This window comes from Streptomyces sp. NBC_01089 (assembly GCF_045162975.1).
Lineage (GTDB): Bacteria > Actinomycetota > Actinomycetes > Streptomycetales > Streptomycetaceae > Streptomyces.
The window spans coordinates 5,820,581-5,933,582 of sequence record NZ_CP108660.1 but is presented as its reverse complement, the minus strand read 5'-3'; the positions used below and the strand labels follow the sequence as shown (position 1 = coordinate 5,933,582).

Genomic DNA, 113,002 nt, shown 5'->3' with positions numbered 1-113,002 from the left:
CCGACGTCGACGGGGACGGCTTCGCCGATCTGGTGGACGAGATCTCCGACACGGAGAACTTCGACGTGACCGTCGTGCCGGGCTCCGAGCACGGTCCGGACCACGACCGCACGACCCTCCTCACCCGCGAGGACCTCGGTGTGCCGGACGACATCCAGACGGCGGACGACCCGTGGCGGCCCACGGTCGCCGACCTGGATGAGGACGGCCATGCCGATTTCGTCGTCAGCAGCGCAGCCAGTGTCCTGTGGGGAGGTGCCAAGGGCCCGCAGGCCGGCGGACCGCACGGGCGCATCCCACTGCCGGGCAGCGGGTACCACACCGCGCCGATCGCCGGCGACTTCGACGGGGACGGCCACACCGATCTCGCGGTCTTCAGGGACTCCAACGAGGACCAGGAACTCGTCGTCGTGAAGGGACCGTTCAAGCGGTCCGGCGCCCCGGCCCGGATCGCGGCGATTCCCAGCCCGGTCCACGAGGGCGCGTCACCCGTACTGGTCGCCGGGGACGCGAACGACGACCGAGCCACCGATCTCGCGCTCTACGACTCCCCGTGGGATCCGCCCCTGCTGTTCACCGGCGGAGCCCGTACCGCCGGCGGCCTGAGCAAGGAGCCCGAGCGGCTGCCGGCGGGCGAGAACGTCGTCTTCGGCGACTTCGACGGCGACGGACGGCAGGACGTCGCCACCGGCCGGAGCTTCGTCAACAGCTACGACGAGGACGCCACACCCCACCGGCGCGGCCAGGTCAGCGTCCGTTACGGGAAGGAGCCGGGGAAGTGGGTCACCATGGATGGCGGCGACTTCAAGGAGGGCTTCGGCACCAGGCTCGCCGCCGGAGACTTCAACGGCGACGGCTGTGACGACCTGGCCGTACAGCTCACCAGGAAGAAGGAAGCGGGGGACGCGCGGATCGAGGTACTGCGGGGCGGCTCCGAGCACGGACTCGGGTCGAAGCCCTGGCGTGCCACCAAGCGCTCCGTACGGGGTGACGACGGTCCGATCGACGGCACGCTCGCCGCTGTCGACGACTGGGACGGCGACGGCCGCGCGGAACTCGCCCTGACCGGCGGGGACCGGTGGTGGATCACCGACGGCACGGGCCGCGACGAGGCATCCTTCCGGGCCGACGAGGGTCCCCAGACTGATCACACATGACGGGGATTCTTCTCGAAGCCTGCCGTGCGCAGGCGCGGGCGCAGGCGCGGGCCAGAACGCTAAGGACTCCTGGCGCCGGCCGTCCACGCACTGCTGTGGGGCGCCGCCATCGCTGCCATCGCCACCGTCTTCATCCCGCTTGCCCCTGCGGGCCTCCAAGAAGCACGCCTGAGGCGGAGCGCGCACCCGCTACCTGGACGCGCGCTCGATGGTCGCCGCCCAGCCGGCCTCGATGAACCGGAACGTCACGTCGATGATCTCTTCGGCGTCGTCGAGTGAGCGGATGGAGGGAATGATCCCCAGGGCGGTGCGGGCGACGAGGCTGCAGGCGGCGTCCGGGGAGTGCAGGCCGATCTCGGCGGCGAGGGCCCCGGCGAGGGCCTGCTCGTGGCGCAGCCACATCTTGGCCGAGTAGTCCCGCAGGGCAGGGGCGCTCTCGATCAGCGCGTGGAACTGGACCAGGCCGGGCTCCGTCCGCGCCGTTTCGACCATCTGCAGGAACCAGCCGCGCAGCGCCTCGGGGATGGAGACACCGCTGGGGCGCTCGCGGACGGCGGCGAGGAGCATCTGTTCCTGCTCGTCGTCCTGGTCGAAGACGAGGGCTTCCTTGGACGGGAAATAGGCGAACAGGGTCGCGGTGGCGAGATCTGCCTCCTGGGCGACCTCACGTACGCCGACGTTGTCGTAGCCGCGCTCGAGGAACAGCCGCAGAGCCGTGTCCGCGAGCAGCTTGCGGGTCTGTGCCTTCTTGCGCTCACGGCGGCCGCCGGGCTGGTGGTTTGTCCCCATAGCAAGAACCATATCAGTTGCAAACTCAGAACTGTTCTGTTTACAGTCTCGTTCTGGAAATGCTTCTGGAGGTGACGCCCCCAGCCCATCGCCCCGCGGGAGGACGCCATGCAGGACACACCCGAACTCGCCCTCGCCCAGGGCTCTCGCACGTCTCCCCCGCGCCGGGCGTGGGCGGTGATCGTCTGTCTGACGCTGCTGAACTCGATCGGGATGACCGTGGTGTTTCCGGTCCTGCCGTTCGTCGCGCTCAAGTACGTCCACGAGGGCTCGCTGGCCTTGTGGGTCGGCGTACTGGAGTCGGTGAACGCGCTGTGCGCCTTCCTGGTGGCGCCGCTGCTCGGCGGTCTGTCCGACCGGATCGGGCGGCGCCCCGTGCTGATCATCAGCGCGTTCGGTGCCGCCGCCGGCTACGCGCTGTTCGGTGTCGGCGGCGCGCTGTGGGTCCTGCGTCACCGCGCGGGCGGTGCAGGGTCTCGCCTCGGGCGACACGCCGGCGGTCTTCGCCTACGTCGCCGACATCACCCCGGCCAAGGACCGCACCAAGCGCTACGGCCTGCTCGGCGCCCTGACCGGAGTCGGCATGATGATCGGCCCCGCGATCGGCGGCGTCCTGTCCAGGATCAGCCTGGACGCGCCGGTCTACGGCACTGCGCCGATCGCCGCACTGGTCGGACTGGTGGCCGTCTTCGCACTGCCGGAAAGCCTCGCCCCGCACAACCGGTCCAAGAGACTCGGCCTGGAAGAACTGCACCCGTTCAAGGTGCTCAAGGACGCCTTCGCCCGCAAGGAACTGCGCGTTCTGCTGACCGGATTCACGCTGATCAGCATCCCGTTCTACTTCTACGTCAACAACCTCCCCGTACTCGGCAAGGACAGCGTCGGCTGGGGCCCGGCCCAGGTCGGCCTCCTGATGTCGGCCGCCGGCATCCTCGACATCGTCATCCAGGGCGGACTGCTCGCCCTGCTGCTGCCCCGGATCGGCGAACGCGGCGTCATCCTGTCCGGCATCGCCGGCCAGGCGGTCGGCTGCGCCGGAATGGCCCTGGTCGCCTTCTGCCTCGGCGCACCCCAACTCCTGGCCGTGGCAGCCTTGTTGTTCGCCTCGGGGCAGGGCGCCATGACCGCCGCGCTGGACGGGCTGATGTCGAACGCCGTCGGCGCCGACGAACAGGGCCGGCCGGCCGGCGGGATCTCCTCGATCGGCTCCGCGATCCAGATGACCGCACCGCTGCTCGCCGGCTGGCTGTACGCGAGCACGGGCCACGCCACCCCGTACACCCTCGGCTTCCTCATGATCGTTGCCGCCGCCGTACTGCTGTCCCGCACCGGCGCCGGCGTTGCCCGCCGACCGGTCACCACCCCGTAAACCCCGGGTCGGCGCACTCCCCCCCTCCCCCACCGAAAGGGCTCTCTGCCATGTCGAACCCCACCCCCCGTATCGCGATCGTCGGCGCAGGTCCCGGCGGCCTGCTGTGTGCCGCAGTGCTGCGCCGCCACGGCATCCACGCCACCGTGCTCGAACGCGACGCCGACGCTCACCATCGCGGCCAGGGCGGCAGCCTCGACCTGCACGAGCACACCGGCCAGGCCGCCCTGACCACCGCGGGGCTGCGCGACGCCTTCCTGGAACTGTCCCGTCCCGAGGGGCAGGAAATGCGCGAGTACGACCACGCCGGCACCCTGGTCGCCCACGAAGACAACACAGGGGAGCCCGCACGTCCCGAGATCGACCGGACGGACCTGCGCAACCTGCTGCTCGACGACCTCGGGCCGGACAACGTGCGCTGGAACACCCCGGTCCGGCAGACGGTCCTCACCCCCGACGGGCAGGCGCGGCTCACACTCGGCGACGGGACCACGGAGGACTACGACCTCGTCGTCGGGGCCGACGGCGCCTGGTCGAAGGTACGCCCCGTCCTGTCCGACGCCACCCCGATCCACACGGGCAACACCCTGGTCGAGACCTGGTTCACCGACGCCGACAACCTGTACCCGGTGCTGGCCAGGATGGTCGGCAACGGCATGATGCTCGCCACCGACGCGAACGATCCCACCCACGTGCTCATCGGCCAGCGCAACAGCGACGGCAGCATCCGCGTCTACATCGGCCTCAAATGCCCGCACGACTGGGCCGAGCAGGCCGGCGTCGACCCGGCGGACACCGAAGCCGTCCGCGTCCACTTCCTGGCGATGTTCGCCGGCTGGCACGAGGACCTGCTCCGCGTACTGCGCGAGAACGAAGGACCCTTCATCAACCGGCCCGTCTACCGCCTGCCCTACCCCCACACCTGGCAGCACACCCCCGGCGCCACCCTGCTCGGCGACGCGGCCCACCTCATGCCCCCGGCCGGTCAGGGCGCGAACCTCGCCCTCATCGACGCGGCCGATCTCGCCACGGCCATCGCCGGGGCGGTGGCCGAAGGCTCCAGCCTCGACGCGGCAGTGCAGGGCTACGAGCAGATCATGCACCCGCGCGGAGCGACCGCTGCCGAGGAGTCCTTCCGCGCCCTGGAGCACTGAGTCGATGAACGCCCCTTCTCCGAAAGACCGTTGATCACGCGGGCCGCCCATGGTCTGGTCGACCCCATGGCCCATGAGGTATCCAGCTTCGCGCTCGTCGGTGGACAGGACGGCCGTGACAACGGCATCCCGGCGACATCCACGGGACTCCCCCGCACTCACTCAGGGGTGCGATGCGGGTCAGCAGGTGCTGGGCGCCGCCCGCCCCGCGAAGCGGTCCTTGAGCCAGGGAGCGCCTTCGGCTCGTGGCGGCGGAGGCGAGGATGTGGCCGAGTACACCGTTGGGGGGTGAACTTCACCGTGGCTCCCGACGCACACCACTCCGTGGCGAGTTGACGGCCGACGCGGAAGGGGATCACGTCGGCGGCCGTCGGTCGTGAGGAAGCGCGAGTTGAGGAAGGGGTACTTGGCTTCACCCCGAGAAGGCCAGCGACGTCCTCCGTCGGCTGTGCCGTGAGGCCGGCCTCCCGCCGATCGATCTGCGGGATCTGCGGCATGTGGCGGCGACGTTGATCCATGCGGGTGGTGGCGGCATCCACACGATCAAAGAGACGCTGCGTCACGGAACGATTCGGCTAGCCTCCGACACGTACACGAGCCTGCTGCCCCAGGTGGATCAGGAGGCCGCGAGGAATGCCGAGTCCGTCGTGCCATGTGCGCGCCGCCCAAGGCCCTCCGGCACAGCCGCTCACGCATCGCTCACGCAGGCGTCCTCCAACGCCTGAGCGCCCCACCCTGGCCTAAACCAGTCGAGGCGCTCGGATGCAGGTTGGAACGTTTCTGCGAACTCCTGCTCAGGTGGGGCGGGTGGGACTCGAACCCAAAAGCGTGACGCCTCTCACCTGCGACGATACCGAAACAACGGACATAGCCACCCGTTTCCATCCGGCTACATCCCCCTCGATCCGGCTCGGATGGGAGTCGGTTAGGCGTTCGCCACACCACCTTTTGCCGCGGTTCCGATCGACGTAGGACCGGATCAGACAACTCTTTCACCCACACCGCTGAGGCACCCGAGTCCCCCGAGAAGCCTCCAGTCCGTGCAGCCCAAGGCTGATTAGGCGGGCCGGGTCGCCCGAGGTGGGGGCCATCGCGCCGTCGCGCAGGTTCGCGTTCAGCGTGACCATGAAGGCGGCGGTGCCCTCGTCGAGGCCGAAGCCGATGAGCTGCTCGCGCTCCTCCTCGGAGGTGAAGGCCTGGTAGCGGACCGGAGTGCCGAGCACCTCGGCGGCGGTGGCGGCGAATCCCTCGAAGGACCACGCGGTGTCGCCGGACAGCTCGTACGCCTTGCCCTCGTGGCCGGGCGTGGCCAGGACGACGGCGGCGGCTTCGGCGAAGTCCTGCTGGTGGTTTTCCGTGTACCAGCCGTTGCGCAGGAAGGTGGCGGGGATGCCGGAGGCGGTGATCAGTTCCTCGGTGGCCTTGTGGTCGGCGGCGAGTTCGAGGATCGTCGTCGGCGCTTCCAGCCCAGAGGTGTAGACGAGGTACGGGCATACTCTCGCACCTCGCCGTCGTTCCTACGTACCCGTGCCACCCTCCGCGACCGCCTGAAGTGCGGGGCCGTAGTGACGGGCCACTGTCTCGGCGTCGACCGAGGCCAGGGGTTCGAGGGCGAGGACGTAGCGCATCAGGGCGAGACCGACGAGCTGGGTGGCGATGAGACTCGCGCGCAGGCCCACGTCCTCGCCTGTGATGACTTCGCTCAACGCATCCGCCAGGATCGCGGTCGCCGTGTCCCGCAGCTGCGCGGCGGCGGCCTGGTGGATGGCCGCCGAACGCACCATGGTCATCAGGGCCGGCCGCGCTGACACGTCGTCCCACACGGACATGTGAGCGCGGACCAGCCGCACCCCGACACCCTCGATGCCGCCGCGGGCCGCGGAGGCGATGGCTTCCCGCATCATCCCCGGAAGCTCCAACGCCTGGATGAACAGGTTCTCCTTCGTGCCGTAGAAGTGGTGCACGAGCGCCTGGTCCACCCCCGCCGTCTCCGCGATGCGCCGCAGGCTCGTGGCATCGAAGCCGCGATCGGCGAAACATGTGCGGGCGGCGGTCAGGATCGCTTCCCTCGTCCGGGTCTCACCGGGCCGACGCCCTCCCGCGTGCTTCTCCGCACCCGCCCCGCCGTCCGTCCCAGCACCCACGCCGCCTCGCTCTCGCACGTCACTCATGACTCCATCATGCCGCCCCCGAAACTCACTGCCTAATGAACTCATTGTTTGCTGAGTTGTATAGTGAAGGTACATGGGCGGACCGCACCCCGCGTCTCGATCGCGTTCGCGCCTGTCAAGAACGTGGGCTAGAGGGACACCCTTCCGTTCCAAGCTTCAGACCATCGCCGCCCTGCTCCTTCCCGGCACAGCACATACGACCAGAAACGATTGCCATGCCCTCAAATACCATTCAGTCCTCCGCGCCTCCCGAAACGGGTACGGCCATCCATGCCGCACCTGCCCCCAACGGCCGTAAGCGATACGTGCGGCTCACCGCCGTCGTCATCGGCTTGACCGCCGCGATCACGCTGATGCTCTGCGCCTTCGGGCTGCCCTCCGCCAACGGCGGCCCTCACCAGGTCCCCCTGGGTGTGACCGGGCCGCAGTCCGCCGTCGACTCGCTCAAGACCCAGCTGCCCGACGACCAGTGGGACGTCACCGCGTACCCCGACACCCAGGCCCTGACCCGCGCTGTCCAGGACCGGGACGCGCTCGGCGGCTTCTCCATGTCGACCGACGGGATCACCGTCTACACGGCGGCCGCCGGCGGCCAGCAGGCCACCGGCGCCCTCACTGCGCTGGGTGACTCCCTCGCGCAACGGCAGAGCGTTCCGGTCACCGTCCACGAGGTGGTCCCCTTCCCCGACGACGACCCCAAGGGGACGGGACTCGCCTCGGCGGCGCTACCGATGGTCTTCGGTGGCATCCTGCCCGCCGTCGTCCTGCTCCAGCTCTTCCCCGGCCACTCGGGGCTGCGTCTGAGGCTCGCCGGAGTGATCGCCTTTGCGCTGGCTGCCGGGGCGGCCGTGACCGCAGTGCTCCAGTTCGGCATCGGCACTCTGGACGGCAACTTCTGGCTCACGAGCCTCGGCATGAGCCTGGGCATGGCGGCACTCGCCATACCGTTCCTCGGCCTCGAGTCACTCTTCGGCTATGCCGGATTCGGCGCGGGCACCGTGGTGATGATGTTCCTGGGCAACCCGCTCTCCGGCCTGGGCACCGGCCCGTACTGGCTGCCCGACGGCTGGTCCACACTGGGCCAGCTCCTCCCCCCCGGCGCCTCGGGCAGCCTGCTGCGCGCCAACGCCTTCTTCGACGGCGCCGGCGCGGGCGGACCGCTTCTCGTCCTGGCCCTATGGGCGCTCGCCGGACTGGCACTCATGGGGTTCGCCGACCGGCGGCACGGGAGGCGGGCGACCGCATAGCCGGAGACCGACAACCGCTCGTGGGCGAGGCCGGAACCCAAACCACCGTTTTCCGCCCCGGCACGAGGGCGCCCCAGCGACCGCGAGAGAACCCTCCTGAGCGTGAAGTTCGGCGGGCTGCGCGGCGGCCCCGAAGGCAAATGGGTCGTCGGCGAAGCTCGCCCCGCCCGCGTGAAACGCGCCCTTGCCTACTCGTTGCAGCGCCTAGGCGGCAATCACATCGACATCTACTGGCCCGCCCGAATCGACCCGGACGTCCCGGTGGAAGAGACGATCGGGCGCGCCATCGCGGAGATGATGCAGGCCGGTCACGTACGCGCCATCGGCCTGTCCGAGGTCGGCGCCGACACCATCCGCCGGGCCCTCGCCATCCACCCGATCAGCGAACTGCAGACCGAGTACTCCCTCTTCAACCGCGGCATCGAGAACAGCACCCGCAGACCCGACCCTGAAATGGCTGCCGCACTACGCGCTGTGGGCCGCCGTCGAGAGCGTACGGCTCGATCCCGAGCAACCGCACTGCCGTGCGGTACGTACCGCACGGCTACGCGGCGGCCCTGCGCCAGCAGCGGGAGCAGATGTGCCCAGGCGCATCTGCCGTTCAGCAGCCCATCACGGCCCGCTCGCAGCGCATGCCGCCAGCCTGGTTACCGTTGAGCGAGACGAGCCGGTGTCGCAGGTCCGTTCTGATCTCAATCCCCTGATGTGCCGAGCACCACATATGCCGGGTCAGGCCGCCAACTAGGACTTCCGTGGCCCGGTCGGGGCGATGACGGCCGGCACGGCGGCGGTGGCGGCGGGACCCGCGGCGGGCGCCGACTCGTCGCAGGCAACGTCGTCGTCGAAGCCGGTGATCGCGGGGTATCGGTAGGGGCCGAGGCGCAGGACGAGCAGGGCGCACACGAGCAGGACCCCTGCGACGTAGTACATGAGGGTGTCGTAGCTGCCCAGTAGCTCGTAGCCGAGGCTGATGAGTGGCGGGCCGAAGGCCGACAGCAGCATGATGGCCGCCTGGAGGATGCCTAGAAGCGCACCGAAGCGGCGCATGCCCAGGTAGCGGCTGACCAGGAACGGCAGCAGGTCGATCTCCACGCCGAAGGCGATGCCGATGAGGGCCGTGCCGATGGCCGCGCTGGCGAACGGCGCCCGCAGGAAGAAGACGCCGATGATCGGGCAGGCCATCACGAGGGCGCAGGCCAGGGGTGCGTGGACGTGGTCGAGGAGGAGACCGCCGAAGGCCCGGCCGAGCAGCGACGTCACGCCGAACAGGGTGACCAGGGTGGCGGCCTGGCCGGAGGGGATGCCCTGGTCGCTCAGCATGGGCACCATGTTCACCTGGACGCCGACCACTGCCATGCCCGTCATGCAGAGGTTTATCGTGATCAGCCAGAACGACCGGGTGCGGACGGCCTCGCGGACGGTCAGTCCGGGCAGCTCGGGCGCGCCCGTGATGTCCTCGGCCGGGGCGTCCTCACGCGGTTTTTCCTCGATCAGCCGACCGCGCACGCCGTTCTCGGCTCTGACCCGGACCAGGCCAAGAATCATGGCCATGGAGACAACGAGTGCGATCAGGGCCATCCACTGGTACGTGGTCTGCCAGCCGTACCCGGGGAGCAGGAAGTTGACGAACAGCGGGGTGACGGTCGTACCGAGCGCCGACAGCGCGGCGGTGATACCCACCGCCGCGCCGCGTTTGTTGTCGAACCAGCTGACGACGGCCTTCATGAAGGGGATCAGCGTGCCGCCGGCGAAGAGTCCGGCGAGGAAGTACAGGCCGTAGAAGAGCGGCATGGAGCGGGGCACCGTGCCGATCAGCGCCAGACACACGGAGTACAGGGCCCAGGAGGGGACGGAGATGCGGCGGAAGGTGTACCGGTCCATGAGGTGGCCGACGATCGGTGTCCCGACCGCCTGTCCCACGCTCATGAAGGTGAACGCGGCGGTGACCGCGGAGCGACTCCACCCCGTGTCCTCGGTGATGGGGATGACGAACAGGCTCAGGGTGCTGACGACCATCGGGCCGGCGCTGAACGCCGTGGCGAGCCCGGAGCCGATCACCACCCACCAGGGGCTACGCGGACGTTGGCGGTGCTGTGCGAGAAATCCGTTCATGTGCGAAGCACTCCTCCGGGCGGGCCGGCCCGCCGTGGACAGGAGGTCCCGTGGTGACGGCCGTCGGACGTGGGCGGAAGGGATAGGTACGCGCGGGGAAGGCGGGGGTACCTGGATTGCCACTGAGTGGAACGGGCGAGAACGGGGATCACCCTGCTCGCTTGGAGACACGCCGAGAGCTGCGTTGAGGTGTCGTACGCGCGACGCGGTGGGGAGTGTGTGGTGTTGGGGCGATGGGTTCCGTGGGCCTCACCTGGGGCAAGGCTCACGACTCCGGGTCATCGCTCCGTTCGAGGACGGCCGCGAGTAGGGGGAGAGACGCTGGCCGGACCTGTGGCCCAGTTAGCCGGCTTCGACCATGCGGGAGAGCAGGGGCGGCGGAGCGTGCGGCTCCCCTGAACTGGATTCGGCGACGGCACGGGGGTGTCGAGGCCGATGTGGTCGGTCAGGGCGAGAGAGCCCATGGGGTGGGCGCAGCCGCGGGCGGGCACGCGGCGACAGCCGAGGCGGGCACTGTGCCGCGACGCCGCCGCCGACCTGCTCGGCCGGCACATGGAGCGCACCTCGCAGGCCCGGCGGACGGCCGTCGCGGAGGACTACGGCGTTTCGCCGCCTGAGCCCCGGGGCGGCCCGCACCGTATCGGCGCCGGCCGCCCTGCCCCCTCACACGCCGAGCCGGCTGAAGGCTCCCCGGTAGAACAGCAGTGGCTTGCCCGGTCGTGTGTCGATGTCCAGGACTCTGCCGATCACGAGCTCGTGGTCACCTGCGTCGTACGCGCCCGTCAGCTCGCACTCGATGTGGGCCAGCGACCCCGACAGCCGTGGCGCCCCGCAGGCGCCGGGGGCCCAGTCGACGCCCGCGAACTTGTCCGCCCCGCTGGTCGCGAAGGCGAGGCAGGTGTCCTCCTGCGCCTCGGCGAGCACGTTGACGCAGAAGTACCCGGCCTCTCGGATATGCGGCCAGCTCGTCGACGACTTGCCCGGCGCCAGAGCGACCAGGGGCGGCTCGAGCGAGAGCGAGGTGAACGACTGGCACGTGAAGCCGACCGCCCCCTCGGCGGTGGCTGCGGTCACGATCGTGACCCCGCTCGCGAAGTGCCCGAGGGCGCTCCGGAACTCTCGGCTGTCGAATGTCTGTGTTTGGTCCACCGGTCATTCCTCTTCCTGCTGGCCTTTCCTGCCGGCCTTTTCCTGCTGGTGTGCGATAGTTCGCCGTCCGAGCCTGGACGCGCGAGTCGGAAGGCTCAGGCACGGGTGATGAAAGGGCTGAGGTCACCCGTGCTCCGGCCCCTGCGGACCGGGACGCAGACCTCGGGCAGCTCGGTTGTGATCTCCACCTCGTCCTCGAGCACGCGGTCCAGGAAGGCCGGAAGGCGCTTCATGGCGTCCGGGACGATGTCGTGCAGGACCACGAGGGTCCACGGCAGCCGCCGGATGTCCGCCAGCGCCCGCTCGGCCCAGCCGTCCGGGTCCTCCCAGTCGCGGGGGACGCTGTTCCACAGCGCGACGGTGTACCGCTCGGCAGTCAGATGCTCGACAGCTTCCCCGCTGAAAAGGTGCGGTCCGAGGTGCCCGCCGCCCCCGAAGGGACGGAACAGCTTCTCCTCACCGGCCAGTTCACCGAGCATCTCCTGCATGTCGGCGATCTCCCGCTGTACCGTCTCCCACCCCGGACTCTGCCCGAGTGGGACGGTGTGCGTCATGGAATGGTTCCCGATCGTGTGCCCCGCCGCCGCGACCTCTTCCAGCAACTCACGGCCCTGGGGCAGGAAGAGCTGGTTACCGACGGGGAAGAACGTGGCGGTCAGGCCCCGCACCGCCAGCTCCTTCAGCACGAAGGGCGTTCCGGCCGGGTCCGGGCCGTTGTCGAAGGACAGGGTCAGCCGACGTCGCGCGGCCATGTCAGGCCTCGCGGAACGGATTGTTGCTGGTGTGGTCCCCGCCCAGCCACCGGTCCAGATCGGCGTGGGCCAAGGCGAGGCGCTCGGCGTTGATCCGCTCCATGTCCGGGTGGTCGCGGGTGAACTCCAGCTGGAGTCCGTCCGGGTCGGTCGCGTACAGCGAGACGCAGTACCCGTGGTCGATCACCAGGTGCTCCCAGTCGTGCTCCTTGAGAGCGGCGATCAGCTTGTCCTGCGTCGCGTCGTCCACCTTGAGGGCGATGTGCAGGAACGGCGAGGGACGGAACTGCGGCTCGAACAGCGCCTGGTCGGCGGGGTCGGCGAACTGGAAGAAGGCCAGCGCGCTGCCGTCGGCGAGGCCGTAGAAGGTGTGGCAGTAGGTGCGTTCGGCACCGGCCAGTTCGTCCACCTCGGTCCAGGTGGCGATGAGCGGCAGACCGATAACGCCCTCGTAGAACCGCTGGGTCGCCCGCTGGTCCTTGACGACGTAGGCGTTGTGATGCAGACGGGCCGGCAGGTGCGCTGGCTGCGCGGCGGCGGTGTGCCGCGCCGTGTCGGTGGGTGTGCTGGTCAAGGTGTCTCTCCTTCGATTCGCTTACGGGTATGGCGGGTGCGGGTGGGACGGTGAGGGGTGTTCAGGCACCGGTGTTGATCGGGAGGCCGGGGATGAGCGCAGGGGTCTCCACCCGGATGGCGAAGCGGCGCACGTTCGCGTCGGTGAAGCCGGCCTTGCCCAGCCGCTTCCGGAACTCCTTGACCCGGGGGTCGGCAACGTGGCGGCGCAGGTCGTTCTCGCTGCGCCAGCGGGTGAAGACGCGCACGACGCCGGGCGCCTCGTCGGCGGTGAACGAGAAGTCGAGGATGCCCGCCTCGTCCTTGAGCGCCTCGCGCAGCTCGCGGACCGCGGTGAGGACCTCGTCGCGGTGGGCGGTGTCCACTACGAAGCTGCCGGCCAGGACGAAGGACGCCGCGCTCTGGGCGGCGGAGGCCTCCGACGGGTCCGGCCCGCCGAGGCGCCAGTGGGTGCGCACCACGCGGTTGACGATGCGCCAACCGTCCTCGGTGCGGCGCAGGCTATCGATGTACATGCCGCCCACGTCCTCCACACCGGATCCGTGCGTCGTGAGCGTGGAGTAGTGGGACTGGTACTGGCAGCGGCTGACCGCGGTGTCGCCGTCGACCTCGACCTCGTGGTTGGCCACCAGGTGCTGGCTGCGGTCCACGCCACGCGTGTCGACGACCTTGCCGAAGAAGCCGCCGATCTCCTGCGGGCTCGTCATGATGTGGTCGGCGCCGTAGTCGGCGTGGCACGTCGGCGCGAAGACCTGCTCCAGGTCCTCGAAGCGCCGCTCATCCAGGGCCCAGCAGTAGCGGACGGTCACCGCGATGATGTCGGCGACATCCTGGGAATGGGAAGCCATTTTCGTTCCTGCCTGCTCTAAGGATGGAAACGGGGGTAGGGGACGGGTGCCTCGGTGCCCGGCTCACTGGCCGACGAGGCGGCCCGCGACCTCCGGGGTGCGGCCGAGCATCAGGGCGCCGACCTTGCTCAAGATGTGGTCGTCGTCGATCGTGGCGTGGCCGCGCAGGGTCTGGAGGTCGCGGACGTAGTGCTGAGTGATGTCGCTGCTGCGGTAGATGCTGGAGCCCGAACCCTGGAGGACGGTTTGGGTGGCCTCCCAGGTCAGCCGGGCGACCGTGTGGCAGTCCAGTTCGCACATGGCGCGCATCTCGGCGCTGATCTCGTCCGGGCCCGCCGCGTTCGTCTCGACGAGTCGCCGGACCATGTCGTCGAGTAGGGCGGACGCGGCGCGCAGAGTGGCGGTCGCCTGGGCATAGCGCATCTGTCCGGCGGTGGTGTCGCCCGTCAGGACGGGGCTGAACGCGGCGCGCCGCTTGTCGAGCCGCTCGCGGTAGCCGGCCAGGACGCCCTCCGCGCCGCCGAGCATCACGATGGGCACGATCAGCATGACCAGGTCGCGGGCGTCGTAGGAGTAGATCGTCTCCGGGTACAGGGCGGCACCGGGGCTGTTGCGGGAGAACTCCGCGGCGACGCTGTGCGTGAGGTGCGCCGCGACGAAGTGGTCCTCGACCTGGACGTCGTGGCTGCCCGAGCCCTTCATGCCCGAGACGTTCCAGGTATCCAGCACTTCGACCTCGGCCCGCGGGACCAGGAAGAATTGGGGGACCTGCTCGCCCTCGATCACCGCGATGAGGCTTACCCAGTCGGCGTGCATCACGCCCGAGCAGTAGCTCCACCGGCCGGTGACCCGGTAGCCGCCCTCGACCGGCACGGCCCGGCCAGGTGGGTTGGCGACACCGGCCATCTGCGCCGGCTCGCCGTCCTTGAAGTACTCGCGCTGGGCGGCCTCGGGCCAACGGGCGAGCAGGTAGTTGTGGCACATCAGAAAGCCGAGGGTCCAGGCGGCGGTGGGATCGCCCTGGGCGAGGTTGCGCATCACCTGCACCGCCTGGGGCAGGTCGCCGCCCGAGCCGCCCAGCGCCCGGGGCAGCAGCATGGTGAAGATGCCCGCCTCCTCCGCGTCCTTGATGGTGTCCTCGGGAAGTTTGCGCAGGTCCTCGGTAGTGAAGATCCGCTCTCGTAGCCGCGGGACGAGGCCGAGGCTGTTGGCGATGACCTCTTCCGGCGTGGCGGTGGAGGACGTGGTGGGGCTGACGGGAGTCATGCGGTTCTCCTTTCACCGACGGCAGTCCGGGACAGGTCCCCTGTCCTCTGCCGTGGCGGGCCGGGGGCCTCGCGTGAAAAGAAGGGCACGCGTGGCCGCCCCAGGCCTTTACGTACGGAACGGTTCCGTACCAACATAACCCCCGACTCCGGAAACGCAAGAGGTTGAACACGCGACTGGCCACCACCGAGGGGCGACGGACGAACCCTGACCTGCAGGCGATCGCCCGTTAACGCCAGCCAAAAAATATCGCTAATCTATTGCACTCACGACATTCACCGGCAACACTCCTGTCACCTGGCCATCCGACGGGCGGCCCGGTGACTGAGCGGCGGTGCACAGGAGGGCCTGCATGCGCGTAGGGAACCTCGACGGTCGGCCTTCTTCGGCCACCGCCGGTGACCGGCCGACGCGGCGGAGACGAGCGGGGACGTTTGCGCCCCGGCCGCGGTACCCGTCCCGCGGCAGCGGGGCCCGCGGCAGCGGGGCCCGCGGCAGCGGGGCCCGCGTCCGCGAGGCACGCACATCCCCGGGGCGTACGCGCCGCCCACACCCACGGACGGCATTCCCGCCGCCGCCCGGCGACCCTCATCTCACTGAAACCCGACTGAAACCGGCGGCGCGCCGGCTCGCCCCGCTTCTCCTCCCCCGACCCATGGAAGGACCCGAACCGTGTCCCTGCACCGTCTCACCCCTCTCCTCATGGGCGTGCCGCACGTCGAGCGGACGGCCGCCTACTGCACCGACTTCGGGCTCAGCCTCGTCACGGAGGAGAGCGCCCCGCCCGCCACGCCAGCCCTGTTCTCGACCGTCGACGGCGCTCCCGGCAGCGTGTGCGCCGTTGATCCCGGCACCGAGGTGCTGGTCCAGGTCAAGACCGCCGCGCGCGTCACCCGGAGCCCGGCCGAGGTCGACCCCTACGACGCTCCCGGCGTCACCGCCGGCCTCCACAAGCGGGCCCTCGGCATCCTGCGCGAGGGCAGGGTCCGGTCCGGCAAGCTCGAGCATGTCCACAGTCTTGAGCGGGCGCCGGCCGCTGGGAGGATCGCCGCATGACCACCCCGCCTGCCCCGAACGCGACCCCCGTGTGGCTCCCAGGCCCCGACGCCGAGGACACGCAACTCGCCCGCTTCGCCACGTACGCCGGCGAGCGCACCGGCCGCTCCTTCCCCGGGTACCGGGAGCTGTGGCAGTGGTCCGTGGAGGATCTGCCGGGCTTCTGGTCCGCTGTGTGGGACTGGTCGGGCATCATCTCCGACACCTCCTACGGGACCGTCCTCGATGACAGCGCCGGGATGCCCGGCGCCCGCTGGTTCACCCGGGCCCGCCTCAACTACGCCGAGCACGCCCTGCGCGCCGGACGGGACGAGGACGTCGCGCTGATCTCCGTGGCCGAGGACGGGGCCGTCACCGAGACGGACCGGGCCACGCTACGCCGCGACGTGTCCGCCCTCGCCGCTTGGCTGCGCATGGTCGGCGTAGGGCCGGGCGACCGGGTCGCCGGGTACCTCCCTCATACACAGCACGCGGTGATCGCCTTCCTCGCCGCGGCGAGCATCGGCGCCGTCTGGTCGGCCTGCGGCCAGGACTACGCGACGGCCGGCGCGGCGGGCCGGCTCAGCCAGCTCGAACCGATCGTGCTCTTCGCCGCCGACGGCTACCGGTGGAACGGCAAGGAGTACGATCGGCGTGCCGAGAGTGCCCGACTGCGGGCAGCGCTGCCCAGCGTCCGCCACCTGGTGCGGGTGCCGAACCTCGGCCTGCCGGTGACCGAGGGGGAGAGCGGCGGCCCGTCCGTCACCTGGGCTGAGGCGACCGCAGTAGACGCAGAGCCCGAGTTCGCCCGCCTCCCTTTCGACGCTCCCCTTTGGGTCCTGTACTCCTCCGGCACAACTGGTGTCCCGAAGGGCATCGTGCACGGCCACGGCGGCGTCCTCGTCGAGCACCACAAGGTCGTCGGCCTCCATCACGACGTACGTGCCGGGGACCGCTTCCTCTGGTACACGAACACCAACTGGATGATGTGGAACCTGCTGGTCTCCGGACTGCTGGTGGGTGCCGCGATCGTCTTGTACGACGGCAGCCCGACCTTCCCGGACACCGACCGGCTGTGGCAGCTCTCCGAAGATCACCGGGTCAGCGTCCTCGGCGTGAGCCCCGGTTATCTGCTCGCTTCGGAGAAGGCGGGACTGTCGCCCGGCCGGGACCACGGCCTCGGCGCACTGCGCTCCATCGGCTGCACCGGCGCCCCGCTGCCGGCTGCCTCATCCCTGTGGGCCCGCGACCACGTCGGGGAGCGCGTGCAGCTCACCTCCGTCAGCGGCGGCACCGACGTCGTCACCGGCTTCGCGGGCGGCGCGACGACCGTGCCGGTGTGGCCCGGCGAGCTGTCGGTACCCCTCCTCGGGGTCGCCCTCGACTCCTGGGACGAAGAGGGCCGGCCGGTCAGGGGCGATGTCGGCGAGCTGGTCGTCACGCGGCCGATGCCATCAATGCCGGTGTACTTCTGGAACGACGCCGACGGCAGCCGCTACCGCGAGGCCTACTTCGAGCGGTGGCCGGGTGTGTGGCGGCACGGCGACTGGCTGACCATCACGGACCACGGCGGCATGGTGCTCTCCGGCCGCTCCGACTCCACCCTCAACCGAGGCGGCGTACGGCTCGGCAGCGCCGACGTGCACGCCGTCGTCGAGGGCCTGCCGGCCGTCCACGAGAGCCTGGTGATCGGCGCGGAACTCCCCGACGGGGGCTACTGGATGCCCCTCTTTGTCGTCCTGGAACCGGGGCACGAGCTGGACGACGCGCTCCGTGAGGAGATCACCACCACTCTGCGCACCCAGGCCTCCCCGTGGCACGTCCCCGACACGGTGATCGCCGTTCCGGCCGTCCCGCACACCCGCACAGGCAAGAAGCTGGAGGTCCCGGTCAAGCGCGTCCTCCAGGGCGTGGCCCCGGAGCGGGTGGTGAACCCCGAGGCCGTGGACGACTACGCGGCCCTGCAGTACTTCGCCCGCTATGCGCCCGCAGACGTCAGGGCCGGTACCTGAGGACGGGCAGGATCACGGAATCGATGAACTCGACAATATAGTTGAGGTCCGCATAGGTGTTCTCGAACAGAGGCCGGGTAAAGCAGCCGGCGAAGAACAGCTGCGGCAAGAAGGTCGTAGCCGCCGGCGTCTCGGGCAGCTCCCCCCGCTCGACCGCCCGCGCGACGAAGACGCCGAGGTCCTCCTGCGCCAGCAGGGACTCGTGCAAGGCTCGGGCCAGCTCCTCGTCCTGGAGGGCGGCGTGCGCCAGGGCCGCGACGAGGGGGGTGTCCCGGGCCACCTGTGCGGCTGCCAGTCGGGCCAGGGACACCAGGTCGCCGCGCAGCGACCCGGTGTCCACGGTGGTGGCGTCGGCAGGCCGGCCGGCCCGCAGGGCCGCCCCGATCATCCGGGGCTTGCCGCCCCACAGGCGGTACAGGGTCGCCTTGCTGCACCGGCCCCGGGCCGCCACCGCGTCCATCGTCAACGCCTCGTAGCCCACCTCGCGCAGGACCTCCAAAGCAACGTTCAGCAGGTCGGAGGCACGGTCCTCGGTGACCCGTGGCCGGCGGACCGGCTCCGACGTCGGAACACTCATGCCACAACTCCAATAAGTACGGAACGGTACGGTACTCAGTGTAGCCGTCGGGAGTGGGCGCCCGCCCCCTCGCCGCCCTGCCGCGCGGCGGGCCGTGCACCAGCACAGAAGGAGATCCCCATGACCCACGACGGCGAACGAGTCGACGTGCACCGGCACCTCGCGCCCCCTTTCTGGAAGGAGGCGGCGGCTGCGATAGACCCCCATATAGCGAACATCGCGACCTGGTCGGAGACAGACGCCCTGCGGGCAATGGACACGACCGGTGTCCGCGTCTCCATGCTCTCGCTGACGAGCCCCGGCGCCCTGTTCGGGGACCCGCGGGCGGCGACAGCCCTGGCACGGGCGGTCAACGAGTACGGCGCCGAAGCGGTCACGCAACGCCCGGACCGCTTCGGACTGCTGGCGTGTCTGCCGCTGCTCGACCCGCAGGCCGCGGTGGCCGAGGCCGAGTACGCCCTGGACGAGCTGGGCGCGGACGGCGTCGCGGTCCTGAGCAACGCGGGCGGCAGATACCTCGGGGACACGGCCTTCCGGCCCCTGTGGGAGGCGCTCGACCGGCGCGGGGCGGTCGTCCACGTCCACCCCACCTCGCCGGTGGGTCTCACTGACCTCCCCGGTCTCCAGGGCTGGGCCGAGTGGCCCTTCGACACGACCAGGACCGCACTGCACATGGTCGTCAACGGAGTGCTACGGGACTTCCCGTCGGTCAAGGTGATCCTCTCCCACGCGGGCGGCTTCCTGCCGTACCAGGTCACCCGCTTCGAAGGATTGGCGGTGACCAACCCAGCCGTGACCCCGCAGTCCGTACTGGAGGACCTGCACAAGTTCTACTTCGACACGGCACTGTCGACCAACCCCGCGACCCTTCGGGGCCTGCTGACCTTCGCCGGTGCCGACCACGTGCTGTTCGGCACCGACATGCCGGCGGCTCCCCTCGTGATGGCCGCCGAGTACACGAACCGGCTCGACACAGAGCTGGAGAAGACACCGGACGACGCCTACGAGATCAACATAGGAACAGCGCAGCGCATCTTCGGAAGGAAGATCTGACCCATGACCGTGACCCGCATCGACGACATGACCGCCCTGGTGGTGGTTGACCTCCAGAACGCCGTCCGCGTATTCCCCTACACCGACCCGATCACCGAGGTCGTGGCCAACGCAGCCGCCCTGGCCCGGGAGTTCCGCGCCCGCGGGCTACCGGTGGTACTCACAGAGGTCGATCCCCGGGGCGGCAGCTACGGCCGGGCGGATGCCCCGGCGAGCTTGGCCCAGCTCAAGGACAAGCTGCCCGCGGACTGGAACGAACTGATGGCGGAACTGGAGCCGGCGGACGACGACCTGGTGGTCGTCAAACGGGCCTGGGGCGCGTTCACCGGCACCCCGCTGGCGGAGTTCCTGAACAAGCGCGGGGTCACCCAGGTCGTGGTGTGCGGGGTGGCGACCGCCTACGGCGTCGAGTCGACCGCCCGGCACGCGAGCGAACTCGGGTTCAACGTCACGCTGCCCACGGACGCCATGACCGACATGAGCGCCCCGGCCCAGGAGAACAGCATCGAGCGCGTCTTCCCCCGGCTCGGGGAGTGCGGCACCACGCGAGACGTCCTGGACCGGCTCGGCGACCGCTGAGGCAGGACCCTCACGCCTCTATAGTGCGACTGGCGAAACCTGGCATCCCGACGCGTACGAGCCGAAGGCGAAGCGGAAGCCGTCCGGGTACGCGTGGTCCCCGGGTAACCCGGCGGGGTACGGGGCTTGCAGGTCTCCCCATGCCCACAGGGTGGTTCGACCGGTGGGGAGGAGCAGCCGCGCAGGTGAAGCAGTCCGGCGGTGAGGCTCTACAGTTCACCTGTGGTGTCGGCGGCCGGGCTGTCGGACCAGGCGATGACGGCCAGATGGCGGCCCTCGAGCCGGTAGGCGAGGAGCTCGCGCGCTGTTTCCTCCCGGACCGGTCGGCCGTCGAGGATCGCTCGAACGGTCTCCTCGCGGGCGGCGGCTCCGCTGGTGAGCCACCGGTCGTGCTCGGCCAGGTATTCGGCTGTGATCCGGGAGAAGAACTGGCCCATGAAGCCGAAGAGAAGTTCGGAGATGCGGCGGAACTGCTGGGCTCGTTCGGACGGGGTGGTCCGTTCTTGGCAGGCGGTCATCAGGGGGTGCGTCAGCGCGGCGTGCGCGACTCGGATGCCTCACAGCACCTAGTCCAGGCCGATTCGTCGCCGGGCGAACTCGCGGTCTCCGAGCAGGGATTCCTCGGGGACCGCGTGGTCGGCCGCCTTGTCGGCCAGCAGGAGCTGTGCGCGCAGCGTCGCGGGTTCGGTGCCCATGCGGAGAGGGTTTCGAAGGGCCCCGGGCCGCCTCCCAGTTCGGGAACCTCGCGCGTGATGACGCGGGCCAGCTCCGCGGCGACGGCGACGGCGACAGGCTGAGGGCCGAGGCGGTCGGTCGCTTCGGCGATGGTGGCGCCGAACTGGTGGGCGTGTGAGACGCGTGCGCGAGGCCGGGGGTAGGCCGGCGGATCCAGCCGGAGGAGCCGGGATCGCGGTAAGCCGTCATAACGTCGTACTTGCCGTCATGAGAGCGGTGTGTGCCGCGTTGCCACGTCGGCCGTCTCCGGACTCCCGACGCTCGGGATGCCGCCGGGCGTCGCAGCTCTCATCCGAGCCGCACGGCCGCATTCAGCCAGGGCGTGGCCCGGTGGGGCTACGCCACCGTTGCAGGGTCGTTCTCGATCACCAGACGCAGAGCTTCGGAGGTCCGGTCGATGTGCCGGGCCAACAGTGCGGCCGCCGCGTCGGCATCCTTGGCCAGGACGGCATCGACGAGCGCCTGGTGCTCGCCTGCTACGTCGCGTTCGGTGTCATGGCCGACGGGCCACGACCAGCGCCGGTAGAGCGTGGCCGCGTCCCGCAGGCTGAGGGCGGCGGCCAGCAGCCGGGCGTTCCCGCACCCTTCCAGCAGGGTCTGGTGGAAGCGCTCGTGCACGGGGAACCAATCGCTGTTCAGGGTGCCCTCGGCCCGTATCCCGGGGGTCCCGGCCAGGTGGTGGTGGGCCGCGACCACCGACGACTCCCACCTGATGCCACCGCGCTCCATCGACCGGCGCAGAACCAGGGTCTCGATCTCGACCCTGGCTTCCGTCAGTTCGTTCAAATCCGCCAGCGACACCGTGACCACGCTGAAGCCCTGCTGCGGTGCGGCGTGGACGAGCCCCTGCTCGGACAGACGCGTGAGCGCTTCGCGCACGACCGACTGACTGACCGAGAAACGCTGGGACAGCTCCACCAGGCGCAGCCGCTGCCCCGGTTCGAACACCCCCTGGAAGATGTCCTCGCGGATCTGCGCGTAGACGACGCCGCCCCTTGTTGCCTTCTCACCAGCCATGACCACACACCGTAGCAGCTGAGCGACACTATAGATAATTATCGTTAATCTCTTGCATGCGTGAGATTGCGCAGCAAGACTTGCGCTGCAGACACCCGCACGACATCGCACGGTATGGAGAACCTCATGCGCCTGGCGCACCTCGACGGACGACTGGCCTTCAAGGGCCCGAACGGCTATCTCGACGCCGCAGAGGCAAGCGGGGGACGCTTCGGTCCCGACGCACAGGCCGCCTACGACGACTGGGAGGCGTTCTCCTCCTGGACCCAGGAGTTCCTGGCATCACCGGATGCGGCAGCAACGCCCTCGGTCGGCACGGACGCCGGAACGGTGTGGGGGCCGCCCGCTCCCCGGCCCGCCCAGATCTTCGCGGTCGGCCTGAACTACCTCGACCACATCGCGGAGTCGAAGCTGGATGTACCGTCGGAACCGGCCGTCTTCACCAAGTTCCGCACGTCCCTGACCGGCCACGAGACGGCCGTCACACTCCCTCAAGGACTCGTCGACTGGGAGGCCGAGCTCGTCGCCGTCATCGGCCGCCATTGCCACCACGCGACGCGGGAGACGGCCTGGTCCTACGTGGCCGGGCTGACCGTGGGCCAGGACCTCTCGGAACGTCGTCTCCAACTGACAGGCCCGGCGCCGCAGTTCTCCCTCGGCAAGTCCTACCCGGGCTTCGCCCCGCTCGGCCCGGAGCTCGTCAGTACCGACGAGTTCACGAACCCGGACGACCTGGAGCTGGGCTGCAGGCTCGAAGGCGGGGAAGTCCTGCAGAAGAGCCGAACCTCCGAGATGGTCTTCGACATCCCGGAACTCATCACCCGCCTGTCCGCCGTGTGTCCGCTGGAGCCCGGAGACCTGATCTTCACGGGCACCCCGGCCGGCGTCGGCGGCGCCCGCACCCCTCAGAAGTTCCTCGCCCCGGGAGACGTCCTGGTCACCTGGATCGAGGGCATCGGGACCCTGCGCAACCCGATGCTCGCCCCCTGACCAACCGCGAGGCAGTAGGACGACGGCCACACGAGGCCGTCACAGGCCCGTCTCGCCGATCCGAAAGAGCCGCACCATGTCACTGCACCGACTGACCCAGATCGTCATGGGCGTGCCGAACGTCGAGCAGACGGCCGCCTACTATGCCGACTTCGGCCTCACGCCCGCGGACAGCCCTACGGGCGACGCCACCGCACCGCAGCCCTCGCACACCCTGTCCACCGCCGACGGCGGCGAGCAGTTGCGCATCGTGCACTCCCCCAGGCGCCGCCTCGTCGAACTCGGCGTGGGTGCCGACAACCCCGACGACCTGGACCGGGTCTCCGCCTCGCTCACCGGGCTGGACATACCTGTCCACCGCACAGCCGACAGCGTGACCGCCGTGGATCCGGGCACCGAGGTCCTCGTACGCGTGGAACTCGCCCCGCGTCTTCGGCAGACGCCCGCGCCCGCACCCCTGCACAACGCCCCGGGCGCCGACGCCCGACTCGGGCACCGCGCTCCGGGCATCCTGCGCGAGGGACCGGTGCGACCGCGCAAGCTCGGGCACGTGGTCCTCGGCTCCACGGACCAGGAGGCCTCCCAGCGCTTCTTCCAAGAGGGGCTGGGGTTCAAGGTCAGTGACACCGTCAAGGGCCTGGCCGCGTTCATGCGCTGCTCCAGCGACCACCACAACGTTCTGGTGCAGCAGGCGCCGGTCGCCTTCCTGCACCACACCTCGTGGCAGGTCGACGATGTCGACGAGATCGGCCGCGGCGCCACCACCATGCTGGAGGCCGACCCCGACCGCCACACCTGGGGGCTCGGCCGCCACTACATAGGCTCGAACTTCTTCTGGTACCTGAAGGACCCGGCCGGGACCTTCTCCGAGTACTACTCCGACCTCGACTGCATCGTCGACGACGCCCTGTGGAAGCCCGGCGTCTTCGAGGGCATGAAGTCGCTGTACGCCTGGGGCCCGCCCCCTCCCCCGTCATTCCTCGCACCGGAGGACCTGGCAGCCCTGATGACCGGCGCTCACGCACCGACCGAGTGAGGACGACCACCATGCACCAGCCCACCGGCCGTTCCGGCCGCAGCGACGTCCTCATCGTCGGAGCCGGCCCGGTCGGCCTGACCACCGCCCTGTTCCTGGCCCGGGACGGTTGGCAGGTCACCCTCCTGGAACAGTGGCCCAGCCCCTATCCCCTGCCGCGCGCCGTGCACTTCGACGACGAGGTCGCCCGGCTGCTCGCCGACGCGGGAATCGGCGACCGGCTCGGAACCCTGTCGGAACCGGCCGACACCTACGAGTGGCGCAACGCGGACGGCACCCCTCTGCTGACGTTCGACTGGTCGGGCCCCGGACCGTCCGGCTGGCCGCGCGCCTCCATGACGTACCAGCCAGACCTGGAGACAGCGCTGGCCGAGGCCGCCGAGACGCATCCGAACGTGTCGGTCCTGCGCGGCCACGAGGCCATCGGCCTGGTCGAGACCGAACGGGACGTCACCGTGACCGCCCGGGACACCACCGGTCGACAGCACGAACTGAGCGCCGACTGGGTCGTGGGCGCAGACGGCGCCAACAGCTTCGTACGCGCCCACATGCCCACCCGTATGACGGACCTCGGCTTCTTCTACGACTGGCTCATCGTCGACGTCCGCCCCCGCATCCCGCGTACGTGGGACCCCGTGAACCTGCAGATCTGCGATCCGCAGCGGCCCACAACCGTAGTGTCGGGCGGGCCGGGCCGACGGCGCTGGGAGTTCATGCGCATGCCCGGGGAGTCGGTGGAGGAACTCGACACCGAATCCGCCGCCTGGCGGCTGCTCGCGCCCTTCGGAATGACCCCGGAGACGTGCGACCTGGAGCGGCACGCCGTCTACACCTTCCAGGCCCAGTGGGCCGACACCTGGTGTACCGGTCGCCTGCTGCTGGCCGGCGACTCGGCCCACCTGATGCCGCCGTTCGCAGGCCAGGGCATGTGCTCCGGCATCCGGGACGCCGCCAACCTCACCTTCAAACTGGACCTGGTCCTGCGCGGCGCCGCAGCCCCGGCCCTCCTTGACACCTATGGCACCGAGCGCAGCGCCCATGTTCAGCACGCCATCGGGATGTCCGTCGAGCTCGGCAAGGTCATCTGCGTCACGGACGCCCGCGAGGCAGCCGTGCGGGACGCTCACATGATCAGTCATGGAGCCGACCCGGAACGGGCCCTGCCGCGGCTGCCCCCGACCGTGCTGAGCAACGGGCTCGTCGCCCGCGGCGAAGCGGGAACCGCAGGGCTGCTGAGCCGGCAGGCACGTATCTCGTACCGCGGGCGCGCCGGCCTGCTCAACGAAGTGGTCGGCCGCGGTTTCGTCGTCGCCTCCGTCACCGACCCCCGCACGATGCTGTCCGCACGCCAACTGGCCTTCCTGAAAAGCATCGGGGCACGCCTTCTGCACCTGACACCGCCGGGGGCACACGCCGACGAGGAGGTGGCCGCCGTCGACCTGGACGGCTTCTACCTCCCCCATCTCGCCGGAATAAGGCAGACAGGCGTGGTGATCCGCCCCGATCACTACCTCTTCGGCACCGCCGCGACACCAGAGGGCCTCGCCAGGCTCGTCGACGACCTGGAAGAGCAACTGGTCTCGCCCCGCTCCTCCACCAGTGCCGTCCCGTCCCCCACGCCCGTCATCACCGCTGGAGGTGAGTCATGACCACGTCGCACACGGCCACGTCCGGCGAGCCGATCTGGGTGCCCGACACGTCGGTGACCACCGGCTCACGCATCGCTCGTTTCACCGACTTCGTCGCCCGGCGCACTGGCGTCGCCCACACCGACTACCAGTCCCTCTGGGCGTGGTCGATCGAGGATCTGCCCGGCTTCTGGGCGGCCGTCAGCGAGTTCTTCGACGTCCGGATGACCGGTACATGGGACCGGGTCCTCGACGACGCGCCGATGCCGGCCACCCGCTGGTTCCCCGGCGGCCGGCTGAACTACGCCGAGCACGCCCTGCGTACGGACGATCCCACCGGCACCGCGCTGATATCGGTCGACGAGAGCGGCACGACCCAGCACATCACCTGGGCCGAACTGCGCAGCCAGGTCGGCGCACTGGCAGCGTGGCTGCGCCGTCAGGGAGTCACCGCCGGGGACCGTGTGGTCGGCTACCTGCCCAACTCCCGGCATGCCGTCGTGGCGTTCCTGGCCTCTGCCGCCATCGGCGCGGTCTGGTCGGCCTGCGGCCAGGACTACGGTGCAGAGGGCGCAGCCACTCGTTTCGCGCAGCTCGAACCGGCCGTTCTCTTCGCTGCCGACGGATACCGATGGAACGGCCGCCGACACGACCGCCGCGCGGAATCCGCCGCGCTGCGTGCCGCGCTTCCGTCCGTCCGCGTCACCGTGCAGGTGCCGAACCTCGGCCTGCCCATCCTGCCCCACCCGTCTGCGGTGAGCTGGGACGACGCCCTCGCCGACCCCGCGGAGTGTGGCTTCGAGCAGGTCCCGTTCGACGCACCGCTGTGGGTTCTCTTCTCCTCCGGCACCACCGGGAACCCCAAGGGCATCGTCCACGGTCACGGCGGTGTTCTGCTCGACCACCACAAACTCCTCGGCCTGCACCTCGACCTCGGGCCCGGGGACCGCTTCCTCTGGTACACCACCACCAACTGGATGATGTGGAACCTGGTGGTCTCCGGCCTCCTGGTGGGCGCGACCATCGTGCTCTACGACGGAAGCCCGGCCCACCCCGGTCCTGAACGCCTGTGGGAACTGGCCGCCGAACATCGGACCACCGTCCTCGGCGTCAGCCCGGGCTACCTGCAGAGCTCCGCCAAGGCCGGCCTCGTGCCCGGACGCGACCTCGACCTGTCGGCCCTACGCGTGCTCGGCTCCACCGGCGCCCCCCTGCCCGCCCAGTCGTACCACTGGGTCCATGACCACGTGGGCCCCGATGTCCAGGTCGCCTCGACCAGCGGCGGCACCGACATCGTCAGCGGCTTCGCCGGCAGCGCCCCCAACACACCGGTGTGGCCAGGCGAGATCTCCGCCCCCATGCTCGGCGTCGCACTGAACGCCTTCGACAGCCATGGCCGCCCCGTCACCGGAGAAGTCGGTGAACTCGTCGTCACCCGACCCATGCCCTCCATGCCGATCCACTTCTGGAACGACCCCGACGGCACCCGTTACCACCAGGCGTACTTCGGCTCCTACCCCGGTGTCTGGCGGCACGGCGACTGGATGACCCGCACCCCACACGGCAGCGTCATCGTCTCCGGCCGCTCCGACTCCACCCTCAACCGGCACGGGGTACGACTCGGCAGCGCCGACATATACGCCGTCGTGGACGAGCTGCCCGGCATCCGCGAAAGCCTCGTCATCGGCGCCGAACTCCCGGACGGCGGCTACTGGATGCCCCTGTTCGTGGTCCTGGAGCCCGGCCACGTACTCGACGAGGACCTGCGCGACACCGTCAGGGCCGCCATTCGCACGCACGCCTCGCCCAGGCACGTCCCCGACACGATCATCGAGGTGCCGGCCGTGCCGCACACCCGGACCGGCAAGAAGCTCGAAGTCCCCGTCAAGCGCCTGCTGCAGGGCGCCGCCATCGGCCAGGTCGCCGGCCGCGAGGCCGTCGACGACATCTCTGCCCTGGAGTACTTCACCCGGTTCACGCGGCCCTCCGCGGACACCGACCGGACACCGCACACCACGCCGGCGGGCGTCCGCCCCTAGACACCGGGCCGGTGTGGCGCGCGAGGCGAGTCATGCGGAGCCGCACACTCCGCAGATCGGACACTCGAGGGTGTGCCCGACCCGATCGCCTCAACCGCCACACGGGCCCGGCCTGCGTGCGGCGCTGCATCCGGCGCCGCACGCCCCCACGCCCATGCCGGGGCAGCATCCTGCTTCCCGGTTCGCTTCCGCTCGATGAACGAACGAGGAAACATGCCTGACTTCGACCTGTACCGTCCGGCCGAGGAGCACGACATGCTCCGCGAGGCGATCCGTTCGCTCGCCGAGGCGAAGATCGCCCCGCACGCCGCCGTGGTGGACGAGGAGGCGCGCTTCCCGCAGGAGGCGCTGGACGCCCTGGTCGCCTCGGACCTGCACGCGGTGCATGTCCCGGAGGAGTACGGCGGCGCGGGCGCCGACGCGCTCGCCACGGTCATCGTGATCGAGGAGGTGGCCCGCGTCTGCGCGTCCTCCTCCCTGATCCCGGCCGTGAACAAGCTGGGCTCGCTCCCGGTGATCCTCTCCGGCTCCGAGGACCTGAAGAAGAAGTACCTGGGCCCGCTCGCCAAGGGCGACGCGATGTTCTCGTACGCCCTGTCCGAGCCGGACGCAGGCTCCGACGCGGCCGGCATGAAGACCAAGGCCGTCCGCGACGGCGACTTCTGGGTCCTCAACGGTGTGAAGCGCTGGATCACCAACGCGGGCGTCTCCGACTACTACACGGTCATGGCCGTCACCGACCCGACGAAGCGCTCCAAGGGCATCTCGGCGTTCGTCGTCGAGAAGGCCGACGAGGGTGTCTCCTTCGGCGCCCCGGAGAAGAAGCTCGGCATCAAGGGCTCCCCGACGCGCGAGGTCTACCTCGACAACGTCCGTATCCCCGCCGACCGCATGATCGGCGACGAGGGCACCGGCTTCGCCACCGCGATGAAGACCCTGGACCACACCCGCATCACGATCGCGGCCCAGGCCCTCGGCATCGCGCAGGGCGCCCTCGACTACGCCAAGGGCTACGTCCAGGAGCGCAAGCAGTTCGGGAAGCCGATCGGTGACTTCCAGGGCATCCAGTTCATGCTCGCCGACATGGCCATGAAGCTGGAGGCCGCCCGCCAGCTCACCTACTCGGCCGCCGCCAAGTCCGAGCGCCTCGACGGCGACCTCACCTTCTTCGGCGCCGCGGCCAAGTGCTTCGCCTCCGACGTCGCCATGGAGGTCACCACCGACGCCGTCCAGCTCCTCGGCGGCTACGGCTACACCCGTGACTACCCCGTCGAGCGCATGATGCGCGACGCCAAGATCACGCAGATCTACGAGGGCACCAACCAGGTCCAGCGCATCGTCATGGCCCGCAACCTGCCGTCCGACGGAGTCAAGCGATGAGCACCACTCCTCATGACATCAGCAAGGTCGGCGTGATCGGCTGCGGGCTCATGGGCTCCGGAATCGCCGAAGTATGCGCACGGGCAGGGCTCGACACACTGGTGTACGAGGTGAGCCCAGCCGCCCTGACAGCCGGCCGCAACCGGGTGGAACAGTCGCTGGGCAAAGCCACGGACCGCGGCAGACTCACCGCCCAAGAACGCGACCTCGCACGCGAAGCACTGCGCTTCACCACCGACCTCGACGCGTTCGCCGACCGGGACCTCGCCGTCGAGGCCGCGCCGGAGAACGCGGAGATGAAGCTCGGCATCTTCTCGGCCCTGGACAAGATCATGGTTCAGCCCGATGCGCTGATGACGTCCAACACCTCGTCGATCCCCATCATGAAACTCGCCTCCGCCACCACCCGGCCCGGTCAGGTCATGGGGCTGCACTTCTTCAATCCCGTACCGGTACTCGACCTGGTCGAACTCGTACCGACCCTGAAGACGGACGACACCGCGTGGCACCGCCTCCACCACTTCGCCGCTGACGTTCTGGGACGCCGCGTCATCGTCTCCCAAGACCGCGCCGGCTTCGTCGTCAACGCCCTGCTCATCCCCTACCTACTCTCCGCCATCCGGATGTTCGAGTCCGGATTCGCCGTGGCGCAGGACATCGACGACGGCATGGTCCGCGGCTGCGCCCACCCCATGGGGCCGCTCCGTCTGGCCGATCACGTCGGGCTGGACACCACGTTGGCCATCGCCGAGTCCCTGTACGCGGAGTTCAGGGAACCGCTGTACGCACCGCCGCCCCTGCTGTCACGCATGGTCGAAGCCGGCCACCTGGGACGCAAAGCCGGCCGAGGCTTCTACGACTATTCGTCGCGGTGAGGCTACGGCTCACCATGGGGTCGCACTCACATGAGGCCGTGTGGCGAACTGCAGGGGCGAGGAGAAGTCGGCGTGGACACGGGTGAAGGCTCGGGATGCATCTGAACGTTCTCGTATTCGGCGAGTGCCCAGCTGGCGGCCAGGCCGGGTTCTTCCTCTGACGCTTGCCGGTAAGAACCAGGTTTGAGCGCGTCTACTGCACCGTGCCTCGCCAGGGCGACGCCCGCAGCACCACGCGCATGGGTTCCGTCTCGCCGACGAAGCGGGTGAGTGCGGTCGCTGGGTGAGTACAGAACGTGTCGTCTGGGCGGCGAGGCCCACGGCGGCCCGCGGAGTCGGCTCGTCTTCGAGGGCGAAGCCAGCTTCTCCATGACGTGGCCGCATGCGAAGACATGGCCGCCGCGCGGCCGCACCCCCGGCGATCCGGGGCTGGCTCCATAGCCTGACTCAACTGCAAGGGGATTGACATGGTCCGACTCACCGGTACATCGACAGCACGTCCCTCCGGTCCGCAGGGGCAGGCAGAACGTACCCGTAAGGGCGTCCGGTCTCGTCCAGCAGGTTGCCGGCCCGATTCACGGTGCGCAGGACCACGGCCCTGTCCGTGACGCGGACATGGGGCATGCTCTCCTCAATCAGGGTTTCCAGCCGGGCGACGTCGTCGAGCGTGCGCGTCCAGACGGTCAGGGCAATGCCGAGCGGCCCCAGGACCGAGCAGACCGCACGTGCGTCGCTGAGCCGCCCGAGTTGCACCGCAGCCCGGCTGCGCTCTGCCGCCGGGACCTGCATGAACAGGTGAGCGGCCGCTGGCCACCCGGACGCGGCGCGGGCCATCTCGGTGCGCAGCGTGACGCGTCCGGTTCCCAGCAGGAAGCTGATGCTCTGGCGCGCCCTGCGTGGGTCGATGTCGAGCCGTTCGGCGATCTCCGCAGTGGTGGGGCGCGCCGCCGCCACCAGGACGTCGGTCTCGTTGACCTCCCGGGGCCGGGAGGACACGGGCCGCCGCCGCGCCGTCAGAGCCGTGACCGGCCCTGGATCGAGTGCGCAGCCGCCAGCGGCCGGCGTTCTTGCCCTCGAAGACCAGGTTGGTACGCAGCCGGGTGATGTTGGGGTGGGAAGCGGACCAGTACGTAGCTGTACAGGGCCTCGTAACTGCCCGCGCCCCAAGACGACCGCCCGAGCTGACGTCAATGATCGCAGTCCGCTTGCCGTACTCGGCCAGGGGCAGCCATGTGGCCCAGACGAGGCGCTCACCGCGCAGCCGGTCCCAACGCCGGGCGAGCGTCACCGGATCGGCCTCCAGAACCGTAGCCGGCCTCGCCCAGGAGACTCTGAGGTTCGATTTGCGACCCCTGGCGCGTGAAAGGCAATCACATTCCGCAGCGGCTCACTGCGCACTCGGCCCGCGGTGGCCACGCACCTTGCGCGCAGGGGGCGGCGCCGATGCGGTGAGCGGCCTCCCACATCGGCCGTGGGACCGTTCCACGACGCTCCCACGGAGGCGACGGCACAAAGCCTCAGGTCAAGGCCGTTTGAAGCTCGTTTCCGATGCGTGAGGAGCAGCGTTCGCCACACCCCTGTGAGGCGAACGCCACACGCAAAACGCCCCCGAAAAACGCGTTTCCCCAGGTCAGATCGATTCTGCCTGGGGACGCCCGGTGGGGCGGGTGGGACTCGAACCCACGGCCGACGGATTATGAGTCCGCTGCTCTAACCGGCTGAGCTACCGCCCCATTACGGCGTGGCGCGTACACGTGTACGCGCCGTCTGCCGCAGCATAGCCGCTCATACGATCTCCTGCCTCGGATGGTCGGCATCGCTCGACCATGAGGACTGCGCCAAGGTCAGGACGGTTCCACCCCAGCGGAAAACAGCACGAAAAAGGGCCCCTGAGGGCCCTCTTCCGTCATGTGCTCCCCCGACTGGACTCGAACCAGTAACCCTCCGGTTAACAGCCGAATGCTCTGCCAATTGAGCTACAGGGGACCGCGCTCCCCCGACTGGACTCGAACCAGTAACCTGCCGGTTAACAGCCGGCTGCTCTGCCAATTGAGCTACAGGGGATTGCTGCTGTGCACCGAACGTACCCACCGAACCGTTCCCGGGGGGCGTGTGCTCGCTGCGACACATACATTAGCGCAAGCAGGGGGGTGCTCCGCCAATCGGTTCCGCCCCGGGTGATCACGCGCCGGCCGGGTAGGCGGGAAGCACCGGCACAAGGGAAGGCAGCCATGCGGTACAAGCTGACGTTCGTCGTGGGACTCGCTCTCGGTTATGTGATCGGCACACGTGCCGGTCGGGAGCGTTACGAGCAGTTGAAGAAGTCCGCCCGTCAGGTCGCGGAGAATCCGGCCGTGCGCAACGCGGCCGAGGCCGCCGCGCAGAACGGGCGGGACGTCGCGGGCAAGGCGCTCCACACCGTGAGCGAGAAGATGGGCGACAGGATGCCCGACGCGATGGCCCACCGGGTCCGCTCGCTGCGGGACCGTAACGGTGCGGTCGAGGACGACTGGGGCACCACCAACACCTGACGTCACCACCGGCGGCACCCGTACGGCACAATCGGGCCGTATGGGGATAGTCGCCGGTCTTGACAGTTCAGCCGCCTTCACGCGCATCGTCGTGTGCGACACGGACACAGGTGCCGTGCTGCGCCAGGGGTATGCGCCCCACCCGCCGACGAGCGCGGCGGGTGAGCCGGGTGAGGACGCCCATCAGGCCGGTGAGGCCAACAAGTACGAAGTCGATCCGCAGAGCTGGCTGCTCTCACTCGGCGAGGCGGCGTCCGGCGGGCTGCTGGAAGGCGTGCAGGCCATTGGCGTGTCCGCACAGCAGCACGGCCTGGTGCCGCTGGACCGGCAGGGCAATCTCGTACGCCCCGCGCTGATCGGCAATGACAGGCGGGCGCAGGTCGCCGCGGCGGATCTGATCGATTCGCTCGGCGGCCGGTCCGCGTGGGCCGAGGCCGTCGGCTCCGTACCGCAGGCCGCGCAGCCGGTGTCGAAGCTGCGCTGGCTGGTACGGCAGGAGCCCGAGGCCGCCGCGAAGATCGCCGCGCTGCTCCAGCCGCACGACTGGCTCGTGTGGCAGCTGCTCGGGCGGCCCGCCCGGCGGATCACCGACCGGGGCGCCGCTTCCGGCACCGGCTACTGGTCGGCCGCGACCGGCGCCTACCGCCCCGACCTGGTCGAGCTGGCTCTCGGGCACGCGGCAGCGCTGCCCGAGGTGCTCGGCCCGTCCGACTCCGCGGGGACCACGCCCGAGGGGCTGCTGATCTCGGCCGGCACCGGCGAGACGATGGCCGCGGCGTTCGGGCTCGGGGTCTCCGTCGGCGACGTGGTCGTGTCGCTCGGCGCTTCGGGTTCGGTGATGGCCGTGCACCACGAGGCGCTGTCCGACCCGTCCGGGATGATCACCTCGTTCGCCGACGCCACCGGGATGCATCTGCCGGTGGTGCACACGCTCAATGCCGTACGGGCGCTGCGCGGCACCGCCGAACTGCTGGGCGCCGAGGATCTTGAGGCCCTGTCGGCGCTCGCGCTGACCTCCACTCCGGGCGCTTCCGGCGTTGTGCTCCTGCCGTATCTGGAGGGCGAGCGCACCCCGCAGCTGCCGCACACCGCGGGCTCGCTCTCCGGGCTGCGGCGCGAGTCGATGAAACGCGAGCATGTGGCGCGGGCGGCCTTCGAGGGCATGCTCTGCTCGCTGGCGGACGCGATGGACGTGCTGCGGGACCGCGGAGTGGAGGTGCGCCGGGTGTTCCTGCTGGGCGCCGCCGCCGAACTCCCCGCCGTCCAGGCGGCCGCCCCCGGCATCTTCGGGGCGCAGGTCGTCGTGCCGCAACCCGCCGACTACGCGGCGGTCGGTGCGGCCCGGCAGGCGGCCTGGGCGCTCGGGGTGTCCGAGGGCACGCTGGATCCGCAGACCCCGCCGGCCTGGCAGGGTGCGGCCGCGCGGGTACTCGAACCGGGCGACGACCTCGCGGTGGGGCAGGCCGTACGCCAGCAGTACGCGGCGACCCGTGACCAGATCCACCCGGGAGCCTTCGGCACGCCGCCGTCCTGAGCCATGGGGCGCCCGTCGTGTGTGGCGAGGGCAGAGGCAGGGGCGGGGTCGGGGCAGAGGCAGGGGGTCGTGGGGCTCCGAGTTCGGGGTGCGCTGTGCCGTGTGCCGTCCTGGGTGCCGCGTTCTTGACCTCGGCTTGAGGAAAACAGTTCGTATCAGGTTGCGCGGTACCGGAAACTGGGACGGCCGGACACCGTCCCCGCCTCGTCCTGCCCTGCCCTGCCGGAAGCCCCGCCGGACCGCCGAACCGAGAGACTGCACGTGCTCATATCACTCCTGCGGACCTATTTGCGCCCGTACAAGAAACCCATGGCTCTGCTGGCACTGCTTCAGCTGTTCCAGACCTGCGCCACCCTCTATCTGCCGACGCTCAACGCCGACATCATCGACAACGGTGTCGTGAAGGGCGACTCGGGTTACATCCTGAGCTTCGGCGGGCTCATGATCGCCATCAGCGTCGTGCAGGTGATCTGCAACATGGGCGCCGTCTACTTCGGCGCCAGGACCGCCTCCGCGCTCGGCCGGGACATCCGGGCCGGTGTGTTCGACCGGGTGCAGTCCTTCTCCGCCCGCGAGGTCGGGCACTTCGGCGCCCCCTCCCTCATCACCCGGACGACCAATGACGTCCAGCAGATCCAGATGCTGGTCCTGATGTCGTTCACCCTGATGGCCTCGGCGCCGATCATGTGCGTGGGCGCCATCGTGCTGGCGCTCGGCCAGGACGTACCGCTCTCGCTCGTACTGATCGCCGTCGTCCCGGTCATGCTCGTACTGGTCTCCCTGATCGTCCGGCGGATGCGGCCGCTCTTCCGGAAGATGCAGGTCAGGCTCGACACGGTGAACCGGGTGCTGCGCGAGCAGATCACCGGCAACCGCGTCATCCGCGCGTTCGTGAAGGACGCGTACGAGAAGGAGCGCTTCAAGGGCGCCAACACCGAGCTGACCGACGTGTCCCTGGGGACCGCGCGGCTGATGGCCCTGATGTTCCCGACGGTGATGACCGTGGTGAACGTGTCGTCGATCGCGGTGGTCTGGTTCGGTGCCCACCGGATCGACAGCGGCGCGATGCAGATCGGGGCGCTCACCGCGTTCCTCTCCTATCTGATGCAGATCGTGATGTCCGTGATGATGGCCACCTTCATGTTCATGATGGTGCCGCGCGCCGAGGTCTGTGCAGAGCGCATCCAGGAGGTACTGGGCACCGACTCCAGCGTGGTGCCGCCGCTGCAGCCCGTCACCGAACTGGCCAGGCACGGCCATCTGGAAATCCGCGGGGCCGGGTTCAGGTACCCGGGCGCCGAGGCGTCCGTACTGCGCGAGGTCGCCCTGGAGGCGCTGCCCGGTGAGACGACCGCGGTGATCGGGTCGACCGGCAGCGGGAAGTCGACGCTGCTCGGGCTCGTACCCCGGCTGTTCGACGCCACGGACGGCGAGGTGCTGGTGGACGGCAGCGATGTGCGGGACCTCGACCCCGTACTGCTGGCGAAGACCGTGTCCCTGGTGCCGCAGAAGCCGTATCTGTTCTCCGGGACCGTCGCGACGAATCTGCGGTACGGGAACCCGGACGCGACCGACGAGGAACTGTGGCACGCGCTGGAGGTGGCGCAGGCGAAGGGCTTCGTGGAGAAGCTCGAAGGCGGGCTCAACGCGCCGATCGCCCAGGGCGGCACCAATGTCTCCGGCGGGCAGCGGCAGCGGCTGGCGATCGCCAGGACGCTGGTGCAGCAGCCCGAGATCTATCTCTTCGACGACTCGTTCTCGGCGCTGGACTACGCCACCGACGCGGCGCTGCGGACCGCGCTGCGGCGCGAGACCTCCCGGGCGACCGTGGTGATCGTCGCGCAGCGCGTCTCGACCATCCGCGATGCCGACCGGATCGTCGTGATGGACGAGGGCCGGGTCGTCGGCACCGGCCGGCACCACGAGCTGATGGACGGAAATGAGACATACCGGGAGATCGTGCTCTCCCAGCTGACCGAGGCGGAGGCAGCCTGATGGCCGGTCCTGGTGGACGCATGATGGCAGGACCGACCCAGAAGTCGATGGACTTCAAGGGGTCGGGCAAACGGCTGCTGCGGCAGCTGGCGCAGGACCGTGCCGCGCTGTTCACGATGCTGGTGGCCGTCATCGGCAGCGTCGCGCTCTCGGTCGTCGGACCGAAGATCCTGGGCCGGGCGACCGACCTGATCTTCGCAGGGATCATCGGGAGACAGCTGCCCGCAGGCACGACCAAGGTGCAGGCCCTGAAGGGTCTGCACGCCAAGGGCCAGGGAGCGATGGCCGACATGCTCTCCGGTGTGGACTTCACCCCGGGCAAGGGCATCGACTTCTCGCAGGTCGGCGAGATCCTGCTGCTCGCGCTCGCGGCCTTCGCCTGCGCGGGGCTGCTGATGCTCGTCACCACCCGGCTCGCGGCCCGGATCATCAACCAGGCCATGTACCGGATGCGTGAGGAGATCCAGGCGAAGCTCTCGCGGCTGCCGCTGTCGTACTTCGACAAGGCGAAGCGCGGTGAGGTGCTCAGCCGGACGACCAACGACGTCGACAACATCGGCCAGACCATGCAGCAGACCATGGGTCAGCTGATGAACTCGCTGCTCACCATCATCGGTGTGCTGGCGATGATGTTCTGGATCTCCTGGATCCTGGCGCTGGTCGCGCTGGTGACCGTACCGCTCTCGGTGCTGGTGGCCACGCGCGTCGGCAAGCGGTCGCAGCCGCAGTTCGTGCAGCAGTGGAAGGTCACGGGCAAGCTCAACGCCCATATCGAGGAGATGTACACCGGGCACGCCCTGGTCAAGATCTTCGGGCGGCAGGAGGAGTCGGCCGAGGCGTTCCGCGAGCAGAACGACGCGCTGTACGAGGCCGGGTTCAAGGCCCAGTTCAACAGCGGCATCATGCAGCCGCTGATGATGTTCGTCTCCAACCTCAACTATGTGCTGGTGGCGGTCATCGGCGGGCTGCGGGTCGCTTCCGGGACGCTGTCGATCGGTGATGTGCAGGCGTTCATCCAGTACTCACGGCAGTTCTCGCAGCCGCTGACCCAGGTCGCCTCGATGGCGAACCTGGTGCAGTCGGGTGTGGCGTCCGCCGAGCGGATCTTCCAGCTGCTCGACGCGGAGGAGCAGACTCCGGACGGTGAGGTCGCCGGGGCGGGATCCGGTGCGGGTGTGGGATCCGGTGCGGGCTCCGAAGCCGTTGTCGCCGACCGGCCGGGGGCCGCTCGCGGCAGCATCTCGCTGGAGAAGGTGTCCTTCCGGTACGAGGCCGACAAGCCGCTCATCGACGATCTGTCGCTCGCGGTCGAACCCGGGCACACCGTCGCGATCGTCGGACCGACCGGCGCGGGCAAGACCACGCTGGTCAATCTGCTCATGCGGTTCTACGAGGTGACCGGCGGGCGTATCACGCTCGACGGGACCGACATCGCCAGGATGACGCGTGAGGAGCTGCGCTCCGGGATCGGCATGGTGCTCCAGGACACCTGGCTCTTCGGCGGCACGATCGCGGAGAACATCGCGTACGGCTCATCGCGCGCCGTCAGCCGCGAGGAGGTCGAGGAGGCGGCCCGGGCGGCCCACGCCGACCGGTTCATCCGCACGCTTCCCGACGGCTACGACACGGTCATCGACGACGAGGGTACGGGGGTGAGCGCGGGCGAGAAGCAGCTGATCACGATCGCGCGGGCCTTCCTCTCCGATCCGGTGATCCTGGTGCTCGACGAGGCGACCAGCTCCGTCGACACCCGTACCGAGGTGCTGATCCAGAAGGCGATGGCCCGGCTGGCGCACGGCCGCACCAGCTTCGTCATCGCGCACCGGCTCTCCACGATCCGGGACGCGGATGTGATTCTGGTGATGGAGAGCGGGGCGATCGTGGAGCAGGGGTCGCACGAGGAGTTGCTCGCTGCGGATGGGGCTTATGCGCGGCTCTATGCGGCGCAGTTCGCGCAGGCTGTGGTGGAGGTGGACTAGGCCGGGTCCGGTCCCGGGGGGGGGGCCGGTCCCCGGTGGGGGGCGGTGGCTTTGGGGTGTGGGGGCGGGTGCGGTGCGGGTGCGGGTGGGTGGCGCCTGCGGCGGGCCTGTTCCCCTCCCCTCCCCTCCCCTCCCCTCCCCTCCCCTCCCCTCCCCTCCCCTCCCCTCCCCTCCCCGTAACCGGGGCTCCGCCCCGGACCCCGCTCCTCAAACGCCGGAGGGGCTGAAATCCGCACTGGGGTTCCGCAGCCGTCTCAGTCCAAGTAGCCGCGCAGTTGGTCCGCGCAGGCGTGGTCGCGGAGTTTGTTCAGGGTTTTGGATTCGATCTGGCGGATCCGTTCCCGGGTCACCCCGAATATCCGTCCTATCTCCTCCAGCGTGCGGGGTCTGCCGTCCGCCAGGCCATAACGGAGCTGGACGACCTTGCGTTCGCGTTCGCCCAGTGTGGAGAGCACCGCCTCCAGGTGCTGCCGCAGCAGCAGGAACGCGGCCGACTCCACCGGGGACGCCGCGTCGCCGTCCTCGATCAGGTCGCCCAGCGCCACCTCGTCCTCCTCGCCCACCGGGGCGTGCAGGGACACCGGTTCCTGGGCCAGCCGCAGCACCTCCCCCACGCGTTCCGGGGTGAGTTCGAGCTGGGCGGCGACCTCCTCCGGGGTCGGTTCGCAGCCGCGTTCCTGGAGCATCCGGCGCTGGACCCGTACCACCCGGTTGATCAGCTCGACCACATGGACCGGCACCCGTATCGTCCGGGCCTGGTCGGCCAGGGCCCGGGACATCGCCTGGCGGATCCACCAGGTCGCGTACGTGGAGAACTTGTAGCCGCGCGTGTAGTCGAACTTCTCGACCGCCCGGATCAGGCCGAGGTTTCCCTCCTGGACCAGGTCGAGCATGGTCAGCCCGCGGCCCACGTACCGCTTGGCGACGGACACCACCAGACGCAGGTTGGACTCGATCAGCCGGCGCTTGGCCATCCGGCCGAGCACCACCAGGCGGTCCAGGTCCACGGCGAGGCCGGAGTCAGGGTCGGGCGAACTCCCCAGCCGTTCCTCGGCGAAGAGGCCGGCCTCGACGCGGCGGGCGAGCTCCACCTCGTCGGCCGCCGTGAGCAGCGGGATGCGGCCGATCTCCCGTAAGTACTGGCGGAAGAGGTCGGACGACGGTCCTGCGGTGTCCGCCCCCGCTCGGGTGCGCGCGGGTGGGGGCTCCTCGTCCGGGTACTCGACGACAGCCCTGGGTACGGCCGGTCCCTGGCCGGGGACGGTCTCGGGGTGGCCGGGGGGCAGGCCCTGCTGGGGGACGGCCGGGGCCACATCGGTTTCGGTCAGGGTCCGGGTCTGCACGGGACGGCCTCCAGGATGACTGCCGGATCGGGGGCCCACGGCCGGTCGGTGACGGCAACGCCGCAGCTGCGCGCACCGGACCCTCGACGCCGCCCCGCCCCGCCCCGGTGTTTGCCGCTCGGTCCGAGGCACCGCAGTTCCGAGGCACCGCAGCCCAGTGCACCGCAGTCCAGTGTGGGGCACGACACAGCCCGCCCACGAGGGGTGTGCGGTGACTTTCTGAGTCCGGTCCGTGACCCGGCGGTTACGGGAACGCCACCGGCGGGCGGCCGGGAGCACCGACACGCTCTGCTCTGCTCCGAGCCGTGGCGGCTGCCGGCTCAGCCCAAGCGCGGCACCCCTGCGCGGCTCAGAGCGCGGCCGCGCCGTGGTTGCGCAGGGACTGGCCGTACTGCTGGAGGGTCCACAACTCGCTCTGGACCGCCGCGTACTGCTCCGCGTCGCCCTGGGTGGAGGCCCGCGCCAGTGTGCCCTGGACGTCCGTGATCCGCCGGTCGACGGCGCGCAGCCTGACGTGGACCAGCTGCTCGCCCGCGTACAGCTCGTCGACCGTACGGCGCATGATCGGCTCCACGGCCAGCTCGGTGACCACGGCTCTGACCGTGTCGTTCGGCGCTGCGGCGCGGACCCGGGTGAGGTACTCGAAGGAGTCGGTGATGCCCTCGTCGGCGCCGCCCGCCTCCATGATCGCCTCGCGTACGGCGGCGTACGGCGGGGCGGTGAACTCGTCGGCCCCGTAGGCGTCGAAGGCCGGGGAGACCAGCTCGGGGCGCTGCAGCGCCAGCTTCAGCAGTTCGCGTTCGGTGCGGTGGGCGGGGCTGCGGAGGTGGAGCGCCGGGCCGCTCGACGGGGGGCGCGGGGCCTCGGGCTGCTGCTGCGGGGGGCGGCCGCCGCGCGACGGCCCCGGTGCGTTGCCCCGGCCGCGCGCCCACTGGGCGAGCTGGCTGATGCGCTTGACCACGAACTGGGTGTCGAGGATGCCGACCATGCCGGCCAGCTGTACGGCCACTTCGTGCTGCGAGGCGCTGTTCTTGATCCGGGCCACCACGGGCGCCGCTTCGTCGAGTGCCGTCGCCCGGCCCGCCGGGGTCTCCAGGTCGTAGCGCGAGATGATCTGGCGGAGTGCGAACTCGAAGAGCGGGGTGCGCGGTTCGACCAGGCCGCGCACCGATTCGTCGCCCTGGGCCAGCCGCAGGTCGCAGGGGTCCATCCCGTCGGGCGCGATGGCGATATAGGTCTCGGCCGCGAACTTCTGGTCGTCCTCGAAGGCCCGCAGCGCGGCCTTCTGCCCGGCCGCGTCACCGTCGAAGGTGAAGATCACGCGGGCGCTGCCGTTGTCCATCAGCAGCCGGCGGAGGATCTTGATGTGGTCGGTGCCGAAGGCCGTGCCGCAGGTGGCGACGGCGGTGGTCACCCCGGCCAGGTGGCAGGCCATGACGTCGGTGTACCCCTCGACGACGACGGCTCTGCTGGACTTGGCGATCTCCTTCTTGGCCAGGTCGATGCCGTAGAGCACCTGGGACTTCTTGTAGATCGACGTCTCGGGGGTGTTGAGGTACTTCGGCCCGTTGTCGTCGTCGCGGAGCTTGCGCGCGCCGAAGCCGACGACCTCGCCGCTGATGTCGCGGATCGGCCACATCAGCCGGCCGCGGAAGCGGTCGATGGGCTTGCCGCCGCGGGCCTCCTGGGAGAGGCCCGAGGTGATGAGTTCCTTGTCGGTGAAGCCCTTGCCGCGCAGGTAGCGGGTCAGATGGTCCCAGCCCGCCGGGCTGTAGCCGACGCTGAAGTGGGTGGCGGCGGCCTGGTCGAAACCGCGCTCGGCGAGGAACTTCCGGCCGATCTCGGCCTCGGCGCTGTCGAGCTGCTCGACGTAGAACTGGGCGGCCGCCTTGTGCGCCTCGACCAGCCGGATGCGCTCGCCGCGCTGGCTGTTCGGGGTGTACCCGCCCTCCTCGTACCGGAGGGTGATGCCTGCGGTGCCCGCGAGCCGCTCGACCGCCTCGGTGAAGGAGAGGTGGTCGATCTTCATGATGAAGGCGAGGGTGTCCCCGCCCTCCTGGCAGCCGAAGCAGTGGAAGAGGCCCTTGCCCGGGCTCACCTGGAAGGAGGGGGACTTCTCGTCGTGGAAGGGGCAGAGCCCCTTCAGATTCCCGCCGCCCGCGTTCCGCAGCTGGAGGTACTCGGACACGACGGCGTCGATCGGGACCGCGTCCCGGACCGCCTTCACGTCGTCATCGTTGATCCTGCCTGCCACGGGTGAAGTCTACGGTCCTGCTCGGACACTCCGTACGGGACGGCGGACGGGACGGCCGACCGGACAGCCGACGGGACAGTCATCGGGCAGGCCCCGGGCGGCCATCGGACAGCCACCGGGCAGGTCCCGGACAGCCATCGGCAGCCATCAGGCAGCCCCATCGGCCAGGCCCCCGGGCGGCCCCGCCCCGGGGTCGCCCGGGGGCCGCCCGCGCTGTCCCGCCCGGCCCGACCGCGACGGCGGGCCCTCAGGTGGCCAGCGTGGCCAGGTCCACCGACGGGTCCGAGAGCGCCTCGGGGTCCAGCGTCGCGCCGGAGCGGATCAGCCGCTGGAGCTGTTCGGTGACGTCCCACACATTGACGTTCATCCCGGCCAGCAGCCGGCCGTCCTTCATCCAGAAGGCGATGAACTGCCGCTTCCCCGCGTCGCCCCTGATGAGCACCTGGTCGTACGAGCCGGGCGGCGCCCAGCCCGAGTACTCCAGGCCCAGGTCGTACTGGTCGGAGAAGAAGTACGGGATCCGGTCGTACGCCACGCCCTGGCCGAGCATCGCGCGGGCCGCCGCCGGGCCGCCGTTGAGCGCGTTCGCCCAGTGCTCGACGCGCAGCCGGCTGCCCAGCAGCGGGTGCCGGGCGGCCGCGACGTCGCCCGCCGCGTAGATGTCGGGGTCGGATGTGCGCAGCGACGAGTCGACGGCGATACCGCCGCCTGCCGCCCGCTCGACCAGTTCGAGGCCCGCGGCCTCGGCGAGCGAGACGCGGGGCGCGGCGCCGATCGCGGCGAGGACGTCGTGCGCCGGGTGCTCCTCGCCGTCGTCGGTCTGGACGGCCAGGACCATGCCGTCCTGGCCGGTGATCTCGGTGAGGCGCGCGCCGAAGTGGAAGCGGACGCCGTGCTCGGCGTGCAGATCGGTGAAGATCTGGCCGAGTTCGGGACCGATGACCGAGTGCAGCGGGGTCTGCTGGGCTTCGACGACGGTGACCTCGGCCCCGTAACCGCGCGCCGCTGCGGCGACCTCAAGCCCGATCCAGCCGGCTCCGGCGATCACCAGATGGCCGTTGTCCCGGCCGAGTGAGGCCAGGACGTTCCGCAGCCGGTCCGCGTGGGCGAGACGGCGCAGATGGTGGACGCCCGCGAGGTCGGTGCCGGGGATGTCCAGGCGGTGCGGCTCGGCGCCGGTCGCGAGCAGCAGCTTGTCGTAGTGGATGGCGGTGTCGTCACCGAGGCGTACGACCTTGACCTCGCGGTCGATGGAGACGACGGTCTGGCCCAGATGGAGCTCGATGTCCGCCTGTGCGTACCAGGCCGTCTCGTGGACGTAGACGCTGTCGCGCTCTTCCTTGCCGGACAGGAAGCCCTTGGACAGGGGCGGGCGTTCGTAGGGGTGGTCGCGTTCGTCGCCGATGAGAATCACGCGGCCCGCGAACCCTTCGGTCCGCAGGGTTTCGGCGGCCTTCGCCCCCGCGAGCCCGCCGCCGATGATGACGAACGTCAGATGTGCGTCGACCACTTGATGCCTCCTTGTAGTGCTGGCGCCACTTGCGAGCGTCCCGCACGGAGTGTGATGGGGGAAGAGGTGTGAGGTGTTGAGGCTCACGCACGGTCAGGAATGGCCGGTCATGATGGCATGCCCCGCGGGATCGCTACCCGTACGGCGGGCGGCGGGGCGTACCGCTGGTGGCAGGGCGGGCGTGCCGCTGGTGGCAGGGCGGGCGTGCCGCGGGCGGTCATCCTCAGTGACGGGTGGTCAGCCGCGCGTGCAGCGAGCGCGCGGCGGTGTCCGTGAGTGAGGCGATCTGGTCGACGATCACACGTTTGCGTCCGCGTTCGCCGGATGCCGCTTCGAACAGGGCCCGGAACTGCGGGTCGAGCCCTTCGGGTGCGCGGGCCGTGAGCGCGTCGGCCAGTTCGGCGAGCACGACGCGCTGGTCGATGCGGAGCCGCTCCTGCTCCTCGCGCTGCATCACATAGCGGTCGGCGACGGCCTTGAGGACGGCGCACTCCAGCCGTGCCCGGCGTGGCACGACGAGTTCCGCCGCGTATCTGGTGAGCGGTCCCGTGCCGTACGAGGCGCGGGTGGCGCTCTCGGCCGCCAGACAGAACCGGCCGATGAGCTGGCTGGTGGCGTCCTTCAGCCGGGCCTGTGCGACGGCGCTCCCGTCGTAGCCGTGCGGCCACCACTCCTGGGCGAGGAGGCCGTCGAGTGCGTCGGTGAGCTCGGCGGGGTCGGTGTCGGCCGGTACGTAACGTCCGACGGCCACCGCCATGATGGCGTCCCGCTCGGGCCCGGAGGTCAGACAGCGGGGGTCGATGTGTCCGGCGTGCAGCCCGTCCTCGACGTCGTGCACGGAGTACGCGACGTCGTCGGACCAGTCCATGACCTGGGCCTCGAAACACTTGCGGTGGGCCGGGGCCCCGCTCCTGGCCCAGTCGAAGACGGGCAGGTCGTCCTCGTACACCCCGAATTTCACCGAGCCCGGCTCGGTGGGGTGGGCGCCGCGCGGCCACGGGTACTTGGTGGCCGCGTCGAGGGCGGCGCGGGTGAGGTTCAGTCCGACGCTGACCTGCTCCCCGGTCTCCGGCGAGCGGACGAACCGTTTGGGTTCGATACGGGTGAGCAGGCGCAGCGACTGGGCGTTGCCCTCGAAGCCGCCGCAGTCCGCGGCGAAGTCGTTGAGGGCCAGTTCGCCGTTGTGTCCGAACGGCGGGTGGCCCAGGTCGTGGGCGAGGCAGGCGGTCTCGACGAGATCGGGGTCGCAGCCGAGCGCGGCGCCGAGTTCCCGTCCGACCTGGGCGCATTCCAGGGAGTGTGTGAGCCGGGTGCGCGGGCTCGAGTCCCAGATCTGGAACGCGGTCTCGCCCGCCCGGACGGCGCCACCCCCTTGCGGGAACGAGCCGGGGGTGACCACCTGGGTCTTGCCCGCGAGCCGGCGCAGGGCACCGGAGTGCAGCACGCGTGCGCGATCGCGCTGGAAGGCGGTACGGCCCGGCCTCTTGTCCGGCTCGGTGTCCCAGCGCTCGCAGTCGGTCGGGGTGTACGTGGTGCCTTCCATGCTCCGACAGTACTGAGTCACGGGCCCCGGACGCGGCCGGGCCCGCCAGGCGGCGGTTCAGGAGACGGCCGGTCGGGAGGGTGGGGGCGCAGAGTACGTGCGGAGGCTCCGGGTCGCCGGACGGCCGGTATCGGAGGACCGTGGGACGAGGGACGGAAGACGCGGGACGAGGGGCGAGGGGCGAGAGGGACGACAGGCACGGGCCGCGGAACGCAGGAAGCGCGTGGGAACAACGACGTGGAGCCAGGACGGCCGAGCAGAGCGGAGAGAACCGATGGCCAAGGTGACAGCCAACATGTCCATGTCGCTGGACGGGTTCGTCTCCCATCCCTCCGACGGGATCGATCAGCTGTTCCGCTGGTACGGCGGCGGGGACGTCACGGTCAGGACCGCCGACCCGGACATGACCTTCCAGGTGTCGGAGGCCAGCGCGCAGCGGCTGAACCGCGCCATGGAGGAGATCGGGGTGCTGGTCTACGGGCGGCGTACGTTCGAGGACTCGGGTGGCTGGATCGGCGGACATCCCATGGGCAAGCCGGTGATCGTCGTCAGCCACAGCATCCCGGACGGCTGGCCCCGCGCGGACACCCCGCTGACCTTCGTCACCGACGGCCTGGAGAGCGCCATCGCGCAGGCCAGGGCGACGGCGGGCGGGAAGACGGTCACCATCGGCAGCGCGGAGCTGACCCAGCAGTGCATCAACGCCGGGCTGCTGGACGAGCTGCAGATCGACCTGGTGCCGCTGCTGCTCGGCGCGGGCGTGCGCTTCCTCGACAACCTGCAGAGCGTGCCGCGCGCGCTGGAGGGGCCCACGGTGACCGAGGGGGACGGCGTGACGCATCTGACGTACACGCTGCGGTGAGCGAACCGGACGTCTCCCTTTGTGCGTCCGACCTTCCGACAGACGGATTCGGCCGGACTCGGCCGCACTCGGCCACATTGGGCGTCGGGAGGCTCCCCCATGCACAGACCCGCGCTGCCCCGCGTACGACGGGTGCGGCTGCGGCTGCCCCGGGTGCGGCTGCCGAGGTGGCCGCTGTCGAGGTGGCCGCTGTCGAGGTGGCCGCTGTCGAGGTGGCCGCTGTCGAAGCTGCGGCTGCCCAGGACCCGGCGCGGCCGGCGCCTCGCCGTGCAGGCCGTCATGCTCGGCTGTGTGCTGGCGCTCGCCCCCGCGACCTGGATGTTCGCCGTCGCGGGTGACCGGATACGGACGACGGCCGATGTCCCGGCCGCCGATGTGGCCGTGGTCTTCGGCGCGGGGCTGTGGCAGGGCAAGCCGTCCCCGTACCTCGCGCACCGGCTCGACGCGGCCGCCGGTCTGTACCGGGCGGGCACGGTGAAGGTGGTGCTGGTCACCGGCGACAACAGCCGGACCGGTTACGACGAGCCGGACGCGATGCGGGCCTATCTCGTCCGGCACGGGGTGCCGGACGCCGGAGTGGTCAGCGACTTCGCCGGCTTCGACACCTGGGACTCGTGCGTGCGGGCCAGGAAGGTGTTCGGGGTGCGCCGGGCCGTCCTGGTCAGCCAGGGTTTCCACATCCGCAGGGCCATCGCGCTCTGCCGGTCGGCCGGCATCGATTCGTACGGCGTCGGCGCGACCGACACCCACGATGTGACCTGGTACTACGGGGGCGCCCGGGAAGTCCTGGCGGCCGGGAAGGCGGCCCTGGACGCCGTGTTCAAGCCGGACCCGCACTTCCTCGGCCCCCACGAGAACGGCGTGGCGCGGGCGCTGGGCGACCGCTGACGGGACCGGCCGCGCACGGCCCAACCACACCCGGCACCCCACACCCCACACTCCACACCCGCCCGCCGGAGCGGCCCCCATCGGCGAACCGGCCCGGTCAGCCGCCGTACGGGCGGACCGTCTTCGCCTCCCGCAGCGCCAGCCCCCACCAGACGAGCTGGTCGAGCATGACCTTGGCCGCCCCGTCGGGCGCTTCGGGGTCCTTGTGCGTACCGTCCTCGTCGAAGTGGCCGTGCGCGTTGTGGAAGCTCACCGTGTCGCGGACGGTGACCGCGTGCAGCTCGGCGAACACCTGCCGCAGCTGCTCGACCGCGCGCAGCCCGCCGGAGATCCCGCCGTACGAGACGAACGCGACCGGCTTGGCCTGCCACTGGCCGTAGTGCCAGTCGATGAGGTTCTTGAGCGACGCGGGGAAGGAGTGGTTGTACTCGGGGGTCAGGACGACGAAGGCGTCGGCCGAGTCCAGCCGCGGGGTGACCTCGCCGAGCACATCGCGCACCGCGGGCGGCGGATCGTAGGAGAGCGCGGTGGGGAGTTCGACTTCGGCGAGGTCGACCACATCGACGGCGAGGTCGGTACGGAGCCGGGCGCGGGAGAGGAACCAGTCGGCGATGGTGGGGCCGAAACGGCCGGTGCGGTTGCTGGCGATGACGACGGTCAGCTTCAAGGGGTGCGTGGTGATGTCCATGGCCAGAGCGTCATACATCAAGCGCGGTTGAGGTCAAGTGTGGGTCCCGGCGGACGTGCCCTACACTCCGCCGCATGACCATCGCCACCGCTGCCCTCACCCAGGATCTGGCGCCCGCAGGCACCCTGCGGGCCTCGATCAATCTGGGCAATCCGGTACTCGCCCAGGGTCTACCGGCCGCGCCGTCCGGGGTCACGGTGGACATCGCGCGGGAGATCGGCGCCCGGCTCGGCGTGCCGGTGGAGCTGCTCTGCTTCGACGCGGCGCGGAAGTCGTACGAGGCGATGGCGGCGGGCCACGCCGACATCTGCTTCCTGGCCGTCGAACCCGCCAGGGAGGCCGAAGTCGCCTTCACCGCCCCGTACGTCGTGATCGAGGGCGTCTTCGCCGTACCGCGCGAATCGCCCCTGGCCACGGCCGCCGACGTCGACCGGGCAGGCGTACGCATCGGCGTGAAGCGCGGCTCCGCCTACGACCTCTTCCTCACCAGGACCCTCCGGCACGCGAGCGTCGTACGGGGCGACGAAGGAGTCGACACCTTCCGCGCCCAGGACCTGGAAGCGGCGGCCGGCATCAGGCAGCCGCTGACCGAATACGTCGCGGGCCACCCCGAAGTCCGGCTGATCGAGGACCGGTTCATGGAGATCAGACAGGCGGTGGGCACGACCAGGACCCGCGGGCCGGAGACGGTCCGGTTCCTCCGCGACCTCGTCGAGGAACTGAAGGCCGCCGGATTCATCGCGGACGCACTACGGCGCGCACACCAGTCGGCCACGCTGGTGGCCCCGCCGGCATAGGCGCGGCCGCCTGACGCCGCTCCGGTCGTACGCTGGAACCATGACCAAGGTCTGGAACACGAGCGAGATTCCCGATCAGAGCGGGCGTACGGCAGTGGTCACCGGGGCCAACAGCGGCATCGGCCTCGTGACCGCCCGCGAGCTGGCCCGGCGCGGTGCACGGGTGATCCTCGCCTGCCGCAGTGAGACCCGGGGCAGAGAGGCGGAAGCCACGATCCGGGCCGACGTACCCGGCGCGGACGTCGCGTTCGTACGGCTGGATCTCGCGGACCTGTCGTCCGTGCGGGAGTTCGCGTCGGCCGTCCGGGCCGAGCGGCTCGATCTGCTCATCAACAACGCGGGCGTCATGGCCCTGCCGTACGGGACGACCGCCGACGGGTTCGAGACACAGTTCGGCGTGAACCACCTCGGGCACTTCGCCCTGACCGGGCTGCTCGTCCCGAAGCTGCTCGACACCCCGGACGCCCGGGTGGTGAGTGTGTCCAGTGGGCTCCACGCCCTCTCCAACATCGACATCAACGACCTCAACAGCGAGCGGAACTACCGCCGTTGGGTCGCCTACGGCCGCTCCAAGACCGCGAATCTGCTCTTCGTCCATGAGCTGACGCGGCGCCTCGTCACCGCGGGGTCCGGCCTGGTCGCGGCCGCTTCGCACCCTGGTTACGCGGCCACCAATCTCCAGACGGCGGGGGTGCGGATGGAGGGCCGCACGGGGGCGGAGCGGGCGGTGGAGCTGGGGAACCGCGTGTTCGCCCAGTCCGCCGAGACAGGCGCGCTGCCCACCCTCTACGCGGCCACCGCACCCTGCGTCCTGCCCGATTCCTTCACCGGCCCCAGGTTCCTCGGCTGGCGCGGGGGCCCGGGACCTTCCTGGCGGGCGAAGTGGACGACCAACGATGTGGCGGGCGAGCGGCTCTGGACGGCGTCCGAGCAGCTCACCGGCGTGACGTACGCGGGCCTCGACAGCCTGGGCACGGGCGGGACCAGGGGCGGCGGAGGCTGACCTCGGCCTCTTCCCGCGCCTCTCCCGTCTCCCGCGCCTCCCCCCGTATCCCGCGCCTTTCCCGCCCGTCGTCGCTCCCGGCCCCCCTTCCGTCAGTCGCCCCTCCCCCGTTCAGCTCCACCCGTCAGCCCTGGATCGTGACGTGATGCCGACCAGTCGGTCGGCATCCGGCGTCCGGCATCCGGCATCCGGCGTCCCGCGGAAAACCGTTCCGGCCGGGCCGACATCCCCGTGCAACACCCCTGTCGCAATCCCGCACCATGGTTGATCGTTGGGGCGTACAACGGGAGATCCGACGCACGACGCCCGACCGGAGCCAGGGGGACCCACCATGACCATCAGCCGCAGGCGACTGCTCGCCACCAGTGGCAGCCTCGCACTCACCGGGGCCCTCGCCGCCGCGTGCGGGTCCAACACCGGCCGGGACGGCGGGAATTCGGGCGGCGGCGGGCCCACGCTCCAGCAGTGGTACCACCAGTACGGCGAGGCCGGGACCGAGCAGGCCGTGCGGCGGTACGCGGACGCCTACCGCAAGGCGACCGTCAAGATCCAGTGGCGGCCCGGCAATTACGACCAGCAGACCGCCGCCGCGCTGCTGTCCTCGTCGGGCCCGGACGTCTTCGAGGTCAACGGCCCCACCCTGGACCAGATCCAGGGCGGCCAAGTGGTCGATCTGACCGACCTCTTCGACGGGGTGAAGGCCGACTTCAACCAGGCGGTGCTCGCGCCGAAGACGTACGGCGGGAAGATCTGGGGCGTCCCCCAGACCATCGACACCCAGCTCCTCTACTACCGCAAGAGCCTGCTCAAGGACGCGAACGTCCAGCCGCCGCGCACGCTCGACGAACTCGTCGACACGGCGAAGGCGTTGACCGACAAGAAGGTCAAGGGCCTGTTCCTCGGCAACGACGGCGGCGCGGGCGTCCTCGGCGGCACCCCGCTCTACGCGGCCGGGCTCAGCCTCGTCACCGAGGACGGGAAAAACGGCTTCGACGACCCGGCGGCGGCCCGCACCCTGGCCAAGTTCCACCGGCTGTACGCCGACAAGTCACTGCTGCTCGGTGCGCCGGCCGACTGGTCCGACCCGTCGGCGCTCGTCCAGGGCCTCACCGCCATGCAGTGGTGCGGCCTGTGGGCGCTCCCGGCGGTCAAGAAGGCGCTGGGCGACGACTTCGGCGTCCTGCCCTTCCCGAAGGACGGCCCGGCCGGCAAGCCATCGGTCCCGGTCGGGGCGTACAGCTCGGCGGTCAGCGCGCGCAGCAAGCACCGGGCCGACGCCAAGGCGTTCGCCAAGTGGCTGTGGATCGACCGGACCGCGTACCAGGAGGACTTCGCGCTCTCGTACGGGTTCCATATCCCGGCCCGGATCTCCCTCGCGAAGAAGGCGGCGAAGCTGCGGGAGGGGGCGGCGGCGGACGCGGTCGGGTACGCGACCGACAGCGGCTGGGCCCAGCCGCTGCTGTGGACGCCCGCCTGCCAGGTCGCGTACCAGGACGCCCTCAACCGGATCATCAAGGACGGCGCCAACGCGGAGACCGAGGTCAGGGCGGTCGTACGCAAGACCAACAGCGAGCTCCAGCGGGTACAGAAGAAGTCATGAGGGATCGGCGATCGGCGCATGAGCGATCAGCGCATGAGCGATCAGCGCACGGGGACCAGCGCATGAGGGATCAGTGAGGGATCAGTGAGACACCGCACGCTCTGGTTCTGGGTCTTCGTCGGCCCCTTCGCCGCCGGCCTCGCGCTCTTCACGTACGTACCGCTGCTGTGGAGCCTCTATCTGAGCTTCTTCGACGCCCACAACACGGTCTCGCCGACCGACTTCGTGGGTCTCGACAACTACAGGTCGATGCTGACCGACGGCGCGTTCACCTCCAGCCTGTGGACGTTCGCGGTCTTCTCGCTGTTCATCGTCCCGGCAACGTACGCGCTGTCGCTCGCCCTGGCCCTGATGGTGAACCGGCTGCGGTTCGCGCAGTCCTTCTTCCGCTCGGTCTTCTTCCTCCCGGCTGCCTGCTCGTATGTGGTGGCGTCGATGATCTGGAAGCTCTCGCTCTTCAACGGGGTCAGGTTCGGGCTGGCCAACACCGTGCTCGGCTGGTTCGGCACCGACCAGACCGCATGGCTCTCGACGACCCACCCGCCCTGGTACTGGCTGGTGATCGTGACGCTGCGGCTCTGGCTCCAGGCGGGCTTCTACATGGTGCTGTTCCTCGCCGGACTCCAGCGGATCGCACCGCAGTTGTACGAGGCGGCCGCCGTCGACGGTGCGCGGCCGGGCTGGCAGGTCTTCCGGCACATCACGTTCCCGCAGCTGCGGGCGACATCGGTCGCGGTGGTGCTGCTGCTCGTGATCAACGCGTTCCAGGCGTTCGACGAGTTCTACAACCTGCTGAGTGACGCCAGGGGCTATCCGCCGTACGCGCGGCCACCGCTCGTGTACCTCTACTACACGGCGCTCGGGCAGGGCCAGAACCTCGGTCTCGGCAGTGCGGGGGCGGTCATTCTCGCCCTGATCATCGCGGTGGTGACGATCGTCCAGGCCCGGTGGTTCGGGCTCGGCAGGACGGAGGACTGACATGCCCCGCACCCGAACCGGCGCAGACACCGGCACCCGAACCGGCAGCGGCAGCAGCACCGACACCGGAGCAGGCACCGGCACCGGCACCCGCACCGGAGCAGGCGCCCGCAGCCGCACCGGCACGGCACGCCGCACCGGCACGGCCCACCGCACCGGCCGCGGCTCCGGCACCGCCCGCCGCGACGATGCCCTGGTCAGGGCGGGGCGCGCGCTGCGCACCGTGCTGCTGATCGCGCTCGCGGCGCTCTTCCTCATCCCGTTCTATCTGCTGCTGCGCAACGGGCTCTCCACCGAGCAGGACATCACCTCACCCGCGTGGACGTTCTTCCCGTCGCACCTCCAGTGGTCGAACCTCCGCGAGCTGTTCGACGACCCGGCGGTCCCGATGGCCCGCTCCCTGCTGAACTCGGCCCTGATCGCGGTGACCACCACCCTCGGCACGGTCCTGCTGGCGTCACTGGCCGGGTACGGCCTGGCCCGTATCCCGTACCGCCACGCGAACAAGGTGTTCTACGCGATCCTCGGCACCCTGATGGTCCCGGCGGCGGTGACGTTCGTACCGAGCTTCGTGCTGGTCTCCACGCTCGGCTGGATCTCCACCCTGCGCGGCCTGATCATCCCGACGCTCTTCTCGGCGTTCGCGTGCTTCATCTTCCGCCAGTACTTCCTGGGCTTCCCGCAGGAACTGGAGGACGCGGCGAAGGTCGACGGCCTCGGCTACTGGCGTACGTACTGGCGCATCGTGGTCCCGAACTCGGCCCCGGTCTTCGCGGCGGTCGGCACGATCGTCTTCATCGGCGCGTGGAACGCCTTCCTCTGGCCGCTGGTCATCGGCCAGGACAAGAGCGCGTGGACGGTACAGGTGGCGCTCTCGACCTTCACCACCGGCCAGGTGGTCAATCTCCACGAGCTGTTCATCGCGGCGGCGGTGTCGATCGTGCCGCTGCTGCTGGTGTTCCTGCTGCTGCAGCGGCACATCGTGGCGGGCGTGGAGCGGTCGGGGATCGACGACTGACCGGGCGGTTCCGGCCCCTTCCGCCGGGGGGCCAGCACCACCCGGGGTCCGGGTTCAGGTACACCCGCACTCACCCGGCAGCCCCATCGCCCGGCGGCCGGGGTCCGACAAGACTGAAGGCGTTCACCAGAACCCGCCGAAAGAGCCGAAAGCCGGTCCCGAACCGGTCGGCGCACGGTACTCACCCTTCAGGAGCCAGCCCATGAGTGCACGCACGACACCGCGCCGCCGTACGGCAGTGTTCGCGACAGCGGCCCTGGCCACGGTCGTGACCGGGGCCCTGGTGGCCTGCGGGAACTCCACCGCTTCCGCCGCGGACGCGCCGGCCGCGTCGAGCCGGCCGTCGGCGACCGCCACCGCGGGTTCTTCGCTCCACATGATTGCGAACAACGGCCACAAGCTGGCCTTCCACGTCACGCCCGGCCACCTGCCGGCCATCGTCCTGGACGCGGGCGGCGGTGAGGACTCGTCGCAGTGGCAGAAGATCGCGCCTGCCCTGGCCAGGAAGACCGGATCCGAGATCATCACGTACGACCGGGCCGGCATCGGGAAGAGCGACGAGGTCGTCGGCGCCTGGAACGCGGAGAACGCCGCTTCCGACCTGGAGGCCGGCCTCACGAAGCTGGGCGCCACCCATGACGTGGTTCTCGTCTCGCACTCCCAGGCGGGCGAGGTCGCCACGTACTTCGCGAAGAAGCACCCGAAGTGGCTCTCGGGCGCCGTCCTCCTCGACGCCAGCCTGCCGGACTTCTACACGGACAGCGAAACGGCGCGGATCGAGGCCGCCAACCAGGCGCAGGTGGCACAGCTGGACGGCCAGGTCTCGACGAAGCCCATCCGTCAACTGCTGGCCACGGCGGACAACTACGGCCCGATGCACCACGCGTACCAACAGATCTCCTGGCCGAAGAGCGTCCCCGCGACGGTGATCGCGTCGTCGACGACGCCCTTCGACACCCCCGAGGACGCCCAGCTGTGGCGGAACGCCCAGACCCGGTTCGCGAAGGCCGCCGCCAACCGGACGTACACCGTCGCGAAGGGCAGCTCACACGAGATCCCGACCGACCGCCCGGATGTGGTGATCAAGGCGGCGGCAGCCATGGCGAAGGCACACGGATAACCCTTACGCGACGCCCCGTCCCCGCCCTCACACAACAGACCTCCCCCGCACCCCAGAAGGGGCGGCATCCCCGCACGGGTGCCGCCCCTTCCGTTGTTGCGCCCGGGCCGCCGGCGGGGTCGGTGAGGGTCAGGGTGAACCCGACGGCGGCTCCGGGGGGTTCAGCGGCTGTCGCTGCCGTCCGACTGGGCCGCGGCCCGGCCCGCTTCCAGCCTCGCCACCGGGATGCGGAACGGCGAGCACGAGACGTAGTCCAGGCCCACCTGGTGGAAGAAGTGCACCGACTCCGGGTCGCCTCCGTGTTCGCCGCAGACCCCCAGTTTGAGGTCGGGGCGGGTCGCACGGCCCGCTTCGCAGGCGCTGCGGACCAGGGAGCCGACACCGTCACGGTCGATCGTCTCGAACGGGGAGACGCCGAAGATGCCCTTCTCCAGGTACGCGGTGAAGAACGACGCCTCCACGTCGTCGCGCGAGAAGCCCCAGACCGTCTGCGTGAGGTCGTTCGTGCCGAACGAGAAGAACTGCGCGGCCTCGGCGATCTGGCCCGCCGTCAGTGCGGCGCGGGGCAGTTCGATCATGGTGCCGATGGTCAGTATCAGCTCCGTGCCCGTGGCGGCCTCCACCTCCGCGATGACCCGGTCGGCCTCCTCGCGGACGATTTCCAGCTCCTGGACCGTGCCCACCAGCGGAATCATGATCTCCGCGCGCGGGTCGCCCTTGGCGGCCTTGCGGGCGGCCGCCGCCTCGGCGATGGCCCGTACCTGCATGGCGAACAGGCCCGGGATGACAAGCCCGAGACGCACCCCGCGCAGCCCCAGCATCGGGTTCTGCTCATGGAGCTTGTGCACGGCCTGGAGGAGGCGCAGGTCGTTCTCGTTGGCGTCCTTGCGGGACTCGGCGAGGGCGACGCGCACCGACAGCTCGGTGATGTCCGGGAGGAACTCGTGCAGCGGCGGGTCGAGGAGGCGGACCGTGACGGGGAGCCCGTCCATCGCCTCGAACAGCTCGATGAAGTCCTTCTTCTGGAGCGGCAGCAGCGCGCCGAGCGCCTTCTCGCGCTCGTCGTCCGTGTCGGCCAGGATCAGCCGCTCGACCAGCTCGCGGCGCTCGCCGAGGAACATGTGCTCGGTGCGGCAGAGCCCGATGCCCTGGGCGCCGAACCGCCGGGCGCGCAGGGCGTCCTCGGCGTTGTCCGCGTTGGCCCGCACCCGCAGCCGGCGGCGCCGGTCCGCGTACGCCATGATCCGGTGGACGGCCTCGACCAGTTCGTCCGCGTCGTCGGCGCCCGCGTGCATCCGGCCCTCGAAGTACTCGACGACCGGCGACGGGACGACCGGCACCTCACCCGCGTACACCTTGCCCGACGAGCCGTCGATCGAGACGACGTCGCCCTCCTCGACGACCACACCGTTCGGCGCGGTCAGCCGGCGGCGCTTGGTGTCGACCTCGATCTCCTCGGCGCCGCAGACACAGGTCTTGCCCATGCCGCGCGCCACCACGGCCGCGTGCGAGGTCTTGCCACCGCGCGAGGTCAGGATGCCCTCGGCCGCGATCATGCCGTCGAGATCGTCCGGGTTGGTCTCGCGGCGGATCAGGATGACCTTCTCGCCCGAGCGCGACCACTTGATCGCGGTGTACGAGTCGAAGACCGCCTTGCCGACCGCGGCGCCCGGCGATGCCGCGATGCCCCGCCCGATCCTGTCGACCTTCGCGGTGTCGTCGAAGCGCGGGAACATCAGCTGCGCGAGCTGCGCGCCGTTGACCCGCTGGAGCGCCTCGGCCTCGTCGATGAGCCCCTGGTCGACGAGCTGGGTGGCGATCCGGAACGCGGCGCCCGCGGTGCGCTTGCCGACCCGGGTCTGGAGCATCCACAACTGGCCGCGCTCAATGGTGAATTCGATGTCGCAGAGATCCTTGTAGTGGGTCTCCAGGGTCTCCATGATCTGCATGAGCTGGGCGTACGACTTCTTGTCGATCTGCTCCAGATCGGCGAGGGCCACGGTGTTGCGGATCCCCGCGACGACGTCCTCGCCCTGCGCGTTCTGCAGGTAGTCGCCGTAGACGCCCTGGTGCCCGCTGGCCGGGTCGCGGGTGAAGGCGACCCCCGTACCGGAGTCGGGGCCGAGGTTGCCGAAGACCATCGAGCAGATGTTGACCGCGGTGCCGAGGTCACCGGGGATGCGCTCCTGGCGCCGGTAGAGCTTGGCGCGGTCGGTGTTCCACGACTCGAAGACGGCCCTTATGGCGAGGTCCATCTGCTCGCGCGGGTCCTGCGGGAAGTCCCGGCCGGCGGACTCCTTGACGATCTTCTTGAAGCGGGTGACCAGCTTCTTCAGGTCGCCGGCTTCCAGATCGGTGTCGACGCTGACCTTCTTGGCCTTCTTCGCGGCCTCCAGGGCCTCCTCGAAGAGTTCGCCGTCGACGTCGAGGACGGTCTTGCCGAACATCTGGATGAGGCGGCGGTAGGAGTCCCAGGCGAAGCGCTCGTCGCCGGACTGCTTGGTGAGACCGGTCACGGACTTGTCCGAGAGGCCGATGTTCAGGACGGTGTCCATCATGCCCGGCATGGAGAACTTGGCGCCCGAACGGACCGAGACGAGCAGCGGGTTGTCGGCCTGGCCGAGCTTCTTGCCCATCGTCTTCTCCAGGGCGGCGAGGTGCGCACTGACCTCGTCGCGGAGTTCGACGGGCTCGTCACCGCTGTCGAGGTAGGTCTTGCACGCCTCGGTGGTGATGGTGAAGCCCGGAGGGACGGGCAGACCGAGGTTGGTCATCTCGGCGAGGTTCGCACCCTTCCCGCCGAGCAGGTCCTTGAGGGTGCGGTTGCCTTCGGTGAAGTCATAAACGAACTTCTGCGGCGCTTGCGCCTGAGTTACGTGGGGTTCTGCGTTCTTCGATTCCGGCACGGGACTCGACTCCTCGCGGACTGGCTGCCCTGACGGCGAGGAACATACCCAGATCGAAGGCTCCTGGGTACGTCCACCTGGTCGTCGTACGGCCGTAACCACTCGTCTGCCAGCAGATCGAAAGCGATCGCGAGAGGCGCCTTCAACAGCCCGTTGGTTCAACTCTTGAAGGCATCACAGCGGTACGTAGCCACTCGTGCGCAGTTTCGGCCACGCTTGGCGATATCGGGTTCACAGCGGGAACGATTGACGACTGGCACCCAGTGCCAGCCTTTGAGAAGTACACCCCAGGTTTAATCGCTCATCTGAGCAACACCGCGATCAGAGGTGGCGAGAATCACGCCACTCGCCCGGCCCTGAGGCCACTATGCGGACCCCTCTGAACCGTCAGGCGGACATGCCTCACCGGAAAGCGGTGCAGCGTGCACTCAGTGCCGCGCCCGCATCGGGGCACAGGCCACGGATTCGCGCTCTCCGCTGGGAAAAGACCTCCGCCCCTCGCCCGTGCTCTTATGAGCGGGGGGCGAGGGGCGGAGACTCAGGGGATGAGGAGGCGGCCTCAGCCGCCCGACGTGTCGAGTTCGGCCTCCGCGCTCACGCCCGAGCAGTCGTACGGATCCTTCAGCCAGCCGTCGGGGAGCACGACCCGGTTGTTGCCCGAGGTCCGCCCGCGCGGCCCGTCCGCGCCGTCCGGCCACGGCTGGTCCAGGTCCAGCTCGTTCAGCTGGCTGCCCAGCTCGTCCAGCGACGAGGTGACGGCGAGCCGCTTGCGCATCTCGGAGCCGACCGAGAACCCCTTCAGATACCAGGCCACATGCTTGCGGAAGTCGATCACGCCACGCTTCTCGTCGCCGATCCACTCCCCCAGCAGCGTCGCGTGCCGCAGCATGACCGCCGCGACCTCACGCAGCGCCGGCGCCTGCCGGACCGGTGTCCCCTCGAAGCCGCTCACCAGGTCGGCGAAGAGCCAGGGCCGGCCCAGGCAGCCGCGCCCCACGACCACGCCGTCGCAGCCGGTCTCGCGCATCATCCGCAGCGCGTCGTCCGCGCACCAGATGTCGCCGTTGCCGAGGACGGGGATCTCCGGGACGTGCTCCTTGAGCCGGGCGATGGCGTCCCAGTCGGCCGTCCCGCCGTAGTGCTGGGCCGCGGTCCTGCCGTGCAGTGCGACGGCCGTGACGCCCTCGTCCACCGCGATCCGGCCCGCGTCGAGATAGGTGAGGTGGTCGTCGTTGATGCCCTTGCGCATCTTGATGGTGACGGGGAGCGCGCCCGCGTTGGAGACCGCCTCGTGCAGGATCGCGCGCAGCAGCGGCCGCTTGAACGGGAGCGCCGAGCCGCCGCCCTTGCGGGTGACCTTGGGGACCGGGCAGCCGAAGTTCAGGTCGATGTGGTCGGCGAGGTCCTCGTCCACGATCATGCGGACGGCCTTGCCGACCGTGACCGGATCCACTCCGTACAGCTGGATCGAGCGCGGCGTCTCGGTCTTGTCGAAGTGGATCAGCTGCATGGTCTTGGCGTTGCGCTCCACCAGCGCCCGTGTCGTGATCATCTCGCTCACGAACAGGCCCTTCCCGCCGCTGAATTCACGGCAGAGAGTACGGAAGGGGGCGTTGGTGATACCCGCCATGGGGGCGAGCACGACGGGCGGCTGCACGGAGTGCGGGCCGATGGAGAGCGTGGTCATGGACCCATTGTCGCGTACGACGCGCCCTGTACCGCTTGCCGCGTACACCGAAGTCGTTAGTTAACCGTACTATTCATATATGCCCGAGCTCAACCATCGCCGGCGGATGCTGGTGCTCGCGATCTGCTGCATGAGCCTGCTGATCGTCAGCCTCGACAACACCGTCCTGAACGTCGCCCTCCCTTCGATGCAGAAGGAGCTGCACGCGTCGGTCTCCGGACTCCAGTGGACGATCGACGCCTACACCCTGGTCCTGGCCTCGCTGCTGATGCTCGCCGGGTCGACGGCCGACCGGATCGGCCGGCGCAGAGTCTTCATGGCGGGGCTGGTGATATTCACCCTCGGCTCCGCGCTCTGCTCCATCGCCCCGAATCTGGAGTCGCTGGTCGTCTTCCGGATGGTGCAGGCCATCGGCGGCTCGATGCTCAACCCGGTGGCGATGTCGATCATCACCAACACCTTCACCGAACCGCGCGAACGCGCCCGCGCCATCGGTGTCTGGGGCGGCGTCGTCGGGATCTCGATGGCGGCGGGGCCGATCGTCGGCGGTCTCCTGGTGGACTCGGTGGGCTGGCGCTCGATCTTCTGGATCAATCTGCCGGTGGGCCTGGCCGCGCTGCTGCTCACCTGGCGTTACGTACCGGAGTCGCGGGCCCCGAAGGGCCGCAGGCCGGACCCGGTCGGCCAGCTGCTCGTCATCGCGCTGCTGGGCTCGGTGACGTACGCGATCATCGAGGCGCCGTCGTCCGGGTGGACCTCACCGCTGATCCTGTCCTTCGCCGGGGTGGCCCTGCTGGCGCTCGCGGGACTGCTGCTGTACGAGCCCAGGCGCGCCGAACCACTGATCGACCTGCGCTTCTTCCGCAGCGCGCCGTTCAGCGGGGCCACCGTCATCGCGGTGTGCGGCTTCGCGGCGCTCGGCGGCTTCCTCTTCCTGAACACGCTCTATCTCCAGGACGTCCGCGGTCTGTCCGCGCTGCACGCCGGTCTGTACATGCTGCCGATGGCGGTGCTGACCTTCCTCTGCGCCCCGCTGTCGGGACGGCTGGTGGGCAACCGCGGGCCGCGGATCTCGCTGCTGGTCGCGGGTGTGGCGATGGCGCTGAGCGGTCTGGTCTTCGCGGTGCTCGACGCGGAGAAGCACACCGCGCTGCTCTTCACCGGCTATGTGCTGTTCGGTATCGGCTTCGGCATGGTGAACGCGCCGATCACCAACACCGCCGTCTCCGGGATGCCCCGCGCACAGGCCGGGGTCGCGGCGGCCGTCGCGTCGACCAGCCGGCAGATCGGCTCGACGCTGGGTGTCGCCGTGATCGGGGCCGTGCTGGCCTCGGGGGTGAGCGGCTCCACCCACACGGCGGGCTTCGCCGGAGCCAGCCGTACCGCCTGGTGGATCATCACGGGCTGCGGTCTGGCCGTACTCGTCTTCGGGCTGCTGACCAGCGGGAAGTGGGCACAGCGCTCGGCACGGCGTACCGCGGAGCGGCTCGACGCACCCGAGACGGCTCAGACGGTGGCGGACGCCAACGCGTAGAGCCGCTCAAGCCGTTCCCTGGACTCGTCGTTGGCCGGTACGTACGAGACCAGGCGGGGGCCGGCCGCCGGGCCGAGCCAGAGGTCGGTGTGGTCCACGAGCAGCGCCCCGACGTGCCGGTTGTGGAACCGCTTCGTCCGGCTGCCGGGGCCGACGATCTCGTGCCGTGCCCAGATCTCGCGGAACTCGGGCGAAGCCGCTTCCAGCCGCTTGAGCAGCGTCTTCCAGGCGGGCTCGGCGAGGTGCCCGGCCATCGACGCGCGGAACTTGGCGGCCATCACCCGGCACATGGCGTCGAGGTCGACGACCGACGACCGCCAGTCCTCGTTCGTGTAGGAGAGCAGCATGCAGTTGCGGTCCTCGGGGGCGACGGCGTCGAGGTCGCAGAGCAGCCGCCCGTACGTCCTGTTGTACGCGAGGATGTCGTAGCGGCTGTTCTGGATGCAGGCGGGGAACGGGTCGAGCTGCTCGATCAGCGACGAGAGCGCCGGGGTGATGGAGGGGCAGATCGCGCCGGGCGACGGGTCGACCGCACCGGCCAGCGAGAAGAGATGCGCGCGCTCGTGCAGATCGAGCAGGAGTGTACGGGCGATGGCGTCGAGCACCTGCGGGGAGACCGTGATGTCGCGGGCCTGCTCCAGCCACGTGTACCAGGTGACGCCCACCGCGGAGAGCTGGGCGACCTCCTCGCGGCGCAGCCCCGGCGTCCGGCGTCTGGCCCCGCGCGGCAGCCCCGCCTGCTCGGGTGTGATGCGCTCGCGGCGACTGCGCAGGAAGTCGGCCAGTTCGTGTCGGCGTACGTCGGTCTCCGGCGCCACTGTGGTCATGGTCCCAGGGTGCCGTACCGGGCAGCCCATTGCCAGGTACTCCTGGTACCAGGATAAGGAGACTCTGGTACCAGGCTGAGCGGTGGAGGATTCTCGACTCCGTGAGCAATTCCGTGAGCAATTCCGTGAGTAACTCCGTGAGCGATACGACAGGTACGAAAGTCACGACGGCCATGACGGCTACGACGGTACGGACTCCGTCCGCCCTCCCCGGTACGGTCCACCGGCACGACCACCCCACCCCGGTGCTCGGCACGCTGGGGCTGTTCACGGTGCTGCTGGGGGCCGCCCTGCCGCTGATCGACTTCTTCATCGTCAACGTCGCCCTGCCCACCATCGACCACGACCTGGCCGCGGGCCCCGCGATGCTGGAGCTGGTCGTCGCGGGGTACGGCGTCGCCTACGCGGTGCTGCTCGTACTCGGCGGGCGGCTCGGGGACATGGCCGGGCGGCGCAGGCTCTTCCTGCTCGGCATGGCCGCTTTCGGCCTCACCTCGCTGGCCTGCGGTCTCTCGCCCGACGCCTGGACGCTGGTCGGCGCGCGGGTGGCGCAGGGCGCTTCGTCGGCGCTGATGCTCCCGCAGGTGCTCGCCACCATCCAGGCCACCACGGCGGGGCCGCGGCGGGCGAAGGCGATGGGGCTCTACGGGGCGACGGCCGGGCTCTCCATGGTCGCCGGGCAGATACTCGGCGGGGTCCTGGTCGCGGCCGATGTGGCGGGCACCGGCTGGCGGTCGATCTTCCTGGTCAATGTGCCGGTGGCGCTGCTGGGTCTGGTGCTTGCGGTCCGCTCCGTACCGGAGACCCGGTCGGAGAAGCCCGCTCCGGTCGACATACCCGGCACCCTGCTGCTCGCCCTCTCGCTGGTGACGCTCCTCGCGCCGCTGACCGAGGGGCGGGCCGCCGGGTGGCCGCTGTGGACCTGGGTCTCGCTGGCGGTCTTCCCCTTCGCCGCGGCGGCCTTCTACCTCACGGAGCGGGCGGCCGACCGCAGGGGCGAGGTGCCGCTGGTGCCGCCGAGCCTGCTGCGGCTCGAATCGCTGCGGCGCGGGCTCACGCTTGTGGTGCCGTTCTCGATCGGTTTCGGCGGATTCATGTTCGTCATCGCGGTCGCTCTCCAGCAGGGGCTGCGGATGGGCCCGGTGACGGCGGGGCTCGCGCTCGTACCGATGGCTGCGGCGTTCTTCACCGCGTCCCTGGCCGGGCCCCGGCTGGTCGGCCGGTACGCGAGCCGGGTCGTGACGGCGGGCGGGGTGATCCAGGCCGTGGGTGTCGCGGTGCTCGCGGCGACCGTGTGGTGGGGCTGGTCCGGACTGGGCATCGCGGCCCTCGCGCCCGGTACCGCGCTGGCCGGGTTCGGCCAGGGGCTCCAGCTGCCGGTGCTGTTCCGGATCGTGCTCTCCGACGTACCGGCGGAGCGGGCCGGGGTCGGCGGCGGCGTGATGACGACGACGCAGCAGGCGTCGCTCGCGCTGGGGGTGGCCACACTGGGCACGCTCTTCCTGTCGCTGACCACGTCCCTGGGGATGCGGGAGGCGCTGGCGGTGACCCTGCTGCTGCAGCTGGCCGCGGTCGCCGTGACGGCGCTGCTCAGCCTGCGGCTGCCTCGCACGGTGCGGTAGGCGGGTCCCCGGGGGGCGACATGGCGGTGGGCCCGGAACCGTCTCGTGAGGGAGACGGCTCCGGGCCCACCGTGCTGCGTGCGATGCGCGCGGCTTGCGCGCGGTTGCTGTGCCGGACTGCGCTCTTGCTCTGCCGGGTCGCGCTCTTGCTCTGGTCCGTCCGTCGGGTGTCAGCCCTCGGCGTCGGGGGTTCCGGCGGCTTCGGTCCCCGCCGCCCGCTCACGCATCTTCTGCAGCAGCTCCTGCTTCTGGTCCGCTGCCGACCTGCGGTCCTCGGCGCCTGCGGCGGCCGAACTCTGCGCTCCGGAGCGGGGCATCTTCTTGCGCTGCCCGCCCACGCCAAGAAGGTTGTTGCGACTCTTTGCCATGCCGGTCAGAGTACCGGGCGCGCCGCTGGAGGTGCAGCGGGTTTTCGGGGCGCGCCGGGCTCCGGCCGACGCGTATGCGACACGGCGGCGAGGCGTGGCCGACGCGTACACGATCAACCGTTCCCCGTGGATGCGCGCAATGAATCGCCGCAGATGGACAAGGAACCTGCATTACGGGCCACTACGCGCGCCTCGTAGTGTTCTGCCCTGTACGTGGAGCGGTGGAGACCCCAGGCTCGGCGGTCCCCTCCTGCTGTGCGCCGGGACGCGCACCCGCGGAACGGTGCCGTCCGCGCGGGTCCCCGCCACCGGAACAGGCAGCGATGAAGGAGCCTCACCGTGGCACGACCTGACGCAGCGCCGAACACCCGGGACCGGACAAGCCCGGGCGGCGGTCCCGGGTCCGGCGGTGGCGGGGGCGGTCGCAAGGGCAGTGACGGGGGTGTCGGCATCGGTCCCGGTATCGGCGCCCGGCTGATGCGCCGCAAGCCCGTCGAGCGGCTGATCGCCGAGGGCGGGCAGGGCGAGGGCGGCCGGCTCAGGCGTTCGCTGGGCCTGTGGCAGCTGACCATGATCAGCATCGGGGCCACGCTGGGCACCGGCATTTTCGTGGTGCTCGGCGAGGCGGTCCCCAAGGCCGGGCCCGCCGTCGTCATCTCCTTCGTGATCGCCGGGCTCACCGCCCTCTTCTCCGCCCTGTCGTACGCGGAACTGGCGGGCACCATTCCGGTCGCCGGCTCCTCGTACTCGTACACCTACGCCACGATGGGCGAATTCATCGCCTGGATCTGCGGCTGGTGCCTGATGCTGGAGTACGGCGTGTCCGTGGCGGCGGTGGCCGTCGGCTGGGGCCAGTACCTCAACGAGTTCCTGGACGGCACGATCGGGGTCACGATCCCCACCGCGCTGTCCGCGCCGCCCGGCGACGGCGGCATCGTCAACATCCCCGCGCTGCTCGTCGTCCTGCTGGCGATGGCCTTCCTGCTGGGCGGGGCCAAGGAGAGCGCCCGCGCCAACACGATCATGGTGGTCGTCAAGATCGCCTCGCTGATCCTGTTCTGCGCGGTGGCGGCCTCGGGCATCAAGGCGGGCAACTACAAGCCGTTCATGCCGCTCGGGATGACCGGCGTGAGCGCGGCGGGCGCCAGCCTCTTCTTCTCGTACATCGGCTTCGACGCGGCCTCCACCGCCGGCGAGGAGGCCAGCAACCCCAAGCGCGACATGCCGCGCGCGATCATGCTGTCGCTGCTGATCGTCACCGCCCTCTACTGCCTGGTGGCCCTGATCGCCGTCGGCGCGATGCCGTGGCAGGACTTCCACAACGCGGACGCCGCCCTCGCCCAGATCATGCGGGACGTCACCGGCCAGAGCTTCTGGGCCGTACTGCTCGCAGCCGGGGCGGTCATCGCCATCGCCAGTGTGGTGCTGACGGTGCTCTACGGGCAGACCCGCATCCTGTTCTCGATGGCCCGCGACGGGCTGGTGCCCAAGGTGTTCGCCAAGGTCGGCCCGCGGACCGGCGCCCCGGTCGCCAACACGCTGATCGTCTCGCTGTTCTGCGGAGTCCTCGCGGCGGTCGTCCCGCTGGGCGAGCTGGCCAACGCCACCAGCATCGGCACGCTCTTCGCGTTCGCCCTGGTCAATGTGGCGGTCATCGTGCTCCGCCGGACCCGGCCGGACATGCCGCGGAACTTCCGGGTGGCGTTCTCGCCGGTGACTCCTGCCATCGGCTTCGCACTGTGTCTGTGGATGATGACCAGCCTCGGCCCGCAGACATGGGTGTGGTTCGGTATCTGGATGGCCGCCGGGCTCGTGCTGTACTTCGGCTACGGCATGCGCCGCTCCCAGCTCGCCCGCGAAGCCTCGCCCGCGGAGAAGTGACCGCGGGGGAAGCGACCGCGGCGAACTGACCGCGAAGCGACCGCCAGAGAAGTGACCGCCCGCCAAGCGACCGCCCGAGAAGTGACCGCCCGAGAAGAAGTGTGATCCACCCGCCTTGCGACTGAACGATCTCGACGAACGCATCGTCCACGCCCTCGCCGAGGACGCCCGCCGCTCCTACGCCGATATCGGCACCCGGGTCGGCCTGTCCGCGCCCGCCGTCAAACGCAGAGTCGACCGGCTCCTCGCATCCGGCGCCATCACCGGCTTCACGGTGCGGGTGGATCCCGCCGCGCTGGGCTGGGAGACCGAGGCGTTCGTCGAGATCCACTGCCGCCACAACACCTCACCCGACGACATCCGCCGCGGCATGGCGCGGTATCCGGAGGTGGCGTCCGCGTCGACCGTCACCGGCGACGCGGACGCGGTCATCCAGATCTACGCCGAGGACGTACGCCATTTCGAGCGGGTGCTGGAGCGCATCGCGGGCGAGCCGTTCGTCGAACGCACCAAGTCCGTCCTCGTACTGTCGCCGCTGGTACGCCGGTTCAGCTCGGGCTCACCCACCTAGGCCGCACCGCCGGGACGAGAGACGCAACGAATGACAGATGTTGAAATCTGTCATTCGTCATGCCATAGTCGCCGTACACCGACTTCCGTCAGCCTCCGTTTCCGGCGAAGGAGCCCTCATGGCCGCCACTCCCGTCCCCACCCGCACCCTGGGCACCACAGGACCGCTGACCTCCACCCTCGGCCTCGGCTGCATGGGGATGTCGCCGGTGTACGGGACCCCCGACCGCGCCGAGTCGATCGCGACCATCCACGCGGCCCTCGACGCCGGGGTCACCCTGCTCGACACCGGCGACTTCTACGGCATGGGCCACAACGAGCTGCTGATCGGCGAAGCCCTGCGCACCGCTCCCGCCGCCCGCCGCGAACAGGCCCTCACCAGCGTCAAGTTCGGCGCGCTGCGGACCCCCGAGGGAGCCTTCACCGGCTACGACGGCCGCCCGGACGCGGTCAGGAACTTCGCCGCGTACTCACTCCAGCGGCTCGGCGTCGACCACATCGACATCTACCGGATCGCCCGCGTCGACCCGGACGTACCGATCGAGGAGACCGTCGGCGCCATCGCCGAACTGATCGAAGCGGGCCATGTGCGGTATGTGGGCCTCTCCGAAGTGGGCGCCGAGACCATCCGCAGGGCCGCCGCCACCGCACCGGTCACGGACCTCCAGATCGAGTACTCGCTGATCTCCCGGGGCATCGAGTCGAAGATCCTGCCCACCACCCGCGAGCTGGGCATCGGTATCACCGCGTACGGGGTGCTCTCCCGCGGTCTGCTCGGCGGACACTTCACCCGGGACCAGGAGCTGGGCCCCGGCGACTTCCGGAGCATGAGCCCCCGCTTCCAGGGCGACAACCTCCGGCACAACCTCGAACTGACCGACGCGCTGCGGAAGGTCGCCGCCCAGAAGGGCGCCACCGTCGCACAGACCGCGATCGCCTGGGTGTCGGCGCAGGGCGACGACATCGTCCCGCTGATCGGCGCCCGCACCCGCGACCGGCTGACCGAGGCCGTCGGCTCCCTCGATGTCACGCTGGACGCCGCCGACATCGCGGCCATCGAGGAGGCCGTCCCGGCAGGATCCGCAGCGGGCGAGCGCTACGCGGCCGCCCAGATGGCCCACCTGGACAGCGAGCGCTGACTCCCCGGTACCGTCGGGGGCGCTCCACCCTCCCGCAAGGCAGCGCGTCCTCCGAAAGGCAGCGCGGCACCGAAAGGCAGCGCAGACGCGATGACGCCCGAAGCCCTGACACCCGAGCGCATTCTTGAGGCGACCGAGGACGTACTGCGCCGGTACGGGCCGGCCAAGGCCACGGTGGTCGACGTGGCACGGGTGCTCGGGGTGAGCCACGGCAGCGTCTACCGCCACTTCCGCACCAAGGCGGCGCTGCGCGAGGCCGTCACCCAGCGCTGGCTGGACCGGTCGGAGACCGAGCTGGCCCGGTTCGCCGACGACCGGGCCGGCTCCGCGACCGCCCGTCTCGATGACTGGCTCGCCGCCCTCTTCTCGGCGAAGCGTCACAAGGCGGGCGGCGACCCCGAGCTGTTCGCGACCTTCGACGTGCTGGCCGAGGAGAACAGCGGAGTCGTCGACAGCCATATCGAGGCACTGACCGCACAGCTCGCCCGGATCATCGAGGACGGCTGCGACCAGGGCGAATTCACCCCGCCCACAACCGACTTCACGACGACGGCCCGCGCGGTGTTCCAAGCCACGGGCCGCTTCCACGACCCGGCGTACGCGACGGAGTGGAGCCGCCCCGGCATCGAGGACGACTTCGCCGCCGTACGAAACCTGCTGCTGAGCGGACTCAGGACCCGCTGAGCGAAACCCGCCGGGCCATCAGCGGCGGGACCATCGAGGGGCTCGCCGAGGGGGCCCGCCGACTTGGGCGGGGCGGGAGGGCCGGTGGTGGTTCCGGCGGCCCCCGGCGCCCGGCAGGGCCGCGCGCCGGTCCGGTTACGCTGCCGGTATGGCCAGCCACAAGCCCGTACGGACCATCGACGCCCGAAGTCTGCGCGCCCTCGCGCACCCGCTGCGGGTGCGCATCATGGAGTCGCTGCGCCGCGACGGACCCGCGACGTCCACCACGCTGGCCGGGGAGTTCGGCGAGAGCACCGGCACCGTGAGCTGGCATCTGCGGCAGCTCGCCGAGCACCGGTTCATCGAGGAGGACGTGGAGCGGGGCACCAAGCGGGAGCGCTGGTGGCGGGCGGTGGAGGACCGGCAGGTGCTGCACACCGCGCAGTTGAGCAAGGAGGACCCCTCGGCGCGGGTCGCCGTGGACGCGTACGTCCAGGAGCTCATCCAGCTCTACTTCCAGCGGGCGTCCGCGTATGCCGCGCAGCAGTGGCCCGCCGAGTGGGAGAGCGCGGGCACCATCGCCAACTGGGACGATCTGCGGCTGACTCCCGCGCGGCTGCGGGAGCTGAACGACGAGCTGATGGCCGTGATCGACAAGTACTACCCGGCGGAGGGCGAGGCGGACGCGCCGGGATCACTGCCGGTCAGCGTGCAGATCCAGTCCTTCGCCCGCCACGAGGGCAGGAGTTGAGGCCGTAAGCGAGGCCGTAAGCGTTTCTTCGCATTGCAGAGAACTCTCTGCAAACCCCTTTGCAGAGAGTTCTCTGCAAGCTATCTTCATACGCATGCCGACTTCGGGTACGCCAGCGCGCTCCACCCCTCGCAGCCTCCTGCTGCGCAACCGCGACTTCCGCCTCCTCTGGACGGGCTCGACCACCGGGAAGTACGGAGCGTCGGTCACCTCCGTCGCCCTGCCTCTGCTCGCGGTCACCCTGCTGCACGCCTCCACCCTCCAGGTGGGCCTGCTCACCGCCGCGAGCTGGCTGCCCTGGCTGCTCATCGGACTGCCCGCGGGTGCCTGGGTGGACCGGCTGCCGCGCCGCCCGGTGATGCTCACCGCCGACGCCGCCGCACTGCTGCTCTTCGCCGGGATACCGGTCGCCGCCTGGCTGGGGCTGCTCTCGATCGGCTATCTGCTGGTCACAGCGGTACTGGCCGGCACGGCGTCCGTCTTCTTCCAGACCGCGTACACCGCGCTGCTCCCGCACCTCGTCGCCCCCGAGGACCAGGCCGAGGGCAACTCCAAGCTGCACGGCAGCGAGTCGGCGGCCCAGCTCGCCGGAAACGGTTCGGGCGGCTTCCTGGTACAGGCGCTCGGCGCGGCCAACGGTCTGTTCGTGAACGCGGCGACGTTCGCGGTGTCCTTCCTCTGCGTCCTGCGCATCACCCACCGCGAGCAGCGCGGCCCGGTGACGGCGCGTTCGCGCGGAGCGCTCGGCCGGGAGATCCGTACGGGCCTGCGGCTGACCTTCGGCGACCCGTATCTGCGCGCCATGGCCGTCGCGGGCGGCGCGTCCAATCTGGCGCTGATGGCGTATCAGTCGATCCTCGTGGTCTTCCTGGTCCGCGAGGTCCATCTCTCGTCGGGGGTCATCGGCGCGCTGATGACCGGAGGCGGCATCGGCGGCATCATCGGCGCCTTCGCGGCCCGTCGGGTGGCCGCCCGGATCGGCAGCGCCCGCGCCCTGATCTTCTTCCAGCTGGCGGTGCCCTCGCTCGCGCTCCTGATCCCCCTGACCACGGCCGGGTTCGGCCTGGTGCTCTTCGTGATCGGCTACACCTCGGTGTCCTTCGGGGTGATCGCGGGAAACATCCTCGCCTCGACCTTCCGCCAGCAGTACTGCCCCAAGGAGATGCTCGGCCGGATCTCCGCATCGGCCGCGTTCCTCAACTACGGCACCATCCCGCTCGGAGCGGTCATCGGCGGCGCGCTCGGCGAGGGGCTCGGGACGCGTACCGCCCTGTGGATCACCATCGCCGGGATCCCGCTCGCCGCTTCGCTCCTCTGGTTCTCTCCGATCCGCCGCTCCCGCGATCTGCCGACCGCACCGCCCACCACCACCCCGGCGCCCCGGCCGAACGCGGAGCCCGCGCTCTGAGCCGCGCTCCGAGCCCGGTCGGCCGGGGGCGCGGCGGCACCTGGCGGGAGGCCGAGGCGGCCTTCCCGCCGGGTGCGTTTCCGGCCATCGCCTCGAAGCGGGGGCTGACTATCGACCATCACTTAGGTTAGGCTAACCTTCACCGGGTGATCGCGACTGCACCCGACCGAGAAGACGCCCAACGGCCTCGCCGCGCCACGGCAGATGGCCCCGGCGCCTCCGCCGAAAACGCTGAGAACGCTGAGAACGCCGAGGGCGACGAGCGCATCGAGCGCGCCGAAGGCACCCGCACTCCGTCCGGCCTCGCCGCCACCGGCATCACGGTCGCCTACGACGGCGCCGATGTCGTACACGGAGCGGACCTCCGCCTGCCGCGCGGCCGGGTCACCGCGCTCATCGGCCCGAACGGCAGTGGAAAGTCGACCCTGTTGAGGGCCGTCGCCCGCCTGCACCGGGCCCGCGCCGGCCAGGTGACCCTGGGCAACGACAGCGAGACCGGCATCGACGCGCTCGCCCTCTCCCGTACGGACTTCGCCCGGCGCATCACGCTGCTCGCCCAGAGCCGTACCACCCCGGCCGGTCTCAGCGTCCGCGAAGTGGTCGGCTTCGGGCGGCATCCGTACCGCAGCCGGCTACGGGGAAGCGACCCGGACGGCGCGCGGCTCGTCGAACACGCCCTGGCCGTCACCAACACCACCGAACTGGCCGACCGGGGCGTCGAGAGCCTCTCCGGAGGACAGCTCCAACGCGTCTGGTTCGCCTGCTGCCTGGCGCAGGACACCGAAGTACTGCTCCTCGACGAACCGACCACCTATCTCGACCTGCGCTACCAGGTGGAGATCCTCGACCTCGTCCGGGAACTCGCCGACACGCACGGCGTGACCATCGGCGTCGTCCTGCACGACCTGGACCAGGCAGCCGCCGTGGCGGACCAGGTCGTCCTGCTCTCCTCGGGCCGCGTCGCCGCGGCCGGGACCCCGGCCCAGGTGTACGACGCCGAGTTGCTCACCGACACCTACGGCATCCGTATCGAGGTCGAACCCGACCCCGCCACCGGTATCCCCCGCACCCGCGCGGTGGGAAGACACCACCTTCGCCCCGAAAGGCCCTGACCCCCTCATGACGACCAAGCCCACAACGGCCGAGCCCCTGGCGACTGAACCCCTGGCGACCGAGCCCCTGGCGGCCAAGCCCATGACAACCAAGCGCTGGGCATGGCCCCTGCTCGTCGGGGCCGCCGCGATCTCCCTCGTCGGCTGCGGCACATCCGAGGCGCCCAAGAAGGAGTCCGCGTCCGCCGCCAAACTGACGCTCACCGACTCACGCGGTAAAAAGGTGACGCTCGACGGACCGGCCAAGCGCGTCGTCGGCACCGAATGGGACGTCGTCGAATCACTCGTCTCGCTGGGTGTCGCCCCGGTCGGCGCCGCCGATGTGAAGGGATACAAGGCGTACGACACCGCCGCGCCGCTGCCCAGCGGCGTCAAAGACATAGGCACCCGCGGCGAGCCCAGCGTGGACACCGTCGCCGCCCTCAAGCCCGACCTGATCGTCGCGACGAACGACCTGTCGGACTCGGCCATCAAGCAGCTCTCCAAGGTGGCACCCCTCATCGTGGTACGGGCGGCGGACGCGAGCCGCCAGATCGACCAGTTGACCGACAACGTCAACCTCATCGCCAAGGCCACCGGGACCGAGGACAGGGCCAGGACAGAACTCGCCGCCTTCCGTGGCAAGATCGCCGCAGGCCGCAAGGAACTCGCCGCCGCCGGGCTCAAGGGCGAGAAGGTCGCCTTCGCCGACGGGTGGAAGGAAGGCAGCCAGGTCTCGGTGCGCCCCTATGTGAAGGGCTCGCTGCTCACCGACATCAACACCGAACTCGGCCTGGTCAGCCCGTGGACCATGAAGGGCGACAAGGGCTACGGCCTGGCGGCGACGGACGTGGAGGGTCTCACCAGGATCGGCGCCGCCCAGTTCCTCTACATCACCAACACCACTGACGGCGCTGACCCGTTCGCGGACGGGCTCAAGGACAACGCGGTGTGGAAGTCGCTGCCCTTCGTCAAGAAGGGCGATGTCCACCGCCTCCCGGACGGCATCTGGATGTTCGGCGGTACGGCGTCGATGACGCAGTACGTCGACGCCGTCGTGCACGCGCTGACCAAGTGAACGTGACCACTCGCCCGGCGGAGACCGTACCTACGCCGTCGAGCGCCCCGGTGCCGGAGCCGTCAACCCCCGGGGCCGGCCGACGGCCCGCGCACCGGGGCACTCTCGTCCTTCTCGCACTCGGGGCGCTCCTCGTGCTGCTCGCCCTGGCGGTCGTGCACATCGGTCAGGGCACGGCGGCCGTCGGGCCCGACGCCCTCTGGCGCGCCGTCACCACCCTGTGGACCGGCCACGACAGTACGGGCCGGGCGGACGCCGTGCTGGTGGCCTCCCGGCTGCCGCGGCTCGCCGCAGGGCTGGTCGTCGGCTGCACCCTGGGGGCCGCCGGAGCCGTACTGCAGTCCGTGTCGCGCAACGTCCTGGCCTCGCCCGACACGCTCGCCGTGAACGCGGGCGCGTATCTGGCGGTCGTCGCCGTCGCCGCGTTCGGCGTCGCCCTGCCCGCCTTCCCCGCCGGCGGGACGGCGCTGGTCGGCGGGCTGCTCGCGGCGGCCATCGTGCTGGGCCTCGCCCGGACAGGGACCGGCTCCACCCGGCTCGTCCTGGCGGGCTCGGCCCTCACGCTCGGGTTCAGCGGTCTGAGCCAGATGCTGCTCCTGCTGCGCACCCAGCAGACCAGCGGCCTCTACGCGTGGGGCAACGGCTCGCTCGCGCAGATCGGTATGCAGACCATCGGCCCGCTCGCCCCGGTCGCACTCGTGGCGCTGCTCGGGCTGATCGCGCTCGGCAGACGGCTCGACATCCTGGGGCTCGGTGACGACGAGGCCCAAGTGGTCGGCGTCAACCCCCGCCTGACCAGGACCGTCGCGGTCGTCCTCGCCGTGGTCCTCTCCGCCGTCTCGGTCACCGTCGCCGGGCCCATCGGCTTCGTCGGGCTGTGCGCGCCCGCGATCGTACGGCTCATCGGTGCCCGCGTACCGGCGCTCCTGCGCCACCGGGTGTTCATCCCCGCGTCGGCGCTGGCGGGCGTACTCGTGGTGCTCGGCGCTGACGTCCTGCTGCGCGCCCTCTTCGGGGCCCAGGCGGGCACGGCCGTACCGACCGGCATCGTGACCAGCTTCTTCGGCGCCGTGGTGCTCGTCTTCCTGGCGTACCGGTCCCGGGACGGCGGCGGCTCCACCCGTCCCGACGCGGCCTTCGCCCGGCTGCGCGGCCGCCGCGCCTTCGTCCTGACCCTCGCGGTGACGGCCGTCGCTCTCGTCGCCGCGGTCGTCGCGGCGACCCTCATCGGCGACACCACCCTGCTGCTCGGCGACGTGGGGAACTGGCTCACCGGCCGGTCCGGACGGCTCGTCACATTCGTGCTCGACACCCGGGTGCCGCGGATCGCCGCGGCGCTGCTCGCCGGGGCCGCGCTCGCCACGGCGGGCACGGTGGTGCAGGCGGTCTCGCGCAATCCGCTCGCCGAACCGGGCATCCTCGGCGTGGTCGGCGGGGCCGGGGTGGGCGCCGTCATCACACTGACGGCCGTGCCGCTCGCGAGCTTCTGGCTGATCAGCGGATCCGCGCTGGCCGGGGCTGCGGCCGCCACCGCGCTGGTCTTCGGCCTCGCGGCCCGGCACGGCCTGGAGCAGAACCGGCTGGTGCTGATCGGTATCGGGGTGTCCGCGGGGGCGGCGGCGCTGGTCAGCCTGCTGATCGTGCTGACCGATCCGAACAACGGGACCAAGGCGCTCGTGTGGCTCTCCGGCTCGACGTACGGGCGTACGTTCCCCGAGGTCCTTCCGGTGCTCGGCGCTCTCGTCGTCTGCCTGCCGGTCCTCGCCGTGCTGCGGCGCGACCTCGACATCATCGGCCTGGACGGCGACACCCCGCGCCTGCTCGGTATCCGGCTCGGCAGCACGCGCCTGGCGCTGCTCGGGGTGTCCGTGGTGCTCACCGCGGCGGCGGTGGCCGCGGTCGGTGTCATCGGTTTCGTCGGACTCGTGGCCCCGCACGCGGCACGCGCCCTGGTGGGCCAGCGGCACGCCCGGGTGCTTCCGGTGGCCGCGCTGATGGGCGCCCTGCTGGTGGTGGTCGCGGACACGGTCGGCCGTACGGTGATCGCGCCCGCGCAGATCCCCGTGGGGGTCGTCACCGCGGTGATCGGCGCCCCGTACTTCGGGTGGCTGCTGTGGCGGGCGAGGGGTGAGGGGTAGCGGGGGGGGTGAACGGGGGCAAGGCGGCGAGGGGGTAGTGGTGCGGGGGGCGCGGGGGTAGAGGTGCGCGGGGGGAGAGTGCGTCAGGCAGAGGGGCGGGCGTCAGTCGGAGGCAGTCCCGGTGGCGCGCTCCCAGGTCTCCGGCGACCAGACGCCCGAGCGGCGGAGCGATGCCGGGCAGTGCCGGAAGATCTCCTCGATCTCGACCACCAGCGCCAGTTCGGGCCGCCGCCCCTTCACGGTCATCGCGTCGAAGAACGGTGCGTCCCTGAGGAGTTGGGCGCGGCCGTTGACGCGCAGGACGTCCATCACGCCGGGTATCAGATAGAGCAGGCCCACATGCGGGTTGGACAGGACGTTGTGGAAGCTGTCGCCGCGACGGTTGCCCGGCCGGTCGGGCAGGGCGAGGGTGCGGTCGTCGAGTACGTGGGTGAAACCGGCGGCGTCACCGCGGGGGGAGACATCGCAGTTCCCCGCCGCGTCGCAGGTGGAGAGGGCGCAGAGGGGCGAACGCGCCAGCAGGTCCAGGTCTTCCGCAGTGAGCCGGCCGTGCACCTTGTCGATGACGATGGGGTGGGGCACACCGAGGATGCCGCGCAGCTCATCGCCCGACCGCACGGGCACGGCTCCGGCGAGCGAATCCAGGGCGGTGGGGCCGGCGGCCGATGAGGCGGGCGGGGAGGCGACGTACGACAAGGGGTGCTCCGTACCGTGAGAGGGCTGCCACAGCGGGACGCTGACCAGCCATTGTTAGGGTCACCTTACTTCCCTTCGGCCCACGCGCACGGCCCGGGACCGAAGGGAAGCGGGCCGGGCCACTGATGCGCTCGGCGAAGACATCTCCCTGAAGACGGATGCCACATTCACCCGGACAGGGCAGCCCGCCCGCTCCGGTACCGGGAACCGGGACTTCGACGCTCTTCGTTCCGCTGCTCCGGCTCCGGAGCAGACCATAGGATTCACGCGGAAGAGGCTGAACAGCATCCCCGAGGAAGCCAACTGCCATGACCGACAAGCGAATCGCGACCCCCTTCAGAACGTCCTCGCTCTCCTCGTCCACGGACAGGCAAGAGTGCGGGAAGGTGGCCGGGACGCGCGACGGCGGCCGGGCCGTCCGGGACAGCGAGCGCCCCGCGTACGGCGCGACGTACCGCTCCCCCACCGCCGGGGCCGCCTTCCGCACGGCGATGAAGGCCGATGACAGCCGCTGAACTCGACCGCCACCGCGGTGCGTCCCCCTCCACCGGGGACCTTGTGACAGCGCGGCTCGTACTGCATCCGCTGACCGTCGCCGAAGCCGAACGACTGGTGACGGGCCGACCGGGCGACGGCGACCGGTGGGTGCCCGGATACCCCACGGCAGGGGACATCTCCGCGGCCCGGCGGTTCCTCGCGGCCCGCGCGGCGGAGGGCGGGGCCGCGCACCCGGGCGCGTACGAGATCCGGCGGCGCGACGACGCATACGCGATCGGGGGTGTGGATTTCCACGGCCCGCCCGACGAAGAGGGCAGCCTCACCATCGGGTACGGCCTGATGCCGACCGCACAGGGCAAGGGGTACGCGTCCGAGGCGGTCCGGGCGTTGCTCAACTCCGCCCTCACAAGGGGCTTCACCCGGGTGAAGGGGGACGCCGACCACGAGAACGCCGCGTCCCACCGCGTGATGACTGCCGCCGGCATGACGCTGATCGGGCAGGACGAGCGCGTCAAGTACTACGAGATCGCGTGGCCCGGAATCGCAGCCCGACAGACGACGACTGAACCGCCCCCTTAGGACGGGAGTCGAATGAAGTGGCTGGGTCCGGGAGGCCGTGTCTACACTCGCGGCATGTCATTGGTGTGGGTGACAGGTACCTCAGGGACCGGTAAGTCGACGGTCTCCGAGAAGCTGCGAGCCCTTGGCTACGCCGCGTTCGACGCCGATGAGGGCTTCAGTTGCTGGATCGACCGAGCCACGGGCGAGGTCGTGACGGATCCACCCTGTCCAGTTCCGGAGGGCTGGCTCGATCGATACGGGTGGGCGATCATCCGCGAGCGGGTTGAGGCCCTCGTTGAGGATTCTCGTTGCCGAGTCGCGTTCCTGTGCGGGTCGGCGGAGAACGAGGCGGATGTTCGTGATCTTTTCGACCTCATCATCTGCCTCGTGATCGACGAGGACACCCTCCGCTACCGACTCGCCACCCGTACTACCAATACTTTCGGTCGACATCCCGAAGAGCTGGCAGCAGCCCTGAAGTGGAATCCTCGGATGCGGGCGATCTACGAGCGTCGCGGTGCGACGATCACCGATGCCTCCAAGCCCGTGGCCGAGGTGGTGGAGCACGTGATCGACGCGGCTCAGTACCTGGCAGCGTCGACCGGATAGGCCGGATCGCCTGCACGCGGTCCGCCGTGGTCCATCAGATGTCAAGGAGCGGACCCGTGATCATTGATGCCCACCGGCCATGTCCATATCCCGCTATCCCGCTGGACAGCCACCCTGCCGACCTGGACGCCGCAGGGGTGGATCGTTCGGTGCTCTTCGGTACCCGCCCGTACCCGGAGCGAGCTGACGATCTTGCCTCCCTGCACCGTGAGATGAGCGTCCTCGGCAAAGCGCCGGCGGGCGGTGAGAGCAGCGTCGTCGACTACCGCACCGCCTGGGAGGAGTTGGACGAGGCTGTGGCAGCGCACCGGGATCGCCGTCGAACGGGTTACCACTCCCGGTGAGGTACGTGACCAAGTGCTCGGAGGGACCTGGGCCGGCTCCTGGGCATCACATGAGCCAGTGCTCTTGAAACAGCGGCTTGATCCTCAGTCAGGCATGGCCGGAGGAACGCTGTTGCCCCCGTCTGTGATGGTTACTAAGGTCGGTCGGGTGACTGCCGGGTCGGCCATGGGCCACACACGAGTGAGTTTCCCGGCCTCGGCGTGAGCACAAGGCGGGCAAGAGTCCCACCCCCTTTCTCCGCGTCTCAGCTACCGGTGCCCGCATGCGGCGCCCATTCCAGCGGATTCCAAGACCGGAGACACCCCACTGATGTCCTACGACCAGCAGTACCCGCATGAATCCGAGCTGCCAGCGACTGGCGTCCAGCTGAACCACACGGCCGTCTACGCGAGCGACCGGCACCTGTCCGCCGAATTCCTCGCCGCAGTCCTGTGCTTGAAGGTCGGCGCCCCGTTTGGCCCCTTCCTCCCCGTTGACCTGGGCAACGGCGTGACGCTCGACTACTACGAGAAGAGGGACGAGCCGATCCAGTCGCAGCACTATGCCTTCCTCATCCCTGACGAGCAGTTCGACGCCGTCATCACCCGTCTGGAAGCGGTCGGGGTCACCTACTACGCCGACCCCAGTCACACCGAACCCGGCCAGATCAACCGTCTGTTCGGAGGTCGCGGCGCCTACTTCGACGACCCGGACGGCCACAACATGGAGGTCATGACTCGGCCTTATGTCCGCCCTTAGGCGCGACAGCTCTGTGATCAAGGGGGCCTCGAACGTATTCGCGTCACACCACTGCCCACCTTTCTGCAGGGGCCGGGCCACGCCTGGCCCCTATGTGGCTGGTGTGATCAACCGTCGACAGCGGCGCACCGCGGGGAGGTGGCTGACCTCCCCCGCTGCCGCGACGTCTCTTGCCGACCGCGAGCTCCTGGGCGCTACCAGGGTGACCTGGAGTGAGGACCTTTTTGAGAAGGACCGGCGGCCGCCGCCATGACACTTGATCCTCACGCGACGTGAGGATGCATCGTTGCCCTATGACTGCTTCTTCATCCTGGACAGTGGGCCCGCTCGCCGAGGCCAGCGGGCTCACCGTGCGCACGCTGCACCACTGGGACGACGTCGGTCTGCTCCGTCCCTCCCGGCGGACTGCGGGCGGGCACCGGGAGTACACCGAGGACGACCTCGTCCGTCTCTATCAAGTGCTGGCGCTGCGCAGCCTGGGGCTCAGTCTGGAGACCATCGCGGTCTGTCTTGACGCCGGTGCCGGTGCCGGTATCGACCCGAATCGGTTGGTCCGGGACCACTTGGCGGGTGTCGAGGCTTCCATCGCCGCACTCGACACCCTGCGGCAGCGGCTCCTGCGGCTGTCCGGCGAGCTGGCGGCCGACCAGGAACCGACCGCCGCGACGCTCCTCGACGCGTTGCGGGCGATCGGCGGGACCGGCCCGGAGAGCGAGCACGCCCTCCGTCGGCACCTGGACGCCGGCCAGATCCAGGCACTGGGAACGCGGGCCGCGGCCCTGGGACCCGCCGTGCATTACCTGCTGGAGATCGAATGGCCGGAGCTGTACCGCAGGGCCGACCGGCTCCGTACAGCCGGAACTCCTCCCACCGATCAGAAAGTCCGGCGGCTGGCCGCTCGCATGGACGAGCTGAGCGCGTTGTTCACCGGAGGCGACAGCGGTATCGCCGCCGGTGTACGGGCTGCCTGGCAGGACGACCCGGCCGCGATGTCCGGAGAGTCATCCGCTGTGGCCGGCGAATGGCGGGAGCTGGCCGACTACCTGGACCTGGCCCGCGACAGCCCGGCCTGACCGAGCGAAGCAGCCTCACCACGTAAGCATCACGTGCCGAAGGAGTCCGGTCATGAACGGTCGAACCCGTCTACGCATCGCCCTGGCCTCAACCTTTCCCACCCTCCTGCTCGCTCCGCTCTGCTGTCTCCTGGCCGCCCTCGGCACTGTGCCGTGGAGCCTGCTCCTCGCCCTGCCGGCCGCCCTCGTGGTGCACGCCGCGATCAGCTTCGTCCGGCTGCGCCCGAGGCTGTCGGCCGCTGGTTCCGGCACTGATCCGGGCCGCTGTTCCGGCCCTGAGTCCGGCCCCTGAGTCCGGCCCCTGACTCCGGTCCCCGAATCCGGCCCCTGAGTCCGGCCGCTCCAACACCGCGCAGAAGTGCCTCCGTACTCAGCTGACAGGCAGCCGCCGACCGGCCCAGGGACGTGCGACCTCGAGGGCGCGGGACACCTGGAGCAGGAGGTCTTCCCGCCAGGGTGCGGCGACGATCTGGACGCCGACCGGCGGGCCGGTGCCCCGGTCGTGGTGGATGGGCAGGGAGATCGCCGGTTGGCCCGTCACGTTGAACACCGACGTGAACACCCCCATCGGGTAGCTGTTCACCAGTGCCATCAGGGGATCGTCTTCGGCGCCTGCCCGCCAGGCGCCCGCGTGCGGCGGGAGGCATGCCATCGTGGGCGTGACCAGGAGGTCGAAGCCCGCGAGGAAAGCTTCGACGATGCGCCGCGACAGCTGCTGGGTGTGCTGCACCGCTTCTGCGTAGGACCACGAGTCGATCGATCGTGCTGCTGCACGCAGGGCACGGTTGTGGGGCTCGATACGGTCGGGGTCCGCGAACTCGTTCCCGCTGCCGCCGATGTTCCACAGGGTGGTGAACGCCGACACCAACTCGTCGGCCGGGGGAAGCGGAAGCCGTGTGTCGACGAGATGGTGACCGGCCGATTCGAGGGTCCGAAGCGTGACGGCGACGGCTTCAGCACACGCCGGATGCACGCCCGTCCCCTCGATCGGAGAGTCGGTGAGCGCCCCGATGCGCAGTCCGGCCGACAACTCCGTCTCCAACGCGGCGGTGAAGGAGCTGCTCGGGGTCGGGGGTGACCACCACGCGGCCGGATCGTGGCGTGCCAGCACATCGAGGGCGGCCGCGGTGTCCGCCACCGTGCGGGTGAGCATGCCGCTGGTGCCGAGCCCTTCTACCGCGACGGTCCCGTTGGTGACCAGGCCGCGGGTGGGTTTGAGCCCCACGAGGCCGTTGCACGACGCGGGGATGCGGATCGACCCGCCACCGTCCTCGGCATGGGCGAGGGGCGCCATCCCGGCGGCGACGGCAGCGCCCGCTCCGCCCGACGAACCGCCCGGTGTGCGATCCGGGTCCCACGGGCTGCGCGAGATACCCAGGGCGTCGCTCTCGGCCTGCTGTCCGGCCGTGACCGCCCTGCCCTTCGACGACGGCTCCTTCGACGTCGTGACGAGTGCGATGGCGATGGCGATGGCGATCCACAACATCCCGTCGCCCGAAGGGCGATACCGCGCGGTGGACGAGGCCATACGGGTGCTGCGCCCCGGTGGGCAGCTGATCGTCGCCGACTTCCGGCCCATGGTCAGGAAGCAGGAAGCAGGAAGTACGCCGAGCACATCGGCCAGGGCACGCTGCGCGGACTCGGCCCCGAGTACTGGTACGGCGGCCCGTGGCTCCGCACCACACTGCTGCATGCCGTCAAGGGGCGCTGAACACCGCGGACGGTCAGGGCACCAACGGGCAGTGCGTGCCCGTGTAGATGGTGGGCATGCAGAGGTTGCAGTGGGTGCACTGCGACGTGGTGTCGCGGGCGGCCGTGATCCGGGCGATCAGGTCAGGTTCGCGCAGCAGGGCCCTGGCCATGGCGACGAACTGGAAGCCCTCGGCCATGGCCCGGTCCATCGTCTCCCGGTGCGTGATGCCGCCGAGCAGGATCAGCGGCAGGTCGAGGGCGGCGCGGAAGCGCTGGGCCGACTCCAGCAGGTACGCCTCCCGGTACGGGTAGGCGCGCAGGACCTGTTTGCCGGCCAGGCGGATGCCCAGCCGCTGCGGCTGCGGGAACTGCGCCGCGAACTCCTTGACCGGGGCGTCGCCGCGGAAGAGGTACATCGGGTTCAGCAGCGAGCTGCCCGCCGTGAGCTGGAGCGCGTCGACAGAGCCGTCGTCCTGGAGGCGGCGGGCGACCTGAATGCTCTCCTCGATACCGAAGCCGCCGCGGACGCCGTCCTCCATGTTGAGCTTGGCGGTGATCGCGATCCGGTCGCCGACCTCGTCGCGTACGGCCCGTGCGATGCCCCGGGCCACCCTGGCCCGGTGGTCGAGGCTGCCGCCGTATTCGTCCTTGCGCCGGTTGATCTTGGGGCTGAGGAAGGAACTGGCCAGGTAGTTGTGGCCGAAATGGATCTCCACGGCGTCGAAGCCGGACTCGACGGCGATGCGCGCGGCTTCGGCGTGGGCCCGGGTCACACGGTCAATGTCGTGTGGGGTCGCGGGCCTGGTCATCCGCATGCTGAGCGGATTGAACAGGCGGCCCGGCGCCAGCGCGGGCAGCCCGGTGGACTTGGCGTCGGCGACCGGTCCGGCGTGGCCGATCTGCGCGGAGACGGCCGCGCCTTCGGCGTGGACCGCATCGGTCAGCCTCCGCAGTCCCGGTATCGCTTCCGGCCGCATCCAGATCTGGCCACGCTCCGTACGCCCCTCAGGCGCGACGGCGCAGTAGGCGACCGTCGTCATGCCGACGCCACCGGCGGCCGGCCGACGGTGGTACTCGATCAACTCGTCGGTGACCAGGGCGTCGGGGGTGCAGCCCTCGAAGGTGGCCGCCTTGATGATCCGGTTGCGCAAGGTGAGGGGGCCGAGCTCGGCCGGGGCGAGGACGTCCGGCGTCCGGTGGGGAAGGGGGTTGGTCATGGGGATCACCCTTCGTGAGGTTCGGGGCCGGCTGACGGGGCGTCCAGGCCGGCGGTGATGAACGCGATCACCGTGGTGACCGGCGGGGGCTGTGCCGCGCCGAGGTCGGCGACGTTCGCTGCGGGCTCTCCGTACAGCTGCAGCAGTAGATCGAAGGCGAGGCGCCAGCGGTCGGCGACCTGTTGGGCCGGCAGGTCCGGCCGGGCTGCGGAGAGCAGATCGCGATAGGGCTGGTGCCGGAACCACGGGTCGTCGAAGGGCAGGTCGCGGTCGCGGAGCACCGTGCGGGCCAGCAGGTGGAGCAGCATGCGCCCTTCGGGGCGGGCGGCCAGTTCGGCCAGCGGGCGGACGACCACGTCGACGAGTTCGGCAGCGCCGGGGGTCCAGCCGGCGTCCCTGCGCCGCGTCAGGACGGCGAGACGGTCGGCCCACAGCGGACCGAGACGGCTCTGCAACAGGGCCACGACCAGGTCCTCCTTGGAGCCGAAGTGGTAGTGCACGGCGGCGGGATTCATGCCTGCGGCGGCGTTGACCGCGCGCATCGAAACCAGCTCGTAGCCCCGTTCGAGGAAGAGCCGTTCGGCTTCGTCCAGCAGTCGCGCCCGTGTTGCGTCAGTGGCCATGGCACGGCATGACAACACAGCTCACGGCAATTTTCAATCAGTGATTGAAAATTGGCCGCCGTTGTCCTTCCCCGGCCCCGGGGGGCTGGACGTCGTGCCGCGCCCGGAGTATCGAGGAGCCATGGGGGTTGTGATCGGGTGGCTCGGCGTCGGCGTGGTCCTGCGGTTGATCCGGTGGAGCTGCTGGGCGACATGCGTGGTGGAGACCTTCCTCAGCGTGGTCACCACGCCGCTGCTCGACCCGGTCACCCGACAGTCGCTCGCCACCGGAAGCGTCCTGGACTCCGCCTCTGCCACCGCCGAGTTACCGGCCCGCGCCGCACTCGGCGCGGTGTGTGCGCTGGCGGTGGCCCTGGCCGCGCGGTACGGGGGCTGGTGGGCCGACCGCCGTCACGCGCTGTCCGTCGTACGCCCGGCCGGGCCCGCACCCGTCGCGCCCGAGCTGCCGGACCTCGCTGTCCCGGCCGGTGACACCCCGGCCTTCGGGAAGCCGGGGCGCCGGCTGCGGCCGGTCCTGGGCAGGGCGCTCGTCGTCGCCGGCGTCGGGTCCAACGTCCTCGCGGTCACCGCGTACACGGCGGGGCTCGGACGGGTGGCCCAGGTGGTGCTCCAGGCCCAGTATCACCTCGGCACGGACGTCGGTGCGGACGTCGGTGCGGGGCTCGGCACGGATCTCGGTACGGACGTCGGTACAGCGGTGCAGGCGGCCGGTCTTCTGCTGCTCGCGGCCGGTGCTCAGGCCGTCGCGCCCCTCCTCCTGAGGCGTGGGCGGCGCCATCGGGTGGGCGTCCCCGACTCGCTTGCCGCCTGTCTGCGTGAGCCCTATGTGCTCTATCTCCGCCCGTTCGAGAAGGACGATCCGATCGCGTCCTATCCCGTCGGTCTCGCTCGCAGGCCCCGCTATCTGAATCTGACCGGATCGACGCTGACGGTCGAGGAGTTGCTGTCCTGGACGGTGCGTCACGCGGGCCGCCTGCTGGCGGTCGGGCACCCGGAGGAAGCTCTCCCGCCACCCGGCGCCGACCGGGTCTATCTGCCCTGGGCCGACTGGGAGCCGACCGTCCTCGCCCTGCTGCGGCGGGCCCGGCTCGTCGTCCTGGGCACCGGAGTGGCCAGGGGCACGCTCTGGGAGTTCGGGCAGGCGGTGCGGTGCCGGGACCCCGCCGAGCTGGTCCTGCTGGTGTACTCGGGCCCGGCGGAGTACGCCGAGTTCCGCAAGGTCGCCGACCGCCTGCTGCCGGAAGGGCGCCGCCTGCCGGACCTGGCCGATCCGGAGGGCCGCAAGACCGATCCGGGGAGCCGCGAAGCCGAGCCGGAAGGCCGCGAAGCCGAGCAGCAGGGCCGCAGAAGGGGCGCACACGCCGACAGTTACCCCCTGCGGGCCATGGTGGTCTTCGCCGACGACTGGACGCCTTCCCTCCTCCCGCTGGATCTCAGGAAGACCGCAGGCCGGGTCCGCGACCGGGCCGGCGAGAACATCAGACTCCAGCTGTACGCGCGGTTCCGTGGGGTCCTCACCCGGCTGGGGCCGCACGCGGACGAGGAGTCGTCACCGACGCGACGGGGGCGGGCGCGCGCCCTGGCGGCCGCCCTGGTGTGCGGCTCGCTGCAAGGGCTGATGCTCGTACTGCTCCATACCGCCCCCGCCGCTGCCGGAACCCCCCTGGAGTACCCGTGGCAACTGAGCATCCCCGCCCAGCTGGTGGGTGCGGTGCTCGCGGGCGCGGCCGCGGACCGGTGGGGCCGGCGCCCGGCCGGTCTGCTGACGGCCGGGCTCCTCGCTCTCGCCGCGCTCCCGCTCACCGCCGGGTCCGGGCTCGTAGTCCTGATCCCCTCGGGATTACTGATGTCCATCGCCGTCGGGGGTGAACTGGCCGTGACCGTCACGCTGTTGGCGGAGACGGCGGCCCCCGGCCGCAGGGCCGCACTGCTCGGCTGGTACTTCGGCGGCCTGTACGCGGCGGAGGCGCTGCTCGCCGCCGCCGGGGCCGAAGTACAGAGCACCGGTCTGCGGCATGCGCCGGCCGTGGCCGCCGTGGTGCTGGCTCTGACGGGGATGGCGTTACGCCTGAGACTGTGGGAGCCGCGCAGCGCGGAACAGTTCGACGCACCGCCGCGCGCGCTGTTCGAGCCGCTCCGCCACCACCAGCGGCTGTCGGTCCTGGCCGCGCTCCTCGCGCTGGGCGCCGGATGGGCGGTCGACGCAGGGCTGGATCCCACCCTGCACACCGCCGGCGGGGAGGTCAGGTACTCCTCGCTGCCCGCCGGTCTCGCCGTCCTGCTGTTCCCCCTCCTGGGACGGCTCTCCGACCGCCGTCGGCCTTTCGTGCTCGCCGTGTGCGGCGGGGCCTTCGCCGCGCTGGAGGTGGCGGTGTCCCTCACCACACCCACGTCGTACCCGGTGGCCATGGCGGTGCGGTACGCCGGGGCCGTACTGGTCGCCGTCCTCGTACCCGGCGCGGTGGCGGCCCTGACGGAGGCGGTACCGGCGCGGCTGCGGGCCACCATGGCCGGACCGGTGTTCATCGGCGCTGTCACGGCGTCGACCTGGCTGCTGTCCCTGCACAACGGCCTCGACCCCCTGGGCCGCGACCGGGTCTTCCCGCTCTGCCTCGCCCTGCTGTACGCGGCGTTCGCCGTCATCGCGCTCCGCACCACCGGCATCGGCCGCAGAACACTCGACCGCTGAGCCGTGCACCGGAGCGGCGCCCCGTATCCCACTGCTCGGTCACCGCCATCGCCCCACGCGCATATTCGCCGCCGATTCACCTCTGCGGGGGAACGGCCCGGCCGGACCCGGCTCGGGGGGCCCGTACCTGTCTACTCTGACTCCAGGGCCCAACCTCCCTGTCCAGAAGCCCACTTGACGTCAGCCCCGACGCGAACGCACCCGGAAGGGATCCATGCCGATCCACATCATCGTGGCCATCAGCAGCCAGGAGTCGCAGGCCGCCGACGAGCTCGAAACGCTGGCCCGCGGCATCACCACGGCAGGGGAACGGACGGAGCAGCGGCCGTTCGACGGCGAGGCGACCCTCCAGATGCTCATCGCGCTGAGCGTGGCCACTTTCCCGTACTTCAGGACGTGGCTCCGCTCCCGCTCCGATCAGCGGAAAGTGACCAAAGTCGTCATCGACGGCCTGGAACTCAGCGGTTACACGGAGAAGGAAGCGAACCGGATCCTGGACCGCGTCCAGGGGAAACTGGCCGAAAGCCCCGAAGGGACGCCCGGCCGTGACGGATAGCGTGTATCTGAAGGCCCTGTACGGAGAGGACTGCTTCGACAGGGTGCTGCCCGCCTGGTCCGAGAATTACGAGAAATACTTCCACCTGTTCTGGAAGCGAGAAGCCGACCTGCTTCGGGTGGACTGCGCGACACCGCCTTTCGTGGTCGTCGATTCCTTTCACGCCAGGCCGTCGCACTTCGTGAGCCGGTCCGGGGAATACGTGGTCTACGACCAGCAACTCGGCCGGATCTTCGGCGCCCTGACCAATCTGGCGCTCAACGAGGCGCAGCCCGACCAGGTCCTGGCCGCTCTGTACCGGCTGGCGGGCCACCGGCTCTATCTCACCGGCCATCTCGACTCCGCGTACTACATCTCCGTCGCCCAGGACATCCTGCGCGACCGCTGTGCACCCGTCGCCGCGCCGTCCGAGGCCACCTGGACCCTCGCGTTCGCGCAGGAGCTGTTCACCATTGCCCACGAGGTGTGCCATATCCTGCTGCGCAAGAAGCGGGAAGAGGCCGGGCGGTGGAGCAACAGCGACTCGCTCCACGTCGTACGGGAATGGGCAGGAAGGTTCACCGCGGGTGCCGCCGACACTCCCTCCTTCTTCGACCTGAGCGGATTCGTGGGCGGTCTGACACCGTCCAGCCCGCTCATCGAGGAGTGCGTGTGCGATCACATCGCATTCCTCTCCATGGTGCCGTTCATCAAGAACTCGGGACTGCCGTGGCCGGTGATGGACTCCGCGCACCTCGCTCTGAAGAATCTCCACGTCCTCCAGCTGCTCGACGAGCGGGTGCGCGTGCATACGACACAGTCCGAAGTAAATGTGTCCGATTCCTATATGGAGTCATTCGTCAGGCAGGGCCATCTGCACACCCACATCGAATGGCTCGCGCAGGACCAGGCCAATCCGGATTTCCCCGGGATCGACCTCGCATCGGGGGATGTGTTCGACGCGTCCATCGCCAATGCGGAGAAGTTCGACCGGATCCTGGGAAACAGGTCGTTCCTGTTCGGCTTCGACGAACTCCTGGACCAGGTAACGGAATCCGGACTGCGGACCCACCCCCTGCCGCCCGAACGGGAGCTGGCAGCCACCGTGCGGAGCCGGCTGGCGTTCTGAACGCAAACGGGCGAGGGCCCCGCCCCCGCCGAAGCGGGACCGGGGCCCTGTCACGTCGGAGCGACGCGGGGGTGGAGCAGTGACCGCGCCAGGTCAGCAGCCCAGGAGCCGGCCGCCGAGGTACGACTGGATCTGGTCCAGCGAGACACGCTCCTGCTTCATCGTGTCGCGCTCGCGGACCGTCACCGCGTTGTCGTCGAGGGTGTCGAAGTCCACCGTGACGCAGAACGGCGTACCGATCTCGTCCTGGCGGCGGTAGCGGCGGCCGATGGCGCCCGCGTCGTCGAACTCGATGTTCCAGTTGCGGCGCAGGTCGGTCGCCAGGCCCTTGGCCTTCGGCGACAGCTGCGGGTTGCGGGAGAGCGGCAGGACCGCGACCTTGACCGGCGCCAGGCGCGGGTCGAGGCGCATCACGGTGCGCTTCTCCATGACGCCCTTGGCGTTGGGCGCCTCGTCCTCGATGTACGCGTCGAGCATGAAGGCCAGCATGGCCCGGCCGACACCCGCCGCGGGCTCGATGACGTACGGCGTCCAGCGCTCGCCCTTCTCCTGGTCGAAGTAGGAGAGGTCGGTGCCGGATGCCTTGGAGTGCGCGCCGAGGTCGTAGTCCGTGCGGTTGGCGACGCCCTCCAGCTCGCCCCACTCACTGCCGCCGAAGCGGAAGCGGTACTCGATGTCGGCGGTGCGCTTCGAGTAGTGGGAGAGCTTCTCCTTCGGGTGCTCGAACCACCGCATGTTCTCCTCGCGCATACCGAGGTCGCGGTACCAGTTCCAGCGCTGCTCCATCCAGTATTCCTGCCACTGCTCGTCCTCGCCCGGCTTGACGAAGAACTCCATCTCCATCTGCTCGAACTCGCGGGTGCGGAAGATGAAGTTGCCCGGAGTGATCTCGTTCCGGAAGGACTTGCCCATCTGCGCGATGCCGAACGGCGGCTTCTTGCGCGAAGTCTGCTGCACCTGGCCGAAGTTGGTGAAGATGCCCTGGGCCGTCTCGGGCCGCAGGTAGGCGATGGAGCCGCTGTCCTGGGTCGGGCCGAGGTGGGTGGAGAGCAGACCCGAGAAGTTCTTGGGCTCGGTGAAGGTGCCCTTGTTGCCGCAGTTGGGGCAGTTGAGGTCGGCGAGGCCGTTCGCGGGCGCGTGGCCGTGCTTCTCCTCGTACGCCTCCTCCAGGTGGTCCGCGCGGAACCGCTTGTGGCAGGAGGTGCACTCGGTCAGCGGGTCGGAGAAGGTCGCGACGTGACCGGACGCCTCCCAGGTCTCCGAGGCCAGGATGACCGACGAGTCGAGACCGACCACGTCCTCGCGCGCGGTGACCATGTAGCGCCACCACTGGCGCTTCAGGTTCTCCTTCAGCTCGACACCCAGCGGCCCGTAGTCCCAGGCGGCACGCTGACCACCGTAGATCTCACTGGAGGGGTAGACGAAGCCACGGCGCTTGCTCAGGCTGACGATGGTGTCGATCTTGTCGGCGGCCACGGTGCTCTCTTCATTACGACGATTGCGAACAGCGGAATACCTCAGGTTACCGGCGGCTGGGCCCCCTGGATCAAATCGGTTACCGGTTCCTGCCGGGATGGGCCGGAGATCCCCTTCACGGCGGCCGGACGGCGGGGCCGCCGGAGGTGTCACACAGAGCCGTTCCGGAGGGCCGCACCGGGCCGTTCCGACGGTCACACCGGGCCGTTCCGCGGGCCACACGGAGCCATTGTTGACAATGGTTTCCACTTTCGTTGAAAATGACTGTCATGAACGTACGACGCCTCATACCCGCCACGGCCGTCTCCGCAGCGGTCGCCGCCGGACTGGTCGCCCTCTCCGCCTGCTCCGCCTCCTCCACCGCAGCCGACCACAAGGACGGGAAACTGCGTGTCGTGGCGTCGTTCTATCCACTCCAGTACCTGACGCAGCAGATAGGCGGCGATCATGTCTCCGTCGCCAACCTGACGAAGCCCGGCGTCGAGCCGCACGACCTGGAGCTCAGCCCGAAGCAGACCGTCGCCCTCTCCGACGTGGACGCGATCGTCTATCTGAAGGGCCTCCAGCCCGCCGTCGACGAGGCGATCAAGCAGTCCGGTGTGGAGTACACCGCCGACGCCGCCTCGATGACCACGCTCGAAAAGCACGGCACCGAGGTCGACGGCCACCACCACACGACCGGTGACAATGACTCCCACTCGGAGAGCGAAGCCGGACTCGACCCGCACATCTGGCTCGACCCGGTGCGGTACGCCCAGGTCGCCAGGGGCGTGGACAAGACGCTCGCCGCCGCCGACCCGAAGCACGAGGCGGACTACCGCAAGAACACCGACGCCCTGGTGAAGAAGCTCGACGCCCTCAACAAGCAGTACGTGGACGGGCTGAAGCACCGCACGTCCGACACCTTCGTCACCACGCACGCCGCCTTCGGCTACCTCGCCGAGCGGTACGGCCTCACCGAGGAGGCCATCAGCGGGATCGACCCGGAGAGCGAGCCCAGCGTCTCGCGCATGAAGGACCTGCACAGCCTCGCCGCGAAGCACCACGTCAACACGGTCTTCTTCGAGACCATCGCGAACCCCGACACGGCCAAGACCCTCGCAGGCGACCTGCATGTGAAGACCGACGTCCTGGACCCGCTGGAAGGGATCACGGACAAGTCCAGGGGCCGCGACTACATGCAGGTCATGCGGTCCAACCTCGTCGCGCTCCAGAAGGCCCTCGGCGCGAAGTGACCGCACCCCGCACAGGCCCGTCCGCATCTGAGACCGCACCCGCGACCGCACCGGAGGCACGCGCCATGGACATGGAACAGGAACCCGTCATCTCGGTGCGCGGCGCCACCGCCGCGCTCGGCTCGCGCCCCGTGCTGCGCGGTATCGACCTCAGGGTCGGCCGGGGCGAGGTCGTCGCCCTGCTCGGCGCCAACGGCTCGGGCAAGTCGACCGCCGTACGCGCGGTGATCGGCCAGGTCCCCCTCACCCACGGCTCGATCGAACTCTTCGGCAGCCCGCTGGGCCGGTTCCGGCAGTGGGCACGCATCGGTTACGTACCGCAGCGCACCACGGCCGCCGGCGGGGTGCCGGCGACGGTGCGCGAGATCGTCTCGTCCGGGAGGCTCGCCCGTACGAAGCTGCGGTGGCCGTCGAAGGCCGACCGGGCGGCCGTCGCGCACGCCATCGAGCTCGTCGGGCTCAGCGACCGCGCGGGCGACTCGGTGAGCGCGCTCTCCGGTGGCCAGCACCAGCGGGTGCTGATCGCGCGGGCGCTGGCGTCCGAGCCGGAACTGCTGATCATGGACGAGCCGATGGCCGGGGTCGACCTGGCCAGCCAGGAGATCCTCGCCTCGACCCTGCGCGAGCAGGTGGCCGCCCGGACGACCGTGCTGCTGGTGCTGCACGAGCTGGGGCCGCTGGAGCCGCTGATCGACCGCGCCGTCGTGCTGCGCGACGGCTGCGTCACGCACGACGGACCGCCGCCCCCCATGGATGACGCGCCGGGCCGGCACTCCCCCAAGCTCTCAACTCCGTTCGAGCAGGGAGGGGCCCCCACGCCAGGCCACGACCACGTACACCCGCACGCGCCGGCCGAGCCGGCCAGGACAGGACTGCTGAGCTGACCATGGAACTTCTCCAGAGCGCCCTGATGCAGCGGGCCCTGCTCGCCGCCGTCCTGGTCGGCATCACCGCACCCGCCATCGGCATCTACCTCGTCCAGCGCCGCCAGGCGCTGATGGGCGACGGCATCGGCCACATCGCCATGACCGGGGTCGGCCTCGGCTTTCTGCTCAATTCCAGCCCGGTGTGGATGGCGACGCTGGTCTCGGTCGTCGGCGCCGTCTCGATGGAGCTGATCCGCAGCTACGGCCGGATGCGCGGGGACGTGGCCCTGGCGATGCTCTTCTACGGCGGTATGTCGGGCGGGGTGCTGCTGATCAACCTCTCCCCCACCGGCTCCAACGCCAACCTCTCCTCGTACCTCTTCGGCTCGCTCGCGACCGTCTCGCAGAGCGATGTCACCGCGATCTGCGTCCTGGCCGCTTTCGTGGTCCTGGTGACGCTCGGGCTGCGCAGGCAGCTCTTCGCGGTCAGCCAGGACGAGGAGTTCGCCCGGGTCACCGGGCTGCCGGTGCGGGTGCTGAACCTTCTCATCGCGGTCACGGCCGCCGTCACCGTCACCGTCGCCATGCGGGTGGTCGGGCTGCTCCTGGTGAGCGCGCTGATGGTGGTCCCGGTCGCGGCGGCGCAGCAGCTGACGAAGTCGTTCGCGGTCACCTTCGTGGTGGCCGTGGTGATCGGCACCGCGGTGACGCTCGCCGGTACGGTCACGTCCTACTACCAGGACGTGCCGCCCGGAGCGACAATTGTCCTGCTGGCCATCGCGGTCTTCGTGGCGCTGACCGCGCTCGCCGCACCGCTGGCGAGGCGGCGGGCACGGGCCGCGGAGGCGGCCGAGGCGGAGTGCGGGCCCGGCCTTCCGGCGGCGCGGCGGCCCGCGGAATCGGCCGGCGCCTGACGGAGCTGGCACAATGGCCCGACACATGGGCGGGCGACGCACGGCGAGGAGGCACCTGTGACTGCGGGAGCACCAGTACGAGGCCGGTCGACCCGGCAGCGGGCCGCGGTGGCCGCGGCGCTCGACGAGGTGGACGAGTTCCGCAGTGCCCAGGAGCTGCACGACGTGCTCAAGCACCGGGGCGACTCGGTCGGGCTGACCACCGTCTACCGCACGCTCCAGTCGCTGGCCGACGCGGGCGAGGTCGACGTGCTGCGCACGGGCGACGGCGAGTCGGTGTACCGGCGGTGTTCGACCGGTGAGCACCACCACCATCTGGTCTGCCGGACCTGCGGCAAGGCCGTCGAGGTGGAGGGGCCGGCGGTGGAGAAGTGGGCGGAGTCCATCGCGGCACAGCACGGGTATGTGAACGTCGCGCACACGGTGGAGGTCTTCGGGACCTGCGCGGAGTGCGCGGCATCCGCCGCGGAGAGCTGAGACCCCGGCCCCGGAACGCCCTGTGCGTCCGGGGCCCCGCGCTGCCCCGTCCGGGGCCCGCGCTGCCGACCGCTCGGTGCCCCGCCGGTCCTCAGCCGGCCGTCTCCTCGATCGCGCCGCCGAACCGCCGGTCCCGCTGGGCGAATTCGAGACAGGCCCGCCACAGGTCACGGCGGTCGAAGTCCGGCCACAGGACGTCCTGGAAGACCATCTCGGCGTACGCGCTCTGCCAGATCAGGTAGTTGGACGTGCGCTGCTCCCCGCTGGGGCGCAGGAACAGGTCCACGTCCGGCATGTCCGGGTAGTAGATGTACTTCGCGAAGGTCTTCTCGTTGACCTTCGACGGGTCCAGCTTGCCGTCCGCCACATCGCGGGCGATGGCCTGCGCCGCGTCGGCGATCTCCGCGCGCCCGCCGTAGTTGACGCAGAAGTACAGCGTCATGGCGTCGTTGTCCTTGGTCTGCTCCTGGGCGACCTGGAGTTCCTCGACGACCGACTTCCACAGCTTGGGCATCCGGCCCACCCAGCGGATCCGGATCCCCAGCTCGTCCATCTCGTCCCGGCGCCGCCTGATGACGTCACGGTTGAAGTTCATCAGGAAGCGCACCTCTTCGGGCGAGCGCTTCCAGTTCTCGGTCGAGAAGGCGTACAGCGAGAGATTCTTGACGCCCATCTCGATACAGCCGTTGAGCACTTCGAGCACGGTGGACTCGCCGACCTTGTGGCCCTCGGTGCGCGGCAGCCCGCGGTCCTTGGCCCAGCGGCCGTTGCCGTCCATGACGATCGCCACGTGGTTCGGCACCAGTTCGCCCGGAATCTTCGGCGGGCGGGCGCCCGACGGGTGCAGTTCGGGGGTTTTGTACTCCTGCTTGTTACGCCCCAGAATCCCGCGTCGTGCCATGTGCTCGTCTCCCTCTCACTACTTCTCTACGTACCGCAACGAGCGCAGCCCGCGCTCCAAGTGCCAGTGCAGATAGGCCGATACGAGCCCGCTGCCCTCCCTGACGTGCCGCGGCTCGGCCGCGTCGGCCGTCGTCCAGTCCCCCGTCAGCAGTGCGCTGAGCAGCCCGACGGCCTCCGCAGAGGGTACGACGCTGCCGGGCACCCGGCAGTCGCCGCACACCGCACCGCCGCCCGCCACGGAGAAGAACCGGTTCGGCCCTTCCATGCCGCACTTCGCGCAGTCCTCGAAGCTGGGCGCGTAGCCGTTGACGGCGAGCGAGCGCAGCAGGAACGCGTCGAGGATCAGATTCGGGGCGTGCTCACCGCGGGCGAGAGTGCGCAGCCCGCCGATGAGCAGCAGATACTGCTGGACGGACGGCTCGCCCTCGTGGTCGGTGAAGCGCTCCGCCGTCTCCAGCATGGCCGTGCCGGCCGTGTAGCGGGCGTAGTCGCTGACGATCCCGCCACCGTACGGAGCGATGGTCTCGCTCTGGGTGCACAGCGGGAGGCCGCGGCCGATGAGCTCGCTGCCGCGGGCGAAGAACTGCACGTCGACGTGGGAGAACGGTTCGAGCCGCGCCCCGAACTTGGACTTCGTACGCCGCACGCCACGGGCGACGGCGCGCACCCGCCCGTGGCCCCGGGTCAGCAGCGTGATGATGCGGTCGGCCTCACCCAGCTTCTGAGTCCGCAGGACGACCCCGTCGTCACGGAAAAGACTCATGGGGTCCATTGTCCCGTACGCGGGCGGGTCCACGGTGCGGGCCCTGGCTCACCGGGAGGGACTCTGCCGGCTCTGCCCGTTCCGCCACTGCTCCCACACCCCGGTGAGCTCCGCGTCGATCGCCGGGGCCACCGTGTCGAGGAGCCGTACCTGCGCTCCGGGGCCCGCCAGGTCCGTGCGGTACGGGTGTCGGGGGCCGCCGGGGGTGGCGCCGAGGGCGGTGACCGAGCCGATGACCCGGTGGGCACCGAGGATGCCCGGCAGCTCCCGGATCTCCGGATCGCGCAGGTCCAGGTCCTCGACCAGCAGGTCCTGGCCGTCGTACGTGGCACGGGCCGTCGCCCGTACGCTGCCGCCCCGTTCCCCTGAGCGCCCCAGGACCAGGGTGTCGCGCCAGAGCATCCGGGCGCCGGCGGCCAGCGCGATGTCCATGGTGCGCCGGACGTTCGCCCCTGACGCGACCACGAAGGGCTGTGCGTCCCAGGTCAGCTCGCCGCCCTCGGCGATGTCGACGGTGGCGTGCCAGGACGACGCGCCGCCGCGGTGGTCGTAGGCGACGAGTCCGGCAGGTTCCACGAGGTGCAGCCGGGCGCCGGGGCCGACCGAGAGATGCAGGGTCAGGGCGTCGCCCGCCAGGAGCCCGGCGCGGGTGCCGACCAGGGCGAGGTGCAGCCCGTCGGACGCGGGACGCAGCGGGCGGGGCGCCAGAAAGGCGCCGGGGCGCAGGACGCGGGCGACATGGCGGCCATCGGCGTCGCGCTCGACGGCGACGGCCGTGGGGTCGGCGCCGCCGTCGTCGGGTCCTGTCATGGGTGGCTGTGGCCTTCGGCGTCACCGGGGCCGTGGCTGTGCGGGGCCATCGGACCGGGGTCGGTCGGCACATGGGTGCCGGAGCGGTGGCGTACGAGCAACGCCCTGACCCAGTCGGCGAGTTCGGCCACGGACGCCGCGTTGTGCTTGGACAGCGCGAGCACCCGGAGGCCGTCGCGTGCGGCCTCCGCGTCGGCGACCATGGCCGCGACGTCGACCTCCACGTGCGGTGCGAGGTCGGTCTTGTTGATGACGAGCAGGTCGGCCCCGGTGATGCCGGGGCCGCCCTTGCGGGCCACGTCGCCGCCGCCCGCCACATCGATGCAGAAGAGCTGGGCGTCGGCGAGCGCCGGGCTGAACGTGGCGGTGAGGTTGTCGCCGCCGCTCTCGATGAGCACCAGGTCGAGCGGCCCGTACGCCTCTTCGAGGTCCTCGACCGCGTCGAGGTTGGCGCTGACGTCGTCGCGTATCGCGGTGTGCGGGCAGGCGCCGGTCTCCACGGCGCGGATCCGCTCGGTGGGCAGGACACCCGCCGAGCGCAGGAAGCGGGCGTCCTCGTCGGTGTAGATGTCGTTGGTGACCACGGCCATGGAGAGTTCACCGGCGAGCGCACGGCAGAGGGTCGCCAGGATCGAGCTCTTACCGGTGCCGACCGGGCCGGCGACGCCGAGGCGCAGGGCACGCGGCTGGTTGAGCGGTTCGTTGAAGTGCTGGTTGAGCGGCTGGGTCCCGGGGGTGTTCTCCGGCAGGGAGCGCGGGGAAGGCAGGGAGGGCAGGGACCTGGGGGTGTTCTCAGGCAAGGAAGAGTCTCCGTTCTCGTCGGTCGTGTTCGATGGCCCACCCTTCGGTGAGCAGGCCCGCCCTGGCGGGCAGTCCGTCCGGTGTCCGTACGGCGACGGCCTCGGCCACCGCTGCGGCCGCCCCGGGCTCCGCCGCGAGGATCCAGGCCACCGAGTCGAGCGGGTCGCCCGGCAGCAGTTTCAGCGCGGCGGCCGCGATGGTCTGGAGTTCGTCGTAGACGACGCCGTACGCCAGCTCCTCGTCCGACACGTCGAGCACCGCGCCGAGCGCGCCCAGGGTGACCGGCCGCAGGGGGCGCAGGGACGGTGTGCGGGCGGTGCTGAGCCCGGTGACCGCCGGGTGGCCGGGGGCGAGCCTGCGGGCGAGCCGGTGCACACCGCGGCCGAGCGTCGCGGAGGCCGCGCGCATCGGCGCCACCGGCGTCCTGGCCGCGAGCGCCCGCTGTACGGGGCCGTAGTTCACGGGGTCCCGCCGTGCGGCCCGCAGTGCGAGCACCGCGGCGGCCGCTTCGGTGACGGCCGTGGTGTGCAGCCTGGCCCGCAGCAGGGCGGGGATCCCGTCGCGGGTGAGCCCGGCCGCCACGGCCGGTTCGAGCCCGGCGCTGTAGGTGTAGGCGCCGACCGGCAGCCGGCCGTCCGCGAGCAGCAGGGGCGCGAGCCCGGAGGTGCGTGTCGGGGCGGTACGCATCAGAACATGCTGTACCGCTGGGTGAGCGGCAGTTCGGCGGCCGGGGCGGGCTCGACGAGCTCCCCGTCGATTCGGATGGCGAAGGTCTCGGGGTCGACGTCGATCGCCGGGAGCGCCGTGTTGTTGGGCAGATCCGCCTTGGTGAGGTGACGGGTCGGCCGTACGGCGACCAACTCCCTTACCAAGCCGAGCCGTTCGGCGAGCCCGTCCTCCAGGGCCGCCGGGGCGACGAAGGTCACCGAGAGGTGCGGGGCCGCGTCGGCTGCCGCCGTGGGGCGGATGAGGACCGGCTGGGTGGTGGGAATCGCGGCGTTGGCGTCGCCGAGCGGCGCGCTCACCACCATGCCGCCCTTGAGCACGGCGGCGGGCCTGATGCCGAAGAACGCCGGGTCCCACAGCACCAGATCGGCGAGTTTGCCGGGCTCGACGGAGCCGACGACATGGTCGATGCCATGGGCCACCGCCGGGCAGATGGTGTATTTGGCGATATAGCGACGGGCGCGTTCGTTGTCCGCGGGCAGTTCCGTGCCGCGGTCCCCGAACCGCTGCTTCATGGTGTGCGCGACCTGCCAGGTGCGGCAGATGACCTCCCCGATACGGCCCATGGCCTGGGCGTCGGACGAGGTGATGGAGAGCGCGCCGATGTCGTGCAGGACGTCCTCGGCGGCGATGGTGGAGGCGCGGATACGGGACTCGGCGAAGGCCAGGTCCTCGGGGACCAGGGGGTTGAGATGGTGGCAGACCATCAGCATGTCGAGGTGCTCGGCGACGGTGTTGACGGTGTGCGGGAGCGTCGGATTGGTGGACGCGGGCAGCACGTTGGGGTGGGAGGCGACCGTGATGATGTCGGGGGCGTGGCCGCCGCCCGCGCCCTCGGCGTGGAAGACGTGGATGCCGCGTCCGCCGATGGCGTCCAGGGTGGTCTCGACGTAACCGGCCTCGTTGAGGCTGTCGCCGTGCAGGGCGACCTGGAGCCCGTAGGTGTCGGCCGCGCGCAGGGCGGCGTCGATGGCGGCGGGTGTGGCGCCCCAGTCCTCGTGGACCTTGTAGCCGCCGGCGCCGCCGAGCGCGGCCTCGCGCAGGGACTCGTCGCTGACGGTGGAGCCCTTGCCGAACAGCATGATGTTGAGCGGGACCCGGTCCAGGGAGCGGTGCATCATCGCGAGGTTCCAGGCGCCCGGGGTGACGGTGGTCGCCTTGGACCCCTCACTGGCCCCGGTGCCGCCGCCGATCACGGTGGTGGTGCCCGTGGCGAGCGCCTCGTGCAGGGTCTCCGGCATCAGGAAGTGCACATGGGTGTCGATGGCACCCGCGGTCAGGATGCGCCCCTCGCCCGACACCACGTCGGTACCGGGGCCGATCACCAGGCCGGGGTGGACGCCGTCGCTCATGTCGGGGTTGCCCGAGCGGCCGAGCGCGACGATCCGGCCGGCGCGGATCCCGACGTCCGTCTTGACGACGCCCCAGTGGTCGAGCACCACGGCATTGGTGATGACCAGGTCGAGAGCGCCCTCGGCCCGGGAGGCGGTGGCCTGGGCCATGGACTCGCGGATGGACTTTCCGCCGCCGAAGACGGCTTCGTCACCGCCGAAGCAGCGGTCCTCCTCGACCTCGATCCACAGGTCGGTGTCGGCGAGGCGGATCCGGTCCCCGGTGGTGGGTCCGTAGAGCGCCGCGTAGGCGGCGCGGGTCATCCGGGCCATCTCAGCCTTCCTCCGTCCGTGCCGTGGGTGGGGTGTGTGTCATGTGGGTGCCGGTGCCGGTGCTTGTGCGTTCGCCGGCACCGGTGCTGTCGCGGGTGCCGGGCAGGACGAGGCCGGGGACGGCCCGCCGGCCGCCGAGCTCGACCAGGGTCACCTCGGCGCCGACTCCGGGCTCGAAGCGCAGTGAGGTGCCGGACGGAATATCGAGCCTGAATCCCTCGGCCGCTGCCCGGTCGAAAGAAAGGGCAGGATTCACGTCGGAGAAATGAAAATGCGAGCCGATCTGAATGGGCCGGTCACCGTCATTCACCACACCCAGGCGCAATTGCAGCAGCTTTTCATTGATTTCGAGTACGCCCGCTCCGGTGCGGATCTCCCCCGGAATCACGGGATCGGCGAGGTGATCGTGACGAGCTTGCGCCCGTCGGGGAAGGTCGCCTCGACCTGGACGTCGCGCAGCATCTCCGGTACACCTTCGAGCACGTCAGCCCGGGTCAGGACGGTCCTGCCCGCCATCATGAGATCGGCGACGCGGGCACCTTCACGGGCCCGCTCCATCGCCCAGCAGGCGAGCAGTGCCACTGCCTCGGGATAATTCAGACGTACGCCGCGTTCACGCCGGTCGCGGGCGACCATTCCTGCGACACTCAGCAGCAATTTCTCCGTGTCGGACGGAGTGAGAAGCATGGGAAACCTCCATGGCGGCAGTCCCCGGAATTCCCGGAATCGCCACAGCCACATCCCTCTTATAAACCCACCGACCGCGTCGTGGCAACTTTCGGCGCACCATAAAAAGTCCCCTTCTGGGGTTATGACCCACTAAATACGGGCAAACCATCCCAAAATCTCTGCCGTTTTCAGCTCCGCGCAGCAGCGGATCCGAGCACCCCGGCGGTGAAGGCCGCCAGCTGCGCACGCAGTTGCTCACGGCTCGTCCGCTCCTGACCGGCGAGGTGTTCCACGAGGTCGGCGCGGACGGCGGCGAGCAGCGCGTGTGCGGTGAAGTCGCCGTCGGCAAAGCCGGGAATCTCCTCCAGCGCCCCGCGCAGCAGGCCGTGCCACCACTCGTAGTGCTCGGCCCGGTACGGGCTGGCGCCGCTCCCGCCCTCCAGGGCCAGCGCGAGGTGGCGGTTGTCGAGCTTGAAGCAGAGCAGGGCGTCGAGCAGGGCGGGCACGCGCAGCAGCGGCGGAGTGGCGGGCCCCAGCGGCGGCGGGCCCTCGTCGGCCGCGCTCCTGACCGGCGCGAGCCGCGCTTCGTACAGCGCCCGGATCAGACCGGCACGGTCACCGAAGGCACGGAAGAGCGTCGCCTTGCCCACACCGGCCGCCGCCGCGATGTCGGCCATGGTGACGGCGTCGGGGCTCTCGCAGCGGGCGAAGAGCTCGTCGGCCGCGGCGAACACGGCCACCCGGTTACGCGCCGCGTCCTTACGTGGCTTGCGCTCGGACATGCGTTTCCCTCCAGTTGCAAAGCGGACCCACGGTCCGTATCGTCCGATGAAACGGACCACGGGTCCGTATCTTATGGGACGGAGCGCTCATGGCCACGGACACGGCACCGGCGGACCTCTTCCGCCGCAGCCTGCAACTGATGCTGGACAAGGACATGGACGGCTGGACCGGCCTCTGGGACGACGACGGGGTCTTCGAGTTCCCGTTCGCACCCGACGGCTGGCCCGAGCGGCTGGAGGGCAGGGCCGCGATCGCCGACTACATCCGCGGATACCCCGACCACATCGACCTCCACGACTTCCCCTCCGTCGAGATCCACCGGACCACCGTCCCGGAGACCATCGTGGTGGAGATGCGCGGGGTGGGCCGCGTGGTGGGCACCGGCAGCCCCTTCGACATGACGTATATCGCCGTGGTGACCGTCAGGGACGGGCTCATCACCCACTACCGCGACTACTGGAACCCGCTCACCGTCCTCCAGGACACGGCGAGCGACTTCACGGGAGGCGACCGATGACCCCGTCAGCCACCACACTCGTCATCGGCGCCACCGGCACCACAGGCAGCCGCGTCGCCGCCCGCCTCGCAGCGGGCGGTCACCGGGTCAGGGCGGCCGGCCGCCGCGCCACCCCGGTGGCCGGGGCCGAGGCCGTCCGCTTCGACTGGAACGACCCGGCGACCTACGGCGCGGCCCTGGACGGAGCCGACCGGGTCTATCTGATCCCGCCGCTCGGCTCCCTGGACCCGGCCGCTGTGATGCTGCCCTTCCTGCGGCAGGCCCGGACGGCGGGCGTGGGCCGCGCGGTACTGCTCAGCTCATCGGCGATCCCCGTCGGCGGCCCGGCCACCGGGCAGGTGCATCAGGCCCTGCCGGACCTCTTCGACGCATGGGCCGTACTCCGGCCCTCGTGGTTCATGCAGAACTTCACCGGCGACCACCACCACGCGCGGAGCATCCGGGAGCACGGCACCATCGAGACCGCGACGGGTGACGGTCGCGTCGGATTCATCGACGCGGACGACATCGCCGCCGTCGCCGTACACGCGCTGACCTGCACGCACGCCCCGAACACCGACCTGATCCTCACCGGGCCCCAGGCGCTGAGCCACGGGGACGTCGCCGACCTCGTCACCCAGGCCACGGGGCGGACCGTCACCCACCGGCAGCTCAGTGCCGAGCAGCTGCGGGAACGGCTGTCCGCCGACGTGCCCGCCGAGTTCGCCGCACTGCTCGCCGGCCTGGACCGCGCCATCGCCGACGGGGCCGAGGACCGCACCACCGACACCGTCGAGCGGCTCACCGGGCGCCCGCCGCGCGACTTCCGTACGTTCGCGGAGCACGAGATGACCTGACCGGGCCCAGGGGCGCGGGACAGCAGTCCAGGAAGCGCCCGCTCAGGAAGGCGTACGGGCCGCCGCCGCCAGCAGCCGGGCCGTGTCCTCCGTGCAGAGCTGGAGCGCGCCGCCGACCGTCGCGAGCACCTCGCGCTCCGCCGGGCTGTACGGGCCGTCGGCGAGGGCGATCCGGGCGCCCTGGAGCAGGATCGACTCCCGCCCCACCGGGGCGAGATGGGGCGCCAGCGGCTGCAACGACTCGTGCAGCTCGATGGTGAGCGCCGCCCCGCACGGCTCGGCGTCGGTGACAAAGCGACCGGTGTCCGCGGCGAGCGCCTCGACCAGCGCGGTCAGCTGCTCCTCGGTGCACTCGTCGAATCCGGCGGCGCGGACCGTGGAGACGGCGGTCTCGACCACTGCGTGGGAGCCGGTGCCGCCCGCGGTGAGGACGGCGAGCGTCACGGTGTGGACGGCGTCGCGCAGCATCGCCGAGAAGCGGGTGGTGGTGGGGCGGTCGAGGGTGTCGGTGGAGAACTGCGTCCAGCAGGCGGCGCATTCGACCACAGGGCCGGTCCTGCCGCGCGAGAGGAGTGGCAGACCGAGCACGGTGAGCCGGCGGCGGCCGGTCAGGCGGCGGTAGTTGCGGTCTCCCCCGCAGTCCGCACAGAAGAACTCGCCGTCGCCGACCGTGTCCCAGGAGGTGCGGACGGCCCAGATGATCGACTTCTTGCCGCTTCGTCCACGGACTGACAGCACGGCTCACCTCCGTAACACCGGCAACGCTCCGTTGCGTTGCGCTCCACCACGCCCGTGTCCCCCGGTTGTTCCGTTGGACACAGGGCCGCCATGTGGACGTGATGTTAGCCACATCAGTGATGTGGCGTCAGCACCCTGACAGGAGATGGCTGGGTCCCGACCATCGCCGCGCACCGCCGCGGACGGGAAACGGGGAGGTCACATGGGTTGCGCCCGGCCGAAAGAGCCCAAATATCGCAACCGGGGCCGTACCCGTAAGAACACCTCGGGTACGGCCCCGGTTCATGCGGGGGCGTGCGGGGACGAGCGGGGACCTGACGGGGTCAGCGGGCGGCCCGGTTGACCGCGGAGACGACCGCCTTCAGCGAGGCCCGGGTGGTGTTGGCGTCGATGCCGATACCCCACATGACCTTGCCGTCGATGGCGCACTCGATGTACGAGGCGGCCAGCGCGCTCGCGCCCTCGCTCATCGTGTGCTCCTGGTAGTCCAGGAGCCGGGCGTCCACACCGGTCTCGGACAGCGCGGCGAAGAAGGCCGAGATCGGACCGTTCCCGGTGCCCGACAGCGCCGTCTCGGCCCCGTCCACGACGGCCTCGACGGTCAGGGTGTCCCGGCCGTCGGTGTCCGTGGTGGTCTGGCCGGAACGCAGCTGGATCCGGCCCCAGCGGGCGTCACCGTCGACCGAGCTGGGCAGGTACTCGTCCTGGAAGATCGCCCAGATGTCCTTCGGCGTGACCTCGCCGCCCTCGGCGTCGGTCTTCGTCTGGATGATCTTCGAGAACTCGATCTGCATCCGGCGCGGCAGGTCCAGCTTGTGCTCGTTCTTCAGGACGTACGCGATCCCGCCCTTGCCGGACTGCGAGTTGACCCGGATCACGGCCTCGTACGAGCGGCCGACGTCCTTGGGGTCGATCGGCAGGTAGGGGACGGCCCACTCGATGTCGTCGACCGACTTGCCCTGCGCGGCCGCGTCGGCCTCCATCGCGTCGAAGCCCTTCTTGATGGCGTCCTGGTGGGAGCCGGAGAAGGACGTGTAGACCAGATCGCCCGCGTAGGGGTGGCGCGGGTGGATCTCCATCTGGTTGCAGTACTCGGCGGTGCGGCGCACCTCGTCGATCTGCGAGAAGTCGATCTGCGGGTCGACACCCTGGCTGAACAGGTTCATGCCCAGGGTCACCAGGTCGACGTTCCCGGTGCGCTCGCCCTGCCCGAACAGACAGCCCTCGATACGGTCGGCGCCCGCCATGACGGCCAGCTCGGCGGCGGCGACGGCGGTGCCGCGGTCGTTGTGCGGGTGGACGGACAGGCAGACGTACTCGCGGCGCGACAGATTGCGCGACATCCACTCGAAGCGGTCCGCGTGCGTGGAGGGCGTCGAACGCTCCACGGTGGCGGGCAGGTTGAGGATGATCTCGCGGCCGGCCTCGGGCTGCCAGACGTCCATGACCGCCTCGCAGACCTCCAGGGCGAAGTCCAGCTCGGTGTCGGTGAAGATCTCGGGGCTGTACTGGTAGCCGAAGTGCGTCTCGGGGCCGAGGATCTTCTCGGCGTACTCCATCACCAGGCGGGTGCCGTCCACGGCGATCTGCTTGATGTCGTCCTTGGAGCCGCGGAAGACGACCCTGCGGAAGGTCGGCGCGGTCGCGTTGTACAGGTGCACGGTCGCGCGGTGTGCGCCGCGCAGCGACTCGACGGTGCGCTCGATCAGGTCCTCGCGGGCCTGGGTCAGGACGGAGATGGTCACGTCCTCGGGGATCGCGCCCTCTTCCTCGATGATCGAGCGTACGAAGTTGAAGTCGGTCTCGCCGGAGGCGGGGAAGCCGACCTCGATCTCCTTGTAGCCCATCTTCACCAGCAGGTCGAACATCTCGCGCTTGCGGGCCGGCGACATGGGGTCGATCAGGGCCTGGTTGCCGTCGCGCAGATCGGTGGACAGCCAGCGGGGGGCCTTCGTGATGCGCTGGTCGGGCCAGGTGCGGTCGGGGATCTCGACGGCTTCGTACTGACCGTACTTGTGCACCGGCATGCCGGACGGCTTCTGCGTCCGGGTGGCGTTGGTGATCGGCGTGGGGTGCGACATCTGCGTAGGGCTCCTCGGGATCCGGCGGGGTGAAGGCCGACTGTGCCGCTGCAGCACCAGACTCCGCGGGGAGGGGGTCGGCCTACGACTACAGGCCCTCGCCGCGGCAGCTAAGGAGAAGCAGCCCGAAACGCATGATGTTCCGCAGCCTAGCCCAGCGGCGCCGGGAACGCCGCTGCCGTATCAGTATGCGGACCATCGGCCGGTGAGGCCGGCCCGGCCAGGTCCGGTCCAGGCCGCCGGGTTCCCCAAGTCACTCTTTCTCGTCAATAACCGTCGCAACCAGTGACAACTCCCTTACACAGTGCCACATTCGAAGACATGACTGACACGACTGGCAGCGTCTTCTGCACCATCATTCCGCCGCACATCCTCAGCAAGCTCGCCGATGCCGACGACCCCCAGCTCTCCGGCCCCGCCCGCCGCACCCTCGACGCGGACCACTCGCACCGCGGCAGGCGTCTGACGGCCGTGGCCGCCGCCGTGCGCGGCGGGGACGGCGGCGTCTCCGGACCGGCCGACCCGGCGCCGAAGACACCGAAACGCACCATCTACGACGCCGGGCACGGCACCCAGCTGCCCGGCACGAAGGTCAGGGCGGAGGGCGCGCAGCCGGGCAAGGACGCGACGGTCAACCGGGCGTACGCGGGCCTCGGCGCCACCTTCGAGCTGTACCTCAAGGCGTACGGGCGGTATTCGATCGACGGCAAGGGACTGCCGCTGGACGCGAGCGTCCACTACGACCGGAAGTACAACAACGCCTTCTGGGACGGCAGCCAGATGGTCTTCGGGGACGGGGACGGGGAGATCTTCCTCGACTTCACCATCCCGGTGGACGTCATCGGCCACGAACTCACCCACGGCGTCACGCAGTACACGGCGAACCTGGCGTACTCCGGCCAGTCCGGCGCGCTCAACGAGTCCGTCTCGGACGTCTTCGGCTCGCTCATCAAGCAGTACGCCCTGGGCCAGACCGCCGACCAGGCCGACTGGCTGATCGGCGCCGGTCTCCTCGCGCCGCGCGTCTCGGGGGTCGCCCTGCGCTCGATGAAGGCGCCGGGCACCGCGTACGACGACGACGTGCTGGGCAAGGACCCGCAGCCGGCGACGATGAAGGGGTACGTCAAGACCACCGACGACAACGGCGGCGTGCACCTCAACTCCGGCATCCCCAACCACGCCTTCTACCTGCTGGCGGACGCCCTGGGCGGCAAGGCGTGGGAGCGGGCCGGACAGATCTGGTACGACACCCTGACCGGCGGCGAGCTGGCGGCCGACGCGAGCTTCGCGGACTTCGCCCGGCTGACGGTCGCGGCCGCCCGGGCCCGCTTCGGCAGCGGCGACGAGCAGGAGGCGGTGACCAAGGCGTGGTCCACGGTCGGTGTCGCGACAGGCGCGTGAACGGCCGATAGGGGGTAGACAGGTCCCATGCGTATCCAGGTAAGGCGCACGGGAGGCTTCGCCGGTATCGAGCGCCGGGCCGAGGTGGACACCTCGGCCCGGGCCGATGCGGGTGAGTGGCACGAGCTCGCCGAACAGGCGGTGGCGGCGGGCCACGACGCACCGCCCCAGGGGGTGCCCGACGGCTTCAACTACCGGATCACGGTGGACGACCGCACGGTGTACTGCACGGACCCACGCCTGAGCGAGGCCCAGCGGTCACTGATCTCGCGGGTGCTGAAGGAGGGGGCGTAGGCCGTGCCGCCCTGGCGGTGCCGCCCTGGCCGGGAGGTGCCGTCTGCGCGGGCCGTGCCGCCCTGGCGGGCGGTGCCGTCCGGGCCGACGGTGTTCGGGCCGGTGTGCCCGCCCGGGGTCAGAATCCGAGCTTCCGCAGCTGCTTCGGGTCCCGCTGCCAGTCCTTCGCCACCTTCACATGCAGGTCGAGGAAGACCGGCGTGCCGAGCAGCGCCTCGATCTGCTTGCGTGACTTCATCCCGACATCCTTCAGCCGGGCGCCCTTGGGCCCGATGATGATGCCCTTCTGGCTCGGCCGCTCGATGTACACGTTCGCGTGGATGTCGAGGAGCGGCTTGTCCGCGGGGCGGTTCTCGCGGGGCAGCATCTCCTCGACGACGACGGCGATGGAGTGCGGCAGCTCGTCCCGTACACCCTCCAGCGCGGCCTCCCGGATCAGCTCCGCGACCATCACCATCTCGGGCTCGTCCGTGAGGTCGCCCTCCGGGTAGAGCGGGGGGCTCAGCGGGAGCAGCGGGGCGATCAGGTCGGCGAGGAGCGAGACCTGCTGGTCGCCCACCGCGGAGACCGGGATGATCTCGGCCCACTCGAAGCCGAGCTCCGCGGCGAGCTGGTCGATGGCGATGAGCTGCTCGGCGAGCTGCTTGCTGTCGACCAGGTCGGTCTTGGTGACCACGGCGATCTTCGGGGTCTTCTTGATCCCGGCGAGTTCCTTGGCGATGAACTTGTCGCCGGGGCCGAGCTTCTGGTCGGCGGGGACGCAGAAGCCGATGACGTCGACCTCGGCCCAGGTGGTCCGTACGACGTCGTTGAGCCGTTCGCCCAGCAGCGTGCGCGGCTTGTGGAGGCCGGGGGTGTCCACCAGGATCAGCTGGGCCTCGGGGCGGTGCACGATGCCCCGCACCGTGTGGCGGGTGGTCTGCGGCCGGCTGGAGGTGATCGCCACCTTCTTGCCGACGAGAGCGTTCGTGAGAGTGGACTTGCCCGCGTTGGGGCGGCCGACGAAGCAGGCGAAACCGGCCCGGTGGGCGGCTTCGGATGACTGGGTGTGAACGCTCATGGCGCCCATTCTCCCCGATCGGCCGGTGGGCGCCGACCAGGTGGCCCCGCGGTGAGTTCCCGGTAACAGTCCCGCGACACGAAATACGCAGGAAACACGAGTGCAGCCAGGTGGAAACCCGGAGGCGGGAACCTCTACCGGAACGTAACCGGAGAGGTGACCCCCCTGTGACGCATGCGACGCCTGCGACACCCCTGCCACCGCTGACCACCCTGGCCGCCGGGATCGACACCGGCGACACCGCCTGGCTGCTCGCCGCGACCGCGCTGGTACTGCTGATGACGCCCGGTCTCGCGCTCTTCTACGGCGGGATGGTCCGCACCAAGAGTGTGCTCAACATGCTGATGATGAGCTTCGTGTCGATCGCGCTCGTCACCGTGGTCTGGCTGATCGCGGGCTACTCGCTGGTCTACGGCCCCGACGCGTTCGGCGGCCTGATCGGCGGACTCGGCCACGCCGGAATGGCCGGCATCGGCCCGGGCAGTGTCCGCGGCTCCGTCCCGACGCTGCTCTTCGCCACCTTCCAGCTCACCTTCGCGATCATCACCGCTGCGCTGATCAGCGGCGCCATCGCGGACCGGGCGAGGTTCGGCGCGTGGCTGGTCTTCGTCCCCGTGTGGGCGCTGCTCGTATACGTCCCGGTGGCCCACTGGGTGTGGGGGCCCGGCGGCTGGATCCTCAGCTATCTGAAGGCGCTGGACTTCGCGGGCGGTATGCCGGTGGAGATCGTCTCCGGAGCTTCGGGGCTCGCGCTCTGTCTGGTGCTCGGGCCGCGCCTCGGCTTCAAGAAGGACTCGATGCGCCCGCACAACCTGCCGATGGTCGTGATGGGTGCGGGACTGCTCTGGTTCGGCTGGTTCGGCTTCAACGCGGGTTCGGCGCTCGGCGCCAACGGGCTGGCGGCCGCCGCCTTCCTGAACACCCTCGCCGCAGGCTGCACCGGGCTCCTCGGCTGGCTCTTCGTCGAACAGAAACGGGACGGCCACCCGACCACCCTGGGCGCCGCCTCCGGCGCGGTCGCCGGGCTCGTCGCGATCACCCCGTCCTGCGGTGCGGTCGGGCTGATCGGCGCGCTGGCCGTCGGGCTCGCGGCCGGGGTGCTCTGCTCGTACGCGGTCGGCTGGAAGTTCCGGCTGAACTACGACGACTCGCTGGATGTCGTCGGGGTGCACCTGGTGGGCGGGATCGTCGGGACACTGCTGATCGGGCTGTTCGCGACCTCCGCGATGACGGGCGGCCCGCGCGGGCTGCTGTACGGCGGCGGGTTCGGCCAGCTGGGCCGGCAGAGCCTCGGGGTGCTGGCGGTCGCGGTGTACGCGTTCGCCGTGACGTACGGCATCGGCAGGGCGATCGACCGGCTGACCGGCTTCCGGGCCGACGAGGAGCACGAGCAGCAGGGCCTGGACCTGACGGTGCACGCCGAGAGCGCCTACGATCACGGCGTGCTGGGCCACGGAGCCCCGCTCTCCGCCTCCGCGCTGCAGAAGGTCAAGCCATGAAGCTGGTCACCGCGGTCGTCAAGCCGCACAAACTCGACGACGTCAAGACGGCCCTCCAGGAACTCGGGGTCAACGGTCTGACGGTCACCGAGGCGAGCGGATACGGCAGGCAGCGCGGGCACACCGAGGTCTACCGGGGTGCCGAGTACCGCGTCGACCTGGTCCCGAAGGTCCGGATCGAGGTGGTCGTCGGCGACGCGGAGAGCGAGGCGGTCATCGACGCGGTGGTACGGGCCGCCCACACCGGCAAGATCGGTGACGGCAAGGTCTGGGCCGTGCCGGTGGAGACGGTCGTACGCGTCAGGACGGACGAGCGCGGCCCGGACGCACTCTGAGCGCGCCGGCCCGCCCGGCTCCGGGCCGGCCCCTGACTGCGGGCTGGCGGGCTGGCGGGCTGGCGGGCTGGCGGGCTGGCGGGCTGTCAGTAAAGCTCCAGACAGCGGCGGTTGAACCGGCGCCCCGGTCAGCCCGCCGTCACCGTCGTCCGCAGGGTGCCGTCGGGGCCCGCCAGCAGCACCGGCGTACCGGCTCCGCCCAGGTCGCGTACCGCCGCCCGGTCCTCGTCCGACACCTCACCGGCGGCGCTGACCACGGCCGCGGCCTCCAGCGACCGGGCCCCGCTCGCCACCGCCATCGCCACGGCTGTCCGCAGCGCCGAGAGCTTCAGCGAGTCCAGCTCAACGGTGCCCGCGACATACGTACGCCCCGTCTCGTCCCGTACGGCGGCGCCCTCGGGCACCCCGTTACGCGCCCGGGCGCTGCGCGCCAGCGTGATGATCTTGCGGTCCTCGGCGTCCGGCACCGCGGCACCGGCCGCCGCGCTCCCCGTACCGCCGCCGGTGCCCGTACCCGTACCGCTGTCTGCGCTGTTCGCTGCGTCGTCGCTCATGGGCAGAGCATAAAGAGCCCGGACCGGTCAGTTGGCGACCGGGTACATCGAGCCCCTGCGTCCCTCGGGCGATGCCAGCCACTGGAGCTTGGCCTCCGTCCCCGTGTCGGGCAGCGGGGTGTGCAGCACGATCGCCAGATCGGGCCGGGCCGGGACCCTCAGCTGGGTCGACTCGACGAACAGCGTGCCCACCACCGGGTGCTCCAGCTCCTTGCGGACCTGGCCGCCGGGCGCGATGTCACGGCGGTCCCACAGCTCGGCGAACTCGGCGCTGCGCTCCTTCGCCTCGGCGACGACCGCCTGGAAACCGTCGTCCTCGGGGCGCTCCGAACAGGCCGCCCGGAACTGCGCCACCACCTGGTGCGCGACGGACTCCCAGCCCTTGGCACGGGACCGGTAGACGGGGTCGGTGAAGAACGCGATCAGACAGTTCTGCACGATGTCGGGGCGCATGGCCAGCGTCATCGCCGCGGCGTCGTTGTACATGATCGTGTTCCAGTACGGGTCCATGATGTGCGCCGGGAAGGGCATCCAGGCGTCGATCAGCCGCTTGAGCCCGTCGCACATGTCGACATGGGACGGATCGACCTCCTGCGGCGGCGGGTTCAGCCCCGCCAGCACATACAGATGGCGGCGCTCCACGCTGCTCAGCCGCAGCACCCGGCCCACCGAGTCCAGGACCTGCGGCGACACCGTGATGTCCCGGCCCTGCTCCAGCCACTGGTACCAGGAGACGCCCACACCCGCCAGGACGGCGACCTCCTCACGCCGCAGCCCCGGCGTACGCCGCCGGCCGCCGCCGTCGGGCAGCCCGGCCTCCGCCGGGGTGATCCTGGCCCGCCGGCTCATCAGGAACTCCCGCAGCTCGCTGAGCCGGTGCGCCTTGCTACCGGGCCGCGGCCCGTCCGCCCGGCCCGCGACACCTCCCGCGCCACCGCCCGCTGCCCGGCCCGCGACACCGCTTGCGACACCGCCCGCGATACTGTCCTCGATCGGACTCGCCACGCCATCTCCCCCTGTCCGGCTGCCTGGTGGTGCGGCCACCAGCATAAGTTCCCGCTCCCCACGATTGTTCCCGGAGCCCGAAGCTCGGGACATGGCGATCGATACCTCATCCACACTCACCCCGAGCCCCGCCCCACCCGGCGACGGCCGGCTCTCCGGCCGGGCCCCGCTCGTCCTGCTCGTCCTGTGCGCCGCCCAGTTCATGGTGGCGCTCGACTTCTCCGTACTGAACGTGGCACTCCCCGTGCTCGGCAAGGACCTGGGCATGACACAGGCCGGGCTCCAGTGGGCCGTCACCGCGTTCGCGCTGCCGTCCGGCGGCTTCCTGCTGCTCTTCGGCCGGATCGCCGACCTGTTCGGCCGGCGCCGGCTGTTCCTCACCGGCCTCGCCGTCTTCGGCTCCGCCTCACTCATCGCGACGTTCGCCTGGAACCAGGAGGTCTTCCTCACCGGGCGGGCCCTCCAGGGCCTGGGCGCCGCCGTCATCGTGCCGACCGGGATGTCTCTGCTGACCACCACCTTCCCCGAAGGCCCGCAGCGCGACCGGGCCCTGGGCATCAGCGGCACCCTGCTCTCGCTCGGCTTCACCGTCGGCATGGTGCTGGGCGGCGTCCTGACCGACACCCTGGGCTGGCGCTCGACCATGGGCCTGCTGGGCGGCGCGGCGGTGCTCGTCCTCGCCCTGGCACCGGGGCTGCTCACCGAGTCCCGCCACCCCGGGCGGCAGCGGCTCGACATCCCCGGAGCGGTCACCGTCACCGGCGGACTCCTCGCGATGATCTACGCCCTGACGACGGCGGCCCAGCGCGGCTTCGGCCACGCCGACGTCCTGGTCTCGCTGGTCCTCGGGGTCGCCCTGCTGGCGGGCTTCGTGGTCATCGAATCCCGCGCCGACACCCCGCTGGTGTCCCTGCCGATGCTGAGGCGGCGCACGGTGGCCTGGGGCAACCTGGGCGGGCTCATCACCTTCTCGATGATGTCGACCGTGGTCTTCGTCCTGACCCTGTACCTCCAGGAGGTCCTGCACCTGTCCAGCTTCAGGACCGGGCTGGTCTTCGGTGTCCAGGGGCTGGCGTCGGTGGCCGCCGGAATGGCCGCCCCGAAGGTCATCGGCCGGTTCGGCGCCCGCCGGACCCTGGTCGGTTCGCTGCTCGCCCAGGGCCTGTTCATCGGCGCGCTGCTGGGACTCGGCGCCGACTCCGGGGTCTGGCTGGCCACGGCCGCCGTCTCGGTGGCCAGCATGGCGCACCTGGGCGCGATCATCTCGTACGGGCTGACCGTCACCTCCGGTGTCCCCGACGCCGAACAGGGCCTGGCCACCGGGCTCGTCACCACGACCCAGCAGATCGGTATGACCCTCGGCATCCCGCTGCTGGGCGTGCTGGCCACCACCGGGACCGACCTCTTCGACGGGGTGTGGATCGTGCTGGGCATCGCGGCGGCGATCCTGGTCGGGACCGCGGTGCTGGTGGCCGCCGGGCTCCGGAGCGGCAGCCGTGACCGCGGCCGCACCGTCTGACTCCGGTCCGGACGGGGCGTGTTCCAGCGGCCCGTACCGGTCAGGCGCGGTCGAGCCGGAGGCGCTCCGCCTTCGGCAGACCGGCCACCACCAGATCGTACGAATCCTCGATCAGCTCACGGACCAGACGGTCGGGCAGCGGCCCGACCGTCACCGTGTTCCAGTGCCGCTTGTTGAGATGCCAGCCGGGGACGACCGCCTCGTACTCGGCGCGCAGCCGGACCGCCTCGTCCGGGTCGCACTTGAGCGAGACCTGCAGCGGGTCGCCGTCCAGGTGGCTCATGGCGAAGATCTTGCCGCACACCTTGAACACCGAGGTCTCCGGGCCGAACGGGAACTCCTCGGCGGCGGCGTTGAATTCCAGGCAGAACGCCCTGAGTTCCTCCGGTGTCATCCCGCTGTCTCCTCCGCTTCGGCGACCGGCTCGGCCAGCACAGTCACGATCTTGTTCCGGCGGCCCGCGGGGGACTCGGCGGTGAGCCGCAGCCGCCTGCCGTCCGGCAGATCGACGATCGCGGACGCGCCCGCGATCGGCACCCGGCCGAGCGCCTTGGCCAGCAGACCGCCGACGGTCTCCACGTCCTCGTCGTCGTACTCGTCCAGCCCGTACAGCTCGCCCAGGTCGTCGATGTCCAGACGGGCGGTGACCCGGAAGCGGGCCTCACCCACCTCCTCGACCTGCGGCAGCTCACGGTCGTACTCGTCGGTGATCTCGCCGACGATCTCCTCGAGGATGTCCTCGATGGTGACGATGCCGGCCGTGCCGCCGTACTCGTCGATCACGACGGCGACATGGTTGCGGTCCTGCTGCATCTCGCGCAGCAGATCACCGGCGTTCTTGGTGTCGGGCACGAAGACCGCGGGGCGCATCGCCGTGGACACCAGGTCGGTCTCCGCGTCCCGGCTGATGTGGGTCTTCCTGACCAGGTCCTTGAGGTAGACGACGCCGACGATGTCGTCCTCGTTCTCCCCCGTCACCGGGATCCGCGAGAAGCCCGAGCGCAGCGCCAGTGTGGTGGCCTGGCGGATCGTCTTGGAACGCTCGATGCAGACCAGGTCGGTGCGCGGGACCATCACCTCACGGACCAGGGTGTCGCCCAGCTCGAAGACCGAGTGCACCATCCGGCGCTCCTCGTCCTCGATCAGCGACTCCTGCTCGGCGAGGTCGACCATGGCGCGCAGCTCGGCCTCGGAGGCGAACGGCCCCTTGCGGAAGCCCTTTCCGGGAGTCAGCGCGTTACCGATGAGGATCAGCAGCTGCGGGACGGGGCCCATCACCCGGGCCAGCGGCAGCAGCACATAGGCGGCCGCGGTCGCCGTGTTGAGCGGGTGCTGGCGGCCGATGGTGCGCGGCGAGACACCGACCGCCACATAACTCACCAGCACCATCAGGGCGATGGCCAGCGCCAGCGCCTGCCAGGTCTCGGACAGCTCCCGGAGACAGACGTACGTGACGAGGACCCCGGACGCCATCTCGCAGGCGACCCGTACGAGCAGCGCCACATTGAGGTACCGGGTCGGGTCGGCGGCGATCTGCGCCAGCTTCTCGCTGCCGCGCCGCCCCGACCGGGCGGCCTCGGCGGCCCGGAAGCTCGACGTACGGGCGATGCCGGTCTCCGCGCAGGCGGCGAGCCAGGCGACCACGACCAGCGCGACCGCGCCGACGATCAGCTGCGCGGTCATGAGACGGTCGGCGCCGGGGAGGGGCCGGTGAGCCCCTTCTCCGCCCGCCAGCCGTCGACGATCGCGGCCTGCAGACCGAACATCTCGGCCTTCTCGTCCGGCTCCTCGTGGTCGTAACCGAGCAGATGCAGCACCCCGTGGACGGTCAGGAGCTGGAGCTCCTCGTCCATGGTGTGCTGCGTCGGGGCGTCCTCGCCCTGCTGCTTGGCGACCTCGGGGCAGAGCACGATGTCACCGAGGAGCCCCTGCGGGGGCTCCTCGTCGTCCTTGGCCGGCGGACGCAGCTCGTCCATCGGGAAGGACATGACATCCGTGGGACCCGGCAGGTCCATCCACTGGATGTGCAGCTGCTCCATGGCCTCGGTGTCCACGACGATCACGGACAGTTCGGAGAGCGGGTGGATCCGCATCCGTGTGAGGGCGTAACGGGCGATGTCGAGGATCGCCTGCTCGTCGACCTCGGTTCCGGACTCGTTGTTGACGTCGATCGACATGGGGCCTGTTGACTCTTTCGGTCTGTGCCTGCAGCTGCTGCCGGCGGCTGAACGCTGTGCCTACAGCTGTTTCTGGCTGTCGTGCTTCTCGTATGCGTCGACGATACGGCCGACGAGCTTGTGCCGGACGACATCCTGGGAGGTGAGCCGTGAGAAGTGCACGTCGTCGATGTCCTCCAGGATGTCCTGCACCTGCCGCAGTCCGCTCTTCGTGCCGCTCGGCAGGTCGACCTGGGTGACGTCACCGGTGACGACGATCTTCGAGTCGAAGCCGAGCCGGGTGAGGAACATCTTCATCTGCTCGGCGCTGGTGTTCTGCGCCTCGTCGAGGATGATGAAGGCGTCATTGAGGGTGTTGTGCGTCAGCAGGTAGTCCTGAGTGACATAGAGCGAGTCCTCGGCTGCGACCTGGATGCACACCGCTTCTTCGCGGCCCGCGGGCTCGATGCTGTCGATGAAGCGCATCGGGCGCCCACCGCCGCCGGCCGCGCGGTACTTCTCCAGCTTCCGTTCGAGCCTGAAGGGTTCCATACCGTCCGGGAGCCTGATGTCGACGACATGCGCGTCATAGCGGTACGAGACATCACGCCCGTTCGCCCTGCCGGGCTTGCGGTCTTCCGCAGCCCTGCGGCGGGTGTAAGCGACGCCGCCGAGCGACTGGACCAGCGCGATGACGTCGTCACGGAGCGAGATCGATGTGGTCGTGTACTGAATGCGGCAGGTCCGGTCGGCCTGGGTCACCGGTCCCCCGTCGGAGTCCAGGAGCCCTTGGAGCAGGGACAGCCGGACGTCCACCGCGTTGTGGAGGTAGCCGTCCGGAACGAACTTCGAATGGGACTTGGTACCGAGCAGATCGAGGGCGCGAAGGGCTCCCGTGACCGGGTTCTCCAGCGTGATGACATCGCCGGGCGCACTCACCCGGTTGAGTACGTAGTCGCACCGGGCCTTGTGGCGCGCTGTCACGCCGGGCAGGGCGAGCTCCAACGCGGAAACCAGTTCCGAGTCATTGGTGGAGAAGGAAGGCGTGGTGGTGCCCGTCAGGCAGCCGTCGCCCAGAAGCAGCCCGAGGGCGTACGGGTCCATGGGGACCTCGCGGCGCGGGAAACTGACAGGAGCGGTGAGCATCGGAAGTTCGTAACGGCGGGCATGTGCGGCACGGAGATTGCCGATCATGTCCTTGGTCTCCAGGACCCGCCACGGCTTGTCCCGGCGCTTGTCCGAGGCCGTGCGCACCGTCCACAGATGCTCGCCGCAGCACAGGGTCCAGGAGCCGTCCTGGGCCGTGACCCGGTAGATGTCCTTCTCGCCCTGCGGGTATACGCCGAGGACGGGGGTCGGCTCACCGTTCGATCCGACGACCAGGTCGCCCACCCTCAGGTCACCGATGGGGCGGAAACCATCCGGTGTCAGCACGTTGGTAAAGACCGGTTGCGCTCTTCCGCGCATATAGGCCAGCGGCGCCACCTCGATCGTGCCCGCTGCCATCAGGCGGGGGATCGAGTCCGGGTCCAGCATGTCGTGCAGCGCGTCGTACAGCGGGCGCAGATACGGGTCGATCTTGTCGAAGAGGGTGCCGGGGAGGAATCCGAGCCGCTCCCCCGCCTCGACCGCGGGGCGGGTCAGGATGATCCGGCTGACCTGCTTG

The 113,002-nt window shown here is 70.3% G+C and carries 105 protein-coding genes, 3 tRNA genes and 4 pseudogenes (2 of these 112 cut by a window edge); 63 read left to right on the top strand and 49 right to left on the bottom strand.

Annotated features, from left to right (window positions below; genetic code table 11):
* Nucleotides 1–1,157 carry the 3' portion of an FG-GAP and VCBS repeat-containing protein gene (locus tag OG510_RS26640; RefSeq protein ID WP_406140101.1) on the top strand. Its footprint begins 187 nt before the window's first position, so the window shows 1,157 of its 1,344 coding nt (coding positions 188–1,344); the start codon falls outside the window, past its left edge; it ends in the stop codon at nt 1,155–1,157.
* 189 nt (nt 1,158–1,346) lie between these two features.
* Here OG510_RS26640 and OG510_RS26635 read toward each other — a convergent pair whose 3' ends face one another.
* Nucleotides 1,347–1,946, bottom strand: a complete 600-nt coding sequence (locus tag OG510_RS26635) for a TetR/AcrR family transcriptional regulator (protein WP_406140100.1) — start codon at nt 1,944–1,946, stop codon at nt 1,347–1,349.
* A 108-nt stretch (nt 1,947–2,054) separates the two neighbouring features.
* Here OG510_RS26635 and OG510_RS26630 point away from each other — a divergent pair.
* The 4 genes and pseudogenes from OG510_RS26630 to OG510_RS26615 all read left to right on the top strand — a co-directional run.
* A pseudogene (locus OG510_RS26630) lies at nt 2,055–2,387 on the top strand (MFS transporter); the annotation flags it as partial.
* A gap of 25 nt (nt 2,388–2,412) precedes the next feature.
* Nucleotides 2,413–3,315: an MFS transporter gene (locus OG510_RS26625; RefSeq protein WP_406140098.1), complete on the top strand. Its 903-nt coding sequence runs from the start codon at nt 2,413–2,415 to the stop codon at nt 3,313–3,315.
* 50 nt (nt 3,316–3,365) lie between these two features.
* Nucleotides 3,366–4,469, top strand: coding sequence for an FAD-dependent oxidoreductase (locus tag OG510_RS26620; RefSeq protein ID WP_406142569.1), 1,104 nt, complete (start codon nt 3,366–3,368; stop codon nt 4,467–4,469).
* Between the two features lie 401 nt (nt 4,470–4,870).
* A pseudogene (locus tag OG510_RS26615) lies at nt 4,871–5,194 on the top strand (site-specific integrase); the annotation flags it as partial.
* A gap of 267 nt (nt 5,195–5,461) precedes the next feature.
* Here the strand turns inward: OG510_RS26615 and OG510_RS26610 are convergent.
* Nucleotides 5,462–5,692 carry a hypothetical protein gene (locus tag OG510_RS26610; RefSeq protein ID WP_406140096.1) on the bottom strand — a complete coding sequence of 77 codons (231 nt, stop codon included), beginning with the start codon at nt 5,690–5,692 and terminating at the stop codon, nt 5,462–5,464.
* On the opposite strand from OG510_RS26610, the gene OG510_RS26605 reads away from it, so the two are divergent.
* Complete coding sequence (locus OG510_RS26605; protein ID WP_406140094.1) at nt 5,682–5,948, top strand: hypothetical protein; 267 nt, start codon at nt 5,682–5,684, stop codon at nt 5,946–5,948. The genes OG510_RS26610 and OG510_RS26605 overlap by 11 nt on opposite strands.
* Before the next feature lie 38 nt (nt 5,949–5,986).
* Here OG510_RS26605 and OG510_RS26600 read toward each other — a convergent pair whose 3' ends face one another.
* Nucleotides 5,987–6,640 (bottom strand): TetR family transcriptional regulator, encoded by a 654-nt coding sequence (locus OG510_RS26600; protein ID WP_406140092.1) that lies wholly within the window; start codon nt 6,638–6,640, stop codon nt 5,987–5,989.
* 215 nt (nt 6,641–6,855) lie between these two features.
* Between OG510_RS26600 and OG510_RS26595 the strand changes: the two genes are divergently transcribed.
* Together OG510_RS26595 and OG510_RS26590 are read left to right on the top strand one after the other, a co-directional pair.
* Complete coding sequence (locus OG510_RS26595; protein ID WP_406140090.1) at nt 6,856–7,887, top strand: hypothetical protein; 1,032 nt, start codon at nt 6,856–6,858, stop codon at nt 7,885–7,887.
* Between the two features lie 84 nt (nt 7,888–7,971).
* Nucleotides 7,972–8,544 (top strand): annotated as a pseudogene (locus tag OG510_RS26590) (aldo/keto reductase); the annotation flags it as partial.
* A gap of 84 nt (nt 8,545–8,628) precedes the next feature.
* Here OG510_RS26590 and OG510_RS26585 read toward each other — a convergent pair.
* The 6 genes from OG510_RS26585 to OG510_RS26560 all read right to left on the bottom strand — a co-directional run bounded on the left by OG510_RS26585 (nt 8,629) and on the right by OG510_RS26560 (nt 14,587).
* Nucleotides 8,629–9,999: an MFS transporter gene (locus OG510_RS26585; RefSeq protein ID WP_406140088.1), complete on the bottom strand. Its 1,371-nt coding sequence runs from the start codon at nt 9,997–9,999 to the stop codon at nt 8,629–8,631.
* 663 nt (nt 10,000–10,662) lie between these two features.
* Nucleotides 10,663–11,148, bottom strand: coding sequence for a flavin reductase family protein (locus tag OG510_RS26580; RefSeq protein ID WP_406140087.1), 486 nt, complete (start codon nt 11,146–11,148; stop codon nt 10,663–10,665).
* Between the two features lie 95 nt (nt 11,149–11,243).
* Entirely contained in the window at nt 11,244–11,900 is a 657-nt protein-coding gene (locus OG510_RS26575) for a polysaccharide deacetylase family protein (protein ID WP_406140085.1), read from the bottom strand.
* Nucleotide 11,901: 1 nt separating this feature from the next.
* A complete protein-coding gene (locus OG510_RS26570) occupies nt 11,902–12,474 on the bottom strand; it encodes a VOC family protein (RefSeq protein ID WP_406140084.1) in 573 nt (190 codons plus the stop codon).
* Between the two features lie 61 nt (nt 12,475–12,535).
* Nucleotides 12,536–13,321 carry a nuclear transport factor 2 family protein gene (locus tag OG510_RS26565; protein WP_406140083.1) on the bottom strand — a complete coding sequence of 262 codons (786 nt, stop codon included), beginning with the start codon at nt 13,319–13,321 and terminating at the stop codon, nt 12,536–12,538.
* 63 nt (nt 13,322–13,384) lie between these two features.
* The gene (locus OG510_RS26560; RefSeq protein ID WP_406140082.1) at nt 13,385–14,587 is read right to left on the bottom strand and encodes an acyl-CoA dehydrogenase family protein; all 1,203 of its coding nucleotides are present in this window, start codon (nt 14,585–14,587) and stop codon (nt 13,385–13,387) included.
* A 672-nt stretch (nt 14,588–15,259) separates the two neighbouring features.
* On the opposite strand from OG510_RS26560, the gene OG510_RS26555 reads away from it, so the two are divergent.
* Nucleotides 15,260–15,643, top strand: coding sequence for a hypothetical protein (locus tag OG510_RS26555; protein ID WP_406140081.1), 384 nt, complete (start codon nt 15,260–15,262; stop codon nt 15,641–15,643).
* Nucleotides 15,640–17,634 carry an acetoacetate--CoA ligase gene (locus OG510_RS26550; RefSeq protein WP_406140079.1) on the top strand — a complete coding sequence of 665 codons (1,995 nt, stop codon included), beginning with the start codon at nt 15,640–15,642 and terminating at the stop codon, nt 17,632–17,634. Before OG510_RS26555 ends, OG510_RS26550 begins: the two co-directional genes overlap by 4 nt.
* Here the strand turns inward: OG510_RS26550 and OG510_RS26545 are convergent.
* Nucleotides 17,618–18,211 carry a TetR/AcrR family transcriptional regulator gene (locus OG510_RS26545; RefSeq protein WP_406140078.1) on the bottom strand — a complete coding sequence of 198 codons (594 nt, stop codon included), beginning with the start codon at nt 18,209–18,211 and terminating at the stop codon, nt 17,618–17,620. The two genes, OG510_RS26550 and OG510_RS26545, sit on opposite strands and share 17 nt — an antisense overlap.
* A gap of 120 nt (nt 18,212–18,331) precedes the next feature.
* Between OG510_RS26545 and OG510_RS26540 the strand changes: the two genes are divergently transcribed.
* Nucleotides 18,332–19,264 (top strand): amidohydrolase family protein, encoded by a 933-nt coding sequence (locus OG510_RS26540; RefSeq protein ID WP_406140076.1) that lies wholly within the window; start codon nt 18,332–18,334, stop codon nt 19,262–19,264.
* A 3-nt stretch (nt 19,265–19,267) separates the two neighbouring features.
* A complete protein-coding gene (locus OG510_RS26535) occupies nt 19,268–19,843 on the top strand; it encodes an isochorismatase family cysteine hydrolase (protein ID WP_406140075.1) in 576 nt (191 codons plus the stop codon).
* Nucleotides 19,844–20,052: 209 nt separating this feature from the next.
* On the opposite strand, the gene OG510_RS26530 is transcribed toward OG510_RS26535, so the two are convergent.
* The 3 genes from OG510_RS26530 to OG510_RS26520 form a co-directional block, all read right to left on the bottom strand.
* Nucleotides 20,053–20,361, bottom strand: a complete 309-nt coding sequence (locus tag OG510_RS26530; protein ID WP_406140072.1) for a hypothetical protein — start codon at nt 20,359–20,361, stop codon at nt 20,053–20,055.
* A 48-nt stretch (nt 20,362–20,409) separates the two neighbouring features.
* On the bottom strand, nt 20,410–20,538 hold the full coding sequence (locus OG510_RS26525) for a hypothetical protein (RefSeq protein ID WP_406140071.1): 129 nt from the start codon (nt 20,536–20,538) through the stop codon (nt 20,410–20,412).
* A 376-nt stretch (nt 20,539–20,914) separates the two neighbouring features.
* Nucleotides 20,915–21,595 (bottom strand): GntR family transcriptional regulator, encoded by a 681-nt coding sequence (locus tag OG510_RS26520; protein ID WP_406140070.1) that lies wholly within the window; start codon nt 21,593–21,595, stop codon nt 20,915–20,917.
* A 126-nt stretch (nt 21,596–21,721) separates the two neighbouring features.
* Between OG510_RS26520 and OG510_RS26515 the strand changes: the two genes are divergently transcribed.
* The 6 genes from OG510_RS26515 to OG510_RS26490 all read left to right on the top strand — a co-directional run bounded on the left by OG510_RS26515 (nt 21,722) and on the right by OG510_RS26490 (nt 29,543).
* Nucleotides 21,722–22,585, top strand: a complete 864-nt coding sequence (locus OG510_RS26515) for a fumarylacetoacetate hydrolase family protein (RefSeq protein WP_406140068.1) — start codon at nt 21,722–21,724, stop codon at nt 22,583–22,585.
* 76 nt (nt 22,586–22,661) lie between these two features.
* A complete protein-coding gene (locus OG510_RS26510) occupies nt 22,662–23,621 on the top strand; it encodes a VOC family protein (protein ID WP_406140067.1) in 960 nt (319 codons plus the stop codon).
* An 11-nt stretch (nt 23,622–23,632) separates the two neighbouring features.
* A complete protein-coding gene (locus OG510_RS26505) occupies nt 23,633–25,270 on the top strand; it encodes a bifunctional 3-(3-hydroxy-phenyl)propionate/3-hydroxycinnamic acid hydroxylase (protein WP_406140066.1) in 1,638 nt (545 codons plus the stop codon).
* The gene (locus OG510_RS26500) at nt 25,267–27,288 is read left to right on the top strand and encodes an acetoacetate--CoA ligase (RefSeq protein WP_406140065.1); all 2,022 of its coding nucleotides are present in this window, start codon (nt 25,267–25,269) and stop codon (nt 27,286–27,288) included. Before OG510_RS26505 ends, OG510_RS26500 begins: the two co-directional genes overlap by 4 nt.
* A gap of 213 nt (nt 27,289–27,501) precedes the next feature.
* The gene (locus OG510_RS26495; RefSeq protein ID WP_406140064.1) at nt 27,502–28,668 is read left to right on the top strand and encodes an acyl-CoA dehydrogenase; all 1,167 of its coding nucleotides are present in this window, start codon (nt 27,502–27,504) and stop codon (nt 28,666–28,668) included.
* Nucleotides 28,665–29,543 carry a 3-hydroxybutyryl-CoA dehydrogenase gene (locus OG510_RS26490; protein WP_406140062.1) on the top strand — a complete coding sequence of 293 codons (879 nt, stop codon included), beginning with the start codon at nt 28,665–28,667 and terminating at the stop codon, nt 29,541–29,543. The genes OG510_RS26495 and OG510_RS26490 overlap by 4 nt, the downstream gene beginning before the upstream one ends.
* A 477-nt stretch (nt 29,544–30,020) precedes the next feature.
* Here OG510_RS26490 and OG510_RS26485 read toward each other — a convergent pair whose 3' ends face one another.
* The 4 genes from OG510_RS26485 to OG510_RS26470 form a co-directional block, all read right to left on the bottom strand.
* Nucleotides 30,021–30,539, bottom strand: a complete 519-nt coding sequence (locus OG510_RS26485; RefSeq protein WP_406140061.1) for a hypothetical protein — start codon at nt 30,537–30,539, stop codon at nt 30,021–30,023.
* Between the two features lie 663 nt (nt 30,540–31,202).
* Nucleotides 31,203–31,276 (bottom strand) — tRNA-Ile (locus OG510_RS26480).
* A 180-nt stretch (nt 31,277–31,456) separates the two neighbouring features.
* Nucleotides 31,457–31,529 (bottom strand) — tRNA-Asn (locus OG510_RS26475).
* A gap of 5 nt (nt 31,530–31,534) precedes the next feature.
* A tRNA-Asn gene (locus OG510_RS26470) sits at nt 31,535–31,607 on the bottom strand.
* A gap of 167 nt (nt 31,608–31,774) precedes the next feature.
* Here OG510_RS26470 and OG510_RS26465 point away from each other — a divergent pair.
* The 4 genes from OG510_RS26465 to OG510_RS26450 all read left to right on the top strand — a co-directional run bounded on the left by OG510_RS26465 (nt 31,775) and on the right by OG510_RS26450 (nt 37,582).
* On the top strand, nt 31,775–32,074 hold the full coding sequence (locus OG510_RS26465) for a YtxH domain-containing protein (RefSeq protein ID WP_164258730.1): 300 nt from the start codon (nt 31,775–31,777) through the stop codon (nt 32,072–32,074).
* Between the two features lie 40 nt (nt 32,075–32,114).
* Complete coding sequence (locus OG510_RS26460) at nt 32,115–33,608, top strand: FGGY family carbohydrate kinase (protein ID WP_406140060.1); 1,494 nt, start codon at nt 32,115–32,117, stop codon at nt 33,606–33,608.
* Between the two features lie 261 nt (nt 33,609–33,869).
* Nucleotides 33,870–35,603, top strand: a complete 1,734-nt coding sequence (locus OG510_RS26455) for an ABC transporter ATP-binding protein (RefSeq protein ID WP_406140059.1) — start codon at nt 33,870–33,872, stop codon at nt 35,601–35,603.
* Entirely contained in the window at nt 35,603–37,582 is a 1,980-nt protein-coding gene (locus OG510_RS26450; protein ID WP_406140057.1) for an ABC transporter ATP-binding protein, read from the top strand. The genes OG510_RS26455 and OG510_RS26450 overlap by 1 nt, the downstream gene beginning before the upstream one ends.
* A 254-nt stretch (nt 37,583–37,836) precedes the next feature.
* On the opposite strand, the gene OG510_RS26445 is transcribed toward OG510_RS26450, so the two are convergent.
* The 4 genes from OG510_RS26445 to OG510_RS26430 all read right to left on the bottom strand — a co-directional run bounded on the left by OG510_RS26445 (nt 37,837) and on the right by OG510_RS26430 (nt 44,232).
* A complete protein-coding gene (locus OG510_RS26445; protein WP_406140056.1) occupies nt 37,837–39,057 on the bottom strand; it encodes a sigma-70 family RNA polymerase sigma factor in 1,221 nt (406 codons plus the stop codon).
* A 217-nt stretch (nt 39,058–39,274) separates the two neighbouring features.
* Nucleotides 39,275–41,179: a DNA primase gene (gene dnaG, locus OG510_RS26440; RefSeq protein WP_406140055.1), complete on the bottom strand. Its 1,905-nt coding sequence runs from the start codon at nt 41,177–41,179 to the stop codon at nt 39,275–39,277.
* A gap of 247 nt (nt 41,180–41,426) precedes the next feature.
* Entirely contained in the window at nt 41,427–42,689 is a 1,263-nt protein-coding gene (locus OG510_RS26435; protein ID WP_406140053.1) for an NAD(P)/FAD-dependent oxidoreductase, read from the bottom strand.
* A 223-nt stretch (nt 42,690–42,912) separates the two neighbouring features.
* Complete coding sequence (locus OG510_RS26430) at nt 42,913–44,232, bottom strand: deoxyguanosinetriphosphate triphosphohydrolase (RefSeq protein WP_406140052.1); 1,320 nt, start codon at nt 44,230–44,232, stop codon at nt 42,913–42,915.
* A 274-nt stretch (nt 44,233–44,506) separates the two neighbouring features.
* Between OG510_RS26430 and OG510_RS26425 the strand changes: the two genes are divergently transcribed.
* Entirely contained in the window at nt 44,507–45,094 is a 588-nt protein-coding gene (locus tag OG510_RS26425; protein WP_164258710.1) for a dihydrofolate reductase family protein, read from the top strand.
* 279 nt (nt 45,095–45,373) lie between these two features.
* Entirely contained in the window at nt 45,374–45,982 is a 609-nt protein-coding gene (locus OG510_RS26420; protein WP_406142568.1) for a vancomycin high temperature exclusion protein, read from the top strand.
* A gap of 97 nt (nt 45,983–46,079) precedes the next feature.
* On the opposite strand, the gene OG510_RS26415 is transcribed toward OG510_RS26420, so the two are convergent.
* Complete coding sequence (locus tag OG510_RS26415) at nt 46,080–46,670, bottom strand: NADPH-dependent FMN reductase (protein ID WP_406140051.1); 591 nt, start codon at nt 46,668–46,670, stop codon at nt 46,080–46,082.
* 74 nt (nt 46,671–46,744) lie between these two features.
* On the opposite strand from OG510_RS26415, the gene OG510_RS26410 reads away from it, so the two are divergent.
* The 6 genes from OG510_RS26410 to OG510_RS26385 all read left to right on the top strand — a co-directional run bounded on the left by OG510_RS26410 (nt 46,745) and on the right by OG510_RS26385 (nt 53,186).
* Nucleotides 46,745–47,467: a transporter substrate-binding domain-containing protein gene (locus OG510_RS26410; RefSeq protein ID WP_406140050.1), complete on the top strand. Its 723-nt coding sequence runs from the start codon at nt 46,745–46,747 to the stop codon at nt 47,465–47,467.
* A 40-nt stretch (nt 47,468–47,507) separates the two neighbouring features.
* Nucleotides 47,508–48,470 carry an oxidoreductase gene (locus OG510_RS26405; protein WP_406140048.1) on the top strand — a complete coding sequence of 321 codons (963 nt, stop codon included), beginning with the start codon at nt 47,508–47,510 and terminating at the stop codon, nt 48,468–48,470.
* A 331-nt stretch (nt 48,471–48,801) separates the two neighbouring features.
* Entirely contained in the window at nt 48,802–50,070 is a 1,269-nt protein-coding gene (locus tag OG510_RS26400) for an ABC transporter substrate-binding protein (RefSeq protein WP_406140046.1), read from the top strand.
* 84 nt (nt 50,071–50,154) lie between these two features.
* Nucleotides 50,155–51,048: a carbohydrate ABC transporter permease gene (locus tag OG510_RS26395; protein ID WP_406140044.1), complete on the top strand. Its 894-nt coding sequence runs from the start codon at nt 50,155–50,157 to the stop codon at nt 51,046–51,048.
* A 1-nt stretch (nt 51,049) separates the two neighbouring features.
* A complete protein-coding gene (locus OG510_RS26390; RefSeq protein ID WP_406140042.1) occupies nt 51,050–52,066 on the top strand; it encodes a carbohydrate ABC transporter permease in 1,017 nt (338 codons plus the stop codon).
* A 202-nt stretch (nt 52,067–52,268) separates the two neighbouring features.
* Nucleotides 52,269–53,186 carry an alpha/beta fold hydrolase gene (locus OG510_RS26385; protein WP_406140040.1) on the top strand — a complete coding sequence of 306 codons (918 nt, stop codon included), beginning with the start codon at nt 52,269–52,271 and terminating at the stop codon, nt 53,184–53,186.
* 161 nt (nt 53,187–53,347) lie between these two features.
* Here OG510_RS26385 and ppdK read toward each other — a convergent pair whose 3' ends face one another.
* Together ppdK and dusB are read right to left on the bottom strand one after the other, a co-directional pair.
* Nucleotides 53,348–56,092, bottom strand: coding sequence for a pyruvate, phosphate dikinase (gene ppdK, locus OG510_RS26380; RefSeq protein ID WP_406140038.1), 2,745 nt, complete (start codon nt 56,090–56,092; stop codon nt 53,348–53,350).
* 559 nt (nt 56,093–56,651) lie between these two features.
* Nucleotides 56,652–57,779 carry a tRNA dihydrouridine synthase DusB gene (dusB, locus tag OG510_RS26375; protein ID WP_406140037.1) on the bottom strand — a complete coding sequence of 376 codons (1,128 nt, stop codon included), beginning with the start codon at nt 57,777–57,779 and terminating at the stop codon, nt 56,652–56,654.
* A gap of 79 nt (nt 57,780–57,858) precedes the next feature.
* Here dusB and OG510_RS26370 point away from each other — a divergent pair, with 79 nt between their 5' ends.
* On the top strand, nt 57,859–59,313 hold the full coding sequence (locus OG510_RS26370; RefSeq protein ID WP_406140036.1) for an MFS transporter: 1,455 nt from the start codon (nt 57,859–57,861) through the stop codon (nt 59,311–59,313).
* Here OG510_RS26370 and OG510_RS26365 read toward each other — a convergent pair.
* On the bottom strand, nt 59,286–60,140 hold the full coding sequence (locus tag OG510_RS26365) for a helix-turn-helix transcriptional regulator (protein ID WP_406140034.1): 855 nt from the start codon (nt 60,138–60,140) through the stop codon (nt 59,286–59,288). The two genes, OG510_RS26370 and OG510_RS26365, sit on opposite strands and share 28 nt — an antisense overlap.
* Nucleotides 60,141–60,313: 173 nt before the next feature.
* On the opposite strand from OG510_RS26365, the gene OG510_RS26360 reads away from it, so the two are divergent.
* A complete protein-coding gene (locus OG510_RS26360; protein ID WP_406140032.1) occupies nt 60,314–61,762 on the top strand; it encodes an MFS transporter in 1,449 nt (482 codons plus the stop codon).
* Nucleotides 61,763–61,932: 170 nt separating this feature from the next.
* Here OG510_RS26360 and OG510_RS26355 read toward each other — a convergent pair whose 3' ends face one another.
* Nucleotides 61,933–62,130 carry a DUF6243 family protein gene (locus tag OG510_RS26355; RefSeq protein ID WP_164258681.1) on the bottom strand — a complete coding sequence of 66 codons (198 nt, stop codon included), beginning with the start codon at nt 62,128–62,130 and terminating at the stop codon, nt 61,933–61,935.
* 450 nt (nt 62,131–62,580) lie between these two features.
* Between OG510_RS26355 and OG510_RS26350 the strand changes: the two genes are divergently transcribed.
* The 9 genes from OG510_RS26350 to OG510_RS26310 all read left to right on the top strand — a co-directional run bounded on the left by OG510_RS26350 (nt 62,581) and on the right by OG510_RS26310 (nt 72,849).
* Nucleotides 62,581–64,011 carry an amino acid permease gene (locus OG510_RS26350; RefSeq protein ID WP_406142566.1) on the top strand — a complete coding sequence of 477 codons (1,431 nt, stop codon included), beginning with the start codon at nt 62,581–62,583 and terminating at the stop codon, nt 64,009–64,011.
* 115 nt (nt 64,012–64,126) lie between these two features.
* The gene (locus tag OG510_RS26345; protein WP_164258679.1) at nt 64,127–64,582 is read left to right on the top strand and encodes an Lrp/AsnC family transcriptional regulator; all 456 of its coding nucleotides are present in this window, start codon (nt 64,127–64,129) and stop codon (nt 64,580–64,582) included.
* A gap of 118 nt (nt 64,583–64,700) precedes the next feature.
* Nucleotides 64,701–65,720, top strand: a complete 1,020-nt coding sequence (locus OG510_RS26340; protein ID WP_406140029.1) for an aldo/keto reductase — start codon at nt 64,701–64,703, stop codon at nt 65,718–65,720.
* A gap of 90 nt (nt 65,721–65,810) precedes the next feature.
* On the top strand, nt 65,811–66,404 hold the full coding sequence (locus OG510_RS26335; protein ID WP_406140027.1) for a TetR/AcrR family transcriptional regulator: 594 nt from the start codon (nt 65,811–65,813) through the stop codon (nt 66,402–66,404).
* A gap of 148 nt (nt 66,405–66,552) precedes the next feature.
* A complete protein-coding gene (locus OG510_RS26330) occupies nt 66,553–67,134 on the top strand; it encodes a helix-turn-helix domain-containing protein (protein WP_406140025.1) in 582 nt (193 codons plus the stop codon).
* Between the two features lie 94 nt (nt 67,135–67,228).
* Nucleotides 67,229–68,542 carry an MFS transporter gene (locus tag OG510_RS26325; protein WP_406140023.1) on the top strand — a complete coding sequence of 438 codons (1,314 nt, stop codon included), beginning with the start codon at nt 67,229–67,231 and terminating at the stop codon, nt 68,540–68,542.
* Between the two features lie 317 nt (nt 68,543–68,859).
* Nucleotides 68,860–69,654 (top strand): ABC transporter ATP-binding protein, encoded by a 795-nt coding sequence (locus OG510_RS26320; RefSeq protein ID WP_406142565.1) that lies wholly within the window; start codon nt 68,860–68,862, stop codon nt 69,652–69,654.
* Nucleotides 69,655–69,736: 82 nt separating this feature from the next.
* Complete coding sequence (locus tag OG510_RS26315; protein WP_406142563.1) at nt 69,737–70,711, top strand: ABC transporter substrate-binding protein; 975 nt, start codon at nt 69,737–69,739, stop codon at nt 70,709–70,711.
* Nucleotides 70,708–72,849 (top strand): iron ABC transporter permease, encoded by a 2,142-nt coding sequence (locus OG510_RS26310; protein ID WP_406140022.1) that lies wholly within the window; start codon nt 70,708–70,710, stop codon nt 72,847–72,849. The genes OG510_RS26315 and OG510_RS26310 overlap by 4 nt, the downstream gene beginning before the upstream one ends.
* Before the next feature lie 102 nt (nt 72,850–72,951).
* On the opposite strand, the gene OG510_RS26305 is transcribed toward OG510_RS26310, so the two are convergent.
* A complete protein-coding gene (locus OG510_RS26305) occupies nt 72,952–73,545 on the bottom strand; it encodes an MSMEG_1061 family FMN-dependent PPOX-type flavoprotein (protein WP_406140020.1) in 594 nt (197 codons plus the stop codon).
* Between the two features lie 308 nt (nt 73,546–73,853).
* Here OG510_RS26305 and OG510_RS26300 point away from each other — a divergent pair, with 308 nt between their 5' ends.
* From OG510_RS26300 to OG510_RS26270, 7 genes are all read left to right on the top strand, one after another.
* Nucleotides 73,854–74,060, top strand: a complete 207-nt coding sequence (locus OG510_RS26300; RefSeq protein WP_406140019.1) for a DUF397 domain-containing protein — start codon at nt 73,854–73,856, stop codon at nt 74,058–74,060.
* Nucleotides 74,047–74,622 (top strand): GNAT family N-acetyltransferase, encoded by a 576-nt coding sequence (locus tag OG510_RS26295; protein WP_406140018.1) that lies wholly within the window; start codon nt 74,047–74,049, stop codon nt 74,620–74,622. Before OG510_RS26300 ends, OG510_RS26295 begins: the two co-directional genes overlap by 14 nt.
* A gap of 54 nt (nt 74,623–74,676) precedes the next feature.
* Nucleotides 74,677–75,213: an AAA family ATPase gene (locus OG510_RS26290; RefSeq protein ID WP_406140016.1), complete on the top strand. Its 537-nt coding sequence runs from the start codon at nt 74,677–74,679 to the stop codon at nt 75,211–75,213.
* 56 nt (nt 75,214–75,269) lie between these two features.
* Nucleotides 75,270–75,557, top strand: coding sequence for a hypothetical protein (locus OG510_RS26285; RefSeq protein ID WP_406140014.1), 288 nt, complete (start codon nt 75,270–75,272; stop codon nt 75,555–75,557).
* A gap of 310 nt (nt 75,558–75,867) precedes the next feature.
* Nucleotides 75,868–76,296: a VOC family protein gene (locus tag OG510_RS26280; protein WP_406140013.1), complete on the top strand. Its 429-nt coding sequence runs from the start codon at nt 75,868–75,870 to the stop codon at nt 76,294–76,296.
* A 293-nt stretch (nt 76,297–76,589) separates the two neighbouring features.
* Nucleotides 76,590–77,369 (top strand): MerR family transcriptional regulator, encoded by a 780-nt coding sequence (locus OG510_RS26275; RefSeq protein ID WP_406140012.1) that lies wholly within the window; start codon nt 76,590–76,592, stop codon nt 77,367–77,369.
* Between the two features lie 52 nt (nt 77,370–77,421).
* On the top strand, nt 77,422–77,661 hold the full coding sequence (locus OG510_RS26270; RefSeq protein WP_406140010.1) for a hypothetical protein: 240 nt from the start codon (nt 77,422–77,424) through the stop codon (nt 77,659–77,661).
* Between the two features lie 78 nt (nt 77,662–77,739).
* Here the strand turns inward: OG510_RS26270 and OG510_RS26265 are convergent, their stop codons facing one another.
* Nucleotides 77,740–78,828 carry an amidase gene (locus OG510_RS26265; RefSeq protein WP_406142561.1) on the bottom strand — a complete coding sequence of 363 codons (1,089 nt, stop codon included), beginning with the start codon at nt 78,826–78,828 and terminating at the stop codon, nt 77,740–77,742.
* Between OG510_RS26265 and OG510_RS26260 the strand changes: the two are divergent.
* Nucleotides 78,815–78,880, top strand: a pseudogene (locus tag OG510_RS26260) (hypothetical protein); the annotation flags it as partial. The gene OG510_RS26265 and the pseudogene OG510_RS26260 overlap by 14 nt on opposite strands.
* A gap of 213 nt (nt 78,881–79,093) precedes the next feature.
* Here the strand turns inward: OG510_RS26260 and OG510_RS26255 are convergent.
* Together OG510_RS26255 and OG510_RS26250 are read right to left on the bottom strand one after the other, a co-directional pair.
* The gene (locus OG510_RS26255) at nt 79,094–80,278 is read right to left on the bottom strand and encodes an NADH:flavin oxidoreductase (RefSeq protein ID WP_406140009.1); all 1,185 of its coding nucleotides are present in this window, start codon (nt 80,276–80,278) and stop codon (nt 79,094–79,096) included.
* 5 nt (nt 80,279–80,283) lie between these two features.
* Entirely contained in the window at nt 80,284–80,901 is a 618-nt protein-coding gene (locus tag OG510_RS26250) for a TetR/AcrR family transcriptional regulator (protein ID WP_406140008.1), read from the bottom strand.
* 121 nt (nt 80,902–81,022) lie between these two features.
* Between OG510_RS26250 and OG510_RS26245 the strand changes: the two genes are divergently transcribed.
* From OG510_RS26245 to OG510_RS26235, 3 genes are all read left to right on the top strand, one after another.
* Nucleotides 81,023–83,590 (top strand): MFS transporter, encoded by a 2,568-nt coding sequence (locus OG510_RS26245; protein ID WP_406140006.1) that lies wholly within the window; start codon nt 81,023–81,025, stop codon nt 83,588–83,590.
* Nucleotides 83,591–83,804: 214 nt separating this feature from the next.
* On the top strand, nt 83,805–84,146 hold the full coding sequence (locus tag OG510_RS26240) for a hypothetical protein (RefSeq protein WP_406140004.1): 342 nt from the start codon (nt 83,805–83,807) through the stop codon (nt 84,144–84,146).
* Nucleotides 84,136–85,254, top strand: coding sequence for a hypothetical protein (locus OG510_RS26235; RefSeq protein WP_406140003.1), 1,119 nt, complete (start codon nt 84,136–84,138; stop codon nt 85,252–85,254). Before OG510_RS26240 ends, OG510_RS26235 begins: the two co-directional genes overlap by 11 nt.
* Before the next feature lie 93 nt (nt 85,255–85,347).
* Here OG510_RS26235 and OG510_RS26230 read toward each other — a convergent pair whose 3' ends face one another.
* Nucleotides 85,348–86,730: a glycine--tRNA ligase gene (locus OG510_RS26230; protein ID WP_164258633.1), complete on the bottom strand. Its 1,383-nt coding sequence runs from the start codon at nt 86,728–86,730 to the stop codon at nt 85,348–85,350.
* Between the two features lie 269 nt (nt 86,731–86,999).
* Here OG510_RS26230 and OG510_RS26225 point away from each other — a divergent pair, with 269 nt between their 5' ends.
* The 4 genes from OG510_RS26225 (at nt 87,000) to OG510_RS26210 (ending at nt 90,222) form a co-directional block, all read left to right on the top strand.
* Nucleotides 87,000–87,965, top strand: a complete 966-nt coding sequence (locus tag OG510_RS26225) for a metal ABC transporter substrate-binding protein (protein WP_406140000.1) — start codon at nt 87,000–87,002, stop codon at nt 87,963–87,965.
* A gap of 65 nt (nt 87,966–88,030) precedes the next feature.
* On the top strand, nt 88,031–88,849 hold the full coding sequence (locus tag OG510_RS26220) for a metal ABC transporter ATP-binding protein (protein WP_406139999.1): 819 nt from the start codon (nt 88,031–88,033) through the stop codon (nt 88,847–88,849).
* Between the two features lie 2 nt (nt 88,850–88,851).
* Nucleotides 88,852–89,745, top strand: coding sequence for a metal ABC transporter permease (locus OG510_RS26215; RefSeq protein ID WP_406139998.1), 894 nt, complete (start codon nt 88,852–88,854; stop codon nt 89,743–89,745).
* A gap of 57 nt (nt 89,746–89,802) precedes the next feature.
* Nucleotides 89,803–90,222, top strand: a complete 420-nt coding sequence (locus OG510_RS26210) for a transcriptional repressor (RefSeq protein WP_164258625.1) — start codon at nt 89,803–89,805, stop codon at nt 90,220–90,222.
* Nucleotides 90,223–90,313: 91 nt separating this feature from the next.
* On the opposite strand, the gene OG510_RS26205 is transcribed toward OG510_RS26210, so the two are convergent.
* From OG510_RS26205 to OG510_RS26165, 9 genes are all read right to left on the bottom strand, one after another.
* Nucleotides 90,314–91,123: an isoprenyl transferase gene (locus tag OG510_RS26205; RefSeq protein WP_406139996.1), complete on the bottom strand. Its 810-nt coding sequence runs from the start codon at nt 91,121–91,123 to the stop codon at nt 90,314–90,316.
* A gap of 18 nt (nt 91,124–91,141) precedes the next feature.
* On the bottom strand, nt 91,142–91,888 hold the full coding sequence (recO, locus tag OG510_RS26200) for a DNA repair protein RecO (RefSeq protein WP_164258621.1): 747 nt from the start codon (nt 91,886–91,888) through the stop codon (nt 91,142–91,144).
* Between the two features lie 48 nt (nt 91,889–91,936).
* On the bottom strand, nt 91,937–92,698 hold the full coding sequence (locus OG510_RS26195; protein WP_406139995.1) for an urease accessory protein UreD: 762 nt from the start codon (nt 92,696–92,698) through the stop codon (nt 91,937–91,939).
* The gene (ureG, locus tag OG510_RS26190) at nt 92,695–93,447 is read right to left on the bottom strand and encodes an urease accessory protein UreG (RefSeq protein WP_406142559.1); all 753 of its coding nucleotides are present in this window, start codon (nt 93,445–93,447) and stop codon (nt 92,695–92,697) included. The genes OG510_RS26195 and ureG overlap by 4 nt, the downstream gene beginning before the upstream one ends.
* A gap of 43 nt (nt 93,448–93,490) precedes the next feature.
* The gene (locus tag OG510_RS26185) at nt 93,491–94,186 is read right to left on the bottom strand and encodes an urease accessory protein UreF (RefSeq protein ID WP_406139994.1); all 696 of its coding nucleotides are present in this window, start codon (nt 94,184–94,186) and stop codon (nt 93,491–93,493) included.
* Nucleotides 94,186–95,889, bottom strand: a complete 1,704-nt coding sequence (locus OG510_RS26180; RefSeq protein WP_406139992.1) for an urease subunit alpha — start codon at nt 95,887–95,889, stop codon at nt 94,186–94,188. The genes OG510_RS26185 and OG510_RS26180 overlap by 1 nt, the downstream gene beginning before the upstream one ends.
* 1 nt (nt 95,890) lies before the next feature.
* Nucleotides 95,891–96,277 (bottom strand): urease subunit beta, encoded by a 387-nt coding sequence (ureB, locus tag OG510_RS26175; RefSeq protein ID WP_406139991.1) that lies wholly within the window; start codon nt 96,275–96,277, stop codon nt 95,891–95,893.
* Nucleotides 96,274–96,576, bottom strand: a complete 303-nt coding sequence (locus OG510_RS26170; RefSeq protein ID WP_406139990.1) for an urease subunit gamma — start codon at nt 96,574–96,576, stop codon at nt 96,274–96,276. The genes ureB and OG510_RS26170 overlap by 4 nt, the downstream gene beginning before the upstream one ends.
* 170 nt (nt 96,577–96,746) lie before the next feature.
* A complete protein-coding gene (locus OG510_RS26165) occupies nt 96,747–97,340 on the bottom strand; it encodes a TetR/AcrR family transcriptional regulator (RefSeq protein WP_406139989.1) in 594 nt (197 codons plus the stop codon).
* An 89-nt stretch (nt 97,341–97,429) separates the two neighbouring features.
* Between OG510_RS26165 and OG510_RS26160 the strand changes: the two genes are divergently transcribed.
* Nucleotides 97,430–97,858, top strand: a complete 429-nt coding sequence (locus OG510_RS26160) for a nuclear transport factor 2 family protein (protein WP_406139987.1) — start codon at nt 97,430–97,432, stop codon at nt 97,856–97,858.
* Nucleotides 97,855–98,694, top strand: coding sequence for an NmrA family NAD(P)-binding protein (locus OG510_RS26155; RefSeq protein WP_406139985.1), 840 nt, complete (start codon nt 97,855–97,857; stop codon nt 98,692–98,694). Before OG510_RS26160 ends, OG510_RS26155 begins: the two co-directional genes overlap by 4 nt.
* A gap of 42 nt (nt 98,695–98,736) precedes the next feature.
* On the opposite strand, the gene OG510_RS26150 is transcribed toward OG510_RS26155, so the two are convergent.
* Nucleotides 98,737–99,432, bottom strand: coding sequence for a TerB family tellurite resistance protein (locus tag OG510_RS26150; RefSeq protein WP_406139984.1), 696 nt, complete (start codon nt 99,430–99,432; stop codon nt 98,737–98,739).
* A gap of 323 nt (nt 99,433–99,755) precedes the next feature.
* Nucleotides 99,756–101,513, bottom strand: coding sequence for a 2-isopropylmalate synthase (leuA, locus tag OG510_RS26145; protein WP_406139982.1), 1,758 nt, complete (start codon nt 101,511–101,513; stop codon nt 99,756–99,758).
* A 321-nt stretch (nt 101,514–101,834) separates the two neighbouring features.
* Here leuA and OG510_RS26140 point away from each other — a divergent pair, with 321 nt between their 5' ends.
* Complete coding sequence (locus OG510_RS26140; protein ID WP_406139981.1) at nt 101,835–102,914, top strand: M4 family metallopeptidase; 1,080 nt, start codon at nt 101,835–101,837, stop codon at nt 102,912–102,914.
* 27 nt (nt 102,915–102,941) lie between these two features.
* Nucleotides 102,942–103,208 carry a protealysin inhibitor emfourin gene (locus tag OG510_RS26135; protein WP_164264500.1) on the top strand — a complete coding sequence of 89 codons (267 nt, stop codon included), beginning with the start codon at nt 102,942–102,944 and terminating at the stop codon, nt 103,206–103,208.
* Between the two features lie 118 nt (nt 103,209–103,326).
* Here OG510_RS26135 and era read toward each other — a convergent pair whose 3' ends face one another.
* Nucleotides 103,327–104,277 (bottom strand): GTPase Era, encoded by a 951-nt coding sequence (gene era / locus OG510_RS26130; protein WP_406139980.1) that lies wholly within the window; start codon nt 104,275–104,277, stop codon nt 103,327–103,329.
* Between the two features lie 194 nt (nt 104,278–104,471).
* On the opposite strand from era, the gene OG510_RS26125 reads away from it, so the two are divergent.
* Complete coding sequence (locus OG510_RS26125; protein WP_406142558.1) at nt 104,472–105,767, top strand: ammonium transporter; 1,296 nt, start codon at nt 104,472–104,474, stop codon at nt 105,765–105,767.
* Nucleotides 105,764–106,102 carry a P-II family nitrogen regulator gene (locus OG510_RS26120; RefSeq protein ID WP_164264502.1) on the top strand — a complete coding sequence of 113 codons (339 nt, stop codon included), beginning with the start codon at nt 105,764–105,766 and terminating at the stop codon, nt 106,100–106,102. The genes OG510_RS26125 and OG510_RS26120 overlap by 4 nt, the downstream gene beginning before the upstream one ends.
* Nucleotides 106,103–106,230: 128 nt before the next feature.
* Here OG510_RS26120 and OG510_RS26115 read toward each other — a convergent pair whose 3' ends face one another.
* On the bottom strand, nt 106,231–106,656 hold the full coding sequence (locus OG510_RS26115; RefSeq protein ID WP_406139978.1) for a cytidine deaminase: 426 nt from the start codon (nt 106,654–106,656) through the stop codon (nt 106,231–106,233).
* A gap of 27 nt (nt 106,657–106,683) precedes the next feature.
* A complete protein-coding gene (locus OG510_RS26110; protein WP_406142556.1) occupies nt 106,684–107,505 on the bottom strand; it encodes a helix-turn-helix transcriptional regulator in 822 nt (273 codons plus the stop codon).
* A 247-nt stretch (nt 107,506–107,752) separates the two neighbouring features.
* Here OG510_RS26110 and OG510_RS26105 point away from each other — a divergent pair, with 247 nt between their 5' ends.
* Nucleotides 107,753–109,180 carry an MFS transporter gene (locus tag OG510_RS26105; protein WP_406139976.1) on the top strand — a complete coding sequence of 476 codons (1,428 nt, stop codon included), beginning with the start codon at nt 107,753–107,755 and terminating at the stop codon, nt 109,178–109,180.
* Between the two features lie 40 nt (nt 109,181–109,220).
* Here OG510_RS26105 and OG510_RS26100 read toward each other — a convergent pair whose 3' ends face one another.
* The 4 genes in view from OG510_RS26100 to OG510_RS26085 are tightly spaced (at most 60 nt apart) and all read right to left on the bottom strand, a layout consistent with a single transcriptional unit that may run on beyond the window.
* A complete protein-coding gene (locus OG510_RS26100) occupies nt 109,221–109,574 on the bottom strand; it encodes an MmcQ/YjbR family DNA-binding protein (RefSeq protein ID WP_406139975.1) in 354 nt (117 codons plus the stop codon).
* A complete protein-coding gene (locus OG510_RS26095; protein ID WP_406139973.1) occupies nt 109,571–110,863 on the bottom strand; it encodes a hemolysin family protein in 1,293 nt (430 codons plus the stop codon). Before OG510_RS26095 ends, OG510_RS26100 begins: the two co-directional genes overlap by 4 nt.
* Nucleotides 110,860–111,357, bottom strand: coding sequence for an rRNA maturation RNase YbeY (gene ybeY, locus OG510_RS26090; protein WP_406139972.1), 498 nt, complete (start codon nt 111,355–111,357; stop codon nt 110,860–110,862). The genes OG510_RS26095 and ybeY overlap by 4 nt, the downstream gene beginning before the upstream one ends.
* 60 nt (nt 111,358–111,417) lie before the next feature.
* Nucleotides 111,418–113,002, bottom strand: the 3' portion of a protein-coding gene (locus tag OG510_RS26085; RefSeq protein ID WP_406139970.1) for a PhoH family protein. 503 nt of this gene lie beyond the right edge of the window; 1,585 of the gene's 2,088 nt are visible here — the last part of the coding sequence; its start codon lies off the right edge, out of view; it ends in the stop codon at nt 111,418–111,420.

Coding starts and splice junctions, on each gene's coding strand:
- recO (WP_164258621.1), bottom strand. CDS start 91,888: ATGAGTCTTTTCCGTGACGACGGGGTCGTCCTGCGGACTCAGAAGCTG.
- OG510_RS26560 (WP_406140082.1), bottom strand. CDS start 14,587: ATGACTCCCGTCAGCCCCACCACGTCCTCCACCGCCACGCCGGAAGAG.
- OG510_RS26275 (WP_406140012.1), top strand. CDS start 76,590: ATGACTGCTTCTTCATCCTGGACAGTGGGCCCGCTCGCCGAGGCCAGC.
- OG510_RS26360 (WP_406140032.1), top strand. CDS start 60,314: ATGACGGCTACGACGGTACGGACTCCGTCCGCCCTCCCCGGTACGGTC.
- OG510_RS26160 (WP_406139987.1), top strand. CDS start 97,430: ATGGCCACGGACACGGCACCGGCGGACCTCTTCCGCCGCAGCCTGCAA.
- OG510_RS26290 (WP_406140016.1), top strand. CDS start 74,677: ATGTCATTGGTGTGGGTGACAGGTACCTCAGGGACCGGTAAGTCGACG.
- OG510_RS26110 (WP_406142556.1), bottom strand. CDS start 107,505: ATGAGCCGGCGGGCCAGGATCACCCCGGCGGAGGCCGGGCTGCCCGAC.
- dusB (WP_406140037.1), bottom strand. CDS start 57,779: ATGACCACGCTCTCCATCGGCCCGCACTCCGTGCAGCCGCCCGTCGTG.
- OG510_RS26155 (WP_406139985.1), top strand. CDS start 97,855: ATGACCCCGTCAGCCACCACACTCGTCATCGGCGCCACCGGCACCACA.
- OG510_RS26330 (WP_406140025.1), top strand. CDS start 66,553: ATGGCCAGCCACAAGCCCGTACGGACCATCGACGCCCGAAGTCTGCGC.
- OG510_RS26340 (WP_406140029.1), top strand. CDS start 64,701: ATGGCCGCCACTCCCGTCCCCACCCGCACCCTGGGCACCACAGGACCG.
- OG510_RS26135 (WP_164264500.1), top strand. CDS start 102,942: ATGCGTATCCAGGTAAGGCGCACGGGAGGCTTCGCCGGTATCGAGCGC.
- OG510_RS26180 (WP_406139992.1), bottom strand. CDS start 95,889: ATGGCCCGGATGACCCGCGCCGCCTACGCGGCGCTCTACGGACCCACC.
- OG510_RS26520 (WP_406140070.1), bottom strand. CDS start 21,595: ATGGCTGGTGAGAAGGCAACAAGGGGCGGCGTCGTCTACGCGCAGATC.
- OG510_RS26515 (WP_406140068.1), top strand. CDS start 21,722: ATGCGCCTGGCGCACCTCGACGGACGACTGGCCTTCAAGGGCCCGAAC.
- OG510_RS26250 (WP_406140008.1), bottom strand. CDS start 80,901: ATGGCCACTGACGCAACACGGGCGCGACTGCTGGACGAAGCCGAACGG.
- OG510_RS26465 (WP_164258730.1), top strand. CDS start 31,775: ATGCGGTACAAGCTGACGTTCGTCGTGGGACTCGCTCTCGGTTATGTG.
- OG510_RS26420 (WP_406142568.1), top strand. CDS start 45,374: ATGCTCGGCTGTGTGCTGGCGCTCGCCCCCGCGACCTGGATGTTCGCC.
- OG510_RS26575 (WP_406140085.1), bottom strand. CDS start 11,900: ATGGCCGCGCGACGTCGGCTGACCCTGTCCTTCGACAACGGCCCGGAC.
- OG510_RS26215 (WP_406139998.1), top strand. CDS start 88,852: ATGGAACTTCTCCAGAGCGCCCTGATGCAGCGGGCCCTGCTCGCCGCC.
- OG510_RS26500 (WP_406140065.1), top strand. CDS start 25,267: ATGACCACGTCGCACACGGCCACGTCCGGCGAGCCGATCTGGGTGCCC.
- OG510_RS26620 (WP_406142569.1), top strand. CDS start 3,366: ATGTCGAACCCCACCCCCCGTATCGCGATCGTCGGCGCAGGTCCCGGC.
- OG510_RS26535 (WP_406140075.1), top strand. CDS start 19,268: ATGACCGTGACCCGCATCGACGACATGACCGCCCTGGTGGTGGTTGAC.
- OG510_RS26335 (WP_406140027.1), top strand. CDS start 65,811: ATGACGCCCGAAGCCCTGACACCCGAGCGCATTCTTGAGGCGACCGAG.
- OG510_RS26300 (WP_406140019.1), top strand. CDS start 73,854: ATGACCGACAAGCGAATCGCGACCCCCTTCAGAACGTCCTCGCTCTCC.
- OG510_RS26365 (WP_406140034.1), bottom strand. CDS start 60,140: ATGACCACAGTGGCGCCGGAGACCGACGTACGCCGACACGAACTGGCC.
- OG510_RS26370 (WP_406140036.1), top strand. CDS start 57,859: ATGCCCGAGCTCAACCATCGCCGGCGGATGCTGGTGCTCGCGATCTGC.
- OG510_RS26315 (WP_406142563.1), top strand. CDS start 69,737: ATGACAACCAAGCGCTGGGCATGGCCCCTGCTCGTCGGGGCCGCCGCG.
- OG510_RS26550 (WP_406140079.1), top strand. CDS start 15,640: ATGACCACCCCGCCTGCCCCGAACGCGACCCCCGTGTGGCTCCCAGGC.
- OG510_RS26165 (WP_406139989.1), bottom strand. CDS start 97,340: ATGTCCGAGCGCAAGCCACGTAAGGACGCGGCGCGTAACCGGGTGGCC.
- OG510_RS26195 (WP_406139995.1), bottom strand. CDS start 92,698: ATGACAGGACCCGACGACGGCGGCGCCGACCCCACGGCCGTCGCCGTC.
- OG510_RS26505 (WP_406140066.1), top strand. CDS start 23,633: ATGCACCAGCCCACCGGCCGTTCCGGCCGCAGCGACGTCCTCATCGTC.
- OG510_RS26185 (WP_406139994.1), bottom strand. CDS start 94,186: ATGCGTACCGCCCCGACACGCACCTCCGGGCTCGCGCCCCTGCTGCTC.
- OG510_RS26115 (WP_406139978.1), bottom strand. CDS start 106,656: ATGAGCGACGACGCAGCGAACAGCGCAGACAGCGGTACGGGTACGGGC.
- OG510_RS26325 (WP_406140023.1), top strand. CDS start 67,229: ATGCCGACTTCGGGTACGCCAGCGCGCTCCACCCCTCGCAGCCTCCTG.
- OG510_RS26585 (WP_406140088.1), bottom strand. CDS start 9,999: ATGAACGGATTTCTCGCACAGCACCGCCAACGTCCGCGTAGCCCCTGG.
- OG510_RS26530 (WP_406140072.1), bottom strand. CDS start 20,361: ATGACCGCCTGCCAAGAACGGACCACCCCGTCCGAACGAGCCCAGCAG.
- OG510_RS26430 (WP_406140052.1), bottom strand. CDS start 44,232: ATGGAAGGCACCACGTACACCCCGACCGACTGCGAGCGCTGGGACACC.
- leuA (WP_406139982.1), bottom strand. CDS start 101,513: ATGTCGCACCCCACGCCGATCACCAACGCCACCCGGACGCAGAAGCCG.
- OG510_RS26405 (WP_406140048.1), top strand. CDS start 47,508: ATGACCAAGGTCTGGAACACGAGCGAGATTCCCGATCAGAGCGGGCGT.
- OG510_RS26225 (WP_406140000.1), top strand. CDS start 87,000: ATGAACGTACGACGCCTCATACCCGCCACGGCCGTCTCCGCAGCGGTC.
- OG510_RS26170 (WP_406139990.1), bottom strand. CDS start 96,576: ATGCTTCTCACTCCGTCCGACACGGAGAAATTGCTGCTGAGTGTCGCA.
- OG510_RS26525 (WP_406140071.1), bottom strand. CDS start 20,538: ATGGGCACCGAACCCGCGACGCTGCGCGCACAGCTCCTGCTGGCCGAC.
- OG510_RS26600 (WP_406140092.1), bottom strand. CDS start 6,640: ATGAGTGACGTGCGAGAGCGAGGCGGCGTGGGTGCTGGGACGGACGGC.
- OG510_RS26425 (WP_164258710.1), top strand. CDS start 44,507: ATGGCCAAGGTGACAGCCAACATGTCCATGTCGCTGGACGGGTTCGTC.
- OG510_RS26565 (WP_406140083.1), bottom strand. CDS start 13,321: ATGGCTTCCCATTCCCAGGATGTCGCCGACATCATCGCGGTGACCGTC.
- OG510_RS26460 (WP_406140060.1), top strand. CDS start 32,115: ATGGGGATAGTCGCCGGTCTTGACAGTTCAGCCGCCTTCACGCGCATC.
- OG510_RS26280 (WP_406140013.1), top strand. CDS start 75,868: ATGTCCTACGACCAGCAGTACCCGCATGAATCCGAGCTGCCAGCGACT.
- era (WP_406139980.1), bottom strand. CDS start 104,277: ATGGGCGCCATGAGCGTTCACACCCAGTCATCCGAAGCCGCCCACCGG.
- OG510_RS26220 (WP_406139999.1), top strand. CDS start 88,031: ATGGACATGGAACAGGAACCCGTCATCTCGGTGCGCGGCGCCACCGCC.
- OG510_RS26490 (WP_406140062.1), top strand. CDS start 28,665: ATGAGCACCACTCCTCATGACATCAGCAAGGTCGGCGTGATCGGCTGC.
- OG510_RS26410 (WP_406140050.1), top strand. CDS start 46,745: ATGACCATCGCCACCGCTGCCCTCACCCAGGATCTGGCGCCCGCAGGC.
- OG510_RS26415 (WP_406140051.1), bottom strand. CDS start 46,670: ATGGACATCACCACGCACCCCTTGAAGCTGACCGTCGTCATCGCCAGC.
- OG510_RS26295 (WP_406140018.1), top strand. CDS start 74,047: ATGACAGCCGCTGAACTCGACCGCCACCGCGGTGCGTCCCCCTCCACC.
- OG510_RS26355 (WP_164258681.1), bottom strand. CDS start 62,130: ATGGCAAAGAGTCGCAACAACCTTCTTGGCGTGGGCGGGCAGCGCAAG.
- OG510_RS26100 (WP_406139975.1), bottom strand. CDS start 109,574: ATGACACCGGAGGAACTCAGGGCGTTCTGCCTGGAATTCAACGCCGCC.
- OG510_RS26385 (WP_406140040.1), top strand. CDS start 52,269: ATGAGTGCACGCACGACACCGCGCCGCCGTACGGCAGTGTTCGCGACA.
- OG510_RS26120 (WP_164264502.1), top strand. CDS start 105,764: ATGAAGCTGGTCACCGCGGTCGTCAAGCCGCACAAACTCGACGACGTC.
- OG510_RS26245 (WP_406140006.1), top strand. CDS start 81,023: ATGGGGGTTGTGATCGGGTGGCTCGGCGTCGGCGTGGTCCTGCGGTTG.
- ybeY (WP_406139972.1), bottom strand. CDS start 111,357: ATGTCGATCGACGTCAACAACGAGTCCGGAACCGAGGTCGACGAGCAG.
- OG510_RS26400 (WP_406140046.1), top strand. CDS start 48,802: ATGACCATCAGCCGCAGGCGACTGCTCGCCACCAGTGGCAGCCTCGCA.
- OG510_RS26540 (WP_406140076.1), top strand. CDS start 18,332: ATGACCCACGACGGCGAACGAGTCGACGTGCACCGGCACCTCGCGCCC.
- OG510_RS26510 (WP_406140067.1), top strand. CDS start 22,662: ATGTCACTGCACCGACTGACCCAGATCGTCATGGGCGTGCCGAACGTC.
- OG510_RS26635 (WP_406140100.1), bottom strand. CDS start 1,946: ATGGGGACAAACCACCAGCCCGGCGGCCGCCGTGAGCGCAAGAAGGCA.
- OG510_RS26255 (WP_406140009.1), bottom strand. CDS start 80,278: ATGACCAACCCCCTTCCCCACCGGACGCCGGACGTCCTCGCCCCGGCC.
- OG510_RS26450 (WP_406140057.1), top strand. CDS start 35,603: ATGGCCGGTCCTGGTGGACGCATGATGGCAGGACCGACCCAGAAGTCG.
- OG510_RS26595 (WP_406140090.1), top strand. CDS start 6,856: ATGCCCTCAAATACCATTCAGTCCTCCGCGCCTCCCGAAACGGGTACG.
- OG510_RS26095 (WP_406139973.1), bottom strand. CDS start 110,863: ATGACCGCGCAGCTGATCGTCGGCGCGGTCGCGCTGGTCGTGGTCGCC.
- OG510_RS26390 (WP_406140042.1), top strand. CDS start 51,050: ATGCCCCGCACCCGAACCGGCGCAGACACCGGCACCCGAACCGGCAGC.
- OG510_RS26495 (WP_406140064.1), top strand. CDS start 27,502: ATGCCTGACTTCGACCTGTACCGTCCGGCCGAGGAGCACGACATGCTC.
- OG510_RS26240 (WP_406140004.1), top strand. CDS start 83,805: ATGCCGATCCACATCATCGTGGCCATCAGCAGCCAGGAGTCGCAGGCC.
- OG510_RS26140 (WP_406139981.1), top strand. CDS start 101,835: ATGACTGACACGACTGGCAGCGTCTTCTGCACCATCATTCCGCCGCAC.
- OG510_RS26270 (WP_406140010.1), top strand. CDS start 77,422: ATGAACGGTCGAACCCGTCTACGCATCGCCCTGGCCTCAACCTTTCCC.
- OG510_RS26545 (WP_406140078.1), bottom strand. CDS start 18,211: ATGAGTGTTCCGACGTCGGAGCCGGTCCGCCGGCCACGGGTCACCGAG.
- OG510_RS26205 (WP_406139996.1), bottom strand. CDS start 91,123: ATGGCACGACGCGGGATTCTGGGGCGTAACAAGCAGGAGTACAAAACC.
- OG510_RS26105 (WP_406139976.1), top strand. CDS start 107,753: ATGGCGATCGATACCTCATCCACACTCACCCCGAGCCCCGCCCCACCC.